This is a genomic window from Exiguobacterium sp. UBA7533 (assembly GCF_002479335.1).
Taxonomy (GTDB): domain Bacteria; phylum Bacillota; class Bacilli; order Exiguobacteriales; family Exiguobacteriaceae; genus Exiguobacterium_A.
This window is the reverse complement of the sequence record NZ_DLMP01000001.1, coordinates 662,877-778,219: the sequence shown is the minus strand read 5'-3', so window position 1 is coordinate 778,219 and position 115,343 is coordinate 662,877. Positions and strand designations below refer to the sequence as shown.

The following is a 115,343-nucleotide window of genomic DNA, read 5'->3' as shown; positions in this document are numbered from 1 at the left end:
CGAAATCATTTGAGACATTGATCGCAGCGATCGAAGCAAAAACAGGTGTCCGGTATGCGTATACGGACATCGCACCAGAAGATAAAAAGGACGGCGGGCAACCAGGCGGAAACATCCGTGTCGGGTTCCTCTACAATCCAGCGCGTGTATCACTCGCACCAGGAGAAAAAGGTGGAGCGACGGAAGCCGTGGCAGTTGAAAATGGCAAGCTGACGAAAAACCCGGGTCGCATTCAGCCGACGGATCCGAACTTCGCGAGTTCGCGGAAACCGCTCGTCGCGGAATTCCTCTTCAATGGTGATTCATATCATGTCATCGTCAACCACTTCAACTCAAAAGGTGGCGATGGAGCTGACTTCGGTAAAAACCAACCGGTCGTTCGTAAGAGTGAAGTCCAGCGTCATGCGATTGCGAACATCGTCCAAAACTTCGTTTCTGAATTGAAGGCGGAAGTCAAAGATTCGAATGTCGTCGTTCTTGGTGACCTCAACGACTTCCAGTTCTCAGAAACGTTAGACATCCTGAAAGGGAAAAATCTCTGGAACACAGTCGATGATCTTCCGAAATCTGAGCGTTACTCGTACGTCTATAACGGAAATGCGCAAGTACTCGACCATATCTTAATTTCGAATAACTTGAAGTCGTATACATCGTCGGATATCGTCAACATCAACTCGGATTACATGGAAGCAGACGGTAGCGCGAGTGACCACGATCCAGCAATCATCTCGATTCAAGGTGCACAAACGGCAGTACCGGTCAAAGGAACGGCAGAAGTCGGTATCTGGCGTGCTGTTCAAAAAGGAAAACACATCTTCATTGAACGTAAATTGGGTCGCAACTGGGATAAAGCCAGTGAAACACACGCCGATCAACAAGGTGAATTGCTCGCACTTCGCGTGTCACAAGGGCGTCCATACATTCAAGTGAAGACAATCAAAGGCAAAACGATCTGGCTTGAATTGTCGAACAAATACAAACTAGCTGAAACAACGAAATACCAATAAAATCAAAAAAAGCGGACTTAGCGGTCCGCTTTTTTGCGTGCTGGGATAAAGAGTAAAAGAAGTGAGAGTGTACTGATCGAGAGTGTGGAAATTAAGGCAACGGGTAACGGGATGGCACGGAACATATACGTGAAGTGAATGATGATCAATAATAGAATGATAGCGAGACCAGGAATGAATTGTTTTGAGAGCAACATACCGGAACCTGGAACGAGTATTTCAAATCCAAGTCGTTGATTGAGACGAACATCTTCGTGGGCATTGGCTAAGCTAAAGGATACAGTCAAGGCGACAAGGATCATCCAGCCGGAGAATAAGTATTGTTGAATGGGTAAAAAGGCAATGGATTCATAAATGAAATACAGTAAAACCATAGGTCAGCTCCTTCATATCATTATGTTATTTGGAAAAGCATTGAAAGTTTGGCTTACGAATTTTAATGATACCGAGTCAAGATTCGGAGAGCAACCAAAATTCGCTGAGAATGAAATAAAAGAATGTTCACACATTTTAAGAAAAGGGGAATATACTTTAGTCTCTGTACTAAATGTTTTCAAGAATCGTTTAAAAGAAAGCATTTCACTAAAGGAAGAGCGTTCTCATGAAATGTGTCAGGTTTGTGGACAGAAGATGTGATTTAGACAAATGAGAGTCAATGACTGTTCGGGGGAAACAATTTCTTTTAAAATAAAGGTAATGAGATTAAAGGAGGCGAAACGACGACATGAAAAAATGGTTGATCATCGGAGTAGCAGCGATAGCCTTTTTCAGCTACGAAAACATTCCAATGGAACAGGCAGAAGCCGATTACCCGAAAAGTGGCGGCAAGCTGATTGATCGATATAGCAGTGAGTATCCCGGATATGACTGGGAAGTCAGACGGACTTCAACGGAAGAATTCGTCGCCTTAACGAAGGATGGTAAGGACTACGGAAAATATCGTTTCAAAAACGGTGTGACGACACAAGGTGCAGTATTGAATAAGGATACGGAATCCTCCTTGAAGAAAAAGGGTTGGACCGCAGTGAAATCCTATCGTAAAGGCAACACAAACTACATGCTGAATCTGGACCATGCCGCCGTTTATGAGAAGAAAGGCAACTATGTGACGTACTTCTTCGATCAACATGACGGCAATAAAGTCAAAGCGACACTTGCGATTCCAAAAGACGTCGAAGCGAAGAAAAAAGGCTTCTACGGTACATCGTCAAATGCGCTACGGACGACGGATGAGAAACTGATGCTTCGTTTGATGAACTGGGAACGTGCTGATTATAAGTTGAATCCGTTAGCACCGTACACAGCATTGAAGCCGGTCACCCGTGGTCACAGCGAAAACATGGCGAAACATAATTTCTTCTCGCATACAGATCCACAAGGTCGTGATCCTTTCGACCGGATGAAACGCGGAGGAATCACGTTCAGCTATGCTGGCGAAAACCTCTCGATGGGTTATCCGAACGTCTTTGCCGCGCATTGGGGTCTAATGAATTCACAAGGACACCGAGAAAATATTTTGAAAAAAGAGTACAAGCAAGCCGATGTCGGTGTGGCATTCCGAGACAATGCACCGTACTTCACGATTAATTTCCGAACACCTTAAGTATGTAAAAAGAGGATGACATTTCACGATGTCGTTCTCTTTTTCATGAGATTGTTTGTTTTATACTAAAGGCAGGAGGTGGGGCGATTGGAAATCCGTCGATTGAATCCAGAAGATGCAGTACTCTATAAAGCATTGCGATTAGAAGCATTACAGAATCACCCGGAAGCGTTCGGCTCCGATTATGAAGCGGAAAAAGATCGGCCGGTCGACCAGTATGCTACGCGGTTTCAGAGCGAACAGACAGCGACGTTCGGTGCCTTTCATGAAGCGCAACTCGTTGGGGTCGTCACCGTTGTCTGCTCCGAGCTAGACAAGATGCGACATCGAGCCAATTTATTTGCGATGTACGTCACTCCAAGCATCAGAAAACAGCAGGTCGGACAGCAATTGGTACAAGAGGCATTACGGGCATTAGAGGAACGTCCTTGGATCGAGCAGGTTCATCTCTCGGTCGTTCGGACGAATGAAGCCGCTAAAGCCTTGTATCGGTCGCTTGGCTTCGAATCGTACGCGATTGAACCGCGGGCGTTGAAAATCGATGGTACCTATCATGATGAAGAACTCATGTGGTATCGGTTCTAACACAAAACAACCGAAATTCAATGAGAGATGATCTCTTTTGAATTCCGGTCGTTTTTAAAATCAGTTTGCCCAATTTGGTTTGCTGAAACCTTTGAATGATTTTTCGATGACTGTGTTGAATGCATCGGATTCGACAGCTGTCTTCAGGTCTTTCGCGACTTGTGAGTCTGCATCTTTCGTTTGGACAGCAATGAGGTTCCGGTATTGCTCGTCCATCGTCTCAAGTGCTAACGCATCGAGTAAATCGAATTTCGCAGCAAGCGCGAAGTTCCCTGGAACTGCTGAGACATCAACGCTTTCGATGGCACGTGGCAGTTGCGCTGCTTCAAGCGGCTTGATGACGAGTTTCTTCGGATTTTTGACGATATCTTTCTCTGAGACGGTCAGTGGATCGACATCTGGCTTCAGTTCGATCCAGCCTTGTTCTGCCAAGAGGTTCAGCGCGCGTGCCTGGTTCGTTGGATCGTTCGGTGTCGCGACTTCAGCGCCTGTCTTGACGTCGTCAAGTGTCTTCGCCGTTTTACTATACAGTCCCATCGGTGCCGTCGGGACTGTGATGAGTCCTTTAAGGTCGAGCTTCTTTTCTTTAGAGAACGTCTTCAGGTAAATCGAGTGTTGGAATAAGTTAGCATCGATATTGCCGCTACCGAGTGCGATGTTCGGTTGGATATAATCGCTGAATTCGACGATTTCGACTTTATAGCCTTTCTTTTCGAGTTGCGGTTGAATCGCTTGTTTGACCATGTCGCTATAAGGGCCGCTTGTCGCCCCAATCTTGATCGTCTTGTCTTTTTCATCAGCGCTGCTGTCTCCGCATCCTGCGAGGATTCCTGCACCAAGTAAGGCTGTCGCTAAAAAGGCATATCGTTTTTTCATGATTCAACTCTCCCTTTATATGTATAATTAGCGCTTGTCTGTTTTTCGCGCCAGTTGATTGCCAAGTGCTTGAATGCTCTGGACGATGACGATGAGGACGACGATCGTCACGATCATGATGAGATTATCATAGCGATAATAGCCGAAGCGGATCGCGAGGTCACCGACACCTCCGCCGCCGACGATCCCAGCCATCGCCGAGAAGCCGATCAAACTGATCGTCGTTAGCGTGATGCCTTGAATGATGCCGGGGAGTGCTTCTGGTAAAAGGATACTGACGATGATCCGTAATGGTTTCGCACCGCACGCTTCCGCTGCTTCGATCAAACCAGGTGGAATCTCACGCAGTGATGTTTCGACGAGTCGTGCGAGAAACGGAATCGCTGCGACACTGAGGCTGACGGATGCTGCTGTCGGACCAATCGTATTATCAAGCAAGAATTTCGTTAATGGAATGAGAGCAACAAGCAAGATGATGAACGGCAAGGACCGGACGATGTTGACGACGAAGTCAAGGACACGTCGGATGGCAATGTTTTGAAAGAATAAACCGCGGTCGGTGACGAACAGGAGAATCCCGAGTGGAATCCCGACGACCAATGCGAAGGCAAGCGAAATGCCAACCATCCACGCCGTCTCACCAAGTGCCTTCAACAACTCGGGTAACATCGTTTGTATACGATCAAGCCACATCCTGAATCACCTCGAGTGTATGAAGTTCCGCCGCAAGCCAGTCGAGGGCAGGTGCGATTTGATCGGAGGATCCCGTCAAGCTGACGATTAAGACACCAAAAGCGACGTCTTGGATGTAATCGACTTTTCCGTGCAGGATGCTGACCGAGATATCGTATCGACGGATGGCTTCCGATAACGTACTTTCACCGGTCTTCTCGCCCGTGAACTGCAGGCGGATGATCTTTCCCGGTGTCGCTTGCAAGATGCGTTCCGGTAGCTCGATCTGGAGTGCCGTGTCGACGTAATGTTGTGTCACCGGATGTTTGGCTTGACTGAACAAATCGTATGTAGAGGCGACTTCGACGACTTCCCCTTGCGACATGACCGCGACACGATGGCAAATCTGTTTGACGACATCGATCTCATGCGTGATGAGGACGATCGTCAATCCGAGTCGTTCATTCAAATCTTTCAACAAATCTAAAATCTGCAGCGTCGTGACCGGATCAAGGGCAGAGGTCGCTTCGTCACATAACAAGACGGTTGGATCATTCGCGAGTGCCCGGGCAATCCCAACGCGCTGTTTCTGTCCGCCGCTCAACTGACTCGGGAAGTTCGTTTCGAATCCTTCGAGTCCGACGAGTGAGACGAGTTCACGGATCCGTTCCGGAAAATCTGCTCGTTTGACGCCAGCAGCCTTCAGTGCGAAAGCAATGTTATCTGCGACATTACGAGACTGGATCAATTGGAAATGCTGAAAGATCATTCCTGTCCGCAAACGAAGTTGACGCAAATCTGCTTTTGACATCCCACCGAGCGAGACACCGTCGACCTTGACCGTTCCTTGTGTCGGATGCTCGAGACCGTTGATCAGACGAAGTAACGTACTCTTACCGGCACCGGATTCACCGATGATCCCAAAGATTTCTCCTTTTTGAATCGTCAAATCGACATCCCGTAATGCGAAAATCGGGGTCCGGTCTCGGACGAACCGTTTCGTAATCTGTTTGAATTCAATCATTTGCTCATCTCCTTGTACAAAAAAAGTCGCTTTTTCCTAGTAGCAGAGCAACCAGAAAAAAGCGACGAAAGTGTAAGATTTCGTAACTTATCTCTCAGAATGAATCCATTCTGTAGGATGTGGCACCGTTCCTGATAGGTGGTTGCCGGACGTCGTTGGGCCTAATCCCTCGGTCGCTCTCGATAAGTAGTTATGCTGTTGGGATTTACTTTAACGGAAATGATTCCCATCTGTCAAATGTTTTTTCAGAATTATTCCGCAACAGGTGTCCGGAACAGGTTGAGCGTTCCGATTCGGTCGACGGCCTCCTCTAGCCGTTCGACGTCAGCAATTAAGCTGATCCGCACGTATCCTTCGCCGTATTCACCAAAGAATGATCCAGGGGTCACGGCGACGTGTGCTTCGTCAAGCAGATGATCCGTGAAGCTTTGGGACGTGTATCCTTCCGGCACGGGGAGCCAGACGAAGAAGGAACCGCCCGGTCGTGGTCCACTCCAGCCGATTGCATCGAGTTTCGTAAACAATGCATCGCGTCGTGTTTCATATAAGCTACTTAACTCACGGACACATGTTTGGTCACTCGTCAGGGCAACGGTCGCTGCATGTTGGATCGGTGTGAAGGCACTGACGTAGAGATGTTCCTGATACGTCTCGATGCTTGAGATGACGGACGGATTTCCGATTGCGAAAGCGATTCGGAAGCCAGACATGTTGAAGCGTTTCGAGAGTGAGAACAACTCGATTCCGACATCTTTCGCCCCTTCCGTCTGCAAGAAGCTTCGTGTGGGACCATCAAAGCTGATGCCACCGTAGGCTAAATCATGGACGACACAAATATCATGGGCATCCGCGAAGGCAACTGTCTGTTCGAAGGCTTCTGCTGTCGCTGTCGCACCTGTCGGATTACTCGGGTAATTGAGGAACAACATCCGGGCGCGCTCGACATCTGTCGTATCAAGTAAATCGTAATCCGGCAGGAAGTTATTTTTCTCAAGCAATGGAAGCGTAATCGGGTAAGCACCAGCAAGTGCTGCTCCAGACAGGTAATCCGGGTACCCCGGATCCGGGACGATGACACCTTCTCCAGGATTGACGATCGTTTGTGGTAAGGCGACGATTCCGGCTTTACTACCGAGAAGAATTGCGACCTCGGTTGCCGGATCGATCGTGACGCCGAATTCGTTGGCATAAAAGCTCGCGACGGCTTGCTTTAGAAAATCATGTCCACGAAATGGTGGATATTGAAGGTTTGTTGGCTCATCGATCGCCTGTTTCAAGGCGTCGAGAATATGTACGGGCGTCGTTTGATCGGGTGTTCCTTGACCAAGGGTGATGACATCATGTCCGGCAGCTTTCACAGCACCGATCCGGTTCGCAAGTTCAGCGAAAACGGGAGCAGGAAGCCGATCGATGGCGATGGATGGAGCGAAATGTTTCATGGATGTGTGCCTCCTTCGTAGTATTGTCGTCAAGGATAACGAATATTCAGTCAAAAGAAAAGAACTTTTTTGAAATTCAAAAAAATCGTCCAATAAACAGGTACAGATATGTGGAGCGGGAATAGAGAGTAGGGAGAGGAGTGAGGAGATGAAGCGAGCTAGCTGGAAAGAAGCAGTCGTCTATCAAGTCTATTGGCGCAGTTTTAAGGATTCGAATGGGGACGGCATCGGTGATTTGCGAGGTGTCATCGACAAGCTAGATTACATCGCATCGCTTGGTGTCGATATCGTCTGGTTAAATCCATGTTACCGTTCTCCAGACATCGATAATGGCTATGATATTGCCGATTATTACACGATCATGGACAAGGCGGGGACGATGGGCGATCTACAAGAGTTGATCACAGCGGCTCACGCACGCGGCTTAAAGATAATTCTTGATTTGGTCGTCAATCATACGAGTGACCAGCATGACTGGTTCCGTCAGTCGCGGGACCGAATCCACGACAAGGATGATTGGTACATCTGGAAAGATGGAACGAAAGAGACTCCCCCGAACAATTGGCGGTCGTACTTTGCGCCGAGCCCGTGGACGTGGAGTGAAGAGCGCAAACAATATTATTTCCATTCTTTTGCAAAAGAGCAACCGGACTTAAACTGGGAACAACCGGCTGTCCGGCAAGCGATCTACGACATGATGAACTGGTGGATCGCTCAAGGGATTGACGGTTTCCGGATGGACGTCATCAACTTGATCAAAAAACGTTCGCTTGAGGATGTCGTCAATCCGTTTAATCTATCGTATCTCGGGAATCAACCAGGTGTGCACGACTTCCTTCAGGAAATGCATGCGAACGTCCTTGCCGGGAAAGACTTGTTCACGGTCGGTGAGATTCCGTTCGTTGGTCCGGAAGACGGTCTGTTATATGTCAGTGAAGAACGTGAAGAACTTCGAACGCTGTTTCACTTCGAAATCGCGGACGACATGGAGGCGATGGATCTTTTACGTTTCAAGGAAATTCAGAAACGATGGTATGACGTCTTGTATCCGTTAGGCGTAAATTCACAGTTTCTCAACAACCACGATCATACGCGACAAGTGACCCGCTTCGGCAGTGAACGATACCGAGTCGAGAGTGCGAAACTACTCGGTTTGATGTTGCATACATTACCTGGCATTCCATACGTGTATCAAGGAGAAGAGATTGGGATGACGGGGATTCGCTTCTCGGATCCGTCGCTCTATCAAGACGTCGCCTTTCGCAATCGATATGAAGAGCGCGTCGCTGGCGGCGAGGATCCGGAGGTCGTACTCTCGTCAATGCAGTTACTCGCACGCGATAACTCCCGCACGCCGATGCAGTGGGACGGTACGTACGCGGCAGGCTTTACGAATGGGAAACCGTGGTTAGCGGTCAATCCGAATTACACGGACATCAACGTCGCGCAAGCAGAAGCCGATCCATCATCCGTACTTGCCTTCTACCGAGCATTGATTCAGATGCGAAAGGATCATCCAATCATGGTCTATGGTACGTATCGCGACTTAGCTCTTCATGATCCGTATCTCTACATCTATGAGCGGGAACTAGAGGGAGAAGTGTGGCGGATCGTTCTCAACGTGCATGATGAACCGATGCAAACTGCCTTCGTTTTATCACAAGATAAGTTGCTTGTGTCGAACTATCCAGATATCTCGGATGAACTACGTCCTTATGAAGCACGTGTATATCGACATACTGTTACAGAACAGAATTGAACTGCTGGACGAAAAAACATCCGCGACGTGTCAGGAACGCGTCGCGGATGTTTTTTCGTGTGTTATTTGAAAGGTGACGATTTTTTCGTCTGTAAGACTTGCGTGAATCGATCGACGGCTTGGCGCATCTCGTAACTTGGTCCAAGGATGAGGGGACCATGTCCGACGGCAAGAATATCTGGAGACAGTTCCGTTAATTGATCGGCGGAGCGAAGAGCAACGTCCGGATCCCATGTCGCAAGTGCTGGGAACGGAAATTGCCAACGGACGTCACCGGAGACAGCGAGTCCCCCTTGTGTCTGAAAGGCATCTCCGGCGATCAGCATCCGACTACCTTCATGCCAAAGAGAAATCGAACCAGGTGTATGACCTGGCGAGGCGATGACGCTGAGGCTACCGACTTGTTGACCACTTTCGAGCAATCGATCTGGACGTGTTTTGATGTTTTTCGGAATACCGCCTTTTAAGGGGGTCGTTTCGCCTTCGCGTAGCGTCTCGTCCCCACTGAGCAATGCGGCATCACGGTAACTGATGCAGACTTGAGCGAGAGGAAAGGCATTCGCAAGGAAATCGAGCGAGCCGACATGATCGGCATGTGCGTGTGTCAGGATAATCGCGCCGAGCGGTTTTTCTTGCTTTCGAATATAGTGATAAAGCGCCTTTGCGTTGATTCCGAGTCCGGCGTCAATCAATGTCAAACTGTCTGCTTCTTCAAACAGGTAGCAATTGACCGGGAAAAAGGATGGGGTCGTCTGCAATTGGTGTAAACGTTCGATGATCGTGACACGCATCGGCTTCACTCCTTCAAAAAGTAAATAGACTTCTTCTTTAGTATCGTCTGTTTTTGAATAGGCGTCTAGACGGATTATGTGTAAAAAGAGGCACCATCTATTACTAGATGATCCCTCCCATGCTAATTATTCAAATGTCACAGCGAAGACAGCACCGGCATGTGGTGCATCATCTCCGTTGGCAGCTGTTGTGACGAGTAAGCGATCTTCGTAAAAAATCGGACATGTCGGATTCGAGACAGGGAAGTCGACATGATCCAGTTTTTCGCCCGTCGTAAGATTCCAACGTGTGATACATGATCCGGCGTAATGTGCGATCCAAGCATGACCTTCAGCATCCTTCGTCATACCATCCGGGAATCCTTCTTCCTCTTCGAGATCAACGGCGACGCGTTTATTCGAAAGTGGGGCATCGGGAGCGTAGTCGAAGGCATAGACTTTTTTCGTTGGTGTATCAATATGATAGAGCGTCTTGCCGTCTTCTGACCAGACGAGTCCATTGGAGTTCGTCAAGTCTTCGTGTAAAACATCGATGGAACCGTCATGACGCAGACGGAACAGCCCAGCTGTTTTACCGTCTTCTTCATTAATGCTACCAGCGACATATTGTCCGGTCGGATCGAGCTTGCCATCGTTCATCCGATCAGAATCCGGTAATGACAATTGATGTTCGAGAGACAGATGACCTTCCTTGAGATCGAACGTGCCAAAGCCATGTGCTGATGTGACACGCAATAAGTCCGGAGCATCCGTCAAGGCAATCGATGTAATAGCGCTTGGCAACGTATATGGTTTAAGTGCTTCTGTAACAAGATCATATGAAAAGAGCAGTTGATTCGGAATATCGACGAAATAAAAGCGTTTTGTTTTTGCGTCGTAAACAGGAGATTCACCTGTCTTACACGTGATATCAATGAATAGGGAAACGGTCATGAGTACTCTTCCTCCTAAGCGGACGGCTCTACATGCTGTCCAAGTAATAACAATTTAGTATACCTGTTTTGATACGCAATCAAACCTAAGTCAAGGTGTACACTCGCATCGACTTTGGGAAAAGAAACGTTTAAAAAAATAGCCTGCTTCCAAAGCAGACTATCGGTATGAACGTGACGTCAGCGGCTTTTCACCAGTAGGTTGACCGCTTCCTTCACGAGTTCTTCTGTTTGTCCATCGCCGTTTTGTTCTGCTTCCTTGACACACTCGATCAAATTCGAGCTAACGACGACGCCGATCGTCCGGTCAATCGCAGAACGGGCAGCGGAGAGCTGGGTGATGACATCGCGGCAATCTTGCCCTTCTTCCATCATCCGTAAAATACCTCGTAGCTGTCCTTCAATCCGACTAACACGGTTTTTCATCTTCCGATCATAATCCATCTTTATTCCTCCGATTCCCGTTGACCTGACGTCATGTAGTATCTTTATGCTATGCCCATTACGGTATCGCTGTCAATTCAGCAGAATTTTAAGCTATACTTTTAATAGAATGAGGGAATATGGATGTGGTGAAGTTTTTTACTTAGAAAATGGATGAAATCGAAAACGATTTGGTGTCAGCTTACGTATACTATATGATAGGGCTGACGTCAGAAGGAGGAGAAGGATGCACACTCAATCCGATGAATCGCTTTATCATCTGATGCGTAGCGGTGACGAGCAAGCTCTCGAGACATTATACGATAAGTACGAGAGGTTATTGTTTTCATTCGCCCATCGCTTTACGAATAATGACCGGTTGTCCGAAGAAGTCATACAGGAAGTATGGATGAAGATTTGGAATGGTCGTGTTGATTTTGATACACAAAAAGGAAAGTTTTCATCGTGGATTTTAACGATTACACGTAACGCGGCACTCGATTGTCTCCGTCGTGAAAAACGACAACCGACGATCGAAGTCGAAGATCGGGATGGTGGATACGACGAGCCGGTCGAGCGGACGGTCATGCAGCGGGAAACGGCTGCTGAAGTACGCGGCGCGGTTAGTGAATTGAAGCCAGAACAGCAAGAGCTGATTGAACTCGTTTACTTCCAGGGGATGACGCAACAACAGATTTCAGAGCAGCTCGATTTACCTCTTGGAACGGTCAAGACGCGAATCAGGAGCGCGATTCAAGCATTACGAAAACGAATGGATGGGAGGGAACGAGATGGAAGAACGTTGTCATGACTTAATCGATTATTTTAATGGAACATTATCCGCAGCTGATCGCGACGCGTTCGAAGCGCATCTTGCGACGTGCGAAGAATGTCGTGAAGCGCTTTTAGAAATGGAAGAACTCATGCTTCCCATCGCTGAATCGCTTCCGGAGCGACCCGTTCCTGCAGGTATGAAAGCACGAATTCTTGGAGAAGTCCTTGGTTCAGCAGAGGCAGCGTCTCCGAAGGAAGCACCGATGACTACTCCGGTAGACATTAAACAAGCACGTCAGCAACAAACGAAGAAGAAGAGTGTGCCACTCGGTTGGTTGATGAGTATCGCCGCCGCCTTGATTCTCTCGCTTGGTGCGAATGCCTACTTCCTGTCACAGGAAGAGAGCACAGATACACCAGAGACGTTAGCCATGGATGAGATCAAAGGGATGGGGAACTTTGAAAGTACCGAGTCCATTAAAGGATCGAGCATGATTTTCACGCAAAACGATAAATCGTATATGCTCGTTCAACTGAAAGATTTACCACCGCTTCAAAAAGGTCAGCTCTATCAATTGTGGACGCTCGAAGGAGAGACGCCTACTGCGAACGGTGTCATCGAAAAAGATGGAGAGGCAGCAGCTGTCTTCCCGCTTAAAGGAGACGGAAAAGTTGATGCCGTCGCCATCACGGTTGAACCCGAACCGGATTTAGAAAAACCGACGGGTGAAATCGTCGCATCGGTAGCACTCTAAAAATGATGTTTAACGGATCCGTCTCGAGCGGATCCGTTTTTGTGTAAAATGTCGAGTGGATTAGGTAAAAAAGTGATGGAATGATAAGAAATCAAACGAATTTCTAAATTTCACTGAAAAAAAGAGTCAGAGCAGACGATAGTTAGGAGAATGACATTTCATAAGGAGAGACCTCATACAATGAATGAATGGATCATCTTAACGAAACACTACGAAGTGACATTAGTCGTGGTATCGGTGCTCGTTGCCATCCTCGGCTCATATGGTTCACTGGAGTTAAATCGTCGTCTAGCGAAAGCGACTTCCTTAAAGAAGCGTGCCTTGTTCCTCTCGTCGTTGACGATGGGGTTATCGATCTGGGGAATGCATTTCGTCGGGATGGGGGCATTCGCTCTGTCCGTCACGGTTCGCTATGATTGGTTTTTAATGTTCTTATCCGTCATTCCCGCTATTTTGGCTGCTTTCATTGCCTTTCATTTGTTGTACTCGTCGACGATTACGCGAAAGAAGGTCATTTTAGCAGGATCCCTGATGGGGAGCGGAATCGCTACGATGCATTACCTTGGCATGATGGCGATGGAGTTCGGTGGAGCCGTTCGGTATGAGAAGAGTTTATTTTTTTTATCCGTCCTGATTGCAGTCACTGTCGCCTATATCGCCTTGCTACTTCTTCATCGCTTGAGACATGTCGCTAAGAAACGGATCTTGATTCCCATCGCAGTCGTGATGGGGTTTGCCATCTCTTCGATGCATTATGTCGGAATGCTCGGCACATCGTTCTGTATTCCAGCCTCAGATGCCGGACTTATCGGTGATGCTCCAATCACGTCGAACATCTTGAATGAAGTCGCGATACCGGTCTTCTTGATTCTCGTGTTGATTGCAGGTCTCTACATTCACCTCGAACGTCGTGCACTGCAGATGATGGCGTATACCGATCATCTGACGGGATTACACAACCGACGATGGCTCGATCATCACATGACGAAAGTCGATGCCCAGTATGGTCGTGCTAAGCAGGAGATGGCGATGGCGTTACTTGATCTTGATGGATACAAATGGGTCAATGACACATTCGGATTCGATAAGGGAGATGCGGTCATCCGCCAATTCGCAGAACGGATGTTACAGACGTTGAAGGAAGATGAAGCGTGTATTCGTTATAACGGGACGCAGTTCTTCCTCATCAAACGTGTCTCACAAGAAGACATGACAGATGTTTTCGAACAAATTTTAGACGATGTACGTCTTCCGATTGATCTCGAAGATCAACCGGTTCATTTGACAGCAACGATGGGCGTCATCCTCCCGAATGCGAAGGAATCACTTGAGATGCGAATCGGTCAGATGGAGAGTGCGCTTCGGGCTGGCAAAAATGAGGGGCGTGATCGCTTCATCGTGTATGATGACTCACTACACTCGGATCGTAGAGAGCAATTGATTGTCGGATCCTTACGCCGGGCGATGACGGATTTCAAGGAGTTCGCCCTCGTCTATCAACCGAAGATCGCCCTTGCGACGGGAAAAGTTGATCAAGCGGAAGTCTTGATCCGCTGGAATCATCCGAAGTTTGGTTTCATCTCACCGGCGGAGTTCATCCCGCTTGCAGAAAAATACAGTTTGATTCACCGTTTAACTGAGTGGGTACTCAAAGAGACCGTCGCCCAGATGGAGATTTGGAAGAAGGAAGATTATTTCATTCGCCAAGTCTCGGTGAACTTATCGGCGATGCATTTCCGGTCCGAGTCACACAACTTAATGATTAAGGAAATCGTCCACCATTCATTGAAGAATGGGAGCGAACTACAGCTACAGCTTGAAATCACGGAAACATCCGTCATGGAGAACCTCGATCGGGCAATGATGATGCTCGGTGAACTGAAACAACTCAGTCTGACGATCGCACTTGATGATTTCGGAACGGGTCTATCATCATTGACACACCTGAAGCATCTCCCGATTGATATCCTGAAGATCGATAAATCGTTCATCGATGAAGTCCCGCATGACGAACGCGGAACGGCAATCACGGAAATGATCATCCAGCTTGCGAAGAGTCTCGGGATCGAAGTCGTCGCGGAAGGCGTCGAGACACTCGAACAGCATCTTTTCCTAAAACGTCTCGGTTGTGATTATGGACAAGGTTATTATTACAGTAAGCCGATGCATGTGAAGGATCTGAATCAGCGGACGATTGAAGAGACCGTTCTAAATGTCGGATAAAGCAATCCAAACACGACTTTCGTTCGTATACTAGATAAGCATGCGAGGATGATGCATGCGACGTTTGGGGGGACGCAAAGCGCTGGATTTTCTCACCAGCTTGTGCACGACGCAGACAGACATCTAGTACATTCAATCATACTCAGACCATCCAAGCTTTTAACGTAGCACCTGTCTGTTCGAACACAAACAAAGGCAACTTCCATCGCGGAAGTTGCCTTTTTCGTCTGTGCTTATGAACGAACTGTCAGGACACAGCCTGTCTGATCCGTAACGAGCACGTTCGTATTGAAGTATTGTCCATCGCTTTTAAGGATCAACGCTTTTTTCTCCGCGTTGTAATCGAGCGTCATGTCTTGATCGAGGAAATGACTCGACCATCGTTTGACAAGAACGGGTCCGACATTCGAGTCGATCGTCATGTCTTCCGGTGTCGCTTCATCGACGAGACGAATACTGAAAATACCAGAGTTTCCGCAACCGCAACCTTCTGTATCGTAGTAGAGGTGTAGTTGACCGGATACTTCACCGCGTAATTGATTGATTCGTTCCTGAGCAGATGGTGTAAATGTGATGTTCATGGTCATTCACTCCTTTTCTCTAGTATACGCCGTTCGAATGAGAAAGGAACGTCACTTGCTCACGCTGACTCGACGGCGCATCCGTACAAGAAGGAAGATATACCCGGCTAACAATAAGACGACGCTACCGAGAACCGCCGTATCGACGAGACCGTTATCCGACTCGAAATTGATTGCGATGTACGCCCAGACGAAGACGAGCGGATAAATCGGATCGCGGTTTGCGAACATGAAGAGAAGGGCGACGATGACACCGACGACAAGCATAATCATCGTCCAACCGGCATCTCCGATTCCAAGCCACGACGTCACGCCCTCTGCGTTGATCGTTAGGAAGATGTCGGCGATCGTTGCGACCGATACCCAGCCGAGATAAAGCGAGAAAGGTAGCTTGAAGCGTAAGCCTTTCGTCTCGCGGTCGATTTTCGAGTAGATGACGATCAATGACAGCAAGAGACCAACGATGACGACGACAGATACGACGAACAATTCGAAGGTGAATGAGACAATCCAGCCAGCATTGAATAAACAGCTGATCAGGAACCATGGTCCGATTTTTTTCGCCAGTTCATGTTCCTTGAATTTTGGGATCGTTTGGAGAATCAACCAAATGAGTAAAATCGTATAGATCAATCCCCAAATCGAGAACGCATAACCAGCCGGTTTGAATAACGTAAAGATGGAGTCAGAAATCCGTCCTGTCTTTCCACCATCGAGGGCGTTCACAGCAATCGTAAAGATGAAGCCGACCCAGTTAAGCCAAATCCATTTATTTTTCAAACAAAAAACCTCCTTTATTCTCTAAAGAAGGTTTACCCAAAAATCATTTTCATTAGTCATCATGGTCGACGCGTCGGGTTCAAAAAGGACATGCCGATGGCGGGGTTTCCGGTATGTGAACCGAGAACCGGCGTTAAATCATCGATTCGGACCCGGACGTCGAACTGTGCTTCGAGTCGATTTTTCCAATCGAGCGCCAGTTCATACGCTGTCGCGTGGAACAACGAGATGTCCGTCACTTGACCGCGCTCGAGAATCAAAACAAGGTGATCAAAAATCTTTGAATGGGCTTTCTTGAACGTCCGAACGGTTTGGTATGGAACGATCTTTCCTTCTTCGAAGTGGAACAACGGACGCAGTTGCAACAAGTTACCGACGAATGCCTTCGTCGAGGAGATCCGTCCACCGGCTTGCAATTGATCGAGGTTCGCGACAGTGAATTCGATATGGTGGTCGAAACGACGCTCCAGAATGAACTGTTCGACGGATTCAATCGAATGTCCCGCTTCGATGAGCTCGATTGCCTCTGCTAAGAGCTGACCAGCCGGATAAATCCCACAACGAGAATCAATCGCGATCAAGCGGAAGCCGGCAATTTCTGCGCCTTGGACGGACGCGTTATACGTTCCGCTCAGTTCACTCGACAGGTGGACAGCAAAACCGATGTCGTAATCTTCTTTTAGTTGTTCGTAGTGTTCGGTAAAACTACCGATGGAAGGTTGGCTCGTCGTCACTTTATGTTTTGCATCAATCCAGCTATAGACGGTTTCCGCATTTACATCGACCCCATCGATGAAACTTTCACCATCCTTCATGACGAGTAAAGGGACAACCGAGAGATCGTCGCGCTTTGCGATCGTATCCGGTAAAATCGTCGTACTATCAGTGATCCAAGCAATCCGCATTACAAGTTCCTCCTCAAATTAGTACCTGATAATAATTGTAGGTGTAAGCGTTCTCGCTGTCAAATGAACATTAAAAAATATCAAACGTTTTAGTTGATTAAATAATGAAATACGCTATAATCGGTACGTGATTAGTAAACTTTTAGTCATCTTATACTAAACTAAGCCGATGAGAGGAGGACGTCGATTGTACTCAATCGGACAAAAAATCAAGAACCTCCGTCTTCAAAAGGGATTGACGCAAGAGGAACTCGGGGAAAGAACAGACCTGAGTAAAGGGTACATCTCGCAACTCGAACGGGAAATCAGTTCCCCATCGATCGAGACATTGTTTCATCTCCTTGAAGTCCTTGGCATCTCACCGAAGGATTTCTTTGATGAGGACGCACTCAATCAAAAAGTCGTCTATGGAGAAGAAGATGTCACAACATATGCGGACGAAGAACAAGGGTATCATGTCACATGGCTCATCCCGGAATCGAATGAAAAAGAGATGGAACCGGTCCTGCTGACACTTGCGCCAGGGGGAGCCTTCAAGACGTATGAACCTTCGGGGGCGGAGACATTCGTCTATGTGCTCGCGGGGAACGTCACGTTGACGCTCGGACGTCAGTCTTTTTTAGCGAAGCAAGGGGAGACACTTTACTATAAGGCTTCAGAAATTCATCAATTACGCAATGAGTCAATGCAAGAGACAAAGGTCCTCGTGACCGCAACCGACTCATACCTATAAAGGAGGAACTAGATTGGCAGATACTACGATCATTCAATTCAAGGACGTCACGAAACGTTATGACGATCAGACCGTTCTTGATCAAGTCAGCTTTGAAATCGAACGCGGCAAGTTCTATACGTTACTCGGACCATCGGGTTGCGGGAAAACGACGATCTTACGACTTATAGCCGGTTTTTCGGAAGCGACAGAGGGAGACATTATCTTCGACGGGAAACGGATCAATGATGTGCCGGCGAACAAACGTCAAGTTAATACCGTTTTCCAAGATTACGCACTGTTCCCACACTTAAATGTCTTCGAAAACATTGCTTTTGGTCTTCGGATCAAGAAGGTGAAGGAAGCGGAAATCGCACAACGTGTGACCGATGCATTGAAGTTCGTCAACTTGTCCGGTTATGAGAAACGGGAAATCACCGAGATGTCGGGTGGACAACGGCAGCGTGTCGCGATTGCCCGGGCAATCGTCAATGAACCGGAAGTCATCTTGCTCGATGAGCCGCTCTCGGCACTCGACTTGAAATTGCGGACAGAGATGCAATATGAGCTCCGTGACTTACAACGTCGTCTTGGGATCACGTTCATCTTCGTCACACATGACCAAGAAGAGGCACTCGCGATGTCAGATGAAATCTTCGTTCTCAATCACGGTGTCATTCAACAATCGGGAACGCCGACAGATATTTATGATGAACCGATCAACCGCTTCGTCGCGGACTTCATCGGCGAGTCGAATATCATTCCTGGACGTATGATCGAAGATTATCGAGTTTGGTTCGCAGAAAAAGAATTCGAATGTGTTGACCGCGGTCTTGAGCTGAACGAACCGGTCGAAATCGTCATTCGTCCCGAGGATCTTGAAATTACGAATGTGACACAAGGAAAACTAAAGGTTACGGTCGACTCACAGTTGTTCCGTGGGGTGCACTATGAAATCGCCTGTATGGATGAAGTCGGAAACGAATGGCTCGTCCACAGTACGAAAAAAGCGACGGTTGGTGAACAAATCGGTCTGACGTTTGATCCGGAAGCGATCCACGTCATGCGATTGAACGAGACGGAAGAAGAATTTGATAAGCGTCTGGAATCCTACGACGGGGTGTTATGATGCAGAAATCACGTAACTGGTATCTCATCCCGTATCTATTCTGGATCGCCTTATTCGTCATCGCACCAATTGTGCTCGTCGTCTATTATTCGTTTCTTGATCTTGATGGCAATTTCTCATTTGAGAACTACCGGAACTTCTTCACATCGACGTATCTAACGATGACGCTTAGTTCGTTCTGGTATGCTTTTTTGATCACCTTGTTTTCACTCTTGATCGGTTATCCGACGGCTTATTTGCTGACGAAGACGAAACATAAACAACTTTGGCTGTTGCTCGTCATCTTGCCGACGTGGATCAACTTATTGTTGAAAACCTACGCCTTCATCGGATTGTTCAGTACGTATGGTCTCGCAAATCAAACGCTTGAAGCGATCGGAATCGGACGGAAGCAAATCCTGTTTACCGATTTCAGTTTTGTCTTCGTCTCGGTTTACATTTTCATTCCGTTCATGATCCTACCGATCTTCAACGCGATAGAAAAACTGAACCCATCGCTCGTCTTCGCGGCACGTGATCTCGGAGCTTCAAATTTCACGACATTCCGTCGTGTCGTCTTTCCGTTGACACTTGACGGTGTGAAATCAGGCTGTCAGCTTGTCTTCATTCCGGCATTGTCACTGTTCATGATCACGCGTTTGATTGCCGGGAACCGCGTCATTACGCTCGGTACGGCGATTGAACAGCAATTCCTCGTGACACAGAACTGGGGCATGGGCGCTACGATTGCCGTCTTCCTCATCATCGCGATGGCAATCATCCTTGCCTTGACAAGTACGAAACGGAAGAAAGGAGCGACGACTTGATGAAACGTCTGAAACTAGCAAATCTTTATTTGATCGGTGTCTTCATCATTTTGTATGCTCCGATTTTTTATCTCGCATTCTATTCGTTCAACAGCGCTGATAACATGACGAACTTCGATTCGTTCACGTGGGATTGGTATAAGGAAGTCTTCCAAGATTCACGCTTGTTGATCATCGTCTTGAACACACTCGTCATCGCGTTGTTGTCAGCTGCAATCTCGACGATTCTCGGAGTATTCGGAGCGATCGGGATCCAGGCGGTCCGCAAGAAACGTGTCGAGACGTCGTTGTTGACGCTCAACAGTATCTTGATCGTCAGCCCCGATGTCATCATCGGAGCATCGTTTTTGATCTTCTTTACGATGCTTGGAATCCAGCTTGGCTTTACGTCAGTCTTACTCTCTCATATCGCGTTTTCGGTACCGATCGTCGTCATTCTCGTCTTGCCGAAATTACAGGAGATGAGTCCAACGCTCGTCGATGCGGCGCGTGACTTAGGCGCGAGTCGCTGGGATGTCTTAACGAAGGTCGTCCTGCCGTACATCACACCCGGTATCTTTGCTGGATTCTTTACAGCATTGACGTATTCACTTGACGATTTTGCGGTGACATTCTTCGTGACAGGAAACGGCTTTACGACATTATCTGTCGAAATCTACTCACTTGCCCGCCAAGGGATTTCGATGAAGATCAATGCGTTGTCGACCGTCATCTTCTTGTTTACATTCCTGCTCGTCATCGGCTACTACTTCTTGAACCAACGAGCTGCTACGAAGCTTTCGCGACCGGAGGTGAAATGACCGTTGAAAAAATTGATTCAATTATTCGTCGCGATTTTCTTGATCTCGGGTGTCATCCTATTCACCTTGAATCAGTTAAACGAGACACAAGGGTATTCAGGTAAGAATGTCTTGAACATTTATAACTGGGGCGATTATATCGATCCGGCACTGATCAAACAGTTTGAAAAAGAGAGTGGCATCAAGGTCGTCTATCAGACATTCGACTCGAACGAAGCGATGTTGACGAAAATCGAACAGGGAGGAACGACGTATGATATCGCCGTCCCATCCGACTATGCGATCGCAAAGATGATCGATGAGAAGCTTGTCCTGCCGATTGATCATCAAAAAATCCCGAATCTCAAAAATATCGATTCACGTTTCTTGGATCTATCCTTTGATCCGAAAAATAAATATTCGATTCCGTATTTCTGGGGAACGGTCGGTATCGTCTACAACAAAGACTTGATCGGAAAAAAACCAACGAGCTGGAAGGATCTATGGGATCCGAAGCTGAAGAACCAGATTCTACTTGCCGATGGTGCGCGTGAAGTAATAGGTATGAGTTTGAACAGTCTCGGTTATTCCTTGAATGAGACGGATGAGTCGAAGCTACAGGAAGCAAAAGCGAACCTGATGCGTTTGACGCCAAATGTCAAAGCGATCGTCGGGGACGAAATCAAGTTATTGCTTGCGAACGAAGAAGCAGGACTTGGTGTCGTCTGGTCTGGAGATGCGAACGAGATCATGAGTGAAAACGACAAACTTGACTATGTCATTCCAAAAGAAGGCTCGAACGTCTGGTTCGATAATATCGTCATTCCAAAGACAGCTAAAAACGTCAAGGGAGCACATCAGTTCATCAACTTCATGTTACGCCCAGATATTTCAGCGAAAAATGCGGACTACGTCGGTTATTCGACACCGAACAAAGAAGGCTTAAAGTTACTCGACAAGTCGGTTCGGACAGATAAACGATTCTATCCTGATAAACAAGTCACTGATACGCTTGAAGTCTATGAGAACCTCGGGAAGAAGATGCTCGCGCATTACAATGAGTTGTTCTTAGAGTTTAAGATGCATAAGAAATGAGGAAAAACCTAGTGCTAGGGGGCACTAGGTTCTTTTTTTATTTCTCTTCATAAAAATAAATATAAGTTCCCAAAAAAAAACTGTAAAAACTGAATAATTTTTTGAAATAGGGGAATCAGTTTATTATCAACGCCTTTTTACAGGCACCGGGGAGGACATCATCATGAAACAAGTTCTAGGAATCATCTTAACTGCCGCTCTCACTGTCAGCATCGTGTCAGGCACTTCATATAAACAGCAACCGGTCGAGGCATCAAAACAATCAGACGTCAAATGGCTTCAAGAAATTCAAACACAAGCGAAACAAGCGCGCTCACTCGATGGAAAAGTCGTACTTGAAAAAACGACACTTGCACAAGTACATAAAGCGTACAAAGGTGAAAAGAACTCCAATTGGTGTCAAAGTGGAAATGGTCTTGCTTCAGCAGATCGCTCCCTTCATTACTGTTCAACGTATGGCGTGAAGGACACAAAAGCTAAAGTTAGCGCCATCGTCTATGATCCAAAGCAAATCAAACGGACGGTGACGGTCAAAGAAGCTAAAAAAGCATATCCGACAGCGAAACTCGATAAAACATTCAACGTCATGACTGTTTCCTCGAAACAGGTCAACATTTATCTAAATTTAAATTCCGACCGTACACAAGTCATGTCAATTCTAGTAAAATATAACTAACGAAAAAGGATGACCGATTCGGCCATCCTTTTTATTTAATCGTTTTATAGAGTGGTACGAGATGCGAATAGGTATTTCGAATCATTTCGAGTAATTCTTCGCGTGACAGTTGATGAACTTGTTCTGCCGGAATATGGCGACCGACAAGGAACTCTGCTTTTTTGACGTCGTGGAAACGTTGTAAACCTTTTTGAAGATCCGTCGCGTGAACAGGAACCGCGTCTTTTTTCATATGGTCATAAGAAACGACGAAATCATCCGGAAGAGTCGTCAGCAGTTCCGTATGCTGTAACAGTTTTGATGCATATTGTTGTTTGTTCGGTAACTCATAAATATAAGCGAGCCAAATGAACAAGTGATCATCAAATAGACCGATTTGAAAGTGCGGATGTTTTTTATATCCACGTTTATCGGGTGAGAATGCCATCCATGTATCTTTCGGAGGATTGACCTTCCGCCGAGCATGTTGCGCGATGTGGACATGGACATCTTCTGCTGTTGCGACCGTCAAGTCAGGTGCGACTTCTTGACCGATGTCGCGGAAGATAGGCTGAATCCGTTCACGAATCGCCTCCATCCGGGGTTCTAATCCATCAATCTGAAATGTATCAAATGCATGTTGCGTGAATGTGTTTGTCATGAAAAATATCACCTCACATTAATTGTATCAAAGGATACTATCGAAGTTCGACATTTTGCTTGAAAAGTAGAATAATGGACATGTCGATTTCCAGTAATATACAACTACATACTTAAGAGGAAGGGGAATGTTTTGTGCGTCGTTTTCAACAATATCTCCTCCGAAGCTGGGTAGTTTTTTTCGTAATCGTCATTGGCATCGATCTTTTTGCGAAGTCAAAGGATTATAATCTCAGCATCGATTTGTTTACGTTCTTATTGATTGCCGTCTTGTCGACGATTTTCGTCATCGATCCTGTCCGCCGTCGTCATATGAGTTTTACCTTTCATTTTGGATTTGTTCTCTTTACGTTTTTATCATACGGTTTATTATCAGCGATTTTCGTCGGTCAACTGACGATGCTCATCTATCAGTTGCGGACGATCCATACGCCGATTGGACGTCGTCGGATGTTGCACAACTATCCGTTCAATGTCGCGCTCGAGTTGTTTCTGATCGTGCCAGCAGGTCTTGCTTATAATGCCCTTGGTGGAACACACGGAGACGCATTCCTGTTGACAGAAAACATCGTTCCGTTACTAGCGATGGTCGCGATCCTTTGGATCGTACTCTTGTTACAATACCAGTTATCTCGATTTCTTCTCGGAGAAAACATCCCGAGTGACGTCATGTTCCAGCTCTTACGCTTTGAAGCAGTCGTCATCACGGCAGAACTGTTATATGGGATCTTCAGTACACTCGTCGTCCAAGGGAATGGGAATAGTGGACTCGTCATGGCAGCATTTGCATTGTTCATCATCAAACGAGCACTCGGGAGTTCGGTCGAAGCGTCTGATCGTATCGAACATTGGGAGCAGATCGAGCGATTGAAAGAAGCAGCTTGGAAGGACGGCGATGCACAGTTCATCATCGAGCGATATCTGCGACAGCTCAATCAATTCGTCAAACCGGATATCGCTTGGATTAAGTTTGATTTTGAAGAAGGCAAGCAGACTGTCTACTATTCGTTGAAGGATGGACGAAAGTTAAAAGCAGATCATGTCGAAGGACGAATCATTGAAGATATCATCGAAAAAGAAGAAGTCCTTCTTTACGGCATGCAACAGGAATGGGATATTCGTCTGTACGATTGTCTGCCAGAAGAAACACAATCTGTCCTCTTCATCCAACCGGAGGCGACGGAGACGATTAACTGCTCCTTATTCCTTGCGTCCCATGCGAGTGGAGAGTTCACGAAGGATTTCGGATACGAGTTATACCGCGCTTTACGTGTTCTATCATGGGCCGTTGAACGAGCGTACGAGCGAGAGCGGTTATTGACGGATAGTCGAACAGATGCGATGACAAAATTGCCAAACTATCGTGCGCTACAAGAGTGGGGCGATCGTCGTATTAAACAACGCGATCTGTATCCGTTCTCTGCATTGATGATTGATTTGGATCACTTTAAACAAATCAATGATACGTATGGTCATGAAGTCGGAGATGTCGTTTTATTTGAAGTCGCGAAGTTATTGATGCAAGCAACACGAATCACGGATCTCGTTGCGCGTTACGGGGGAGAGGAATTCGTCATCTTGCTACCAAATACGGATCTTGATTCCGCACAAATCGTTGCAGAACGGATTCGTGAGACGTTACATGCGCATCCTATTTTAGTTGAAGGTCACACCCTTCAGATCACAGCAAGTATCGGGATCGATACGTTAAAGGAACTTGGGGATCTCGCGAGTCTGATTCGAAATGCGGACCGGGCGATGTACGTCGGTGCCAAGTTCCAAGGACGCGATCGTGTCGCATCGTATCAGGAGTGGAAAGAGAAGGTCATTTAAAGAAGCGAATAGAAGGTGACGGATGCGTCACCTTCTTTTTTGATGTAAAAAATCCTTCCAGTTCAAATGAACGAGAAGGATTGAAGAAGGTATAAGTTCATTGGGCTTGTTGTTTACTAAGGCGAATCTCGTTTTCGATCGCATGGATCGCGGCTGACCAAGACCCATAGCGATGAAGTAGGGCTTTCGTCGATGGTTTGTTGTTTCGCTTTGCCCATTCTCGATATGCTTCAAAGGAGAGGGAGAAGCCAACTTCTTCGATTGCTTGACGCAGGGAAGCAGCAAGTTCAGCTTTTGAATAGGTGACACTTGCTTCAAGTCCTGCTGCGGTACAGGCGTCATGCCATGAACCGAACATCTTGACGATATGATAGTGACTCGGGGCATGATGGACGGATTTACGCCACATTTGATACTTTTTGAGCGTGATCGTCGAGCCGACGTCTTGTGCATACCGTTCGAATGACTTTAAGATCTCGTCTTTCGTGTATTTAGGTGCACGCTCAAGTTCCTCCGGCTGTTGATCGACATTCCACTCGTATCCAGCAGCAGATAAGGCTTCTGGCCATGAACCGAATTGACGAATGATGTTTTCTGGCTGAGGCCAGTCATTCACGAGAGCATAACGGCGATAGACAGTGCGGCGCGGACGATCCTGGATGAGTTCACCGACCGCGCGGATGGCTTCAATCATCTCAAGTTGCTCTTCTGTATAACTCTGTTGACTCGTAAGTACACGTTGCTTCATGAGTGAGTCCTCCTTCCTAGTTCGATGTAATATTGAGGCAAAAGTCCTCTGTATTAGATATATCGGTACATTTCCATTAATTATGAATAATTCCCGCAAAATATTGTAAATAAAGTGAATCGGATTCTTTGCTTAGTATAAATGGAAGTCATGGAAATGAAAACAGAATGACACGAAATTTTAATTCTATTCAGAAAAATAGGACAAACGGCTCATATGGAAAAAAAGACCAGACACGCTCGTCAGCGAATCTGGTCTTCGGATATAACTTATTTTCCTTCAATGGAAGCCCATTTGTACGAAGTATCCGCACCAACTTTGTGGTTGACGACTCCTTTGACATACGGTTTACGTAGGAAGGATGCTCCACGTTGGTACATGACTGAGATGGCTTGATCATCCTCAAGGAGTGTTTTCTCAGCATCTTTCAGTGACTGCCAACGTTTTGCTGCATCGACTTCTTTTTGAGCCGATTTGATGAGTGAATCATACTTATCGCTTGTGTACTTACCACGGTTGTATGGTCCACCTGTTACCCACATATCGAGGAACGTCATCGGATCCTGATAGTCAGGTCCCCATCCTGCGAATGACAGTTCGAACTCACCTTTTGATTCAAGATCCAATTTGTTCTTGAACGGTTGTTGTTTGATCGTGACTTCAAGACCTGGAAGGTTTTTCTCCCACTCGCCTTTGAGGTACTCAGAGATTTTCTTCGAGTTGTCATCATCGTACGAAAGAAGCTCGAGTTTCACTGATTTCTTACCGACTTCTTTGAGACCTTTTTCGAACGATGCTTTGGCTGAAGAAGCGTCGTATGACCCGAAGCCTTCGTTGCCGTCACGGAAGTCTTTACCGTCTGGACCTTTTGCGAAGTCTTTTGGTACATAGTAGTACGCAGGGATCGAACCGTTGTTCAAGAGGACTTTCGCCATCTGCGCTTTATCGTATCCCGAATCGATCGCTTTACGGATATCCTTGTTTTTCAAGAGTTCATTCTTGAAGTTCATTTGGATGTAGTACATTGACGCATCAAGACGCGTATCGAACTCTTTGCTATCTTTGTACTGATCAACGAACTCACTCGTCAGACCGACTTGGTCGACATCACCTTTTTCGTAAAGGTTGACGCTCGTTGAGACTTCCTTAACGATCTTGAAGTTGATGTCATCGAGCTTGACGTTGTCTTTATCCCAGTACTGGTCATTCTTCTTAAAGCTCCAGCCGACTTCCGTCTTCCAATCCGAGAGGGTGAATGGTCCGTTGTAGAGGAATGTATCCGGCTTCGTCGCAAAGTTTTTCCCTTGTTTTTCGACGAATTCTTGCTTGAGCGGCATGAATGAACCAAAACCAGTCAATGATTTGAAGTATTCAGCCGGTTGCGTCAACTTGACTTCGAGTGTTTTGTCGTCGACCGCTTTAACTGCAACGTCATCTGCTTTCCCTTTACCCGTGTTGTACGCTTCCGCACCGTCGATGATATACATGATGTACGCATATTGCGAACCGCTCTTCGGATCGAGGACGCGTTTCCACGCATATTCGAAGTCTTTTGCTGTGACATCGCTGCCATCCGACCATTTTGAATCACGAAGTTTGAACGTGTATGTAAGTCCATCTTCCGAAACATCCACACTCTCAGCAACACCTGGTGTTGCTTCTTGTTTGTCGTCAAGACGGAACAGACCTTCTTGAACGTTGTTCAATACCGTGAAGGATACAGAGTCCGTTGCGACTGTCGGGCTAAGAGCCGGAATGTCTGAACCGCTCGTTAAGTTCAAGACTTGTTTGTCTGAAGTTTTGTCGCCTGACGTCGAGCCGCCTTCTTTTTTACCTTCATCTGTCGTCGAACATGCCGCAAGACTTGATCCAGCGATTGTCAGTGCTCCGACGAGTGCGAGTGCCTTTTTCTTCTTCATAAAGTAAATCCCTCCCAAAAGAAATAGATATATATGGTGAAACGAAAAGAACCGATAGGATAGCGATCCGGTGTCCGACTAAAAATAAGAGGGGTCATCGCCTTTTATTCTTAAGCTATGGAAAGCACCGGATCAACTTGTTATCAATAATAAATACAATATTCAGAAAAATCAATAGAATATTTTCAGATTATTTCAAAATCATTAAATTTGTGTGTGATACCAACGTTTTCTTACATGAAATTATTTTTATGTAAGGATAAAATTAGGAATATTAATAATCTGCACATACAAAAAGAACCAGTTGAATGATTCAACTGGTTCTTCGAATTATTTCTGTTCTTTTACGTATTGAAGTGCTTCTGCGACGTGATCTTTTACTTTCACACTACGCCATTCCTTGACGATTTCACCGGATTCATCGATTAAGAAAGTCGAGCGTATGATTCCATAATATTCCTTACCGTAGTTCTTCTTTAATTGCCAAACGCCATATTGTTCACAGACTTCGTGATCGACATCTGATAACAATTGAAACGGTAATTCGTATTTCGCAATAAAGTTCTGATGACGCTTCTGGCTATCAGCGGAGACGCCGAGAATGACGGTGTTGTTCTCTTCAAAAGCTTGCGTCGCATCTCGGAAATCACATGCCTCGGTCGTACAACCCGGCGTTGAATCCTTTGGATAGAAATAAAGTACGACTTTTTTTCCGCAATAATCCTCAAGGGAGATTGGTTCTCCTTGTGCATTTGGAAGGGTGAATGTTGGTGCTTGCATGAAAAACTCCTCCTTATCCTAATTCCATGTTTAATTGATCCGCATATTTTTCAAGCTTCTTTTGAAGGCTTTCTTTTAACGGATCGAGTGCGATCAAGTACTTCTCATAATCCGTACCGGCTTTCGCTGTCTTCATGAGGAGAGGCTGTTCTTCCTCATACCAATCCGCATAGTCTTGATAGTAATCAACAAGCGTCTCAGGGTTTCCTTCATTCTTCAGCGCCTCACCGTAAATCATCAGAATGTTACTGTTCATCTCAAGCGCCATATAATCCGTTTGCGCATTGACGCGAGAGAAGACGGCATCCTGTTCTTTTTCATCTGTTTTCCCGATTTCGTCTGCTGCTTTCGCATTGACACCATACTCATCGGCGTTAAACCCAGTGAACAGATCACCAAGCGTCGAGAAGACGGCCGGGTCGAACGTCGTCGGTGTCAGAACGATCTTCCACTCATCGTCTTTCTTCAATAACAGCTTCGATCCGCGGTTCGGGAGAATTGCTCCCTTCGCATCCTTGAATTCATGGATGATATAAGCGACGTCGCCCTTTTGGAACGACTTGACGATTTTACCAGGAATGACGTTCAAGTTCTTCGCACCAACGGCGAGGGGTTCAAGTTGTTTTGCGTCACCTGTATATTCAATCGATGCGAGGTCTTTCGCATCTGCTCGTCCCGATTGACCGAGCGTTTTTTCATAGGTTTGATAGATATCGAGAACGGCTTGTTCAGCCTTCTGTTGTTTCGTTTCCGTCGTCTTCGGGGATTTGGTATTTGTAGAAGACGGGGAATCGTTTCCGCAACCGACGAGTACGAGACTGGTCGCAAGCAGCACTACGAGCGATCGTTTCATTCGAATTCCTCCTAGATGGGTGTTCCTTGATGATTTCATAGCTAATCTTGTCTCTACCATACAGGAAATTCGCTTTTTTGAGTAGGATATCGGTACACTAAACGAAAGGGGAGTGATAGATATGAAAATTCATATTACAGACGAGGCATTGCAATACTTTAAAAATGAGATGGAAGCACAATCGGGCGATACGATTCGCTTTTTCGCAAAATATGGTGGATCAACGGATTTAACGCAAGGTTTCTCCGTCGGCGTTCATATGGAAGAAGTCGAACGGGCAGCGGTCGAGGAAGTCGTCGACGGTATTCATTTCGTCGTATCTGACCAAGATGACTGGTTATTCCAAGGACAAGACGTCAAAGTCTCGATCGAAAACGAAGAGATTGTTTTTTCACAAGCGAAGGAATGATAGAGGAACGAGGAGAGACCGAATCGGTCGCTCCTTTATTTTTTTGACTAGAATAATTGTAAGCGGACTCATGCTTCTGTACAATGGAGAATGTAAGCGATTTAAAGTAGAGATTAAAGGGGGAATAGAGATGATTCCGTACAAACACGAACCATTCACGGACTTCTCACAAGAAGCAAACAAGAAAGCGTTCGAAGAGGCACTTGCACTCGTCACGCAAGAACTCGGCAAAGATTATCCGCTCGTCATCGGTGGAAAACATGTGACGACGGAAGATAAAATCGTCTCCGTCAATCCGGCCAACAAAGAAGAGATCGTCGGACGTGTCTCAAAAGCGACACAGGAACATGCAGAAGAAGCGATGCAAGCAGCAGTCACAGCCTTCGAAACATGGAAATTCGTCAATCCGTCTGTACGTGCGGACGTCCTATTCAAAGCAGCGAACATCATCCGTAAGCGGAAGCATGAGTTCTCTGCCTACCTCGTCAAAGAAGCAGGGAAGCCTTGGAATGAAGCGGATGCGGATACAGCAGAAGCAATCGACTTCCTCGAATACTACGCACGTCAGATGCTCGTCTTAAAAGACGGTAAGAAAGTCGAGAGTCGTCCAGGCGAATACAACCGTTACGATTACATTCCACTCGGTGTCGGTGTCATCATCTCACCATGGAACTTCCCACTCGCGATCATGGCTGGAACAGCCGTCGCAGCAATCGTGGCAGGGAACCCGATCCTCTTGAAACCAGCATCGACGACACCGGTCGTCGCAGCGAAATTCGTTGAAGTGATGGAGCAAGCTGGTCTTCCGGCAGGCGTCTTGAACTTCGTACCCGGTTCAGGAGCAGAAGTCGGCGACTACCTCGTCGATCACCCAAAAACACGTTTCATCAGCTTCACGGGATCACGTGATGTCGGTCTTCGCATCAATGAGCGGGCATCAAAACTGAACGAAGGTCAAATCTGGCTCAAACGTGTCATCGCGGAAATGGGCGGAAAAGATACGATGGTCATCGATGAGTCGGCTGACCTCGATTACGCAGCGGACATGATCACGAAAGCGGCATTCGGATTCTCAGGTCAAAAATGTTCAGCTTGTTCACGTGTCGTCGCACTCGACTCTGTCTATGACGAGTTGCTCGAAAAAGTCGTCGCGAACACGAACAAACTCAGCATCGGTAACCCGACGGACGTCTCAAACAATGTCGGACCAGTCATCGATGCAGCAGCCTTTAAGAAAATCACGTCGTACTTCGACGTCGCAAAAGAAGAAGGACGTATCGTCGCAGGTGGTACGGCTGACGATTCAACAGGATTCTTCGTCTCACCGACAGTCGTCGCGGACGTTCAACCAACGGATCGTTTGATGCAAGAAGAAATCTTTGGACCAGTCGTCGCCTTCACGAAAGCGAAAGATTTCAAAGAAGCAATCGATATCGCAAACAACACGGAATACGGATTGACAGGTGCTGTCATCACGCAAGACCGGACGAATCAAGAGTACGCACGTGCGAACTTCCACGTCGGTAACCTCTACTTCAACCGGGGTTGCACAGGCGCAATCGTTGGCTACCAACCATTTGGTGGGTTCAACATGTCAGGTACGGATTCGAAAGCGGGCGGACCGGATTACTTGACTTTACATCTTCAAGCAAAAACTACTTCAGAAATGTTCTGAAATGGTGTTTAATAGATGAAACGGGTGTGCGACCTGCACACCCGTTTTTCTTATATCACGGAAAAAGGGGGAGCAAGGATGAACGGAATGTGGTTCGCGATTTTGCTATATCTCGGCCTGATGGTCGCACTTGGCGTCATTGCGTATTATCGGACGAAGAACATGAATGACTATATGCTTGGAGGACGTACGATCGGTCCCGTCGTCACGGCGCTCTCTGCAGGAGCAAGTGACATGAGTGGGTGGCTGTTGATGGGTTTACCGGGTGCGATGTATGCAACTGGTCTGTCCAGTGGATGGATTGTCGTCGGATTATTACTTGGCGCCTATGCCAACTGGTTACTCGTCGCGCCTCGTCTGCGTGCGTATACGGCACATGCAGGGGATGCAATCACGATTCCCGATTACTTTGAAAAACGATTCCACGATAAAAGTGGTGTTTTGCGTACCGTTTCAGCTGGAGTTATTTTAATATTCTTTATAATGTACGCATCAAGTGGTTTTGTCGCAGGTGGTCGTTTATTCGAAGCTGTCTTTGGTCTTGAATATACAACAGGTCTTTGGATTCTCGCAGGCGTCGTCATTGCGTATGTCTTCCTCGGTGGTTTCCTTGCCGTCAGTTGGACGGACGTCGTGCAAGGGATGATCATGGTCATCGCATTGCTGATCGTACCAGCTGTCGCGCTGACTTTAAGTGGTGGGATTAATGATACACTGGAGACGATCCGGTCGACAGGCGGCTCGAAACTGGAACTGTTCAAAGGGACGACGACGATCGGTATCATCTCGCTTCTCGCGTGGGGACTCGGCTATTTTGGACAGCCGCATATCATCGTTCGTTTCATGGCGATTCGTAACTTACATGAGATGAAGTCGGCGCGTCGTGTCGGGATGATTTGGATGACGTTCTCGATCGTTGGTGCAATGGTGACGGGCTTGATCGGATATGCCTATTACACGCAACAAAGTGCAGGATTAAAAAATCCAGAGAATGTCTTCATTCAATTATCACGTGACCTTTTCCCAGGGTTCATTACAGGGTTGTTGCTTGCAGCCTTACTTGCTGCGATCATGTCGACGATTTCGACGCAGCTGCTCGTTTCTTCAAGTGCGGCAACGAATGATTTCTATCACCGTTTCTTTAAACGCGATGCTTCAGATCGTGAATTGATGATCATGGGACGCTTGATGGTTCTTGTCGTAGCGCTTCTTGCGATTCTCTTATCATTCGGTGCGGAGAAGTCGATCTTAACACTCGTCGGATACGCGTGGGCTGGTTTTGGTTCAGCGTTCGGTCCGGTCGTGCTGTTCAGCTTACTGTGGCGCCGGATGAACAAGACGGGAGCACTTGCTTCAATGATTACGGGATCTGTCGTTGTCATCGCTTGGATCCTCATTAACCAAAATGTAGATGGATTACCATCGTATATTTCGGAAATGTACGAGATGATTCCAGCATTCATCGCTTCGACGATCGCGCTCGTTATCGGTAGTCTCGTGACGAAGGAACCAAGTCAAGCAATCTATGATGAATTCGATCAAGTACAAGCACAACTAAAAGGTGCAGAGCCTGAGCGAAAAATCGTCTAAATAACGGAAAGGGGTGTTTCCTGAGTAAAGGAGACACCCCTTTTTTGTTTACTTGATACGTTATTATTTACCATAAACATATTTGTTGCGCTTATGCAAAATGAGCGTATAATAAAAACAAAAAGTGAGGTGAATGAGATGGTGACACAGCCACTTACACAAGACGTACCCAAAAAACGGACATATATCGGACCGGCGTTCGTTGCTGCCGTCGCGTACCTCGATCCGGGAAACTTTGCAACGAACATGACAGCAGGTGCTCAATATGGCTATTTACTGCTCTGGGTCATCGTTGCCTCGAACTTGATGGCCGTCGTCATTCAGTTCCTATCAGCCAAACTTGGAATCGTCAGCAATCTTAGTTTAGCGGAGGTGATTCGAGAAGAGTTATCGCCGGTCTATCGCTTCTTTTACTGGGTACAAGCGGAACTCGTCGCAATGGCGACCGATCTCGCGGAGTTCGTCGGAGCCGCACTCGGATTTCATTTACTGTTTGCGATCGACTTACGTATGGCGGCGCTGTTGACGGCAGTCTTATCATTCGTCATCCTCGGATTCGAGCAAAAGGGACTTCGACATTTCGAAGCCGTCATCGCGGTGCTTGTTTTAATCATCGCTGCCGCTTTTGCAATTGAAGTGTTTGAAGTTCATCCGGTCTTTCGCGATCTATCGGCAGGATTGGTACCGGGATTTGAGGGTACGTCGAGCATCGTGCTTGCTGCCGGGATGCTCGGAGCAACCGTCATGCCACATGCGATCTATCTCCATTCCGATTTAACGAAGCGACGGATGGGACATGTTGCAAACAAAATACCGCTGTTACGAATCCAACGCTTCGATATTTGGGGAGCGATGCTGATCGCCGGAGCGGTCAACGGAGCAATGCTCGTCATCGCGGCCAGTGTATTTTACGGTACGAAATATCAAGCTGGTTCACTTGAAGCGATCTATGAGGGACTTCATGTCACGCTTGGTGGCATCGCGCCGTATCTGTTTGCAATTGCCTTACTCGTTTCAGGTCTTGCATCATCGAGTGTCGGTACGATGTCAGGTGACGCGATCATGCGCGGATTCCTCCATCTTCAATTGCCGTTGTTCGTTCGACGGACTGTGACGATGTTACCGGCGATTTTGTTGCTCTTCTCCGGTTTTGATCCGACACGAGCACTTGTCCTGAGTCAGGTTGCTTTATCGTTCGGGATTCCGTTCGCGCTAATCCCTTTGATTCGGGCGACAGCGAGTGAACGGTACATGGAAGAATATCGAAACAGTCATTTCATGAACGCGTTGGCATGGATCATCGTCTCGATCGTCATCGTCTTCAATATCTATTTACTCTTTGATGTCTTAGTATGAATATTCAGTATTTTTGTTTCGTCTGATTTAAACCGGGTATTTCATAACTAGAAGCTTTCCGCCCGGAAGCTTTGCTACCCCTATAAGGACGATGGTGCGGACCTCCCCCCGATGCACCATCGTCTTTTTTGTCTGGACAAAAAGTGCTATGATTAGAAATAGTGTAAAATATATCGCAAAAGTTCCGGAGGTGGAATGACATGGCAAAAATTAATGAGGAGCAAGTCCGCCACGTGGCGCATTTGGCACGCCTTGCCGTGACAGATGAAGAAGTAGCACAATTCACAGGACAACTCGAGAAGATTCTTGGGTTCGCTGAACAATTAAATGAACTCGATACGACAGGCGTCGAACCGACGACTCATGTCCTCGATTTAAAGAACGTCCTACGTAAGGACGAAGTACGTCCATCACTTCCGCGTACGGAAGTAGAACGACTCGCACCCGATTGGGAAGACGGACAAGTCCGCGTCCCAGCGGTGTTCGAATAAGGAGGAAATGACCCGATGTCACTTTTTGAACATGGTGTCAAAACATTACACACACTCATTCAGGATGGCGAAGTCAAAGCTTCTGAACTCGTCAAGGAATCCTTTGATCAAATCGACCGCGTCGACGGAAAAATCGGTGCGTTTCTCTCATTGAATGAAGAAGCGTTCGAGCAAGCGAAACGAATGGATGATGTCGCGAAACACGAAGCGAACCCACTGTTTGGTCTTCCAATCGGCGTCAAGGATAACATCGTCACGAAAGGAATGACGACGACATGTGGTTCGAAATTCCTTGAGAACTTCGTACCAGCACATGATGCGACGGTCGTCGAGCGTCTGCATGAAGCAGGGGCAATCACAATCGGGAAGTTGAACATGGATGAGTTCGCAATGGGTTCTTCAAACGAGAACTCAGCGTACAAACCGGTTCGCAATCCATGGAATACAAAACACGTTCCAGGCGGTTCTTCGGGTGGTTCAGCAGCTGCTGTCGCAGCAGGCGAAGTCTTGTTCAGCCTCGGTTCGGATACAGGTGGTTCGATTCGTCAACCGGCTGCCTATTGTGGTGTCGTTGGGTTGAAACCGACTTACGGTCTCGTCTCACGTTTTGGTCTCGTTGCGTTCGCGTCGTCCCTTGACCAAATTGGTCCGTTGACACGAACAGTCGAAGATAACGCGTATCTTTTGAGCGCGATCGCAGGACACTGTGAGATGGATTCGACGTCTGCAAACGTTGCAGCAACGGATTATACACAAGCGTTGACTGGTGATATCAAAGGTTTGAAGATCGCTGTTCCGAAAGAATACTTCGGCGAGGGTGTCAGTGAAGGCGTCAAAGCCAACATCCGTGAAGCGATCCAAAAACTCGAAGCACTCGGTGCAACGGTTGACGAAGTCTCACTTCCGAACTCGAAATATGCGCTTGCGACGTACTACTTACTCGCTTCATCAGAAGCATCTTCGAACCTCGCACGCTTTGACGGCATTCGTTACGGTGTCCGCGCGGAAGCGGACGCACTTGAAGATGTCTTCAAGTATTCCCGTTCACAAGGATTCGGAGACGAAGTCAAACGCCGGATCATGCTCGGAACGTATGCACTCAGCTCTGGTTACTACGATGCCTACTATAAAAAAGCACAACAAGCTCGGACGTTAATCAAAAAAGATTTCGAAGATGTCCTTGCGAACTATGACGTCATCATCGGACCAACAGCACCGACACCAGCATTCGAACTCGGTGCACAGCTCGATGACCCGGTCACGATGTATGCGAATGACATCTTGACGATTCCGATTAACTTAGCAGGTGTCCCAGCGATCTCGGTTCCAGCTGGATTCGTCGACGGTCTTCCGGTCGGCTTACAAATCATTGGAAAACATTTCGATGAGGCGACGATCTATCGCGCTGCGCATGCGTTTGAGCTTGCGACAGGTGGATTCGCGCTTCCGAAGTTATAAGGAGCGAATGTATCATGAACTTTGAAACGATCATCGGGATCGAGGTCCACGCCGAACTGAGCACGAACACGAAGATGTTCTGTGGTTGTGCGCGGGAATATGGCGCAGAGACGAACACGAAAACGTGTCCGATTTGTCTTGGACACCCGGGCGTCTTGCCGAAAATCAACGAAAAAGCCGTCGAACTCGCCGTTCGTGCAGCGATGGCACTCAACTGCCAAGTAGCCGATCAAACAAAATTCGACCGGAAGAACTATTTCTATCCGGATACGCCAAAAGCGTATCAAATCTCGCAGTTTGATCAACCAATCGGCTTTGATGGCTACATCGATGCGGAAGTCGATGGCGAAACGAAACGCTTCCGAATCGAACGTGTCCATCTGGAAGAAGATGCCGGTAAGATGAACCACACGGGTGCCAACCACTCGGTCGTCGACTTCAACCGGACAGGCGCACCGCTAATTGAGATCGTCAGTGAAGCGGATATGCGTTCACCGAAAGACGCGGTCGCCTACCTCGAACGTCTCAAAGAAGTCTTGCAATATGCAGGCGTCTCAGACGTCAAGATGGAAGAAGGATCACTCCGTTGCGACTGTAACATCTCGGTGCGTCCATACGGACAAGAGAAGTTCGGTACGAAAACAGAGCTCAAGAACTTAAACTCATTCGGAAACGTCTTAAAAGGGCTTGAGTTTGAAGAAGATCGTCACCGCAAGTTACTGCTTGCTGGTGGAGTGATGCGTCAAGAAACACTCCGTTTCGATGAGACGAAAAAACAAACCGTCCTCATGCGTGTCAAGGAAGGGGCGTCGGACTATCGTTACTTCCCAGAGCCTGACCTCGTCAAGCTTGTACTGGATCACGATTGGAAAGAAGCGATTCGTGCCGGTATCCCGGAACTTCCAGATGCACGCCGTGTTCGTTACCAAGAAGAACTCGGTCTTTCAGCGTATGACGCGAAACAATTGACGGTCACACGTGAAATGGCAGAGTACTTCGAAGCGACACTTGCAGCTGGTGCAGAGCCAAAAGCAGCAGCCAACTGGACAGTCGGTGAGATCCAAGGTCACTTGAATAAATCGACGGAAACGTTCGAAACAGTCAAGATGACACCAGCGCGTTTGGCAGAGATGATCGACTTGATCGCAAGCGGCACGATTTCTTCGAAAATCGCCAAACAAGTCTTCACGGCAGTCATCGAAGAAGGTGTCGAGCCGCGTGCATACGTTGAAGCAAACGGTCTTGCACAAATTTCGGATGAAGGATTGTTGCGTGGTCTCATCGTCGAGATGTTCGAAGCGAACCCAGCCGTCGTCGAGGAGTTACTCGGTGGACGTGACCGGAAGAAAGGCTTCGTCATCGGTCAGATCATGAAGAAAACAAAAGGAATGGCAAACCCTGCTCTTCTTGATCAACTCTTCTACGAAGAGCTCGAAAAACTGAAATAAGTTCCACTTAAGATGGCGTCCGTCTCTACCTCGCTGAGGTGAAGAAACGGACGCTGTCTTTTTTGGCTTTGTAATGTCTCGAGAGTTCATGTAGAATAAAACAGTTATGTATCAAATGAACGGTTGAGTCAAAAAGGAGAAAATCTTATGAGACCTAGAGCGCGCGTGATTTATAACCCGACTTCCGGGAAAGAGATGGTTAAACGAAACTTACCGTATATCCTCGACCGACTCGAAGCAGCGGGTTATGAGACATCTGTCTACTCGACGAAAGCGGTCGGCGATGCGACGTATGAAGCAGCACGAGCATGCGAAGCAGACTTTGATCTTGTCGTCGCTGCAGGCGGCGATGGTACGTTGAATGAAGTGATCAGCGGAATGGCAGCTTATAGCAAACGTCCAAAGCTTGGTGTACTACCTGTTGGAACGACGAATGACTTTGGTCGAGCGATGCGTATTCCGTTGACGATCGAAGGGGCGATGGATGTCATCTGCACAGGACATACGATGCCAGTCGATATCGGTAAGATCGAAGGGTCGACAGGCGTCCATTACTTCATCAACATCGCCGGTGGCGGCATCATGACAGAACTGTCGTACGAAGTGCCTTCAAAGCTGAAGACGGCACTCGGACAGCTCGCGTACTATGTCAAAGGGATGGAGAAACTTCCGCAAATCCGACCAACATATGTCGAACTGGAGCATGAAAAGGGTATATTCAAAGGAGAAGTCATGTTGTTCTTGACATCCAATACGAACTCTGTCGGCGGATTCGAGAAGTTGTCACCGAACGCGTCACTTAACGATGGGCGATTTGATCTCTTCATCCTGAAGAAATGTAACCTCGTCGAATTAATTCGTGTCATGCGTCTTGCCTTGAAAGGGGATCATTTCTCGGACCCTTGCATCGAGCATGTCACGACCTCATTCGTCCGTATGAAGAACACATCAGAGATGAGTTTGAACATTGATGGTGAGTTTGGCGGCATCTGCGAAGGCGAGATGACGAATCTTCGCTCTCATTTCGAAGTCATGACACCAAAGTTCCGGATCGAAGAAATGGAACAGATTAATACACAACTACAAGAAGCAGAAATGAACCTCGCGTGAAGCGAGGTTTTTAAGGAGGATATTCATGATTCCAGTACAAAAGAACGATGAACACGTCGTCGAGATCGTCGACCTGACACATGAAGGGTCAGGGGTCGCGCGCATCGATGGATATACGGTCTTCATCCCAGGCGCATTGCCAACGGAGCAGGTCAAGATCAAGATCACGAAAACGACGAAGTCTTACGGATTCGGTCGCATCATCCGTCAAAAGACGAAGAGTGCCGATCGTGTCGAGCCACCTTGCCCAGTTTACAACCAGTGTGGCGGTTGCCAATTGCAACATTTGTCATACGACGCAGAACTCAAGTTCAAGCACAACCGCGTTCGTGACGCTTTCGCGCGCCTAGCAGGCCTCGAGATTCCGGTCCACGAGACGATGGGTATGGAAGATCCATGGGGTTACCGCAACAAGGCACAAGTACCGGTCGCGTTCCAATCGAACAAATTGATGGCTGGCTTCTATCAAAAACGGAGCCACCGGATCATCGATATGGACTACTGCTTGATCCAAAACAAAGAAAACGATGAAGCTGTCCAAGCGGTTCGTAAAGTCCTCGCTGACTTAAAAGTCCCAGCATACGACGAGAAGAAAAAAGCAGGTGTCATTCGTCATATCATGGCACGTCATGGCTACCATACGAACGAGTTGATGGTCGTTCTCGTCACGAAGGTCAAACAACTTCGCGGTATCGATAAAATCGTCGAAGGAATCTTAAAGGCGTTACCGAACGTCACTTCGATCCAGCACAACATCAACCCGGATGATACGAACGTCATTCTTGGGAAAAAGAACGTCGTCTTGTACGGACCGTCCGTCATTCGCGATCAAATCGCTGGTTTGACATATGAGATCTCACCGCATTCGTTCTTCCAAGTCAACCCGTTGCAAACAGAGAAACTCTACGCGAAAGCGCTCGAGTATGCTCAGTTGACAGGAGATGAGACAGTCGTTGATGCATACTGTGGAATCGGTTCGATTTCATTGTCACTCGCAAAACAAGCGAAGCACGTCTACGGTATCGAAATCGTACCGCAAGCAATCGATGACGCACGCCGGAACGCACAAGCGAACGGGATCGAGAACGTGACGTTCGAGTACGGTGCAGCTGAGAAGGTCATGCCAGCACTCGTCAAAGCGGGTATTCAGCCGGACGTCATCGTCGTCGACCCACCACGTAAAGGCTGTGACGAAGAGTTCTTACGTGCTGCAGCAGATGTCGCACCGAAGCGGATCGTCTACGTCTCATGTAATGCGTCGACACAAGCACGTGACGCGAAGTTGTTGACGGAGCTCGGTTATACACTCGTTGAAGTGACACCGGTCGATATGTTCCCGCATACGACACACGTTGAGAGCGTTGCCTTGTTCGTCCGTAACTAAATCGTTTTGAATGCCTCTTTCCACTAAGGAAGGAGGCTTTTTTGTCTTTACGCTTAGCAATTAATGGGTGGGAACAAAAAATGAGAAACGGCTTTATTAAACCATTTCTCATTTTGATAATCGTCATTCTGTTTCTGTTGTTTCATCCTCAATCGTTGACTGTGCTGTGCTCGGGAACAACTCAGCAAGAACACGTTCACTTGCCGTGCCGTCATCCAAGCTACAGAACCGTTCGAGGAAGCGATCATACTTTTCTTGATACGCGACGGACTTCGTATCAATCTGTTCGATATAATCGATGACTTGGTCCGTTTCCTTCAAGAGTGGTCCCGGAACGACTGCTTCGAAATCGAAGTAAAATCCACGTAACGTCGATGCATATTTCTCTAAGTCATACGTAAAGAAGATCATCGGACGTTGTAAGTGCGCATAATCGAAGAAGACAGACGAATAGTCGGTGATTAGCACGTCACTGACTAAATACAACTCTGCGATATCACCGTATGACGACACGTCATAGGCAAATCCTTCATGTCCACTGATGTCCATGTTTTGTGCAATCAAGTAATGCATCCGGAGTAAGACGACGTAGTCGTCACCGAGTCGGGCTTGCATCTCGTTCAAGTCGAGTTGGAGATCAAAGCGGTATTTTCCACGCGCAATGAACTCGTCATCCCGCCATGTCGGTGCGTACAAAACGACTTTCTTGTCGGCTGGAATATCCAGACGCGCTTTGATTTCGCTGATTAAACCAGCTTGATCGTCCGCATACAAGAGATCGTTTCGTGGATAACCCGTCTCAAGCATCGTGTTTTGGAACCCGAACGCACTCTTGAAGATTTCGCTCGAATACGAATTCGGAGAAATCAAGTAGTTCCATTCCTGTGCTTGATTGTAGAAGTTCCGTTTGTAGCGTGTCGCATTCGTTCCCGCCATATGGACTTCTTCCATGTCGAGACCTAGTCGTTTTAATGGTGTACCGTGCCATGTCTGAAGGTAGATTGTCTCTTCACGTTTTTTCAAGCTCAGTGGCTGACGCGTGTTGAAGACCCAGTACTTGGCGCGTGCCATTGCTTGGTAGTACGCGAAGCTGTTTTTGAGCACCCAGTTCGGACAAGCTTCCTTGACGTCATCTGAAGGTTCTTTCGAGAAAATCCAGACGAGTTCAAGTTCTGGGCGTTGTTCTTTTAATTTCAGGTAAAGCGCCTTTGGATTATCAGAATAGCTCCGACCGAGGAAACTCTCAAATAAGACGAGGTTCTCTTTGACCGGCATCTTTTGGAACAGGCGATAGAGCATCAGACCGTTCTTGATCTTTTTACGTCGTGCTGTCCGTAGCGTTCGTTTTGTCTTCACGGCAGTGATGTATGAACGGAACATGAAGTAGGAACCCGTCGACCATGCTTGTAGATACTTACTTCGTGTCTTCGTCCGTCTTAAATCGTAAGCTACATGGCGGAATATATCTGCCTGCTGACTTTTTGACGTGCTTCGTTCAAGCAACGCACGACCACGTTTTGAGATGAATCGTTTGTACCATGTATTCAAGAACTTTTGAACAGTGTTATCCATCGTATGCGCAGATAACATACCATAGATCCGTGAGATATCAGTCAATGTCGTGATATCGCGTGCTTGATAGAGTGATTGTCCCTCGAGTGGTGTACTGCGTGAGTTTCGACCGTAGACGACATAACTGACCGATGTCAGGTTCGTCAGTTTCGCGATGATCGTATGCGCGATGATCGTATCAGCGAACCATCGTGTCTCAAGAACCGGCAAGTCGTTCAGCAAGTCCTTTTTGATCATCCAGCCGTGAATCGTCGTCAAATGACGCGAATTGAATTTCGTGCGAGTGTAGAAGAAATAACGATCATCATCGATCGGCATAAGCCATTTTTTCTTGTTGTAGACAGGTGAGACTTTACCGATGATGACTTCACCGCGTGATTTCTCATAGGCTTTGATATACGTATAGAGCGCACGTGGTGCGAGGATATCATCACTGTCGAGGAATGTGACGTAGTCACCTGTCGCGACTTCAAGACCGCGACGGCGTGCAGCATATGTTCCTTGATGTGCTTGTTCCAAGATCGTACAAGTCGGATAGAGGGAGCGAAGCTCATCGATGTATGTGCTTGGTCCATCAAAGACGACGATGATTTCTACCGGAATAGACACCTTCTGATCAAGAACGGATTGAATGGCTGCCTTCGTTTGTGATTCGGTTTGATAGACAGGAATGATGACACTAATTGAGTTCATGTTGATTCTCCTTTTTTGTTGAAAGAATCCGCTCAAGACGGATTCACGAAAATAGTTCCTGTTGAATAGGATATCACAAAACGAAAAAAAGGCACGATTCTCTTAAAATTCACTTCGTTGACGATAATGTGTCGGGGTCTCACCGGTCGTCTGCTTGAAGGCTTGACTGAAGTGACTTTGACTCGAGAAGTGTAACTTGTTCGAGATCGTCAGCAAGGAATCGTCCGAAGAACGCAAGAGGCGCTTCGCTTCCCGGATCCGTTCCCGGATAACGTAGCGGGCGAGCGGTAGACCGGTCTCATCTTTGAATAGGACGGACAGATAGTTAGACGAGACATGGATGGCTTGACTGATCGACGAGACGGACAAAGGTTCATAGAGGTGTTGCTGAATATAACGAATGGCTGCCAACACATGTGGCGAATGACGTAATGCTTGGAGTTCCTTGACGGCTTCGGCAAACGAAACGGTAATCCGTACATGCCGATTCCGGAGCTCAGCGATACTCGTCGCCGCTTCAATCGTCTCAATCATCCGGTCGCTGAGTGAGAATGCCTCATCCGGTTCCAGTCCGCCTCGAATCGCAGCACGCGCGCTTAAGAGGACAGTCCCGAGCAACAGATTCTTTTCTGCACGTAAGGGCTGATGACGAGCGAGTGTTCCGAACTCGCCATAGGCCGGCAGGGAATAGGTCGTAGCGAGGCGCTCGCTTTGACCGGTCGCGATCCAATCAATGATTTGTTGTTCCCGTTGCCATGCTTTTCGATACGCCGTGACGCCTGTATGGGAAGGGGCGTCTGCGACGAGAGGGATTTCGGCTTCCTGAATATCAGACTGTTGTTCGATCTCGCGCTTCGGTAGAGCTTCCCCGTGTAACAAGCGATACATCAAGTGAGCACAGTCAATCAGTCGATTCTCCGTCGTACGTGGTAAGGCTTTATAGAACTGATGGTAGGCTTCATCTTGGATGTGTGCCCGAAAAAGAGCCGATTGTAGTAAAACCGGACCGATTCGGTATATTCCTTGTTCCGGAACATCTAAAAAGAGGTAAGCTGTACCATCTTTCAGGGTATAGAGTAGAGGAGTCTTTTTTAGTACTGGCCATTCGTTCTCAATCAGTAAGGTTCCCGGGTGAGATGGAGCTTCTGGACGTAACGACAGCGGAGTACCGTGATGATCTCGGTACGTGACGAAAAAACCAGTCATCCCGTAGAGGTGCTCTGCGATTTGCGTCAAGTCAGACGTCGACAAGCGATTCATGACACGACTCCTTTCGAAATATAGTGGATTGCTTCTAGTGTATGTCCTCTTTCGCGGATAGTCGAGAACGAAACAATGAAAAACGAAGCCTTTCAAAAAAGACTTCGCTGAAAAATCATTCGGATGAAGACGAAGGAACCTTTAAATCCGAATCATGTCGTTCCTCGTCAAGTGATGCGACAGCTGCTTCCTCATACAAGACGGATTCTTCCGAATGTATGACCTCTTCAACGGAGTCGTGAACCAATGTTTTCGTATCGTCGAGTTGGAAATCAAGCGTCAGTTGATGGAGATTACCAGCAATCTTTGCAAGATGCGTAGCGGCAGACGTCACGGATTCGAGTGTTGCGTTCGTTTCTTGAATGCTCGCACTACTCGTCTCAAGACCTGCGGCATTCTCTTCCGTCAAAGCGAGAATCGTCCCCATGGCGTCTGAGACTTCTTCCGTCGCTTGCGTCAACGCATGGATGTCACCGGTCAGTTCTTCTGTCCGGCGTGAGACATGTTGGACGGAACCCGCGATTTGCTCGAAATCGTCACCGGTCGTCTTGACGGAATCAAGCGATCGTTTCAAATCATCCATGACATGGTGCATCGCACCCATCGCGGTCTGTGTCTCGTCTTGGATATGATCGAGGAGTTGTTTGATTTGCTTCGCAGAAGCGTCACTCTCTTCCGCAAGCTTTCGGACTTCACTCGCAACGACAGCGAATCCGCGTCCTTGTTCGCCAACGCGTGCTGCTTCAATGGCGGCATTCAAGGCGAGCAAGTTCGTCTGACTCGAGATTGCTTGTAGTGTGCCAAGGACTTTGGCAATCTCATCCGATCGTTTACCGAGGAAGTCGGACGTATTTTGGATTTCCTGTTCGAGTGAGACGGAATGATCAAGTAAATCGGCGATCGTCTGTTTCGTTACATCACTTCCGCGAACGGCTGCGGAAGCGACGGTCGAGACTTCCGATAATGTCGTTGACGCGACGTGTTGCATGGCCGTCGACCGTTCCTTGACGCCATGAACGGCATAGGACGAGCGCTCTGCTTGTTTCGTCTGTGTTTCACCAGCCGCCGCGATCTCTTCCATCGTTCGTCCGATTTGCAGAGAAGCTGTTTGGACGTGCGTTGCATTCGTGGAGAGTTCGGCAGATGCATCCCGGACGGTCGTCGCTGAAGTCGTCAAAGCGAGAATTGTTTGACGTAGTCGAGCCCGCATCGCGTCAAAGTTCTCGGTGAGATCCGTCAACTCGTCTTGGATGAAACGTGTCGGACGCTTTGGCGTCCGTAAATCACCAGAGGCGATGGCAAGTGCTTCTTGACGGAGTGTTGATAAAGGACGATTGATTGATCGACCAATCAACCAAGCAATCAACGTGGCTAAGGCGATCGCGACGACGAAGTTGATCAACGATTGACTGAGCATTTCTTCTTTCGGTGCATACAAGGAAGCATAGTCAAGAACGACAGCTAACTTAAAGCCTGTTTTTGACGAGGTCTGCCAGATGACGACGGATTTTGTACCGGCGACGTCCATGATGGTCGAACCCGACTCTTGTTCCATCATTGCTTTAGGAGCAGAGAAATAAGGTTTTCCGTCTTCTTTCATCTGCGTTACGTTTTTGAAGAAATAATTTTTATTCGGATGGGTGACAATCTTCCCATTTTGGGTATAGCTGAAGACGAATCCTTTTTGTCCGATTTCAATCCGCTTCATGTCTTCTGCTAGGCGATCGATACTTTTATAGATGGATAAGACACCTTTGATATTCGCCTGTGCATCTAGTGTTGCTTTTGAGAAGCCGATGATGGATAGTTTCGTTGCCGCATCATAATGCGGTTCACTCATGATGACAGTGCTAGAGTTATCGAGTGCTTGTTTGTACCAGTCTTCCTTGCGTGGATCGTACCCAGGTGCTGCCGCTTGTTTTGGCCAATTGAGATAACCACCAGCGGTATCCGCATACTGAATGAAGGAGTTTTCGATTTTCGACGAACCGTACTTTTCTAGGACGCTATAGATATCGCTCGCTTTTTGCGTCGGAGGAGTAGCCGGATCGGGTTGTTTCGTTTGATCCGTGTAGTTCGGTAAAGCGCCGTCCGCTCGGTTGAACGGAAGACCTGCGAGTAAGGTCGTATCCTTCTTCGTATCATCAATGATTCGTGTAAAGGATTGTTCGAGTTGCTTCAAAGCGGTTTGTGACGTCGAGTCTACAAGCTGATCGACGGTTTGGCTCGTCTGATCATAAGAAAACCAGGTCGAGGCACCGAGAGTGAGAGCGGGCAATAAAATAAGCCCGATGAACAGGCGACGCGTGATCGGGAGGCGCATATGTATTCTCCTAACTAAATAGTCTTTAAATTCTGTCTACTTGGAATATCGGAATAGTATGACCAAATATGAAGGAATTATGTAGAGATTTTCATCATTTGAGAAATGAATCGGAGCAGGGTTCATGATAAAATGAAAAGGGTGTCACAGAGTGGCTAGGGAGGAACAGAAATGAATATTGCTTTTTTCTTATTACCTAAAGATGAGGTGAAATATTTAGATCCTGAGTCAACGGTCAGACAAGCACTAGAAAAGATGAAACATCATCGTTTTACGTCAGTCCCACTCGTTGATAATAAAGGGAAATACGCAGGAACGCTGACAGAAGGCGATGTCTTGTGGGCGCTCGAAGCAAATCTCGAGCATGCCGATTATGACCATGTCTTGCAGACACGTTTAACCGATATCAAACAACGCGTCCGTTATAAACCGGTCTCGATCACAGCGCAAATGGAAGAGATGATTGAAGTCATCACGGATCAAAATTTCGTACCCGTCATCGATGACGGAAGACATTTCATCGGGATTATCCGACGACGTGACATCATCGATTATTTTGCTAAAAAAGTAGCGCGTGAGAACGTCAGTTATTAAAAAAGAATAAAACTAGTAAAAAAAGCACTTATTTTCGCAGAAATGTGGGAAGACGTGCTTTTTATTGACCCAAAACGACTTCAGGAAACGGTATGAGACGACGATATAGAAACATAATGACAATTTAGGGAGGACGATGTGTTGCGACGTTTATCACCAGTCTTCATCGTAGAAGCTTTTCGAAGACGCTCCTACTATAAAACGTTCTCATGGATGATTGCGATCATCGGGTTATTAGCATTGATCGTCGCATGTCAACATTTGATGAAAACACTCGAAGAAGGTTATCGCTTCAAAGCATCAGGAAAAACGATTGCTGAAGTGACACCATTTAATCATGCTGAACAAGAAGTGACACGCTATTATTTTTCATCATTGAATGAGGACACGGATGTTCTACAAGCGTCCAAACAATCCGATCGTGCATTGGAACAACTAACCGATCGTCTACCGAACATGAAAGCGACTGGGTCGGCACAGGAAGAAGTCTTGGCGGAAGTCAAGAAGCTTCAACGGCAAGGATATGAATCGAACCATCGCTTCTTCACGACGATGACGAATTTCAAGAGTGAAATCATCTTCAATCAACTCGTACTGAGCAAAGAGACAGGATCTTATTATAATGTCTTCTCCAATTTGATTCTGATGGAGGAACAACTTGGAAAATCAGCTGAAATCTTAAAAGATGCCCGTCAAAAGGAAGAACCGAGCTCGATTGATCGATTACGGATTCAGCAGATGCGGATTGATTTACCGATACGCCAGGCATCACTCATCAAATCATTGTATGATGTGATTCCTCTTCAGGACGATACGGGACGTCAAGATGTCGCAACAATGCGGGAACAGATGGCTGCCTATACACAAACGCTCGATGATCTATTACGTGCTCCGAAAGTCGAAACCTACGCTGCTTTGGCAGGACAAGCGGAAGAATATGAATCGAGTATGTATCGTCTGTACGATCAAGAACTCAACCAAGTCGCACAAGAAATGCAGGATCGAGGCCATCACATCATTCGCAATGCCTGGCTTCTCTTTGGTGCAACCAGTGTCTTAATTCTTGGACTGTTAATTTTGACCTTATCGTTATTACGCGCCTTTCGCCAAGATCTATCCTTACTGAAAGGAGAAGCGAATACCTTTGCAGAAGACCGCCGGCAATCCGGTTATGACGTACCGGAGCGAAATGATTTTCAACCTGTCGTCCAAGCGTTTCGGACGATGACGGCCATCATCGCCGGGTTGCTCGATCATAATGATGCCAAAACAAAAGAAATCAAGCAGAAAAAAGCGGAAATCGAGTCGCTCTTTTCACAAAATACAGATCCGATTCTTGCGATGTCATCTGACTATACGATTGTGAACGGAAACGAACGCTTTCGACAATTGACGAAAGCGACGGCGGGATGGACGATCGAAGAACTGATCCATCCGGCTGATTTGAATCGGATGCGGCGAGCGTTGAAGCAATCATTGGAAGGCCATAGTCAAACGATTCGTTGCAAGATGCTGTTCGATGAAAAAATCTTAAACATGTTCGTCAACATCGTCCATGTCGCAAACAAAGAAGACGATACAGGCGTTGCACTTTACTTATCCTGTCATGATGAAACGGATCAGTTCCGGCGCGAAGAACGGATCACACAACTCGCACTCTTTGACATGTTGACGGGACTGTTGAACCGAAATGGCTTTGAACAAAAGATGACAGATGCGTTGAAAGCACCTCAGCCGGGAGAACTCGTCACCATCAGCGTTCGACAATTCCGGCGGATCAACGATATTTACGGACATGGTGCAGGCGATCAGATTTTGAAAGATCTCGCCAATCGACTCAAACATCATTTCATCGGAACGGGACAAGCCGCACGAATCGGGGGAGACGAATTCGCCGTGTTGGTTGCACAACAGGATATCGTTGATTACGAGAAATTGAAGCAAGTCATCGAACATGTCTATGAGATCGATGGAGAGTATGTCAATGTCAGCATCAGTATGAGTATGGTGCGGTACCCCGATGATGCAGTAGCCGTCACGTCCTTGTTATCTTCGGTTGATATCGCGATGCAGCATGCGAAGCAACAGACAGAAGGCGGACCGGTCTGGTTCGAATCCTGGATGAGTGCCGAGTATCTCGAATCCGTCGTCCTCGAAGGAGAACTGCGGGACGCGATCGAAAAGAACGAGCTACAATTGTTCTATCAACCACAAATCAATCTCGCGACCGGTCAGGTCGATGGTTGTGAAGCGCTCCTGCGCTGGTTCCACCCTGAACGGGGGATGATCAGTCCGGCGATCTTCATTCCGATTGCCGAACGATCGATGTTGATTGAAGAGATCGGGATGTGGGTCGTTGCCGAAACGGTCCGACAAGTCGAAGAGTGGAAGGATACGGAACTCGGAGTACTACGCGTCTCAGCGAACTTATCCGTCAAAGAACTCGTCTCCGGTCGGATCGTCGATTATCTGACTGATGTCCGAGAAGTTCATCCGGGAATCGAACAACGGATGGAACTTGAAATTACGGAATCATTCGGTGTCTTTTCAGACACACGCGTGTTTGATGCGTTACAGAAGTTGCATCAGATGGGGTATCGTCTTGCGATTGATGACTTTGGTACGGGGTATTCTTCCTTGTCGTACTTGAGTCGCTTGCCAATTCAGCGACTGAAAATTGACCGTTCGTTCATCAGTGGTCCGGATGCATGCTCGAACGCACCGCTCATCGAGACGATCATCAAGCTCGCACATACGCTGAAGTATGACGTCGTCGCTGAAGGAGTCGAAGAACTTGAACAAGCTGATCATTTGCGAGTGCTTGACTGTGAGTATGCGCAAGGATTCTATTATTCAAGACCGATTCCAGCCGACGTGTTTCGAGTCTGGTACGTGAAGTACCATCAAAAGCTTCTATCTGAATGAATTAGTCTATTATGATTCATGATTTTAATATGTATGTGTCTTAAAATGAAAAAAGGTGAGTTTCCAGTCTGGAAAGTCACCTTTTTTCATTCGATAAATAGAGAACGTGAATGTTCACCCTCGACTCCTACAGGAAAAGAAAGCACGATTTTCGCTTTCGTCAGGGCTAGATAAGACCCGACAGACCGCATGAAATGCGAGGTGGCGCGGCTTATCACCCGCCTGTGGAAAGCGGGGATGACAGAAACGTTCGTTGTAAGCGTGAACTTTAGATTGATGAAAATAATTATTAAACGCGATCGAGTACGAGGTCGTCTGCTTGTTCGAGATACGCTTTGACCGGTGCGACCGCTGCTTCGACCGTACCTGGTGCAAACGGAGACTTTAATCCAGCGCGCTCGACGAGCGTGAGGAAGCTTTCCGATCCACCGGCACGACAGAGATCGAGATATGATGTCCAAGCCGCTTCCCGGTCCTGTTCCATCCAAGCATAGAACTGGAAGGCACAGACTTGAGCGAGCGTGTAATCGATGTAGTAGAAGGGACTTCCGAAGACGTGCCCTTGCTGATGCCACCAGGCACCTGAATCGAGATAATCATTCGCTTCATAATCACGATGCGGCAAATATTTCTTCTCAATCGTCCGCCATGCTTCGCGACGCTCAGCTGGTGTCAATTCCGGTTGATTGTAGATGACGTGCTGGAACTCATCAATCGCAACGCCGTATGGAAGGAACGTGACGCTTCCTGCGAGGTGATTGAATTTGTATTTCGCCGTCTCTTCACCGAAGAATTCTTCCATCCATGGATAAGCAAAGAACTCCATCGACATGGAGTGAATCTCGCACGCTTCATACGTCGGGAAGGCACTCTCTGGAGCAGTCAGGTGACGGCTCTCATAGACTTGGAACGCATGTCCGACTTCGTGTGTCAGGACATCGATGTCGCCTGCCGTTCCATTGAAGTTCGAGAAGATGAACGGGAGTTTTTCGTCTGCGATGTAGGTACAATACCCACCGCCCGCTTTTCCAGGCTTCGCCGTTAAATCGAGTGCTTCCCGGTCGAGCATGTAGTTGAAGAACTCGTTCGTCTCCGGTGACATCTCCGCATACATCTTTTTGCCGCCTTCGATGATGAATGACTCTTCGCCTTTAGGTGTCGCGTTCCCAGACTTGAAGGCGAATCCTTCATCGTAGTAGTACAAGTGATCGACACCGATGCGTCGTTGCTGGCGTTCTTTAAGTTGTGTCGCGAGCGGGACGATCGTTTCAAGGATCTGTTCGCGATATTGTTCAACCATCGATTGATTGTAATCGACGCGAAGCATCCGTGCGTATCCGAGTTCGACGAACGATGGGAAACCGAGTGTCTTTGCGATGTCTGTCCGGATACGAACGAGTTTATCGTAAATTGTATCGATCGTTTCCCCTTGCTCTTTTAAGTAGCCATAGCGGGCTTCTGAAGCTGCTTTACGAACAGCCCGGTCTGGTGATTGGAGGTAAGGACCGAACTGCGATAAGTTAAGCGTCTTCCCGTCAAACTCGATTTGAGCAGAAGACATCAGTTTCGTATATTCGCTTGAGAGACGGTTCTCTTCTTGGAGCTTTGGAATGATCTCTTCCGAAAACGTCTTTAAGCTCGCTTCCGCGATTAGGAATAACTGTTTGCCTTGCGTCCGTTCGAGTTCATTGCGAAGCGGATGCGTCGTCAACGCTTGATAATAGCTTGAGACATATCCCTGATAGATCGCGCTTGCTTCATCAAAGAACCCTTGTTCCGTCTCATAGAACGTATCGCGTGTATCAATCGTATGACGGATTTCGACGAGCTGGCTTGCCGTTTCAAATTGATTTCTGAGGGTATTAATCTCAGTGATGGCTGCGTTTGCTTCATCTACCTGTGTGGCTTCCGTTAGTCGAGCGATTGCTTGATTCATCGATGTTTCAAGCAAAGCAAGATCAGGACGGACATATGTAATTTCTGAAAATGGCAACATGTAAGCGCCTCCTTTTGATTTCTAACTATTATCACACAAAAATACTTGCAAAACCAGAGGGACAAACGTATGCTTTTTGTGAGAACGTGAGCGAGCTGTCTAACAGCTTACTCCTATAAAAAATCGAAACTTCCATTCGGAAGAAAAACGATCGAGAAAGTAGAGGGATAGTATCATGGGATTCTTAAAAAAATTGTTTGGTGGTAACGACGCAGGAAACACGAAAATCGCTTCTGCACTTACAGGTAAAATCGTCAACATCGAGAACGTACCCGATCAAGTTTTCTCTCAAAAAATGATGGGCGACGGTGTCGCGATCGAGCCAACAGAAGGTAAAGTCGTCTCGCCGATCAACGCAACGGTTGAAACGATTTTCCCGACAAAACACGCAATCGGTCTAAAAGGTGAAGATGGTCTTGAACTCTTGATCCACGTTGGTCTTGATACAGTTAACCTCAAAGGCGAAGGCTTCACGGCTCACGTCCAGTCAGGTGACAAAGTCAAAGCAGGAGACGTCCTCGTCGAGTTCGATCTCGAGTACATCCGTGCAAACGCACCATCGACGATCACACCGATCATCGTGACAAATCACGATCAATTCACGCTTTCAGCTGTACCAGCTGAAGGAACTTCTGTTGTCGCAGGCGACACAGAGCTCTTCAAAGCAACACATAAATAACATACGACACGCCTCCATCCCTTACGGATGGGGGCTTTTTTGATGTCTCCTCCCTTGTCTTACCGTTTTGTAAGAGAAGTGAAAGTAAAGTCCATTTTGAGAAAAGCATGGAAGGACTAGACTGAGTGTAACGAATCAAACACAGGAGGCATTAGAAATGAAAGCAATCTTACGAGCAGAACAGATCACAAAAACCTATCACACGAAAACGGCACGCCACGAAGCACTACGTCCGACGACGCTCAGTGTCCATGAAGGGGAATTCGTCAGTATCATGGGACCGTCCGGTGCCGGGAAATCGACGTTGCTTAATCTGCTGTCGACGATCGATCAGCCGACGGACGGATCGATTTTAATCAATGGAGCAGACGTGACGGCGATGAAGGAAAAACAATTGGCACGTTTCCGCCGGGAACAACTTGGCTTCATCTTCCAGGATTTCAATCTCCTCGATACAATGACGGTCCAGGAAAACATTGCCTTACCGCTCTCACTCGCGAACGTCGATAAAAAGATGATCTTAGAGCGTGTCGATCGTGTGGCGCATCAACTCGGTATCCAGGACCTACTCGATAAACGTCCGGTCGAACTATCGGGAGGACAAAAACAACGGACGGCTGCCGCCCGTGCGATCATTCATGATCCGTCACTCATCTTAGCGGATGAACCGACCGGTGCGCTTGATTCAAAGTCAGCGACAGGATTGCTTGAAGCGATGCAGTCACTAAACGACGAAGGCGCGACGATTTTAATGGTGACACACGACCCGATGACGGCGTCTTATGCAGAACGAATTCTGTTCGTCAAGGATGGAGAGCTGTTCAAGGAAGTCCATCGCTTCGGTTCACAGAAGGATTTTTTCGAGCAGATTATGGAAGTCCAACGCGAACTCGGAGGTGCCGTCCGTGAGTTTGTCTAAACTGGCGTTTCAAAATCTAAAAAACATCCGTCAAAACGTGATGTACCTCGGTGCGGTCACGTTCGCGATTCTCATTTACTACACGTTCCTCGCGATTCGATCAAACGAAGCGATGCTTCAGGCGAATGAATTGTACGGAAAATTAGGAACGGTCTTTACTGGAGCGAGTGTTATTCTAGCGCTTTTCTCTGCTATCTTCATCTGGTATTCAAGTGACTTTTTCTTACGCCGCCGTAAGCGGGAAATCGGTCTCTACGCGTTGCTCGGTTTAGAGCGGGGACAGATCGCCCGACTGATCTTCCTTGAGACGATGGGGTATGGAGTGATTGGTCTAATCCTCGGGATTGCGATCGGAACAGTCGCATCGAAATATTTCGTACAGTTGCTGGCTTCCGTCATGGCGATGCAAGTCGATGCGACCTTTACGATCAGCGGAGCTTCCGTCGTGCAGACGATCGGCGTCTTCCTTTTGATCTTCCTGATCATTGCCTTACGTTCAGCCCGGACGATCTATCGTTTTACATTGATTGAATTGTTCAAGGCAGAGCAACAAGCGGAATCCCTTCCGAAAGTCCATCCGATCCTAGCCATGCTTTCGGTCGTTTTGATTGGTATCGGTTACTATTTGACGGGACAACCGTTAATGGATCACTTTACGATTGTCGCACCTCTCTTGATGCTGTGTGTGATCCTCGGGACATTTGGAACGATGAGTTACTTCACGATCTTCTTAGTACGCCTCTTAAGTAATCAAGCGCGACATTTCAAAGGAACGAATTTGATTCTGCACGGACAATTGCTGTCACGAATCAAATCGAACGCTGTCATGCTGTCGACGATCACGGTCATTACTGCCGTGACATTGACGACAGTCGGTACAGCGACATCGATCTATTACTTCATCGATCAGACTGTCGAGGAGCAAGTCCCGTACAGTCTGTCGATTGCGAGTAAACAAGCGGAAGCGGAACAGCTAATTGCCAAGTCCGACCAGAAGATCGACAGCCGGACGATGGTCAACGTCAAGAACGTCGATCACAAGATGACTGAGCTTCCAAACCCGCTGACGTTCACACGCTACTACGCGACGTATGCATATGAAGACCAGCCGGGACAATTCAGCTACGTCAACTATTCGGACTACGTAAAGCTCGCGAAAGCGAACGGAAAAACGGTCATCAAAGAACCGAAACGAGGCGAAGCAATCGTCCTTGAAACATTTAAAGGAAACGATTTGTTGAAGATGAAAGTCAAATCGCCGGTCGGTGTCAAAATCAAGGATGTCCATGATTCCTTTCGCATCACCGCTGCGACGAATTTACCAATCGCTCAACTTTATGAGAAACAGCGGCTTGCCTTCGTCGTAAACGACGATGCGTTTGCAAAGATGCCGGAAAAAGGTTTTACGCTGACGAATTATCAGTTTTCGGATGAACGTCATGACGATGGACTGATAAAGCAATTAACGCAACTGTATGGAAAACAAGCGGATACAGAGATGGCAGCGTACTATCCGGTCTATACGATGACGACGGCAACGACCGGTTTGCTTGCGTTTGCTGCCGGCTTCCTCGGTCTCGTCTTCTTGCTTGCGACAGGTTCAATCATCTACTTTAAGATGCTCGCGGAAGCAGAAGAATCGAAACAACGGTTTGCGATCATTCAAAAGATTGGTGTCGATGAAAAGGAACAAACGGGTATCATCCGTCGCCTCGTCGGATTCGTCTTCTCTTTACCGTATGTCCTCGGACTCGTTCATAGTCTAGTTGCGATGCAAGTCCTGCAGAAACTGTTGAACTACAATATCGTCCGTCCGACATTACTTGCGATTGTTTGTTATACGATCGTCTATCTGATCTACTATATCGTCACGGTTCGTGCTTACCGCCGCATCGTGACGGGATGAACTAAATACGGATACACAGAACTGGAAACGGAATAATCGTTTCCAGTCCTTTTTGAGTTCGTTATGATAGAAACAGAAGGAGTTGACGTGAACGATGCATACGATTTTATTAGTCGAAGATGATGTGAAGATCGCGACATTATTAAAGGAACTACTCGAACGTTATGATTTTAAGGTCGTCGTCGAGGATGGACGAGGGGATGTCATCGCGACCTACGAGGAAACGAATCCTGATGTCATTTTATTAGACGTTAATTTACCGAAGTTCGACGGTTTCTATTGGTGTCGGCAATTACGGATGAAGACACGGGCACCGATTCTCTTTATCTCGGCACGTGTCGGCGAGATGGATCAAGTCATGGCGCTCGAATATGGTGCTGATGACTATATCGTCAAACCGTTCCAAGGAGCGGTCGTCATCGCGAAGATTAAAAGTCAGATTCGCCGGGCGTATGGCACGTTGTCGAACGAGGCGGATGAGCGGACGGTGACGAAAGAGGGTGTCACACTGTACTTAGACCGTTATATCGTCGAGTACGGGGAACAGTCGATCGAGCTGTCGAAAAAAGAAGGGCTGATCCTTGAGATGCTGCTGACGGCAAGTCCACGAATCGTTAGTCGGGGTGACTTACTCGAACGGATTTGGGATGACGAAGCATTTGTCGATGAGAATACACTGAACGTAAATATCACCCGTGTCCGTAAACGACTTGCAGAAATCGGAGTTGCTGGTCTAGAGACGGTTCGAGGTGTCGGCTATAAACTGGTTCTTGAGCCATGAAGCTTTTTTTACGGCACGTGATACCGGGTACCATCTTCTTTACCGGACAGATGCTTATTTTATACGCTATTTTATGGCTCTACGACCTCTATCGTCCGGCAGCATTTTTTTACATCGTCCTCTTGAACAGCATCGGTCTCTTGATTTATCTCAGCTATCGTTTCTTCAGCATGCTTCCGCTGTTACGACGGATGCAACAACCGGTCCAGTCAGTCGCAGAACCGATTCGTAGTGATAGCGAAGAACCGATTTCCGTTGCCGTCGAACAATTTTTAGAGCGGCAACAGACATTGTTTCGCAATAGCCTGTTTGCTGAGCGACGAAAAGAAAAGGAACGACATCGGTATGTCGATCAATGGATTCACCAGATGAAGACACCATTATCTGTCATCGAACTGATCCTCGAACATCCAGGGGAACACTATCAAGCGGATTTACGTCAAGAGGTTGATCGGTTACGCAGTGGACTCGATCAGATGCTCTATTCGTCACGCTTAGAAGCAATCGAGACAGACTTGAAGGCGGAACGACTGGTGTTGAAGCCGCTCGTGACGAGCATCATCAATCAAGAAAAACGATTGTTCGTCAAAAACCAGGTCTACCCGAAACTCGACATCGCCGAGGACGTGTATGTCTATACGGATGCGAAGTGGTTTCGTTTCCTCGTCTTACAGCTCGTGACGAACGCGATCAAGTATACAACGGGGCATGGTCGAGAAGTCGTTCTGACGGCAGAGGTGACAAAGGGGCAGGTCGTCTTGTCGATTCAAGACGATGGTGTCGGAATTCCGAAACGAGATGTTCCGCGTGTCTTTAATGCGTTCTTCACGGGTGAGAATGGGCGCCGCTACGGGGAATCGACCGGGATGGGCTTGTATTTCGTCCAACAAGTTTGCTTGAAGCTCGGGCACGAGATCGAACTCGAGAGTGAAGAAGGTGTCGGCACGACATGCCGGATTCGATTAGTAGGAGGTCGCGCACATGATTGAAGTCAAACAATTGGGGAAGGTCTATCCCGGAAAGGTGACAGAGCAACCGTTGACCGATTTGAACTTTCGGGTGGAGGAAGGTGAGATGGTTGCCGTCATGGGACCGTCCGGTAGTGGCAAATCGACACTGATCAATTTGCTTGCGACACTTGACGAACCGAGCTGGGGATCGATTCTGATCGATGGCGTCGATACAGCGACGTTCAAGCGAAAAGAGATGACACGTTTCCGGCGCGAGACGCTCGGGATTATCTTTCAGGAATTCAATCTACTCGACTCGTTGACACTCGGTGAAAACATGCTCGTTCCGTTGATGCTGTCGGGGAAAAAGGCGAAGCTCGCGCGGGAAGAGATGGAAGAGTTGGCACGTCGTCTACAGATTGACGATCTGCTCGATAAACAGGTCGATGAGGTAAGTGGCGGACAACGACAACGAACGGCAATCGGCCGTGCCTTGATCCATACCCCGCGTCTGATACTCGCGGATGAACCAACCGGAGCACTCGATTTCCAATCGACGAAACATGTCATGGACGTCCTAGCCGAGTTGAATGCGACCGGGATGACGATGGTCATCGTGACGCATGATCCGCAAGTCGCGTCGTACTGTAATCATGTCTTGTTTCTCAAAGACGGTAGCATTCAGACGGAATTATTCCGTGATGAGCCACGACGTATCTTTTTCCAACGGGTCATCGAATCATTATCGTTATTAGGAGGGGATGAGCATCAATTATCTGCAATACGCCCTACGTAACATCCGCCGCTATCAGCGGTTGTACTACGGTTACGCCTTGACAATTATTATCGCGATGACAATCGTGACGAGTTATTGGAACTTGTTGACGAATAGATCGTTCCAAAATGTCGCCAAGGTATTGAGTCAATTGAACCAGGTCATCGAGCTGACGATTTTCTTCGTTTTCACCGCGGAGCTGATCATCTTACTCTTTAGTGTCCTGTTCATTTATTCGACGACGTACACGATGCTTGAGCACCGTAAGAATGATTTGCGGACGATGCGAACACTCGGCAGTGGACTGTCCCATTTCTTAAAATATTTTTTGATTGAGGTCTTGATCGTCGGTGGATTTGCGATTACGGCAGGACTAGTGCTTGGAAACGTCTTGACGAAGATGTTATTACTCTCTGTCGTTAAGGTCATGTTCTTGCCACCAATTGAATTCGAGCTATCATTTTATGCAATCCTCGCCTTGATTGGTGGTGCCCTCATCGTCTTACTGACGGCAACCGTTCTCGCGATCTATCGCTTTCGTCCCGACCGACCGGTTCGATTACGGTCTCCGTTTCGACGACGGATCTGGATTCTGATACAAGTCATTGCTTTGTTGACTCTGATCTACGGGTATACGCTCGCATTCATTCGGATGTACGAATTTTACATCGTATTTCCCCTCGTCATCTTCATCGGATCGTTCTTCATTTGCCGGTATGTCTTACCGTGGTTGACCCAATTATACCGTCCTCGTCGTCTGTCGCTTCGGAAGCTGATCGTCTCGGAAATCGCCAATCAACTCCGGACGAATAGTACGTTGATTGCTCTTGGAACGATTTTGACGTCGTGTGCGCTGACAGCAGTCGGTCTCGTTTTCTTATTTCAATTGGTCGGACTCGATTTATCGTCACAAAACCAATTCGGTCTCGTCTATTATGAAGAGTCCGCTCAGCCGACGAAACGATTGAAGGATATCAAGCAGACGATGACCAAGGCGTTCCCGGATCGCTACCAGCAGGATATTCAAGTGAAGGCAGATGGAACACGGGTGCTTTTGCCGATTTCAGCGTACAACAAGATGATGCGTCAACTGCATTTTCAGGAGCGGACAGCGACCGGTCGACAGAGTTTCTTCGTACCGGCACGTCCAGTACAACTGGAAGAGAACACGCCGACGATGAAAAAAGCGAAACAGGCGATGGAAAAAGCCGACTTTGAATTGCTTCCCGCTGCTTCCCATGATTTAGTCTTCGGTTACAATTACCGGATCGAGACGATGTTCGTCGTCAGTGATGCCGTCTTTCAAACACTGAAGCAACCTGTCCGTCAAATCGTCGTCTTTGATACGCCCGCCTATCATGATTACGGAACAAAGGACTGGGAACAGTGGATGAAGATTGTCCGCAACATCCAGTCTGCAGCAAAGCTAGATGAAAAACAGTCGGTTCCTTATCAGTTGATCAATGAGACGGAGGATGAGATCGACGGCATCCGGATCGTGCGCCTCGTCACGTTCGTCGTCATCCTCCTGACGATCTGGTTGTTCGTCATCAATGCAAGTTTCCTGCATGTGTGGATGCAGATGACAGCGGAACAAGAACAAAAACGAATGAAGACATTGTTTGCGTTAGGGTTCGGTTCCGGGAATATCCGCCGTTACTTGCTCATGAAGTATGGTGCGGTCTTACTCATTCCGTACCTGATCTCGGTTTTTCATGCTTTCTTATTGTTCCAAGTCGTCGTGACCCGAGCCGGACTACAGGTCGGATCATTCCTCGACTTAGCCGCATTTTGGATCAGTATCGTCACGATCGGATACTTCTTAAGTGTCTTACCGATTTGGTTACGCTACCCACGCCATCTGTTCCGGAATTCATCCAAAAGTTCGATGTATCCGACACCGGATTCAAGGGTATGATGATACCATAGGAACAAGGGAGGGAATCGTATGCTAGACCATTCACCATATCGGGGTTACGGTGACCGGATCCGTATCTTACGAGAGCGTGCCGGGATTACGATCGAACAATTGGCTGAACGCCTTGGTGTCGCACCGTATTTCATCCGTCGGACGGAACTCAGCGAAGTCTATCCAACTAAACCCTACATCGAAGCATTAGCGGACGTCTTGAACATCGATGCCAGTTATTTGGCACGGCATATCTGGACGGGAGAGTCGTTAAAGTTCATCATGCAACAGAACACACCGCTCGAAGAGATGAAGCTTGCTTATGAACAGACGCTCGGACAAGACGGAACGTGGGTCGAGGAACAGCTCGAGGAGCGAATGCGTCTATTTGATTTAATGTATGATGAGGATGTCAAACGGATCGAGCAGACGATGAGTGCTACCGAGCAACGGATCTTTCATGAGCTCGTCGAAGCCGTCATGGAAGCAGGAGAGTTGCAACGCGATCAAGCTGAAGAGACGTATGAGTTATTTGAGGATAAATTACCATCGATGATGCAACTGGATGAATACCTCGATCGTATGACGGACGGGATTTCTTTGTCCAGTTCGACTTATTATGCGGATTATAGCGACCGGAAAAGCCGCTCTCGTTATCACCGAAAATGAAAAAAAGTCGCTATCTTCTGATTGACGTTCAGAAGACAGCGACTTTTTTATTGACGTTGTGGCATCGGACGTGGACGACGCGTCTTTTGACGTGTCCGACCGATGATGAAACCGATGATCGCATTCGCAATGACGAGTACCCAACCGACATAGCCGAAATTGAGAGTTAAGCTACCGAGCATCGCTTGCCACTTGAAAATCATCATCACATCACCACGCAAGACGAATCGCGCGAGACAGACAAGTAAGACAGTCAATCCGGCGATGAAGACACCAACCCAGCTACCGTATAAACGGGAAGACTGGCGGCGCACCGCGACGAAGGACCAGCAAAAGAGGCTAGAGACGAACGCCATGCCTCCGTAGGCAATGACGAGTTCCCATGTCGCACTCGCTTGCGGGAATTTCGTGAACATGACAAGTGACGAGACCATGGCAGCAGCTGTGAAAAGGATCGCTGCCCAAAAACGAGACCGCATAACGTAGTTCCTCCTAAAGGCTTTTTCTCACCTAACGATAGCGGAAACGATTCGTCTTGTAAACTGTTACCGGCGTCCGCTTAAGATCCGACGTAATTGTTTAAGCGGATTCGATCCGTAGAACAGAACACCACCACGGTAGAATTTCGTTCCGACAAATAAGGCGAGCGAAATGCTGATCAGCATTAAAATGAGGGAAATCGAAACTTGCCATAGCGGTACATCGGTCAACATGACACGCAAGAACATGACCATCGGTGTAAAGAACGGAACGAATGACAAGACGACGACGGCTTGATTCGTCGGTGCGTTCAGACTGAACATCGAAATCATGAAGGCAGCAACGATTAACAAGATGACCGGTAACGTCACTTGCTGCGCATCCTCGACCCGACTGACGAGCGAACCGAGTGCTGCAAGTAACGTGGCATATAGGAAGTATCCAAGCAAGAAGAAGACGAACAGATAAATGATTGTTCGGGCACTTAAGGAATCGAGTGATAACTGATTGAATAAACTGCTACTTTGAGCACTGTAGTAGCCGACACCGACGAGAATCGACAATTGTACGAGACTGACGGTAGCGATTGAAAGAATCTTCGCGAGCATGTGCTGGATCGGACTCGCTGCAGAGATCAGCAACTCCATGACCCGTGATGATTTTTCATTCGCGATTTCCGTGACGATCATTCCACCGTAGATCGCGATCGTGAAGTACATCAAAAACAACAATACATAAACGAGCGCGGAGGCAGCAAAGAGTTCGTCTTCACTTTTTCCACCTGTCGACGTCAACTCTTGTTTGACGGGAACGGGTTTAGCGAGTGACGCAAGAACGTTCGGGTCAATCTTCGCATCCGTGATGACCGCTTGATCACGGACTTGTTTGACGACCGTCGCGACTTGTGTCTGTAACTCGGATTCAGGACTAGCACTAACGAGCGTCACGTCATAAGAATCTTGGACAATCGCTACGACGTCAAACGTGCCTCGATCGACCGCTTTACGTGCTTCTGCGACCGTATACTCCTTCGGTGTGATGTCTGAGGTGACACCAGCCTTTTTCAAGGCAGGGCGAAGGTCTGTCGATAATTCACTGACGAGGGCGACTTTCGGATCGTCACCCGAGAACCAGTCGAGAATCCGTTCGATATTGCCGAAGCCGACGAGAAACAGGACCATCAGAACAGTTGAGATCAAAAAGCTTTTGGCACGTAGTTTCTGTAATAGATTGAAGCGATATAAAGTCAGGAATTTACGGTTCATAACGTTTTCCGACCTCCTCGATGAAGATATCCTGCAAGGATAATTGATCCCAGACGAAACGATCAACATGGTGTCCTTCACTGACGATATGTTGGAGAAGTTGGTCAGCGGTTTCTTTTGAAGAAACTTGGACGACATGTCCATTATTGTCCGACTCAACTTGAAGGACACCCGGTAAGCTATCCCATAGGAGTGGTGGGGCATCCGTCGTCAAGAGGACACGGGTCTTCCCATAGCTCGCCTTGATATCAGGAAGATAACCAGCGACGACGGGCTTACCATGATCGAGAATCGCAACATGCTCGCAGAGTTCTTCGACATGATCCATTCGGTGACTCGAGAAGACGATCGTCGTTCCATCGACGGTCAATTTTTTAACGGCACGTTTTAATTGTTCCGCATTGACTGGATCGAGTCCGCTAAATGGTTCATCTAAAATCAGCAGTTCAGGTTTATGTAGGACGGCGGAGATCAACTGGATTTTTTGTTGGTTTCCTTTTGAGAGTTGTTCGACACGCATTTTTTCATATTGAGGAATTTGGAAATACTCGAGCCATTCGGTCAGTGCTCGTTTTGCATCCTTCCGTTTCATATCGCGGAGTTCAGCAAGAAATAAGAGTTGTTCGTCGACTCGGACTTTCGGATACAATCCGCGTTCTTCCGGAAGATATCCAATCTTTGAAGTCGGAATGCGTTCTCCATTCCATGTGATCGAACCTTCGGTCGGTTGGAGTAGACCGAGTAGCATCCGGAACGTCGTTGTCTTGCCGGCACCGTTCGCACCAAGCAAACCAAAGATTTGTCCGCGTGGCACTTCGATCGTCAACGCATCAACGGCAGTGAAATCGCCGAAACGCTTCGTGATGTGTTTGATTTCTAACATAAGAACCTCCTTATAAAGATGTCTGTTGCACGACAAGTGTACCATTGTTACATAGTGTCCTACGGTCAAAATTGGGTAAAGGTTCCAGGGAAAATGGAAACAAGTCTAATTAGTTTACTTTTTGTTCATTAGTTACTATTATTGTGTTAACAGTAACGATTGAAGGAGGGACCTATTCTATGAAAACGCAAGGTATCCATCACATCTCAGCAATGGTCGGCGATCCTCAAGAAAATCTTGATTTTTACGGAACGATTCTCGGACTACGGTTCGTCAAAAAAACGGTCAACTTCGATGATCCAGGGACGTATCATTTTTACTTTGGAAACGAGTCTGGTGCACCCGGAACGATCATCACGTTCTTCCCATTTAAAGGCATGGCGAGAGGGCAGGTCGGTGCCGGACAGGTCGGAACGACAGCTTATGCGATTCCGGTCGGTGCATCGGATTTCTGGAAAGCACGGCTGACGCAAAAGAACGTCTCGTTTGAAGAAACAGTTCGTTTCGGAGAGCAACAGATCGCGTTCGAAGATCCACATGGTCTTCAAATCGAGCTCGTCGAACGCAAGGCGGGACGAGACAGTCGCTATGAAATCGACGGTGTCACGCGTGACGTCGCCATCAAAGGATTTGCGGGAGCGACATTACTGTCGCGAGATCCATCAGACACAGCCAAATTACTGACCGATACATTGGGGCTCACCCTCAGTAAACGGACGGAGACCGTTGACCGGTACATTGCGGAAGGGGAGTTTGGAAATGTCATTGATGTCGTTCATGGTCAGTTGCCGGTTAGTCGTCCGGGTACGGGAACCGTTCACCACATCGCCTGGCGCGCAACCGATCAAGAGGAACAACTCGACTGGATGAAGGCGATCAACGCGTTCGGTTTGCAGACGACTGAAGTAAAAGATCGCAATTACTTTACGTCGATCTATTTCCATGACCGTGGACGCATCCTCCATGAAATCGCAACTGACAATCCAGGGTTCGCGATCGATGAGGACTTCGAGATGCTTGGAGAAGACTTGAAGTTACCGGAACAATTTGAAGCGCATCGCACCGCGATCACGAATCACGTAACACCTATTACAGTACCGAAGGGGAGACTCGTATGATTCATTTATATCAAGCACCAAAAACAACGGACGCACCGATCTTTTTACTCTTACATGGCACAGGCGGAACGGAACAAGACCTCGTCGGACTCGTCTCGCTGCTTGATCCGGAAGCCGGTTACTTGTCTGTCCGTGGAGAAGTCTCGGAAAACGGGATGCCACGTTTCTTCAAACGGCTCGCAGAAGGCGTCTTCGATGAAGAAGATCTCGCTTTACGGACAGCACGATTGATTCAATTTTTACAGGAACAAGCAGCGGAACGTGACTTCGCACTCGATCGCCTGATTCCGGTCGGTTATTCGAACGGGGCCAACATCGCAGCGAACATGTTGTTTGAAGAAGCGCTATTTAAACAAGCCATCTTACTGCATCCGATGGTACCACGTCGCGGTGTGACGTTATCGGACTTATCAAACGTTCGTGTGTTCATCGGCGCCGGTAGTAATGATCCAATCTGTCCCGCTCAGGAAACAGAAGAGTTGTCAGCACTCTTGAAGGAGGCTGGTGCATCAGTCGATGTCACATGGTCGAACTACGGACACCAACTTGTCATGCCGACGATCGAAGCAGCAACCGATTGGTTAAAACACTAAAAAAGGACTGTCCCATCTGCTTCTCTTCTAGAAGGTAATGGGGCAGTCCTCTTTTCGCTTCAAGCGGGATGATCACTTTTTGGACGGGAGTAGACGATGAGCACGCCACGTTCGACAAGCTGAAGGGCAAGGATCTGTTTCACTTCTTCCGATGCCTTCGTCTGAGCGAGCTGCCGGTAAAGTAGGCGAAGTTCACGACGCATCGTCTTACGAATCAGCCACATGCTATCGATCGTCGTGCACCAACTGGTGACGGTCTCATGTCCGATATAATACTGGGTCTGACGTTCAAGATAATGAATCCACCACTCGTCACGCGCCATTTTTAGTACGATACCTGTGAGCCCAAGTACAAGGATCGCGAGGGGAATGCTTTCATATAAAGGAAGACGACCAAGAACGGTACCAACATTCGTGACGAGGGCAAGCATCACCCATCCTATGCATCCGATGACAAGCCAATATCCAAAGTTGAGAGTACTTCGATGTCGTAACGTCACTTTCGGCGTAAGCAATGAAGTGGCCATCAGAAACACCTCCTTGTTAAATAATCGAATTTTCTGACAATTTATAGTTGTCCTTCTACTATAGTTACTTTTTCCCGAATCGTCTAGTCATTAGACATGGAAAATGTGTTTCTTTCTTGACGAAATTCGTGTACGCTAAATGTAGAAGTGAGCGGTTACATAAAGGAGGATATGAAGAAATGATGGATCAGGTTATCTGGATCGCTGTCGGAATCGTTGCTGTTGCTGTTTTCTCAGCATCAAGCGTTGCAGCTTATATGGGCGTTAAAAACCAAGAAGACTAAGAATCGAAAAACGGCGCATCCCGATTGCCGGGATGAGCCGTTTTTTAATGCGCCATCGCTTATTTGTTTGCTGTTATGTTTGTTTGCAACGCATAAGGTTTTAAGGCATCACTCCAGCGCAGGTAACCCCCACCGACGAGGTGTAATCCATCATACGTCAAGCGATTCTGAAGATACCCTTGTTTGTTCGTCAAAACAGGTCTCAAGTCGACGAATGGGATTTTAAGCGATTGAGCGAGATTTTGTAAATTTCGGTTCAACGCTTCGACATCACGATTGATTCGGACAGAGTCCGAATATTTTGGAGCCACAGGAACGGTTGACTGGAGGACGACGTCGATGTTATTTTTTCGAAGTGTCGTCACGATCGTCGTCATGTTCTCGGTAATTTGTGGAATCGGCGTATAGTGACGGATGTCATTGATGCCACCCATCAAGAAGACGCGTTTTGGTTTCATCTCGAGAATCAGGTCGAGGCGAGTCAAAAAGCCTTCTGTCGTATCGCCAGGAATCCCGAAATTAATGATTGTCGGATCCTCCATCAAGATGCGCCAATCGGCAAAATTCGTCATCGAGTCACCTAACATGACAGCGTTCGCTGATTTTGGGTATTGATAAGTATGGAATAGACTATTCAAACGGACATAGTTCGGGTTCTTATCGTATTGGAATGTCGTGACTGGAGTCGTACTCTTTGCAGGTAAGACGCTTCCGAAGGTTTCGAGCGGTTTACGTCCCAGTAACAATGCAAGGAGAACGACGTTCAAGACGATGGATAGAATCAGGAGTGTCTTTTTCATAAACATTCGTTCCTTTCGAGGGAGTATAAGGGGTAGTGTAACATGAATCGGAATCCTTGGTTTGATAATATCAAAGGTTTTCTTGTCATTTTCGTCGTCATCGGTCACATGCTGACGGATTTACGGTTTGATTATGACGGAAAGTTGCTCGAGACGGTCTATCTATTAATTTACTCGTTTCATATGCCATTATTCATTATCTTAAGCGGTTATTTCTTCCGCGAAAATAAATACTTACGCGTCATCCAATTATTTGCCGTCTATTGTGTCTGGCAAATTTTAATTGGTTCTTGGGCGACACTTGGAGAAGGACTACCACTGTTGTCCGGGGAAAATATCGGAACACATCTACTACGTCCGTATTGGGCACTTTGGTATCTGTTCGTTATGGTCGTCTGGTATATCGTGACGCCGTATGTCGTCCGCTTGCGAGGATATGTCTGGTTTGGTCTCGCGTTCGCTTTGTTATATGGGTTCGAGCTTGAGAACACGGGCTTCTTAGCACTTCGCAAGTTGATCATGTTCTATCCGTATTTCTTACTCGGGAACTATCTATCGGAGCACGAGTTCATCCGGATTTTCGAGATGCCGAAGAATTTCAAGCGGCGGATGAACGTCCGTTTGATTGGTGGTATCACGTTCGCAGCCGTCATGGGCTTCCTGTTATTCGAAGCATGGCGTGATACGCCGAAAGAGATTGTCGACTTTGCAAATGCGTTCAAGCATCGTTTCCCATATGTCGAACAATATGATAGTGACGCGTGGGTTGGTGTACTCAAGCATAGCGTCATCTACCTCTTATCGATTGCGGCTTCGCTCGGTTTCATGATGTTAATTCCAATGCGTCGTTTGCCGCTCATCACGCGAGCAGGGGAACTCAGTCTCTATGTCTACTTGCTTCACGTCTTCTTCGTCATGGCGTGGCGCCAATACGTAACGGATGCGTTCGTTCCGCAAGCATGGCTTGCCTTACTGATCATGATTGGCGTCGCCTTACTAATCGTTGGCATCATCATACACCCGCTCGTCGTCCGTGTCCTCCGTCCTTTGATTGAGATCGACATTCGTCCGATCGTCGAGAAGCGGGAAGACCTTTCAAAATAAAGCGGAATGCATTACACTTTAGATAGATGGATTACTAGACGAAGGGCGTGGAAGGTATGTCATATAATTTAAATAATGCGGATGGTGTCGTGAACGTCTCGCAACAAGTCATCGAGGTCATCGCAGGTGTAGCCGTTCAAGAAACAGAAGGCATTGCCTTTACAGCAGACGATTCGAAATTACAGGAAAAACAGATGGTCAAACTTGTAAAAGTCGAAGATGTCGGCGGCGACATCACGGTCAGTTTATCTGTGCATATCAAATACGGCATGTCGATCATCAAGACAGCTGGAAAAGTCCAAGAACGAATCGCGCAAGACATGGAAAATATGCTCGCGTTCCAACCCAAAGCAATCAACGTCCGTGTCATCGGACTCTTAAAAGGATAAGAAAAACGTCTCGGCATCTTGTGTGCCGAGACGTTTTTTTATGAAGAAGGTGGGAGATAGCGAAGTCCGAGAGCATCGACGTGCGGGGCAGTGCAGGAAAAACGGAGACGGATCGCTTGTTGACTATAAGCGGGTAAGGAGAGTCCGGGATGGGTGACATCTGCGATTGGCGTTTCGTCATCCATTAGTTCAAGTGTTAGCGCCTCGAGTGTCAGCGTCTGATCGCTCGCATTACGGACGAGAACGATTGCTGTCACAGTGTCTAGCTCGCGCGTGATTGAAACTGGTAAGAGGGACCAACCGTCTGCGGGTGGTGTCGGATGCGAATAAGCGACTTGGCGGATCATCCGTTGCTCGAGTTCCGTGGAGTCGTCTTCGATGAAGAGCTCCGTCAGAGTCTCGCTTGAGAAGACGAGTTGTAGCGGCTCCGTCAACTGTTCGAGGTCGACGAAACATTCGTCTTCTTCAAACGTCAACCAGAGCGGTAACGTCGCCATCGGAAGGATGACCGGGACCTCCTCGATACTGAGAACTTTACGAGCAACAAGTTCATCACCGGATAAAGCAAGGACGACGAGGTCATTCAGGTGGAACGACCGAGACAACGTGTTTTGGAACAAGGCGATGACATGAAGCGGACGGTATGATAAGACTTGAAACAGATGGATTGCCATCTGATTGGCTTCTAGATCAGGCAGTTGTTTCACGACGTGACGAAAGACGTATTCATCTTCCTTGACGATCGGCATGTCCTCCGTGAAGTAGAGCTGGGGACGGAACACTTCATTCGACGTGTGCATGGTGCAGTTCTCCTTCGCTATCGTGTGTCTGTTCGGCGCGGCAGATGCCTGAAAGGACCTGTTTCTCGAAACTTGCAATGGCATATTCAAAATAATCCATGCCTTCCCGTTCGAAGATGCGGACCGGTTGTTCTTGTCCGTAACTGCGGAGATGAATCCCTTCTTTTAAAGTGTTCATCGCCGTCAGGTGGCGCGTCCATTGCTCGTCCAGTGCAAGGAGGATGAAACGTTTGACGGTCTCTTTTTCAGCTGTGACATGGGCAACGAGTAGGGCTTCGGTTTCAGCAATCAGCGCCTCGAGTTGTCGTTTCATCTCGTCGATCGTCTCCAGTCGTTCTAACGTGACTGGTTGATGTAACAGTTGCTCGAGTTCTGTCATGACGAGAGCCAGTGGCCATTCTTCTGGAACGAGATCGTCAGAGAGTGTTTGGTCGAGGATCGACGGCAAGACACGTCCTGCAAATGGCTGAACGATATCCTCGAGTGACGTCGCATCAACGATTCTGTTCCGGAGATGATAGATCGCTTGCCGTTGTTCACTGATGACTTCTTCGAGCTGAACGAGTTCATCCCGAACACTTCGGTTGACAGATTCACATGTCGACTGAGCGAACTGCAATAGATCCCGGACGTCACGCGAAGTGAGCGGACCGGAAGTATTTCGTACTTTTTGTTGCACACGCTCAAGGCGATCGCGCGCGAAACGGCGTGGCAGTTCATCTTCGAGCGAAAGATAAAACTGCGTCAATCCAGGATCACCCTGGCGACCTGCCCGACCACGCAACTGGTTGTCGATCCGGATCGATTCATGGCGTTCGGTACCGATGACGAACAAGCCGCCTTGTTGTCGTGCCGCTTCATCGAGTAAAATATCCGTTCCGCGACCTGCCATATTGGTCGCGATCGTGATTCGACCAGCTTGTCCGGCAGCCGCAATAATCCGAACTTCCTGATCGACGGTTTTAGCGTTCAGGATCTCGTAGGTGAGTCCGTGCGCATCAAGTGTCTTCGCGACGCGCAAAGACTGTTCAATCGATGAAGTCCCGATCAAAACCGGTCGTTCCGTGACGTGTGCCGATTTTGTTGCCAGCGCGATGGCTTCTAGCTTTTCGTCGCGTGTTGCAAAGACGACGTCCTCTGCATCGATCCGAATTTTCGGGCGGTTCGATGGAATCGTCACGACGTCCATACCGTACGTCTTTTGAAATTCTTCCCGTGACGTCGCCGCCGTACCGGTCATTCCAGCTACCTGATGATAGAGACGGAAGTAATGTTGGATCGTGATTTGGGCGGTCGTCCGGTTCTCTTCCGTGACCGGAACCCCTTCTTTTGCTTCAAGGGCTTGGTGTAAACCATCGGATAGACTGCGTCCTTCCATCAGACGACCTGTGAAGAGGTCGACGAGCGCGATTTTTTGATCCTTGATGATATAATCGACATCTCGTTTGAGAACGACATGGGCACGTAAGGCTTGAATGACGTAATGGAAGAGGACGGAATGCTCGGCGGCAAACAGATGATCAATCGCAAACGCCTCTTCGATTGTTTCGATGCCATGATCGGTCAAGGCGACGGCTTTGATTTCTTCATCAAACGTATAATCCCGCTCGTCTTCAAACGTCTGGACGACATGACGGACGAGTTGTTGTAATCCTTCGTGGACACTGTCTCGTTCCGCCATGATGAGTGGCGTTTTCGCTTCATCGATTAAAATGCTATCGACTTCGTCGATTAAGGCGAAGTGCAGGGGACGTTGCAGACGTTCCGTCGGCTCCATGATCAGATGATCCCGCAGGTAATCGAATCCGAATTCAGTCCCGACACCGTATGTAATATCTGCTGCGTAGGCAATCCGTTTTTCCTCAAACGTTGCTTCAGCGGAATTGATTCCGACCTGCAATCCTAAAAAACGGTGGATCTGACCGATTTGTTCAGCATCGCGTCGTGCTAGATACTCATTGACGGTAATGACGTGAACGCCTTTTCCATATAACGCTTGGGTGAAGCTCGCGAGTGAAGCGACGAGCGTCTTTCCTTCACCTGTCGCCATTTCGGCGATTTGTCCTTCCAGTAGTGCGAGTCCGCCCATGAGCTGCACATCGTAGTGTCGTAAGCCGAGCGTCCGTTTACTCGCTTCTCGAACAAGCGCAAATGCCATTGGTGAGATTGCATCAATCCGTTCTCCGTTTCGTAGCCGTTCCCGCAACGAAATCGTCAACTCCCGTAACGCTTCATCAGATGTTTGCTCCATTTCTCGTTCTAAGCTATTGATCGTCGTTACGATTTTTTCATAACGATGAACTCTTCGACTTTGATCATTCAACAACTGTTTAACACGTTGAAACATCTTCGTCACTCCCTCATATGCTATGAAGTCATTATAGCAGTTAAAAATTGTAAAACGAATAGTAAAAAACGAAATAAGTAAAACATTCCCTTAAAATTGAAAGCGTTATCAAAAAGAAGGTATCTCAGCTTTAAAAACAAAGAATCAGAAATATTTGATAACGCTTGCAAAGAGTCGAGAGAACCAGTAAAATTATTCATGAGGCAAGTGCAATCGTTTGCGCAAAGTCATTCGATTTCTTGCCTTGCATGGACGATGGAAGAAAGGATGGATGTCGGATGGCACCAACGATCGAAGCGGTCATTTTTGATTTAGACGGCGTAATTACCGATACAGCAGAGTATCACTACTTAGCGTGGAAACAATTAGGAGAGGATTTGGATATCCCGTTCGACCGGGAATTTAATGAGACATTAAAGGGTGTCAGCCGGATGGATTCACTCGAGCGTATCCTTGCGCTCGGCGGAAAACAAAACGCTTTTTCAGAGGACGAGAAGCTAGCACTCGCCGCTAAGAAAAATGAACACTACGTCACATTGATCCAGCACATCTCTGAACAGGATCTTCTTCCTGGAATCACTGCATTCCTCGATGAAATCCGAAACGCTGGGCTGAAAATCGGAATGGCGTCCGCCTCTAAAAATGCGCTGATGGTCGTTGAGGCATTAAAGGTTCGACACTATTTCGATGACATCGTAGACGCTGCGACTGTTGCACAATCGAAACCACACCCTGAAGTGTTTCTCCGTGCTGCAGAAGCACTCGACGTCGAACCGAGTCGTTGCATCGGTGTAGAAGATGCGACGGCTGGCATTACTGCCATCCACGCTGCCGGCATGTATGCCGTCGGAGTCGGACCGGAGTCGGCACTCCATGAGGCAGACTATCGTGTCGATTCGACAGATTTGCTTTCCCTTGAGCAAATCCTCGCTAGTCGCTCCCTTGTCTGAACCATTCCCTGATGGTGAAGGACATTCCTTGAAAGTTATGTATTTAAAAAGGATCGCTTCCCTGAGCGATCCTTTTTAATATGCGGTTGATTTAAAGCGAAGCGAGAATCCCGTCCGCGATTGCTTGCGCGTAGCGGGATTGATATGTTGGATTCGTAAGTTTCGCACGATCCGAACTGTTCGAGAGGAAACCGAGTTCCGCTAGAATCGATGGCGCTTGTGTGCCGCGAATGACAGCATAGTTCGCATAATGAACGCTTCGGTTACGCATGCCAGCATACGAGACGAGACGTTGCTGAACGTTCTGAGCGAGGTTGATCGAAGAAGCACCTTTATAGTAGAAGGTCTCTGCTCCATATGCCTGTTCACTCGTTGAAGCATTGATATGAACACTGACGAAAGCAGTCGTCGCATGACTATTCGCAAGGGCGCTCCGTTCTCCAAGTGACGGGTAGTAATCGTTTGTATAACGTGACATCGTCACATCGACTTTTCCGGCAAGACGTTCAGCGACTTGTTTCGTGACTGCAAGAACGATGTCACGTTCCGTAACGCCGTAACGAACCGCGCCTGCGTCATGTCCACCATGACCTGGGTCAAGGACAAGCAATGGACGGTTTGATGGTGCCGGTTGGAACAGTGTCAGATACGTCGCATCGACATAACCGCTTTGACCACTTGCTGTCCGGACGGAGACGAAGCCTTTCGTTTGATGCCGCGGATTCGTGACGACGACAGGGGTCCCCCGACCGAGACGGGCGATTTGACCACTGAGCGTTGAAGTATTCGCACGAAGAGCGACACTGTTACCGGACGAGATCAAGACATACATCTTCGAACCACTGTAGTCAACGTTTCCAGTCGTCGAGGCAGGGACGAAAGCCCCTTTCTTCAAGTATGTCCCCATGACATAACCTGTCTTCCCTTGGTACTGCACCGTATGCCAGTTCGATTTAACGGCGAGGGAGCTGACTGCTGTTCCACTCGGAATCGTTGTAAGTACTTTCCCGGACGTCGAAGGGGACGAACGGAAGTTCAAGCGATCGGTCGTCGTATAGACCGTGGTCTTAGCTGGTGCAGCTACTTTCTTCAAATAAGAACCCGAAACATAACCAATCTTGTTCGCATAGGTCACTTTATACCAATTTCCGCTTTTAAAACTCGATTGTACTCCTGTCCCTTTAGGAATCGTCAACAAGCGATTAGAAGACGTCGTTGCCGCACTACGTAAGGACAACGCATCGGTCGTCTTATAGGACGTCTTCGTAAAGGACGTACCACTCTCAATCTTTTTCAGGTAAGATCCCGTCACATAACCCGTCTTTCCTTTATATGACAACTTATACCAAGAGCCTTTACGGTAGTTTGACGTGACGTTCGTCGTCTTCGGGATCGTCAGTAGTTTCTTCGAAGAGGTCGAATTCGAACTACGTAAATTCAAAGCATCCGTCGTCTGATACGAAGTTTTCGTAAAGGTTGTGCCGGTCGCAGCCGATACAGTAGAAGTAGAAGCGAAGCAACCGGATACCAACGAAAGTACTAAAGCGGTCTGAAATGTTTTAGGTAATTTGCCCATTAAATTTCCAGTCTCCTTTTCGTTAAAATAAGAAAGATATATCTTGTATTAATAGAACTTAAGTATTATTAAAATAGTTAAATCTCGAAATTATATGTTCCGTTTTCATTCCTTTCTGTTAATATGAAGTGTAGCCAATTTATCGGTAAGGATATGAAAATATTACAGGATAATTAAATAATTAAAGAAATTATATATTATCGAGGCAAATTATAGTTTAATATATTTCAAAATACATACAATTGAAACACAACTGAAACATTAATGTATAAAATAGGAAAGAGGGGCAAGGAATGGGGAACAGTGAACACATCTACCGCGAACTAATGGAAATCGAAGAGGAATACCGTCGTCTGCAACGACGCGCCGAGTATTTGATCTCGGAATTAAGCCGTGGAACGGGAGAACATTCGCAAGAAATCGCCGTCACGCATGAGCGTCCGTTAAAGCAACGTCGCGTCAATCAACGGTATCCACTAGAAGTCTACGTGCACCAAATCAGTGATTTAATGCGCGAGCGTGAATCGATGACAGCACGTGATATCCAAATGGAACTCGAGTTACGTTATCGCCACCAAATCAGCAATATCTATCAATTGATGGCGAAAGTCGAACAGGCAAACCCTGCCATTAAGAAAGTCGGACGCGGTATCTATACATATGATCCAGCTGCTGAAGTACCGATCTTCATGTAAGAGCCGCTCGTCGGCTCTTTTTTTTTATGATATAATTCGCGCAGGAGCGTGATGTTACTATGTTATGGACTGCGTCCATCGTCTGTTTTATCGCCGCCTTACTGATCACACCCGTCGTGAAACGCTTTGCGATTGCAGTCGGTGCCGTTGACAGTCCAGACGCGCGAAAAGTACATGTCCGAATCATGCCGCGACTTGGCGGACTTGCGATCTATATCGCGTTCATGATCGGTTATTTTATCTTACAACCTTCGAGTCCGTATGCGACGCATATTCTAGTCGGCGGATTCGTTATTATTTTGACAGGTGCCTTTGATGATCGATTCCAGCTCAATGCCCGTTTAAAGCTGATGGGGCAAATCGTTGCCGCCGTCATTGTCCTCAACGGTGGGATTCGGATCGAGTTCATCAATCTACCGTTCGACCAACAATTATATCTCGGGTGGTGGAGTGTTCCGTTGACGTTCCTTTGGGTCATCGGGATCACGAACGCCGTCAACTTGATTGATGGATTAGATGGTTTAGCAGCCGGTGTCTCAAGTATCGTCTTGTTGACATTGATCAGTCTTGCCGTCATCCAAGGAAACGTCTACGTGACGATCGTCGCGATTCTCTTATTGATGAGTACGTTCGGCTTCTTGTTCCATAACTTTTACCCAGCGAAGATTTTCATGGGCGATACGGGTGCTTTGTTCCTCGGGTATATGCTCGGTGTGTTGTCGTTACTTGGATTCAAGAACGTGACGCTGTTCTCACTTGCCGTCCCGGTCATTTTGCTTGGTATCCCGATTTCCGATACGTTATTTGCGATCGTCCGCCGGGTGTTGCAAGGAAAACCGCCATTCGCACCGGACAAAGCTCATTTGCATCACCGGTTACTTGATCTTGGCTTTACAATGCGACAAGCGGTCCTTGTCATCTATGGACTCTGTGCAATTTTTGGGATGACGGCAGTTCTCTTTTCTCAGACGAACTCACTTGGGGCACTTGTCTCCCTCGTCATGTTACTGCTTGTCCTCGATATTTTAGTCGAGTCGCTTGGTTTGCTCGGTGAACGCTATCGTCCATTATTGAATTTGTTGGAACGTTTTACATCGAGATAGCGTATGATAAAGACCGCTCAGAAAATGAGCGGTCTTTTTTTAGGAAGGAAGTGTTAGGTTGGAACAACAGTTGAATCAACGCATTATTTATTTAGATGTGTTACGGGGTTTTGCATTATGCGGAATCCTATTCGTCAATATGCCAAGTTTTCTTGGGGATCGATCACATGCGATGATGGGAGAAGCGGACCAATGGATTCGTCTGTTTTTTGACCTCTTCATCCAGACGAAATTCTATACGCTGTTTAGTGCCTTGTTCGGAGCAGGATTCTATTTGTTCATCCAGCGTTTGCGACAAAAAGGATTATCGAAGATGATTTTTGCGCGTCGTCTAGGGATTCTTTTTCTCATTGGACTAGTACATTTATGCTTGTGGCAGGGCGATATTTTACATACGTATGCGTTGACTGGTTTCATCTTGTTATTATTTACGAAAGCAAAGCCGATTACGAAAGTGTTAGTTGCAGTCGTCGGTCAAGTGTATACTTTCCTGATTTACATATCGATTTACCAATATGCTAACGAATTCGGAGATGAATCGAGTATCGAAGAGAATGATTTCTTGCAATCGTTGGTCGCTTCCCGGGATATTGTCGGCTTCATTCACGATGAGATAACCGTTCAACTACCGCAATCCTTTCTGAACACCGGTATCATATGGCCGCAAATTCTGTCGCTGTTCTTAATCGGGGCATTGTTGATGGAACGTTTCAGCACACGACCGCCGACGAATCGTTTTCTCTGGTGGACGCTCGGAATCAGCCTGTTGCTGACGGTGCCATCATTCGTAGGAATCATTCATTCACATATGGACGTACCAGACGGTTCATCTAATCTCTTTTATGTCTGGTTATCAGGTCGGACGCTTGCTATCACCTATGCTTGTGCTGTCGCATTACTCGTCCGTGCTGGACGAATGCGGTGGTTTGCTGGACTGGGACGGATGGCATTGACGAACTATTTAATGCACACACTCGTCTTTACATGTTTCATCTTCCTGAGCGGTCAGTTTGAAACGACGCCTTTATGGCAAGGTCTGTTGCTTGTATTCCTGCTTTTGATTACGCAAGGTATCGCATCAAACAGATATCTAAAGCATCATGCACAAGGTCCCATGGAGAAATTGTGGCGAAAGGGAACATACGGGAAGAAAAATCATTGAAGTTCACGAGAACTTAACAATTTTTATGTAAAATGAAAGATGGAGGTGAAACATGCATCGTTTAATCGAAATCTTTCTAGTGTCGTTTAAGCTCGGATGGACATCGTTCGGTGGTCCGGTCGCCCATCTCGGGTATTTTTATGAAGAATATGTCAAACGGAAAAAATGGATCGACGAGAAAGCCTATGCTGACTTAGTCGCGCTCTGTCAATTCTTACCCGGTCCAGCCTCGAGTCAGGTTGGAATGGGCATCGGACTGATCCGTGGTGGGGTAGCAGGAGCAATTATTTCCTTCATCGGCTTCACGTTGCCGTCGAGTATCGCCTTGATTCTGTTCGCGCTTCTTGCGACACGGTTCGACGTTGCAGAAGCTGGATTCATTCATGGTTTGAAGCTCGTGGCAGTCGCGATTGTCGCTGACGCCGTTCTGAGTATGGGAATGAAGCTTGCGACAGGTGCCAAACGCCTGACTTTGATGTTACTGGCGCTCGCAGGCGTGCTCTTGATTGCCCATCCACTGGCGCAAGTCGGAGTTTTGTTGCTCGCAGGTCTTCTTGCCTTCTTCTGGTTCAAAGAAGAACCGGAGACGGGTGGTTCGTTGGCGATTCGCGTACCACGAATATTTAGCGTCACCGCACTCGTCTTGTTTTTCGTCTTACTCACCGTCACGCTGTTTCTCGCTCAAGCGACAACTGGAACCATCCAGCTGACGAGTATCATGTACAGTGCCGGAGCTCTCGTCTTTGGTGGCGGGCACGTCGTTTTGCCGTTTCTTGAGCAATCGCTCGTACCTGGACTCATGAATACGGATACGTTCCTTGCCGGATATGCAGCGGCACAAGCGGTACCAGGACCTCTCTTCACATTCGCGACGTATCTCGGTACGATCATCTCTGGTATTTCTGGAGGCATCCTTGCGACGCTTGCGATTTTCTTACCCGGTTTCTTACTCGTCATCGGTGTTTTGCCGTACTGGGATCGCATCCGAAAAAATCAGTCGGTTGGTCGGATGTTGATCGGGGTCAACGCTGCCGTCGTCGGTATCTTACTCGCGGCATTGTACGATCCGATTTTTACATCGAGTATTAAAAGTGGACTCGACTTCTTGATGGCTTTCGGATTATTTTGTCTGTTACGTTTTTACAAGCAGTCACCGCTTCGTATTGTTCTGATCGGTACAGTGCTCGGGTTTCTTTTCTTCTAATAACAAAGCAGCAGCGGACATTTGTCCACTGCTGCTTTGTAATTAGACGTCACATGCGCGTCAAGAAGACGAGTTCAATCTCATCGCGGAATACGCGTCGAACTTCCGTGAAGCCGAAGCGAGCATAAAGAGCGAGCGCGGGAAGATTACGCGCGCCAGTCATGACATGTTTTACGTGACTGTGTTCGAATAGATGTTGCAACAAAGATTGTGCAATCCCTTGCCTGAAGTATGCCGGATCAACGACGAGACGGGTGATTGTCAGAGCGTCAACCGTGACAGCACCAGTGATGTTATCGTCGATAACATAAACAAAACCAGTCGGTGCCTCTATGTTGATGTCATCAATCGTTTCGCGTAATGGCGGGAAATCAGCAGTTTCGAGTAATCGTGCTTCAATCTGATAAGCGCGGCGCTGAACGTCTAATAGTGACGTATGATCAGTTGGTTGAAGTGACCGAATCATCTGCAGCCTCCGTCGTCGTGCCGTCCGTTGTCTCATCAGTCGGTAGATTGAGCTGTTCCTTCAACGTCGTTTTTGCATCCGCAAGTGAAGTCGGATCAAGTTGGTAGTAGTAGACGCCGTTGATTTTCGTATCCGTTCCTTTTAGATCAATCCGGTTGATCGAACCGATTTTTTTGATGAATGGTTGCAATTGGAATGCTTCCGTCAACGACATGTTCGTTTTGAAGTTATCACCGGTCGCATCCATCAGACTGTTCAATTTCGTGATGGAACCGAATGAGGTGGATTGATCGACGATTGCTTCGACGATTTGTTGTTGGCGTTTTGTTCGACCGATATCACCTTCAGGATCTTGATAACGCATTCGGGCATAAGCGAGTGCTTCCTCCCCGTTCAACGTTTGTTTCCCCGGCTCCAATTTGACGCCATTGCGCTTATCGGATGAGTCGAGCGTATCGATTGGTAATTTGACGTCGACATCGATGCCACCTAAGGCGTCAACGATCGCGACGACACCGTTGAAGTTGATCGAGGCATAATAGTCGATGGGGATATCAAGTAATGTCTCGACGGTTTCAATCGTTGAATCGATGCCACCGAAGGCATAGGAATGGTTGATCTTATCTTCATAACCAACCGAAGGAATCTGGACAAGTGAATCACGAGGAATACTGACCATATCGACCGTCTGATCATTCTTGTTGAATGTCGCGACGATCATCGTGTCAGCACGTGAGGAGGTATCGCCAGGTCGTTCATCCGTTCCGACAAGCAAGACAGAAAAGTGGTCTTTCGTCAAATCAATCGCAGCTTTTCGTTTCTCAGACTTGTCCCCACGAGCTAAATCGACTTTTGAGTCGTTTGCGGTCTGAAATGTCTTGTACGCGACATACGCGAAGGTCGCCCCTCCGCCAATAAGCACGATAAGAAAACTGATCACGAACACTTTGAACCAAGAACGTTTTTTCTTTATCTTTTTTTTATTGCTTCGGGTTCGCTCTTCCACGTTCATTAACTCCTAACTTTATCTGAATTTTTGAAAAACTTTAAAATTCTTTACAATCAGTATAGCAGTTCAGGAAATAATGTCACGTTCGAGGTAGCGTGTAGAGCCGCTTGACAACTCAGCTTGACCATTCGTCATATTCGTCATCCAGTCGAGAAAATCCGGAACATCGGCTGTCTTGACGAGGACGTCGATCTGGACTTGATCGAGGTAATGGATCTGATCAATTGGATGGACGCTTGCCCGCAGTTCGTTCTCGAGTTTTCCAAGCCATGTATAATCGACGGTGACGGAGACGACAGTATGTTCGATCCGTTCGACGACGCCGACTGCGTTCAGTGCTTCAGAAACGCTCGAACCATAAGCGCGGATCAATCCACCGCCACCCAGCTTGATACCGCCGAAATATCGTGTCACGACAACGACCGTATCGCGTAAGTCTCGCTTTTTCAATACTTCAAGCATTGGAACACCGGCCGTTCCGCTCGGTTCACCGTCATCATTCGCTTTTTGGATCTCATTGCGTTCACCGATGACGTAGGCGGAACAATTATGGTTCGCATCGTGGTGTTTTTTTTTCAGCTCGGAAATGAACGCCTGGGCTTGTTCTTCCGTCGTTGCACGCGCTAAATAGGTAATGAATCGTGACTTTTGGATAATGATTTCGTGGAAACCGTTTTCTTTTACTGTATAATAATTAGATAATGTCATAATCAAAAATGTCCTCCTCGTTAACTAGTTCTTTCTAGCATAACGACGTTCCAAGAGAGAGACAACCGTAGACGACTGGCAAGGAATGGAGGGAGTACCATGACGAATGAGATGAGGGAGCGGCTATCCTTGAATGATATCGTACAGAACATCATCGGCGTCGTAGAGGAGAGTCGGGAAGAAATCGTCCGGATTACGGAAAGTTCTCGCGAACAGTATGCCGAAATTCAGCAAGAACTACGCGACCTGAAGATTCGGGTGCACGACTATATAAAAGAAGCAGAACGACTTGAACGGCACATCAAGGATGCGAAGGCGCGACTCGTCGTCGTCAGTAAGAACTTCGACAGCTACTCGGAACAGGATGTCCGGTCGGCCTATGAGACTGCAAACGCGTTGCAGCTCGAATCTTTCATCAATCAACGAGACGAGATGAATTGCCGAAAACGACGTGATGAGCTCGAACGCCGACTGATTCAGCTCGATGAGACGATAGAACGAGCAGATCAATTGATTGGACGTGTCTCGGTCGTCTTGAACTTCTTGACGGACGATATGCAGATGATGAATGAAAAATATGAAAAGGCGATGCAAAAGCAGGAGATGGGTCTAAAAGTCTTCCAGTCCGCCGAAAATGAACGCCGCCGGCTGTCGCGCGATATGCATGATGGTCCGGCACAGACGCTTGCCCATGTCTTGATCCGGGCAGATTTGATTGAAAAGATTCACCAGCACAATGGGGCAGAGGCAGCTTTTGAAGAGATTCACCGTTTACGGACGTTGATTCGGGATGGGCTTGCTGATATCCGTCGTATCATATACGATTTACGTCCGATGACGCTTGACGATCTCGGATTCGTTCCGACGCTCGAGCGTTATCTTCGTCATATTCAAGAAATTTCGAATATTCCGGTTCACTTCAACTATCTTGGAGGCGGTGAACGGATCGATTCGACGTATGAAGTCGCTGTCTTCCGAATCGTCCAAGAAGCTGTCCAAAATGCAGTAAAGCATTCCAAAGCGAGTGACATTCGTATTATCATAGAACAATATCAACATTCCGTACGAATCCACGTGAAGGATAATGGCGTTGGATTTGATTTCGATTCCATCGTCGCATCATGCGACGAGTCATTCGGACTCGTTGGTATGCGTGAACGGATCGAATTGATCGATGGTGAATTCGATATCGAGACGCAGCCCGGAAAAGGTACGGTCATCAAGGTCAAGATTCCAATCGAGGAATCCGAAGCGAGAGGGGAAACACTGTGAACAACGAGCAAGTGAAAGTAGTCATCGTCGACGATCATCAGTTATTCCGCGAAGGCGTTAAACGAATTCTTGATTTTGAAGAAGAATTCGTCGTCGTAGCGGAAGGGGAAAGCGGAGCAGAAGTCATCTCGCTCGTCGAAACCCATCAACCGGATATCGTCTTAATGGATATCAACATGCCGCAAGTCAACGGTGTTGAAGCAACAAAACGTCTGATGGAAGTCTATCCGGACGTCCGTGTCATCATCTTATCGATTCATGATGATGAGACGTATGTCATGCATGCTCTTGGTGCCGGCGCAGTCGGTTATCTCTTAAAGGAAATGGCAACCGATGAGCTCGTCAATGCGATTCGTTCCGTATACCGCGAAGGTGGCTACGTCCATCCGAAGGTCACACCGAACTTGTTACAGGAATATCGTCGTTTGATGAAGATGAAACAAACGATGGCATCACATCCTGTTGAAAAACGAGTCGCGGAAGCACCGCTCCACGTTCTAACACGTCGCGAATGCGAAGTCTTACAGTTACTGGCGGACGGCTTCTCAAACCGCGCGATCAGCGATACGTTATACATCAGTGAAAAGACGGTTAAGAACCACGTCTCATCGATCCTTCGGAAGATGAATGTACCGGACCGTACTGGTGCCGTCGTCGAATCAATCCGCCGTGGATGGGTCGTCGTCTAATATCTCGAAAGACAGGAGCTCCCGCTTCCGTCTTTCTTTTTTTATCCAAGGAAAAATGCTACACTTAAAAACGATTGTGGCGTGTCACATTCGGCAGCGTCACGACGGAACTATAAAAGCGAGGAAATTCACGGATGAGCCAGATTGTGATCTTAACGGATAGCACAGCCTATCTGCCAACTACCTATTGTGAAGAACATCAAGTGCACGTCGCACCACTTAGTGTCATCTTCGACGGTGACGCCTATCGAGAAGGGTTTGACATCTCAGTAGCTGAATTTTATGAACGCATCCAGACGGGCAGCCTCCCGACGACATCACAACCGAACATCGGTGATCTCGTTGCGTCGTTCGAGCAATTGCCGGAAGGAACGGATATCATCGGTATCACACTATCGAGTGGAATCAGTGGAACGTATCAAGCGTTACATACGATCAACATGATGGTGGAGCATGTCAACGTTCATCCAATCGATTCACGTATTTCCTGTATGCCGCAAGCGTTTCTCGTCCAAGAAGCCGTTCGTTTGCGAGATGCAGGAGCGACGGCAGAGACGATCGTTGATCGTCTGGAGACATTAAAAAAACAGATTCGAGCCTACTTCGTCGTCGACGATCTAGCCCACCTTCAGCGTGGTGGACGTTTGAGTGTCGCACAGGCATTCGTCGGCTCATTTCTGAAGATAAAACCGGTCCTTCACTTCATCGACGGGAAAATCGTTCCGTTCGAAAAAATCCGGACGTTCAAGCGAGCGGTCAATCGAATCGAGGAAATGATGAAGGAAGACATCAAAGGGGACGGAGCAGGATATGTCATCGGTGTCATCCATGCTGAGGATTCTATGAAAGCAGAAGCAGAAATTGCCGAACTAACGGCACTTTTCCCGCAGGCGCGCATCGAGATGAGCTTCTTCGGACCCGTCATCGGGACCCACCTCGGACCTGGTGCAATTGGTATCACATGGTATCATGCAGCGGAATGAACAACATAACCGATAAAACAGATGAGCAACAGGAATTCTCTTACATTGAGAATACTTGTTGCTTTTGTTTTGTCAAAATCCTCGATTTTCATGAATGATTCTACTTACGAGGACTTTTAGAGGCATAATGTACGCTATTCTCTTAAATTGACTGAGGAAAAAAGCGATGGAGCAGGAACGTATGCGGACAAGGAGATACCAGGCATATGCGAGAAAGGAACGTCACAGAAAGGAGAGGTCATGATGATGGATCTTCGAGGACGACTCGTACCTGCTGAATGGATAGATACACCAAACGAAACATATCGATACATGCCAGCCGTGACATGGCGTTGTCAACGGTGTGGCGCACTACCAGTACGAGGTGCCTGTACATGTGGAAAAGCCTGTTATTATTGTCGAAAATGTCTCGCTTATGGCAAATTGCGAAGCTGCGGGAGGCTCGTGACGGATTTGGAGGCGCTTGATCCAGTGATCCCGTCGCAACACGGACCATTGTTGTTGACGCCGGCGCAATTGCGCATCGCACAAGCAATCCAGCAGACCGTCTTGCGTCCGAAACGACTTCTTGTCCATGCCGTGTGTGGTGCCGGAAAAACACCGATGCTCTTTCCAGGAATCGCCGACGCCCTTACAAACGGACGACGTGTTCTTGTCGCAGCGCCTCGGGCAGATGTCGTCCGGGAATTGACAGGGCATTTGAAGCGAGCATTCGCAAATACGTCCATTGTCTCTTTATACGGTGGTTCGTCGGAGCGTCTCGAGTTAGGTGACATCACGGTCAGTACGACACACCAATTGATTCATTACCGGCATTGTTTCGATGTCGTCTTCTTGGATGAGGTCGATGCCTTCCCTTACCGAATGGACCGGACGTTGCACCGGTACGTCAAACGAGCGATGACGAAAGACGCTGCCTTGATTTTATTAAGCGCCACCCCTTCGTTTTGGCATCGACGCTTTCCGATAGTCCGACTGATGCGGCGCTATCACGGGTATCCGTTACCGGTACCAAAGCTCGTCGTACCTTATACCGAACAGATCGTATTCGATTGGTTGGCGCGTCATGCTGCTGTACCACGGCTCGTGTTCGTCTCGCGTATTGCGGAGCTTGAGCGATGGCAGAACCGATTCGCAGATGCAGGCTATACCGTCGAGACGGTCCATGCCGCGGATTCAGAACGAGTCGAGAAGGTCCGACGCTTTCGACAATCGACAGGAATCTTACTGACAACGACGATTCTAGAGCGGGGTGTGACGATCGAAAACGTCCAGGTTGCGATTCTTGATGCCGATCAAGGATTCAGTACGGCAGCCTTGATTCAAATCAGCGGACGTGTCGGACGATCGTCGGCGTATCCGGATGGTGACATTTTATTTTGCGCCAATGACCGAAGTGATGCGATGTATGAAGCGATCCATCACATTAAAAAAGCGAATGCCGTGCAACCATGAATCGATGTTTATTCTGTCAAGAGGTCTATCTACCTAGTTGGGAACTCGGAAATCTCTGGACTAGGCAAGTGACCTGTCCGACCTGTAAAATAAAGTTTGTAAAAAGAGGGGAATGCGTCGATTGTGGAAAGCCGGGTTCGCCATGCTGTTCAGATTGTACGGTGTGGCGGCAACAAGGGCTGCCCCTCCAGACGACACCTCTTTATCTGTACAATGATGCAGCCAAGGAATTCATGCGTCGGTTCAAGTTTCTCGGAGATACTGCGTTGCTTGAGATGTTTACCGATGACTTGAAGAAGGTAAAAATCAAACAAGCTGTTCTTGTTCCGATACCGTTAAGCACCGAGCGTCTCGCAGACCGTCGTTTCAATCAAGCGGAGTTGATCGCACGCCAGATGCGTGGGAAAATCGCGCCGTATTTGAATCGTTTGGAGGGTCCTGCCCAAAGTAAGGCAGGACGACAGGCTCGGCTTGCGCGAAGTAATCCGTTTTGCGTGACAAATGACGTCAAAGGGAAGAACATTGTGCTCGTCGATGACGTCTACACGACAGGTGTGACTCTTCGGCAGGCAATGTTTCGACTGAAGGAGGCAGGCGCAAAAGAAATTTCTGCTGTAACTTTATTTCGAAGTGTTTAAGAAAGCGACAATCCTGCCGATACTCTGTATGAGGTGAAAGAAATGGATGTCATCAATTGTAAATCTTGCGGAAAGTTAGTCGTGCGTCAATCTTCAGAACTGTGTATTGATTGCATACGAAAGGATCATACGGATTTTGAGAAGGTGCGCGAATTTCTGCGAGAACGACGAAAAATCCGGACTTCACCTAAAGATGTCGAGATCGGAACGGGTGTCAGTCGAGATACCGTCTTCCGTTACATCAAGGAAGGGCGCTTATTGATCTCCGAGATTTCCCAAATGGAAATCATGTGTGAGAATTGCGGGAAGCCCTCCCGTGAAGGCACGATTTGTGCCGCATGTCGTGATCGTTTACGACGTGACCTCGCCCAGGCGATGCTTGACTCTTCTGACTCTTCGAAACCAAGGACGTATCGGACTTGAACTAAGAATCTAGTAGTCTAGAAAGCAGGTGTTCACATGCGAATTGATTCTACGAAATGGGTGAACATGCCCAAAACGTACGAAAGAACTCAATCAGTAGAAGGAACAAAAAACCAACGCACGAACCGTCCGGACGAAGTCAGTATCTCAACAGAAGCGCGCGCGCGTTTTAATGAGACACAGACGTCACGGACTGAAAAGATTGAATCCCTCAAGCAGGCGATCCAGGATGGAACCTATAAACCGGACGCGAAAAAAATCGCGGAACGTTTCTTGAACCTGTAAGCGGAACATCGTAGAAAATGGAGGCGACTCGGGGCACGGATGCGCGGGTCGTTTTTTATATGAATGGAACCTTTTTAATTCGGAAGGAGAAACCGAATGCAACTCATCAATCAACTCAACGAGGCGCACGCTCAATTGCTCGCGCTCGCAGAAGAAAAGAAGCACGTCTTGATTGCAAACGACATGCGTCGCTTGTCTGAAATCGTCAAGGAAGAACCGGTACATATCAAGCGGATTGAAGCATTAGAGCAAGAACGACTTACACTCATGGGGAGCGTGACGATGACCGAATGGATCGAGACGCATCCGGAAGATGTCGACTCACTCCGGACATTGTTGCAGACGATCGGTCAGTTGCGGCAGCTGAATGCACTGAACGCAGAGTTGCTCGAGCAATCGTTGCACTATTTGGATTGGCATCTGCAACTCTTGATTCCAGAAGCAGACGACTTCACATATGGTCAGTCCGCACTGAACCAGACACACTTTAACCGAAACGCGTAAGGAGGAATACGGATGGGATCGACTTTCATGGGGCTTGAGACAGGACGTCGGGCATTAACGACGAACCAGTGGGCCCTGCAATCGACTGGAAATAACATTGCGAACGCCGGTACGGAAGGATTCTCTCGTCAGCGTCTCGTCATGGGAACAACAGAACAGCTTTCGATATCGCTTGGATCTGGGCGAAATGGTCAAGTCGGAACGGGTGTCCGCGGAGAAATGATCGAGCGGATTCGTGACATCATGCTCGATAAGCAATACCGGGATGAAGTGACGAAGGTTTCCTATTACGGCACGAAGGAAGCAGCTTTCGGACGGATGGAAGATATCATCAATGAACCGTCGGATACGGGTCTTGCGAAGGCATTCGACGGATTCTGGGAATCACTTCAGACTTTGTCGACGAATCCGCAGGACTCGGGTGCGCGCAGTGTCGTCCGGCAAAAAGCAGAGACGCTCGCACAGACCTTCAATTACATGTCGAAGGCAATCAATCAGGTCAAATCAGACTTAAAAAGTGAAATGGATGTCTCGACGAAAAAAGTCAATGATCTCTTGCAAAAAATCCATAACATTAATACGGAAATCCATGTCGTCGAACCGCTCGGTACCTTGCCGAACGCGCTCTATGATGAACGTGATCGCTACTTTGATGAACTTGCTCAATATGTCGATTTCGAAAAAGTGACGGTAGACGCTCAGGCGATCGAAACAGGGAAGATGGGGAATGCGTTACGCAATGCAGAAGGACGTATTGACGTCAACATCAAGTTTCCGAATGGGGACAAGCTGCTTGCGGTCGACTCCGACTTACCGAAAGCAGGGACACTAACCTTCACGACGAACGATCAAGGACTATACACAGGCTTCAAATCGGATACACAAACCTACACGTTCGATCAGCTAGGCGGTTTCTCAACAGGTCGTTTGACAGGATTGATCGAGATGTACGGGCAAGAACGAAACGGTCAAGCCGTCGGGGAATACGTCAAGATGGAGAGTCAACTTGATGAGATGGCGAAAACATTCGCCGATGCGTTCAACGCCGCGCACGCGACGAACTTGAAAAAAGACGGGACAGCGGGATCGAATGCGTTCTTTGCTTCGACAAGTGGCGACATCACGGCAGCAACGATTTCTGTCGGTACGGACATCAAAGCGAGTCTCGATAACATCGCGACGTCGACGGACGGAAACATCGGTGACAGCCAAGGTGCGCTGAAACTAGCGAAGATGAAGACGGCAAGCATTACGTTTACGAAGTCGGACACGACGACGACAATCGGCTCGTTCTATCAAAACGTCATCGGCAACATGGCAGTCTCGACCGAACAAGTCGCGCGCCTTGGGAAGAGTGCCGCTGTCTTGATGGAAAGTGCGGATCAACGCCGTATGTCGATGTCTGCCGTCTCGATCGATGAAGAGATGACGATGATGATTCAGTATCAACACGCTTATAATGCGGCAGCACGAAATATTACGACCGTCGATGAGATGCTTGATAAAATCATCAACGGTATGGGACTCGTAGGACGGTGATGAATAGATGAGAGTAACACAAACGATGTTGACGAAAACGAATATCGGGCACTTATCCTCAAGCTATCAGCGCTTGAGCACGCTTCAGGAACAATTGATCAGTGGGAAGAAGATTCAACGTCCGTCTGAGGATCCAGTCGTTGCGATGCAGGGCGTGCGTTACCGGACGGAAGTACGAGAAGTCGAACAGTTCAAGAAAAATGCCAGCGAAGCAACGGGCTGGATGGACTTGACGGATTCTGCCCTTAACGAAGTCACATCAGCGATGAGTCGGATTCGTGAGTTGACGACACAAGCGGCGACGGATACGTATGATGCGACACAACGTAAAGCGATCCAGAGCGAAGTCGGTCAATTGATTGAACACATTGGGACGCTCGCGAATACGAAATACAATGAAAAAGGCATCTTCAACGGGACGAAGACGGATACGGAATTCGTCTCGATGGACGGATTGCGTGATTACTTAGCAAGTGCTTCAGGTCCTGTTGACGGTGTCTTCACGGATGGGGATCCGACGGGCAAGGAGACGGAATCAATTCAATATGAAGTCTCTTCCGGTATCGAAGTCCAAGTCAACATCTCGCCACTTAGCGTCTTTGGACCGGGAACGTTCCAGACATTGAAAAAAGTCTACGATGCCCTAGGGACGAATGCTGACAATAATGGAGCTGCTTTATCCGGTATGTTGAAGGATATCGATGAGATGGTCAACGGCACGGTCGAGACGCGTGCGGATCTCGGGGCACGGGTCAACCGGATGGATTTGAACACGTCACGGCTCGAGGATCAGGAAATCATCGCAAAGACGGTCATGTCGGATAACGAAGACATCGAGGCGGAAAAAGTCATCATGGAACTGAAGTCGTACGAAACGTTACACCGAGCGGCTCTCAGCGCCGGAGCACGAATCATTCAACCGACGTTACTCGATTTCCTACGATAAGGGGTGAAGGCAGATGAATCTTCCACATCTTGAAATGCGTCAGACGGCAGCACGAATCGGGATGAATATCACACGTCCGCAAATCGAGCAGAAGCAGACACCTGCCTCCCTTTCGATCGAACAGCCCCGCGGGGAACTGTCGATTGAAACCGTCGCGGCACGTCTTGAGATCGATTCGACACAAGCCTGGATCGAGATGGGGCGTGTTCCTGCGCTCGAGTCCGTTCGGCAGTACGCTGCTTACGGTCGACAAAAGGGACAGGAAGCGGTCGCGCAGAGAGCTTCGGAAGGGGATCAACTGATGCGGATCGAGCAGGGCGGGGGAACGGTCGCGCGGATTGCAAGAGTTAACGACACACCGCCTGCCGAAGTGACGACACTCGGATTCATCCCGCGGAGTCTCGATCGGGTCAAGACGACCTTTACACCGGCGGAAGTCCGATTGAGCTACACCGCGAATCGTCCGAAGATCGATGTCGAAACGCATCAACCGGAGCTGACCGTAAAAGACGGACAGGTCGAGATTTTCTTACAAGAACAAAATCAATTGAATATGTGGCCGGTTGGTGGCATATTCGACGGGGAAGGATAACGACATGCAAATCGAAACCGATTTTTTTGGAACTATCACGATTGACGAGACGGAAATCATTACTTTCGCGTCCGAATTACCGGGTTTTCCGGACGCGAAGCGCTTCATCCTGCTCCCGTTCGGAGAGGGCGTACCGTTCTGGTCGTTTCAATCGATTGATCAGCCGGAGTGTGCGTTCGTCGTGACGAACCCGTTCTGGATTGATCCGGAATACGTCTTCGAGTTACCGGACGCAGCAAAAGAGCAGCTCGGGATTGAGGATACGGCGCAAGTCGCTGTCTATACGACGGTCACGTTGCGAGATCCGTTCACGACGTCGACGACGAACTTACGGGCACCCTTCGTCATGGAGACGAAACAACGACTCGCGAAACAAATCATCTTAGACGATACATATACGAATCGTCATCTGATCGGTAGCTTGACGGAAGTAGGTGGTCGCTGATGCTCGTACTCAAACGAAAGACGGGAGAAGCGATTCAAATCGGTGACGACATTGAACTGACGATTCTTGCGATTGAAGGCGATCAAATCAAGCTCGGTATCAAGGCACCGCGACAGGTCGACATCCATCGGAAGGAAGTCTACTTGTCGATCCAAGAAGAGAACACGGAAGCCTCCCGTAGCACAGGGTTGATCGGACAACTCTTGAAACAACAGGAAAAATGATTCCATTTGAATGTCATTGGAACGTATTTTTCTTGTGAACGATACGCTTCAAACGAGGATGAAAAGACTCCCTTTGCCTGAATCTAGCGCAAAGGGAGTCTTTCTTATCATGAAACGAATGCTGAAACGCGTTGAATCGTGTATAGTAATGGAGAGAAAAGAAACCTTTTGAGCCAAAGAGGGAGTTGTCAGGAATGAATGAGACGAAGCAGCTGAAAAAAGACGCGAACCGAGTATTGAAAGCGACGAGTCGCACCTTCTATATCCCGATTAGTCGACTATCGCAAGACTTACAGGAAGCGGTCGGTGCTGCTTATCTATGCATGCGCGCCATCGATGAGATTGAAGATCATGAAGACTTGGCGACGGACGTCAAGACGATGTTGCTCCGAGAGACGGCATTGTTGATGCGGGGCACATTTTCCGCTACCGCCTATCTTGAATTGATTGCGCCGTATACGGCACATCTACCAGAAGTGACGCTCCGTCTACCGGAGTGGATCGCCTATTGTCCGGCTGCGATTCGTCCGAAAGTGCTCGATTCGACGGCTGAGATGGCAGAAGGCATGGCGGTCTGGGCTGAGCGTGACTGGACGGTCGAGACGGAAGCGGATCTTGATGAGTACACATACTATGTCGCGGGACTTGTCGGTGTCATGTTATCCGACATCTGGTACTGGAAGGCTGGTATCGTCACCGATAAACAGCAAGCGATCGGATTCGGTCGTGGTCTGCAAGCCGTCAACATCCTTCGTAACCAACAGGAAGATGCGGAGCGTGGTGTCGGCTACTTCCCACCTGGTTGGACGACGGATACGATGTTCGCCTATGCGCGTGAGAACCTTGCAGAAGCCGATGCGTACCTTGCGTCCATTCCGAAGGAGACGACGATTTATGAATTCTGTCACATTCCACTTGCACTCGCACATGGAACGCTGGATGCCCTTGCAAAAGGGAAAGAAAAACTGAGTCGTCCGGAAGTCTTGAAGATCGTCGGCGCCGCCGTACTAAAACGATAAGTACAAACGAACAGCCGCCCGTTTCCGTCAAGGAAGTGGGCGGCTGTTTTTAACGTAATAGATAAAAAGCGAGTCCAATCAAGGCAGAACCCGTCCAAATCAAAGCGATCGTCCGTCCATGGGGCAAACGATAGCCGGCGCGACGGGAGACGAGTAGTCCGATCGTCATCACCGTCAAAGCGACAAACCAGGTCAAGAACACAGATAGCTGTTGCATGTGTCTCTCCTTCCATCAATGCAAGTCAGACAGATAGGTCAACACTTTATCTTCATACGCCTTCCGGTCATGCGCGTATGACTGGACGTGTCCGCCGTTTTCCGTCACGTAGAGTTCCGAGCGCGGTGCAGCTTTTTGGATCTTCATGCTTTCCGTGACGGGAATCGCATCATCATCCTTCCCGTGAATCAACAGAATCGGGTACTCGATGCGCCGGACCGCTTCGACCGGTTTGACTCGTTCTGGATTAAGACCTGTCAACGGTGGCGTGATTTCAAGGATGATCGGTGTGAACGGGAAGTTCGGTAACCCGCTCCAGACGGGCAGGTTCGTTGCGAGATAATTCTCTAAGTCGCTGAACGGGCTGTCGGCGATGACACCGACGACATCCGCTTTCGGTGCCGTTACGAGTGATGTTGCTGCGCCCATCGAGATACCATAGAGGACGACCGGTTTTGAAGAACGTGACTTCGCGTAACGAACAGCTGTCAGTAGATCATCTTGTTCCTTGGCACCAACCGTAACGCGTTTCCCGTCCGATTCACCCGATCCTCGGAAATCGAACGTCAAGACGTTGTATCCGGCATCGTGAAACTTCTTAAATAGCGGGAAGACAGGAACATCATCTTGTTCCCGGTTCTTGCCATAGCCGTGAGCGAAAACGATCGTCAACTTCGCATCTTCGCTTGGCATCCACCAGCCAGACAAACGTGTCCGGTCTTTATAAGAACGGAAGGTGACATCTTCATAGTCAAGTCCTTCTGCTTTTTTGGGTGTCGTCGTCAAGGCTTCGCGTTCCGGTTGCGTCAACGATGATCCGACATAACCGGAAATCCCGATGACAACGATGACAGCGAGCGTCACGATGACGATCACGCCGCCGATGATTTTCTTACGATGTTTTTTCCACACCCGCGTTCCTTCCCTTCGTTCGGTTAATGGATATCTTTTTTCTTGAAGCGACCGCCGTGGACATCATGGATGTTGCCGATCGCAATGAAGGCTTGCTCATCGAAGTCACGGACGATATCTTTGAGTTTTGATTCCTCGAGGCGACTGATGACGCAAAAGATGACTTTTTTGCCGTCGCCGGTGAAGGCACCTTCTCCGTTTAAATACGTCATGCTGCGTCCAAGTCGATCCATGATTGCAAGACCGATCTCTTCATAATTCTCCGAAATGATCCAGACACTCTTCGACTGATCGAGTCCATCGATGACGACATCAATCGTCTTGAAGGCGACGAAATAGGTGATCAACGAGTACATCGCTCGATCCCAACCGAAAACAAATCCAGCAGCACCGAGAATGAAGACGTTGAAGAACATGACGATCTCACCGACTGAAAACGGTGTCGAGCGGCTGAAAGAGACAGCAAGAATCTCAGTTCCGTCGAGTGATCCACTCGAACGGATGACGATCCCGACGCCGATTCCGAGAATTAAGCCACCGAAAACGGTCGCGAGCAGATCAACGCTCGTCAAGGGACCGATGTGCTCGAGAAGTTTCGTTGCGATTGCCATGACGAAGATCGCATATAACGTTGACAGGGCAAACGTCTTTCCGATCTGCTTATAGCCGAAAAAGATGAACGGGATGTTCAAGAAGAACAGCCACAAAGCGAGCGTCGTATCCGTCACCTTTGAGCCGATGATCGAGATTCCGACGATCCCGCCATCGATGATGTTATTTGGAACAAGGAATCCTTTCAGTCCAAGTGCGAAGATGATGGCACCGATCGTCAGCATCAGTAATCGTCGAAAAAGCTGACCTTTCGTAGAGCGACGATGATGTTTCGTAGGTAGTGGTGACTGCATGCCATTCCTCCCTTCTATAGTAAAACGCTTTAGGATTACTATAACAAAAAAGCACGAAGACGTGTGTGAACGTCTTCGTGGAGAGGTCAAGGGCGATAACGTAACGACTGGAAGAAACGCATGATCTGTTCTGCTTCGATCGGATTTGTATATTCACCGATGTATTGATGATCTTGTTGTCCGGTGATCGTCACCGTACAGGAGACGAGTTGAACTCCTTCACTCAAGCGAATCTCAAACGTTGCGTCCGACAACGGTAACAACGTCTTCGACGAAAAATAGAGTGCCCGCGTACTCGTTTGATGCGCTTCAATGTCTGAGAAGGGCAGTTCGAACGACTGGGTATGATGTGTCAGCATGCGAACTTTCCCAGAGACGGAAAAACGGGGGATGGTATCGCTCGACAAGGAACAGGCTTCGATCGGATACAAAATCTCCCGCAGGAGGAACGATTCCATGACGTCCGCTGGAACCGGGCGACTGAATAGATAGCCTTGGATACTCGGACAATTGAGTGTACGGAACGTATCGAGCTGACGGAGCGTCTCGATACCTTCTGCGACGACCGTTAGATTGAACTCACCTGCCATGTAGAGAATACTTTTGACGATCGCTTGGGCTTTGGCGTCATCCGTGATGTGGGTCGCGAACTGTCGATCAATCTTGATGACGTTGATCGGATACCGTTGCAGATAGACCATCGAGGAGTAGCCTTTCCCGAAGTCGTCAAGTGCGATTCGAACACCAATCCGACTGACGTATTCAAGTGTCCGACTCGTCATCGGGTCATCCATGATCAAGGCCGCTTCCGTGATTTCGAGTTCGAGTAATTCAGGTGCGAGCTGATACGTTGAGAGCATCCGCTCGATATGGTGTTCGAAGCCGGGGATCAAGAATCGTTTCGGCGAGACGTTGACGGAAATTGGAACAAGCTCTGCTCCGGTCGCCTTCCAGTCTTGCATCGAACGACACGCCGTCTCGACGACCCAGTCTCCGATTGCGACATGTAAGGCACTCTCTTCGGCAAGCGGAATGAAATCGTTCGGTGGAATTCGTCCCCATTCCGGGTGTTGCCAGCGAATCAACGCTTCTAAACCGACAATCTTTCCTGTCCAGCTGTCGACTTTCGGTTGATATTCGAGAAACAGTTGATTACGTTCGATCGCGTAATGTAAGTCCTGCTCGAGCCGGTAGCGCCGGTAATAATCGATATCGAGATTCGATGCGTAGTGGTGTATCGTACTGTGATTTTCACGACGCGATCGTCGTAAGGCGGTATAGGAATGCTTCAATAATTCGACGGCGTCCGTACTGTCTTCCGGATAACGACTGACCCCGACGGAAATACGTGCGAACAAGGCGTATGGTTCGATCGAGATCGGTGTTTCCGATAGATCGAGTAGTGCCTCAGCGCATGCCGTCACATCCTGTTTAAAGCTTGTCGGTACGAGCAAGGCATACTCATCACCACCAAGATGTCCGAGAAACATTCCATCTGACTTTGTTTGTTGTAATAAGGCAGCCGTTCCTTTTAGCCACTGATCACCGGAGCCATGTCCGAAGGCATTATTGATCTCAGCAATCCGGTTGAAGGAGACAGTGAGGACGAAGAACGATTGATTCTTCTCTTGCCACGCGTCAATCGTTTCGATGAGTGCTTGCCGGTTCGGCAGATGTGTCACGGCGTCACGTAAAGCGAGCTGCCGCAATCGTTCCTCGTACGCTTTTTGAAGCGTGATATCATGCATGATGCTATTCGTATAGGCAATCGTACCGTCCAGTTGGAAGACAGGGATCTGTTGATCCTCAATCCATTTGACGCGACCATCCGGGAAGTGAAGGCGGTACTGGATCGTATCAGCTTGACCGTCGACCAACCGTCTAATGAACTGTTTCATCGCCGCGTGATCGCGGACGTCCAACCGCTCGAACAACCACTCACGACTGAGAATTAAATCCTGCGGTAATTCTTCAAAGATGTGCAGGAATCCTTGTGAGTGAAAGAGGATTCGTCCCGAGAACAAGTCGATTTGTGAGATTGCGGCATTAACGGCTTCGTAGATTTCACGTGCCTGTGCCCGTTCCGTGACGAGTTGACGTCGCGCCTCATCGACTTCCGATAAATCGTAGAGGACGACCGACAGATGGTCTGGATGATGGGGACGGTGAAAAGCTTTCAAGCGCAACAGCTGATAGGTATCGTCAGCGGTCAGCAGGGAGACTTCCATTTCAAAACGTTCCTTTTCACCCGCAATCAAACGTTCCATCTCGAACCGGAGCGGATCGAAGTCACGTGGATGAATCCGACTAAATAATTGTGCTTGATCTAGCGTCGTTGCATCGGTTTCCGACAGCCCTAAAAAATGGAGTAACGCAGGGGAGAACTCGATCATTTGTGTGTTGACATCAAAGTGGAAGACGACGAGTTCCGGGATCTGTTCTGTCAGTTCAAGTTGGGAGCGAATGGACGAGACGTCCGCTTCGAGTTGTTTTTCACGTGTGATATCACGCGCGACCCCATAGACACCGATGACTTGTCCGTCTTGTTCAACCGGCATGTTCGTGATTTTCAACGTGACCCGGTGTTGATCGGCATGAAGTCCTTGTGCCGTATAATGAACGGTCTCACCATGTAGCGCACGATTGAAAAAGGATGTCACCGCTTCGACTTGATCAGGTGGATTGAAGACAGCAAAGTGCTCATAGAGCGTCTCAGCGGAATAGCCGAGCATGTCCCGTAACTGTTCGTTGAAATAGATGATTGTGCCAGAGGCATCAAATAAAAAAATTGCATCTGTCTGTTGTTGAAAGAAGGCTTCCGCCGTTTCCGGACGGGATACTTCAAGTCCACCGATATAGAGTGGGGCTGTGTCGGATTGACGAATCCGATTCATCGCTTCATGAAAAGCCATCCACGTCACCTCCTTACGATACTAACGTTCTCTCTCTAGTATCGGGTGTAGGAAATGGAAATTGCAACCTTCGTTCAAGGAATAGACTTATTTTTCAAAAAAGTGAACCAGTATATGAAAATCATGATTAAAAGACATCTGTCCTAAACCGAACACAAAAAAACCGAAACTCTCATGAAAGAGCTTCGGTCTAAATCTTAAATCGCTAAATCGACGGATGTAGCACTCGCATTCGGATCCGCATCCGGTCCTTGATCCGGTGCGCCCGGCATGTCACCACCCGGACCAGTTCCGTGTCCTCGACCATGACCATCGCGCTCTGGTCCTTTTTTCAAATCAGTGTAGCTTGAAACCGCATCCGCTCGTGACTGGGTGTGTTCCTTGATCTGCTTCGCTTGTTTTTTTGTCAGCTTGCCATCTTTGACTTGTTGATCAATCGCAGCAGTTTGTGCTGTCAGGACGGCTTTCTCGAAATCGGCGTAAGCAATCTTGTTCGCTTCCGCGAATTCAGGCAAGGATTGATCCGCTGCTTTGAATTTCGCTTCATCGAGTCCGAGTGCTTTTAAAATTGCTGACGTCGAGTCACCGAAGACACCACCCGGTCCATGGTCACCACGCTTACCGTGTTCGCCGCGATCCGGAAGATCGTCGTAGCTCTTCGCGTCCTTATATTCTTCGGTCAGACGAGACTTGATTTCCGTTGCTTGTTTTTTCGTCATCTTCCCGTCTTTGACGAGTTGATTGAGTTCACTCGTCTGCGCTGCAAGCAACGCTTTTTTGTAGTCAGCGAACTTGATCGATTGTGCCTTCGCATAAGCAGCGAGCGATTGATTCGCTGCATCGAATTTCGACTGACTCAGTCCGAGTGCTTTCAGGACGTCAGCAATCAACGATTCGTTGAAGAAACCAGGTCCACCGTGACGACCGATCGGCATCTTCTCTTTTAACTCATCATAGCTTTTAACGCCACTGAAGCGTTCCGTTTGGCGCTTCAACATGTCGTCTGCTTGCGTTTGTGTTAAGTCACCGGATTTAACGAGACTAGTGAGCTGTTCCTTCGCTGCTGCGAGTTCTGCCTTTTTATAATCAGCGAACGAGATCCCTTTTGCTTTTGCGAGATCGGCGATTGATTGCCCTTTCTCCCGGGCAGCATCTGCCTCAGTTTGTGTCAGATTCAATTTTTTCAAGAGTAACGTCATGTCGTGTTTTTTCATACCTTCGAAGTGGTGCCCGTGTTTCGCTTGTTTTGTCGTGCTCGAGTCGTCGTTCGTCGCAGCATATGCGGATGCGCCTCCGACGGTTAATGCGCTAATTGTCAATGCAGTGATCCATTGTTTTTTGAATGTCATGGGATGATCACTCCTTTCACCTTTTATGGTAGAGGGTCACGAAAGAGAAGTTGTGAGGAAGTTGCAAAGAAACTGCGAAGAAAGGAAAATCTGGACAAAAAGGCGCTACACTAGGAGTGGAGGGATGACCATGAATGTACTATTGATTGAAGATGAACAAAAATTAGCGCAGGTGACGGCACGCTTCCTGCGTCACCATGCGTATGAGGTGACGATTGCCGGTTCGTTAGCAGAGGCGAAACAGTGCTTAACGACAACGTTTGACGCTGTCTTAATCGACGTCCGCTTGCCGGACGGTGACGGTTGGTCGCTCGTGCCAAGTATCAAATCACAAGTTCAGCCGCCGGTCGTCTTCATGATGACCTCGCGTGGGGAGGCAGATGATCGTGTCTTCGGACTCGAACTCGGTGCCGATGATTATCTCGTCAAACCGGTCGTCCTGAAGGAATTGACGATCCGGCTCGAACGGGCATTAAAAGTCCGTCCGGTCGCCCGCCATGTGCTCGGTGACTTGACGATCGATGAGAAGGGACGCCAAGTCAAAGCGGGAGAACAGGCAGTCAGTCTCGCAAAGATGGAATTTGAACTGTTGCTTTACTTCATCGAACATCTCGGGGAGGCACTGAGCCGGGATCAGATTCTTGATGACGTCTGGGGTTACGCATTCGGAGGCGATACCCGGACCGTCGACACGCACGTCAAACAATTGCGAGATAAGTTGCCTGTCATTAAACAACAATTGAAGACGGTGCACCGGGTTGGCTATCGATTGGAGGCGATCGAATGAAACGACGTCCTTTGATGCGGAAATTCTTATACGCTGTCGTCGGTCCGTTGCTCGTGATGGGGGTTCTTAGTTTCGTCTTGACGGCGTTCCTCGTCAATCGATTTGCAGAAGGTGAACGGTACGATCAACTCGCGCGGGAAGCGAACATCATTAAACAAGCGCTTGAAGCCGACACGCCGATTCCGCGTGACATTCAAGGGTTTTTAACGACCGATGGATTGACGCAACGGATTGGAGCGCGCGGACCGGCGGGGCGGTTGCCACTTCTTGATAATCTCAAGAAGGAAGATGTTATTGAAGTGCAAGACGAACGATTGCTGACGTATCAGTTGACGGTTGACGGCACACGCATCACGACGGTCCGACAGGCACCACTAGCGAGTAGTGCGCTGAGTGGTGTTTATCTCGCGATCGGACTCGCGTTACTTGTGACCCTGTTGCTGGCATCCTTACTCGCGTACTATATGGGACGGCACCTGACACGACCAATCGTGACGCTTCGATCCGTCGCTCAAAAGATTGGTGCTGGTGAAACGGACGTCGTCCTGCCAGCACGACCGAAGGATGAAGTCGGGGAGTTGATTGACGCCGTCGATGAGATGCAGACACAGCTCAAACAAAAGGATCATCTGCAAAAGACGTTCATCGCCGGAATCACCCATGACTTGCGGACGCCACTCGCAATCATTCGAAACGAGACCGAGGCGCTCGCAGCAGGTGTCATTCCCGTTGCCGAACTACCCGACGTGACGACGAGTATCATCGAGGAGACGGATCGACTCGGTCATTTGATTGATGAAACGTTGCTTTATTCGAAGCTTGCCGGTGGACGGATGCCGCTTGAAAAAACGGATGTGTCACTTGATGAACTCGTGCTTGCGACAGTCGAACGCCTGCGCGGAACGTTCACACAGGCAGGACTGACACTGGCGACGGAGCTGCAACCGGTGAGGCAGTCCCTTGATCCACGCATGTTCGAGCGCGTCCTGATCAACTTCTTGATGAACGCCCGCTTTGCTTCACCCGTCGACGGGACGGTCACGGTTCGTTTAACGCATGACGAATTGACGGTCGAGGATGAAGGAGCGGGAGTTCAGGCAGAAGACCGGGCGACGATCTGGGACGTCTACGTCAAACAAGAAGGCAGTGCCGGACATGGACTTGGTCTTGCAATCAGTCGGATGATTCTCGATAGTCATCAATTCGACTATGGTGTTCGCGACCGAAGTGGTGGGGGAGCGGTGTTCTACGTTCGATTTTGAGGGGATAGAATGGTAGGGGATTCTGACGAACGATTCCGTCATCCTTGCTTTCCACAGGCGGGAGTAAGCCGCGGCATCTTGCACTCCGTACCATCTGCCGGGTCTTACTAGTCCCTGACGAAAGTGCTATTGGCACTTTCTTTTCCTGTAGGAGTCGCGGATGAGCTACTTCGTTCTGAAATAGGGACACGAAAAAGGAGAACAGTTTCCGTATCACACAGAAACTGTTCTCCTATTAATGTTGGTAGAAGTTAAAGATCATTCGCCTTCGTTCGCATGAACAAGACTTGGTTTGACGAGCGTATAGAACTCATCGCTCATCCCGACACGGCTACCCATCTGGCACGCGAGTTCGAGTGTTTCCTTATAGAAGTTCGCGACGAGATCATGGTTCTTGATGTGCTCATCTTGCATCGCCTTTTTGACCCCAAGGACGACTTTATCGATTTGCTCATCGGCATCATTACGGACTGGGACGACGTTTTCCGGAAGATCGACTTCCTTATCGTGTCCGTTGAAGCGGAACGATGCCCCGAATCCGAGGTGCTCGAGGAAGAAGTGTGGTAACAGTTTACTAGCGAAGAACTGATGCCATTCCGTCTCTTTCATTGCTTCCATGTCACGCTTGAACGACGTCGTTGCGAGTGCATAACGATCGTGTGTATCCTTCATGAACTTCTCGAGGATCGGAACCTGCATTGCAAACGCATTCTTGAGCAAGTTATCGAGCTGTTCTTGCGTTAATTGTTCTTGTTCAGTCATCGCTTTAACCCCATTTCGTTTCGTTATCCTTATCGTAAGAAATTTAGACAATTCCGTCAAATCTTTTTCGAGAATAGAGTTTACCTATTTCACAAAAGGGAATTCATTACTATCAATCATTTTAGGGGGAGTCAGTATGAAACGAATCGCAATGACAGGAGTCTTACTCGGAGCATGTCTGACTCCGGTGACGGGTTTTGCTGCAAGTAACGTGACATATAGCAAAGGAGTCGTCGCGAACAAGACGTTCGGCTATACGGTCAAGACGACGGACGCGTTGAAAAAGGCGATTCAACAAGATAAAGTCGAGCTCGTCAAGAACAAGACGGTTAAATCGAAATACGGTGTCGTCACGCGGAGTGGTACGTTCGCGTTATACTATAAAGTTAAGGGCGCGGATCAGTTACTCGTTAACTTAAACTACGAGCCGAAGAAGCTCTCGAAAAAACAGTTCGACCGTGAAATCGGATATGGTACATATCTCGGGACGAAAGGTAGCAAAACGTACTACTACGTCTTACCGACGGAGGCCGTCAAAGGCGCTGTCGGCAAAAAAACGATCGAGAACTTGATCGTCAAGGACGTCCAGCAGATGATGAAGACATTCAAACTGCAATGAGCACTAGCTTTTGCTAGTGCTTCTTTTATTCGTTCGGTATAGTTGAAAATGAGGTGAGTGAATTATGGAATGGAACGTCACAGACGTCAAACAAACAACAGATGTATTACAACTCGAAAAATGTGTCAACGATCACGATGGCATTGAATTAAAGGTCGCAGCCGATTGGGTCGGCGAGAATGATTTTGCAATCTATGATGGCGAGCAACTCGTCGGGTACTTACAAGCGTTCGCGTACTTACCGACGGAATGGGAATTGAATGTCTTTGTCGATCCGGATTACCGGAAACAGGGCATCTTCACGGCACTCGTTGAAGCGGCACGCGCGCGTGCTAAGGAAGCAGGCGTTGAAGCATTCACGTTCGTCATTGATGACGCAAGTGAGTCAGGTCAAGCCGTCCTCGAAGGGTTGGGCGCCGAGTACCGGATGACGGAGTACAACATGATCTTGAAGAAGGCGCAGCTGTTCTTAAAAGCAGATCCGGATTTCGAATTACGTGAAGCGACAGCGGATGACCGTCCGTTCATCGTCGAGACGCTCGGTAAATCGTTCGGGAATACGGACGAAGAAGCAGAGTCGATCTATCAAGCAATCGAATCTGATGATCGGATTACGTTCATCGGTGTCGCGAGCGGCAAACCGGTCGGCGTCATCCGTGCTTACCTTGCTTCTGATACGCAAGCGAGCATTCATGCGTTCGCGGTTCGTCCGGAAGCACAAGGCAATGGTTACGGTAAGAAGATGCTGAAGCTGATGGTTCAAGCGTTGTTCCGGACAGGTCGGACACAACTTGAGCTCGACGTCGAGACGGATAACGACCGGGCGCTTGATCTTTATAAAGAGGCAGGATTCGTCGTCCATCGTGGCTATCAGTTTCATGTGTTGGCAGTTTAAAATAATGAGCGATTGACGGATATTCCAGTGCATGCTGGATGCTCAAGTTGCTCCACTCCTACAGGAAAAAGCGCAGTTGCGCTGTCGGAGACAAACAAGACCCGGCTCTTCGCTTGAAGCGAAAGAGTCGCGGCTTGTGTCTCGCCTGAGGAAAGGGAGCAAGACTTGAGTATAGTCGTCGATCGTTTTTTTTGTTATTTTACAAACTAAACAAAAACGTTGGAACCTTTTCTGCAATCCGTCGTATACTAAACATATGGAAAAAAAGAGGAGGCGACGTCATGGAGAGTCGACAGGATTCATTGCGGACGTTGAAGTGGGTATCAGGTGGAATGGAAGCGGTGCTCGGGATTCCGCTTTTAGGTGGTTCAATCGTCATTTTCTCAGGTTATAATGCCCTGTGGTTGATGCTTGCGTTCCACATCGTAGTCGTCGTATTGACGGCACGTGCTGGAAATGTCTCAAAAGGGAACATCGTCGGGATCGTCGCATCAACGGTCGGTGTCATTCCCGTCGTCGGGATGTTCTTACACATGGCAGCAGCGATCACGATTTTGGTCGATGCAACACTCAATAACCGCATCGTTACACGAACACATGTCAAACACGTCGAACCGATTCAACCACGACCGGTCCGTCGGGAACAAGAAAAACAAGAAGACCACCCGTTCTGAGTTTTTTTCGTTGACAGCGAAAAACAAGCCGTGTAAAGTAAACAACAAGTTAAGCCATATCAATTACATCGACGACGCGGAGTAAGTATCGTCAACACTGCCGACCAAGCGAGTCAGGAATGGTGAGAGCCTGACACGGTAAGCTGAACGAGAATGGACCGCTGAGAGCCTGTTGAACCTTCGAGTAGACAGGACGGTTGCCCCCGTTACCGGGCTAGCTGGTTGTTGGACCAGCGACAAGTGGAGACGATTTTTCGTCTCAATCAGAGGTGGCACCGCGCGGATACAGGCGTCCTCTATGCATTAGCTGTTAGCTATGCGTAGAGGGCGCCTTTTGTTGTACGTCAAGGTATGCCGAATCATCCAACGCTCATCATATTTCTCAGGAGGCACTACACATGAAAAAGACATTGATCGCAGCGGCGAGTACGGCAGTCCTATTAGCAGGATGTGCAACGACAGAACCAGCAGAAGACAAACAAACGGACAAAAAGGTCCTGCATACGATGGAGAGTTACGACCTCCTGTCGGTTGACCCGGCAGACGCCATCACATCAAACATCTTCAACCAAATCTACGAAGGACTCTATCGCTTCGACGCGAACAACGAACTTGTTCCGGCGGCAGCGAAATCACATAGCGTCTCAGAAGACGGAAAAGTCTATACGTTCAAGCTTGACCCGAATGCCAAATGGTCGGACGGGAAGCCCGTCACAGCAGAGAACTTCCGTTATGCATTTGAGCGTGTCATCAAAACGAACTCACCGTTCGCTTACTTGCTCGAGCCAGTCGAAAAAACGACAGCGATCGACGATGAGACACTTCGAATCGAGTTGAAACGTCCGACACCATACTTCCTCAGCATGACGACGTTCGGCACCTATATGCCGGTCCGGGAAGATATCGTCAAAGCTGAAGGCGACCAGTTCGGAACGGATCCAAAGACGAACGTCTACAACGGACCGTTCACATTCAAGAAATATCAAGCGGAGCAAGGTTATACGCTCGCGAAGAACGCTGAGTATGCAGACCGGAAGAACGTCAAAATCGACGAAGTCGACGTCAAGATCATCAAGGATCCGATGCTTGCGATCAACCTGTTCGAGTCAGGGGAACTCGATGTCGCACCACTCAACTCGGAGAACGTCGTCACGTACAAGGATCAAAAAGAGTACAACACGTTCAGCGATTCGCGGATGTTCTTCATCCGGATGAACGAAAAAACGGATGCTTTGAAGGATAAGAAAACACGCCAAGCAATCGACGCAGCGTACGATAAAAAAGCGATGACGGAAACGTTGCTCGGAAACGGATCACTGCCTGCGGATTACATCGTACCGAAAGAACTTGATCCGAAATACGATAGCGCGCGTCAAATCGAATCATCATATAATGCAGCAGTAGCGAACAAAGTGCTGGCGAAGCAAAACCTTGAGCTGACGATGTTGATCGAAGATGACGATGTCTCGAAAAAAATCGGTGAGTATATCCAAGGCGCGTTGAAGAAACAAAACGTCAACGTCAAACTGTTGTCGCTACCGAAGAAAGAGCGTCTCGTCCGTGAAGGACGCGGAGACTACGATTTGTCACTCGCGAGCTGGGCGCCGGACTATCAGGATGCGACGACATACCTGAACTTGTTCACGACCGGTAACCCGTTCAACATGATGGATTATTCGAACAAACAGTATGACCGTCTCTTAAAACAGGCTGAAAGTGAACTCGATCAAGATAAGCGTCTTGCCTTACTCAGTAAAGCGGAAAGCTTGTTGCTCGACGATCAAGCGATCTCGCCTGTCTACCAACGGAAGAATGCTTTCCTGCAAAACACGGAAGTCACACATCTTGCCCGCCACAATGTCGGAACGGATATTTCGTATAAGTATGTCGAGATTGAGCGGAAATAATAGTATGGCAACGAGTGATGGATGAAGCGGTCCATCACTCTTTTTGATGCATTTTTGTCATATCACTGGAAATAACTTTTGAAAATCAGGTCAACTGACTTAAAACGGTTACAAAAGAAACCGATAGAGAGGACGGTGAAAGAAGATACAGGAAAGGAAGTTTCGGTTATGCGTAAATTACGAAGCAACTTGAAGGTACGGTTATTCTTTTGGGTCTTAGCTATCTCGGTCATCACGAGCGGTATCTCAGCCCAGCTCGTGCTCTATCTCCACCGCGGACTTGATGTCGCGGATACGAACGCAATTTGGTTCGGAGCAGGGATTGGCTTATTGTTATCGTTGATTGGAACGTCGTTGACGCAATTAATCCTACGTCAACCGATCAAAGCGATCGAAAAGGCAACAGAGACGGCACGCGAAGTCGCGAACGGCAACTTCAACGTCGATTTCGAGGAAGCGAAGCGCGGCGATGAAGTCGACCAATTGATGCATGAACTCGAAGTCATGGTTCTACATATCCGCAAACAAGCGACACAGATGGGCAGTTCAAGCGATAAGCTGACAGCGTCCGCGCAAGAAATCGCAGCAGCAGTCCAAGAAGGCAATGCGTCGGGTGAAAGCATCCGTTCAGCAATGGCAGAACTGTCAGCGAAGATGAACGAAAACGTCGATCAAGCGTACTTATCGATGGATGCGCTCGGTGCCGTTAAACGGACGATGGATGAAGTCGCAAAAGAGATGAACGAAGCATTGAAATCAGCGACGGTCATGCAGACGGAAGCCCAGAACGGGAAGACACTTGCGACCGATTCTGTCGAGGCGATGCATATGATTTCGAAAAAAATGGAACAGTCAGCAACACTGAACGGCCGTCTGACGGATATGACAGGTGAGATTTCACGAATTACGGATGTCATCAGTGACATTTCGGCACAAACGAACTTACTCAGTTTGAATGCATCGATTGAAGCGGCACGAGCAGGAGAAGCAGGACGTGGATTTGCGGTCGTTGCAGCAGAAGTTAAAAAACTCGCTGAACAGACGGCGACATCAGCGAAAGAAATCACCGATTTGATTTCTGGTGTTAAACGTCTCGTTAACGATACGGCGAACGCGATGACCGATGTTCAGAGTGAAGTCGCGACGGGTGTCGGACTCGTTGAGCAAGCAGGCTCGTCATTTGAAGAGATTCACCATTCGACAGAGAACGTCTACTCACGTGTGAAATCGGTTGACCAGCTCGTTGTCAAATCGGATCAAGAGATTGACCAAGTCGGCTTAACAACAGCGAATATCCTCGCGATGGTTGAGGAAGCATCGAAGCATGCGGAACAAGTCTTGCAGGCGTCGAGTCATCAAGCAGCATCACTCGGTGAAGTCAACGGGGCGATGGAAGAACTTGTGGCGGTAGCGGAGCAATTACAAGAAGAGACAGGCGCGACGCGTCTTTAAATCATGAGAAAATCGTACATCCAAAATCGGATGTGCGATTTTTTTGCATTTTTTTGAAGAAAGTTGTTAAACATTTCGAGCGGACGACGATATATAAGGTGGAAGCAGTCATCGACTAATTCTATCGTGTCACCCTTGGGCCGGCCAGGGGGCACATCTCGGAGAAGACGGATCTTCAAAGAGACAAAAAACTTATCCTATGGAGGGAAATTACAATGATTATCAATCACAACGTAACTGCGCTTAACACGCACAACAAATTGTCTGCAGCTTCTGCAGCACAAAGTAAATCAATGGAGAAACTCGCTTCAGGTCTTCGCATTAACAAAGCAGGAGACGATGCAGCTGGTCTCGCAATCTCTGAAAAAATGCGTGGGCAAGTCCGTGGACTTGATCAAGCTTCACGTAACGCACAAGATGGTATTTCATTGATTCAAACAGCTGAAGGCGCATTGAACGAAACGCATGATATTCTTCAACGGATGCGTGAACTTTCTGTTCAATCAGCGAACGATACATCTACAGATGCAGATCGCACTGAGATTCAAAAAGAGTTTTCTCAATTGAAGTCAGAAATCAATCGTATTTCTGATACTACAGAATTTAACACAAAAAAATTGTTGGATGGTAGTGCTGCTAAAAATGCTAACTCTGTATCTAGTTTTGCGAATTCTAATCTTACAGGTGTAACTGTAACTAATGATTCTCTTAAACAAGATACGTACAGTGTTACTGTTACTTCATCGAGTCAAGTATTTACTGAAGTAGCAGATACTACAGACGTAAGTGGTATTGCAATTACATCTGGAAGTACTGTAAACATGGGTTCTTACACTTTAGAGTCTGTTGAAAATTCTGGTGATAATACTAAATTAGATTACACGTTAAAAGATGCAGATGGAAAACAATTAGCTACACTTACTGCCGCTAAATCAGCTACTACAGCATCATTAGGTGGTTTTGATTTCACAGTTTCAGATTCGTCTGCTGGAGTTACAGGTGTAGGTACTTTGAAATTTGATGTTGGTCAAACGGCGACTTTCTCTGTCTCAGATAGCTCAAGTAACGTTGTAGGATCAACTACAATTACAGATGATAAATCTGGAAAAGTTAATGTAGGTGGATTTGAACTTTCTTTCAACTCATCTTTAGCTAATGGAACTGACGCTGATATTAAAATCAATGATAAGTCTCTTGAATTCCAAATTGGTGCTAATGAGAATCAGACAGTTAAATTAGCGATTGGTGATATGGATACTAAAGGTTTAAAAATTGATACTGCTGATGTATCAACAAAAGATGGAGCTCAAACAGCAATTACAAAATTAGATTCTGCAATTCAAAGTGTATCTGCGGAACGTTCTAAATTAGGTGCAACACAAAACCGTCTCGAGCACACAATCAACAACCTTAAAACATCTTCTGAAAACCTAACAGCGGCTGAATCACGTGTTCGTGACGTTGACATGGCGAAAGAAATGATGAACCAGACAAAGAACTCGATTCTTGCACAAGCTGCACAAGCAATGTTGGCTCAATCGAATCAAACACCGCAGGGCGTTCTTCAACTTCTTCGATGATTGATTCTACCGGGCGTCTAATCTGGTAACGGGTTAGATCATGACTGGGTGAATTGCTGGAACTCCTGAGAGCCTTGATGTACGACAACGTGGCTGGAAACGGCGAGCGTGACCGTTCTGAAAAACATCAAGGATTGGACAATCAGCAGCCAAGCACCTGTAGGGAAACCTTGGTGAAGGTTCAACGACTAGGATAGACGACCTAATGGACTTGTCCGATGGTTATGAAATCCGTACTCCGTAAACGGCGGGGGAAGTGCCCAGCTCCTAGGAAATCTAGGATGAAGATATAGTCTTATCATTAGCGAAAGCTAATGCGCGTAGCAAGCGAACCAACAGCCGCAAGGCGTTCTCCAATTACTCCGTTAATCGTAATTGGCACATATCGATTGTTCAGGTCACGGACTCGTTCCGTGACCTTTTTTGTTTTGTTTTATTCGAACTCTAACAAATTAGATGAATTGACCGATATACTACATAGAGAACAAAAAGGAGTGACCGACTATGAATTCCATCAATACGGAAATTCGCCTTCACCTGCCTTCGAACGTCCTACCGTACGAAGCGACACGGAATGTGTTTGTGGAAGCGAATCAGGAAGCGCTAGCAGAAGAAGGAGTCGTTGTCCTACCAACACCACAGCATATTACGAAACTTGAAACAGCGATGGAGCAAGCTAATATCAAACTCGAGCTTCAACGTACGGGCTTGAAGTTCGTCAAACATGAACAATTGAACGAATATTACATTCAAGTCGTTGATACGAATAATAACGTCGTCCAAGAAATTCCGAGTAAAAAAGAACTCGATTTCTTTGCGGCATTCATGGAATTTAATCAATTGATCGATAAACGGATTTAACAGAAAGGACTGATTGGATGGCAGGCATTCGACTGAGTGGTCTTGCGAGTGGGATTGATACCGAAACGATGATTAAACAATTGATGCAGGCAGAGCGAGCGCCAGTCGATCGGTTATCGCAAAAGAAACAGACGTTGACATGGCAACGCGATGCTTACCGGGAGATGAACCGGGCGTTACTTGACTTCCGGACAGCGGCAAGCGATATGTTGTTATCGAAGAACTATCAATCAAAAACGGTTACGAGTTCTAATCCGACGGCATTGACGGTAACGGCGAGTCCAGCAGCGTCAGCTGGCAGTGTGACGATTGACAGCATTGATCAGCTCGCGAGTGCCGCTTCGGTAACGATGGTCGCAGCAAGCGGAAAGAAAAGTGATGCAACCCTTGAAGAGAGTGGATTGTTCACGAAAGACGCGGACGGGAAAATCAATGTGCAAATCAATACCTTCGATGCAACAGGAAAAGCCGTAACAGAAACATTAAAGTTGGATGCAACACAAAAGATATCGGATTTGACAGCGGCAATCAATGGTAAAACCAGTCTTGGTATGAACGCAGTCTTCAACGATTTAACAGGAAAACTCGTCTTAACGAAAACGAGTACCGGTAACCTAAATCCTGCAGGTGCCGACATCTCGATTGTTGATGCATCAGATAATACTGCAAAGGTTAACTCACAAGACGGCACATTCGGTCGTGAAGGGCAGAACGCGAAGTACACGATTGGTGGACAACAGCTCGAACAGACGACGAATACGTTCACACAAAACGGTCTGACGATCACGTTGAATAACGTCTCGAAAACAGCGACGACGATCAATACGACACTCGACACGCAGAAAAACTTTGACTCAATCAAGAACTTCGTTGATAAATACAACGACGTCATCGATAAGATGAACAAAAAGGTCCGTGAAGAGAAGTATCGTGACTTCCAACCGTTGACAGATGCCCAGCGTAAGGAACTCAGCGAGGATGAAGTCAAGAAGTGGGAAGAAAAAGCGATGAGTGGTGTTTTGAAGAACGATAGCTACTTACAGGACGGCATGAATCAGTTTCGGAGTGCGATTTCGTCGAAAATCGATACGGGTTACTCGTATACGTCAGGTACGGATACGATCCAACTCCAGTACTTGTCACAAATCGGAATTACTTCAACGAGTGATTTCCGTGACGGTGGGAAGCTAAAAATCGATGAGACGAAACTGAAGAAGATGCTTGAAGAACAGCCGGAAGGTGTTTTTAAACTGTTTACTGCTGACGCCCCGGAACCGACGAAGGATGGGCAAGGTAATCCAGTTCCAAGTCAAAACGGAATTGACGGTTTCGTTCGTCAGATTCAAGGCTTCGCAACGACACTCCGCGATAAGATTTCTGGAGTTGCCGGTCGTGACGGAGCCGTTGCAACGACGTATCGACTCGGGAAATCACTTGCTGATCTTGATAAAAGCATGTTGTCGTGGGAAGACAAGCTAAAACGAAAAGAAGATAGTTACTATCGCCGATTCGCCGCAATGGAACAAGCGATGAACCAAGCGAACAGTCAGTCGGCGACGCTTGCGAATTATCTCGGACAAGGATAAAAAGGAGGAAACGCGATGAACCCTTATGCTACGTATCAAACGAACTCGGTAACGACAGCGTTACCTCAAGACTTAACATTGATGTTATACGAAGGATTAATCAAATTCTCGATGCTTGCAAAACGTGCAATCGAACAGAAGATGATTGAACAAAAAAATACGAATATCCAAAAATCACAAGCGATCATCAGCGAGTTGCAATTAACGCTCAATCAATCAATTGCGCTATCGAAGGACTTAAACAGTCTGTATGACTACATGCAAACACGCTTAATCGATGCCAACGTCAAAAACGATCTCGTTGCAATTGATGAAGTGATCGGTTTTGCGGAAGAATTCCGCGAGACGTGGAAAGAAGCGATGAAACTCGCACGGCAACGATGAGTCCGCTCGATCCGCTTCGCCTGAAGACGAAACGACTGATTGAACTGCTTGATCAAACACCGAATGAGGAGACGTATGACGAATGGATTGAGAAGATTCAAGGTCTGCTGAACGAACGAGAAGCGTTCATCGCGGCGCACTCGAATCTGCTTGCTGGTGCCAATCAAGCCGTCATCCAGGAGCTCGTCGCTGATAGTCGGAAAATCGACTTGAAATTATCAGCAGAAACGGCTAAATTAGGGGTACAAATCAGTCAGTTGCGTCAGACGCAAACGAGTCGTAAATCGTACGTTGATCCGTACGAGGAAGTCGATCATAGTTTTTCACCGTATTTTGATTCTCGTCAGTAACTTTCTTGTGTGAGGGAGGGATCTTTCGTGACCAAGCGGGAAGACAAGAAGCGTCCCGTACCGCAGCCGTATTTCCAATCGGACGGCTCGTACGATCAGTTCATTGAACCGGACGTTGAATCGGAATCATGGGAAGAATTCGAACGCCCTATCTCCGATACACCAGATGCCTATGAAGAAGAAAAATATCGTCGTGAGTCGTAAGCTTATGAAAAATGCCCTGTCCACTTACTTGGACGGGGCATTTTGCCATTCATTTAAAGCGATATGCATTCTTCTCTTCCTGCTTGACGGTATATATTGCTTCGTCGGCGCGAATCAATAATAGACACCACGTTCGGCCATCATCAGGGTGATGAGCGGTACCAATCGACGGCATGACCTGCATAGCGGTCGCGTCAAAGAAAAACGGATCGTTTAAGCGAAGGAGGACGTTCTCGGCGTAGGTGATCGTCTCCGCGCGAGTGCGAGCAGTGAAAAAAATCCTTGTTCCGTCTGATGACGAACAAAGATCAGTCCTGCTCTTGCACCCATTCCCAGTGGGTTCGTGCGTCTTTTTTGATTTTATCGCTCGCTGTCTTACTTTGGAACAAACGACTGTACCAGAGGCGAGCCGTATCTTTCTCTTTCGTCACAGCATATAGGTCAGCGATCCGCAATAACAGGACGTCTTCCGGAAGCCCGCTCTCTTTAACGGACGTGTAGTTGTCGTAAAGCGAGACATACTTCTCGATCGCTCGGCTCGCCCAAAGTTGTTCTTCCGCTTGTTGACCGGTCAAGCGATGCAACCAGGACAGGCGAACGCCGAGCATTGCTTGGATCGCCGCTTTTTGCTCCGTCACTTGAGCCGTGTACAGACAAAGCTTATAGAGCTGAATTGCCTGCTCGATCGTCCGCTCTGTGCCAGCGAACGGCAAAACAGGGAGCGTCGGCAGGATGTGATCTTGTAAGGTCGCTCGAACGTCCGGCGACAACTTTCCAAACGACTCATGGAAGAAGAACCGACAATGGCTACACTGAACCGGTTCATAAAGATAGACGTTGACGCCTTGATGACGGATGAAGCCATCAAAGTCGGTCGAGGCGACACGGATATGTCGCGACAGGACACGTTTCGTCTCCGTCGTTTTCAAGCAGTAGGGGCAGGTGCATTTTTTAAGATATAAGTCTGGCATGTAGGGGAACTCCTCTAATTCTAGATTACACGAAGACGTTGACGAGCATTCCCTTGATCTCGCCAACTTGGTCGAGGATATCGAGCCGGCGCGATTCGCCAGAGATGACCGTATTCGTCAACTGAAGGAGCTTCGCATCGACTTGCTCGACGACTTTATAGATCTTCGTCCGACCGCGGCGATTGAAGCCGCGCTTCTCTTCGAGTTGTTGTGATTGGTCGAGGGCGTCTTTTAAGAAGTCCTTGATCTTTTCTTTGTAGCTTTCGAGGTGCTCGATTGTCTGACTTTCAGCGAGCAGTTGCCCGTGTTCTTCGACGAGCGCGAGCTTTTGTTGCAGGCGCTCATAGCCTTTATGGTCGCGTTTCTCTTGCATCAAGGCAGAGAAGGTCGTCGACGCCTCGACTTCACGCGGACTGCCCTTTAAGGACTGGAGTCGTTGCGTTTCTTGGATGCGGCGGATATCCATCGGGTCTGCCTCCTTAGTTGAGTAATTGTAAGACGCCTTGCGGCAAGGCGTTCGCTTGAGCGATCATCGCCATCCCCGATTGGTTGAGGATGTTGTATTTCGCATATTCCATCATCTCACGTGCCATATCGGTGTCACGAATCCGTGATTCCGACGCCGTCAAGTTCTCGACGCTGACGCTGAGGACGGATGACGTCGCTTCGAACCGATTCTGGATCGCGCCGAGCTGTGCCCGTTGCTGGGAAATCGTATCGATTGCTTTCGTGTAATGGCTGATCGCATCATTCGCGTCCGTTGCCGTCATGACGCTAAGAGCATATTCGGGTGCGTCACCGCTCGGAAAATCAAGCGGACGAATCGAGGAATCGGTTTGTGTCGTTGAACTGACACCAATCGCAAGAGCTTGCATGTCGTTAATCGTGATCGAAATCCCTTCATTTGCCCCAGCATTCGTTTGGATGAACAGCGCACTGTCGGCATCGTTGAACTTGCCGCTCAACAATTCTTTGCCGTTGAACTGGGTCGTCTTCGCGATCCGTGAGACCTCGTTCGTCAGCTGGTTGATTTCTTCTTGAATCGCTGTCCGGTCTTCCGTCGCGAGTGTACCGTTACCAGCTTGGACGGCGAGTTCGCGCATCCGTTGTAATAAGTTATGTGTCTCACTCAAACCGCCTTCAGCTGTTTGAATCATCGAGATACCATCGAGGACGTTCTGTTCCGCTTTATCGAGTGCCTTCAAGCGATTACGCATCTTCTCCGAGATCGCGAGACCAGCTGCATCATCCGCACCCCGGTTGATTTTTTGACCGCTCGATAGTTTATCCATCGTCGTCTTGACGTTCGTCTGGTTGATGCTGAGGTTGCGGTAAGCCTTCAAGGCTTGGACGTTATTCGTGATTCTCATTCGTATTCCATCCCTTCGTATCGTTGATGATGTGCGGCGCGCACGAGTGGTCGATCGACGGTCTGTGCCGCTTGCCAGGTGACGCGTAAGTCTTCTGCCAGTTCGAGCAGTTCGTTTAAGAGACTTGGTGTCTTATAGACTTGTAACGTCTGCTCGGCGAGATAATGGTAGAGGGCATCGAGTTGTGCCGTGATGATGCCGCCATCGTCGTGTAATCCAGCCTGCAACTTGTCGAGTAACAGATAAGCTTTTTGTAAGCGTTCGTTGACCTCGTCAAAGCGGTTCGCGTCACGCGCGAGAATGGCGCGATCGTATTGAAGGACGAGTCCCGTCAACATCACTTCCGTCAACTGTTGCGGGGTCATCGCGTAGAGTTCTTGTTCTGTCATGTCTGCCGTCCTTTCGCGTTGTCGAGTTCTTCGATCAGTAAGAGCAGTTCTGCCATCACGTCGTACAGTTGCGGTGGGATCGCCGTCCCGAGGTCGAGATCAAGCAAGTGACCGAGCAGGGACGTATCGTGTTCGATCGCGACCCCTTTCGCCCGTGCTTCTTGCAGGATTCGATCGGCGGCTTGACCACTAGCTCGAGCGACAACGACCGGTGCTTGACCGGATGCTTCATCGTAGCGGAGGACAGCAGCAGTCTTGCGTCCGGTTAAATCGATTTTCTGATACATATCGGTCTCTCCTTTTAGATACGGTAGTCGTAGCCACTTGGTGTCTCGTCTTGTTTGACGGTTTCTGTGATTTGCTCACGCGTGAATGGACGGAACTGGATTCGGACGTCTTGGTAACCGGTTGCTTGCAAGGCATCCGTCGTCCGATCGAGGAACGGTGTTGCCAGTTGCTCAAGGACCGGATGATCGTTTTCGATTGTGATCTGCATCTTGCGATTGACGGTCTCGACCCGGACACCAATCTCCCCGAGGCGTGGCGTATTGAGCTGGACGTACAACGTGTTGTTTTCCCAGTCGATCACTTCGTCCGGCCGTTTGTTTTGCAAATGGACGTGGAGTCCTGCCGTCGCTTCAATAAGTTGGACCGGTAAGGCGAGTAAAATCTGGTTCAACTGTTGCTGACTGTCCGGTTTATTGACTTGCTGTTGTGCTGCAAGGAATGTTTGCAATTTGGCAGCTTCCGGATTTGCTGCCGGCGTACTCAGTTTCAGTTCCGCCGTCTGGAGCTGAAGCGTCTTTTGGACGGTCTCCTGCAAAAGACGTGGACTGTTCTGTTGCGGCTCATATGGAACGGTTTTTGTTGCGGGCTGCGCTTGTAAAGACGGTGCTTGTGGCAGTAGTCCCTGCATCTCTGGTAAGTAGGTCGGACGGACATTTGCTGGCGCATAGCGGAAGGCTTCAAAGGCGACTCGGACTTCCTGTAAAACGGCTTTTGCTTCTGTTCCGCGTCCGAGTAACGCCAGTTCCGCACCCCGTTCAAGTTTCGATAAGAAATGGATCAGCTGTTTTTCATCCTTCATCGAGGTATGTAATAAGGCGTCCGTTTGCTGGAAGACTTGTTTTAAGCGTTGCGCCGTACTCTCGATGACGGCGACCATCTGGACCGGACGTGTCTCGACGAGCGGTTCGATTTGCCGGAGTTGGGAGACGATCGTTCGCTGTTGGCTCTTGAAATCATTCGTGATCTCAGCAAGCCGTGGCGTCACTTCACGGACGAGCGTTAAGGCAGAGCGGACCGGTGCCGGTTGCCCTGTTACTGGTTCCGATTGACTTGCCCGTGCCGTCAGACCGATCAATTGCTCACGGACACTCGTCTTCGGCTCGAGTGGCGCTTGCGGGAAATAGGGCGCCAGTTGTTTACGGACAGTCTCGATCTCGCCTTGTTCGAGCGTTGCGACGAGTGCCGGGCGTTTCTCTGCTGGTATGTGTTCAATGTATTGTCGGATATGCAAGGACGACGCTGTCTCGATCTCGCGTTGCGTCGGTAGTGTGACGCGAGCGACGTCAAGCGCGACGGCTTTTTCGAACGTCGGCTGCTCCTTTAAGGCGTCTCGTTCCGGTAGGACGTCCGGATAGTCTTCCGTCGTCGCAAGGAGACTTGCGATCAAGACGTCGGCGTCAACGGGCAGTGCTGTATCCGGTCGCGATACGAGTTCGAGTGCTAAGTCCTTGTACATTCCTTGCAGTGCCGTCACGAGCTGGGCGACGATTTCCGGTGTCTGTGGCAGTTGACCGCTCGCGAGTAACTTCGCAACGGCTTGCTTCAGTTCTGCAGGCACACCTTCAAGCAAAGCGGGATTGACATTTGATGGAACAGACAGGACAGGTGGCGTTTCCGCATCCGGTGTCGCTGGTGTTAGTTGTTCAATCAGGTAACCTTCTGCTGTCTGTCCTTTGACCTTGAACTGGAAATCACCTGTCGGAACGTCGCCTGTGAAGGTCATCTCGATCTTATCCCGACCGACCTGGACGAGAGCCGTATGCGGACCAGTCTGCTCAAGGATCGTTCCTTTATAGGTCTTTGTGTCCAAAAGCGGCGTCTGACCAGGAGATTGCGCCGGACGTGCCGGATTCAATTGGATGTTCATCGAGAAGCCTCCTTGTTTTTTAAAACTATCATCTCATTATATATCGGCAGAAACCAAAAAGGATTGAGCGAATTCATCGCCCAACCCTGATTTTTTTACGGTTACTCTTTAAGATTTGATTGCATTAAAGCGTTCCTCTAATGTCATCGCGTTCAATTGTTGATAACGAGCCATCAGCTCGCCAGTTGCTTTCATTTGGTTGCGGACGATGTAAGGAGAGGCGTTTACGGGAAGGATCATGCCATTACGAGTCTTGAGCTTCGTCTGTCCGTCTTCCTCGATGACTTCAGACATGTGGCTCCAAGCATACCACTCGCAATCATCACGTTTCGGTGATTTCGTTGGGAAAAACACGAGGCCAAGTGTCGGTTCAATGACGACTGGGACTTTTCC

114 protein-coding genes, 1 riboswitch and 1 other annotated feature (2 of these 116 cut by a window edge) are annotated in these 115,343 nt (G+C 48.0%); of the genes, 69 read left to right on the top strand and 45 right to left on the bottom strand.

The features are described 5' to 3' along the window. Positions 1 to 1,007, top strand: partial view of an FN3 associated domain-containing protein gene (locus tag B2U10_RS03880; protein ID WP_290785727.1) — the end only. 1,744 nt of this gene lie to the left of the window's left edge; the window shows 1,007 of its 2,751 coding nt (coding positions 1,745-2,751); its start codon lies beyond the left edge, outside the window; it ends in the stop codon at positions 1,005 to 1,007. Between the two features lie 17 nt (positions 1,008 to 1,024). Here the strand turns inward: B2U10_RS03880 and B2U10_RS03875 are convergent, their stop codons facing one another. Continuing rightward, positions 1,025 to 1,381 (bottom strand): hypothetical protein, encoded by a 357-nt coding sequence (locus B2U10_RS03875; RefSeq protein ID WP_035410328.1) that lies wholly within the window; start codon positions 1,379 to 1,381, stop codon positions 1,025 to 1,027. A gap of 350 nt (positions 1,382 to 1,731) precedes the next feature. Between B2U10_RS03875 and B2U10_RS03870 the strand changes: the two genes are divergently transcribed. Beyond that, positions 1,732 to 2,610 (top strand): CAP domain-containing protein, encoded by an 879-nt coding sequence (locus B2U10_RS03870; protein WP_290785723.1) that lies wholly within the window; start codon positions 1,732 to 1,734, stop codon positions 2,608 to 2,610. A gap of 87 nt (positions 2,611 to 2,697) precedes the next feature. Further along, entirely contained in the window at positions 2,698 to 3,195 is a 498-nt protein-coding gene (locus B2U10_RS03865) for a GNAT family N-acetyltransferase (protein WP_290785720.1), read from the top strand. 60 nt (positions 3,196 to 3,255) lie between these two features. Here the strand turns inward: B2U10_RS03865 and B2U10_RS03860 are convergent, their stop codons facing one another. The 4 genes from B2U10_RS03860 to B2U10_RS03845 all read right to left on the bottom strand — a co-directional run bounded on the left by B2U10_RS03860 (position 3,256) and on the right by B2U10_RS03845 (position 7,206). Beyond that, entirely contained in the window at positions 3,256 to 4,071 is an 816-nt protein-coding gene (locus tag B2U10_RS03860; RefSeq protein WP_056063203.1) for a MetQ/NlpA family ABC transporter substrate-binding protein, read from the bottom strand. A gap of 27 nt (positions 4,072 to 4,098) precedes the next feature. Continuing rightward, the gene (locus tag B2U10_RS03855) at positions 4,099 to 4,764 is read right to left on the bottom strand and encodes a methionine ABC transporter permease (RefSeq protein WP_035410311.1); all 666 of its coding nucleotides are present in this window, start codon (positions 4,762 to 4,764) and stop codon (positions 4,099 to 4,101) included. Then, the gene (locus B2U10_RS03850; protein WP_035410309.1) at positions 4,754 to 5,767 is read right to left on the bottom strand and encodes a methionine ABC transporter ATP-binding protein; all 1,014 of its coding nucleotides are present in this window, start codon (positions 5,765 to 5,767) and stop codon (positions 4,754 to 4,756) included. Before B2U10_RS03850 ends, B2U10_RS03855 begins: the two co-directional genes overlap by 11 nt. Before the next feature lie 84 nt (positions 5,768 to 5,851). After that, positions 5,852 to 5,956: riboswitch (SAM riboswitch) on the bottom strand. A 62-nt stretch (positions 5,957 to 6,018) separates the two neighbouring features. Further along, a complete protein-coding gene (locus B2U10_RS03845) occupies positions 6,019 to 7,206 on the bottom strand; it encodes an aminotransferase class I/II-fold pyridoxal phosphate-dependent enzyme (protein ID WP_290785714.1) in 1,188 nt (395 codons plus the stop codon). Positions 7,207 to 7,354: 148 nt separating this feature from the next. Here B2U10_RS03845 and B2U10_RS03840 point away from each other — a divergent pair, with 148 nt between their 5' ends. Then, on the top strand, positions 7,355 to 8,965 hold the full coding sequence (locus B2U10_RS03840; RefSeq protein WP_290785711.1) for an alpha-glucosidase: 1,611 nt from the start codon (positions 7,355 to 7,357) through the stop codon (positions 8,963 to 8,965). Positions 8,966 to 9,027: 62 nt separating this feature from the next. On the opposite strand, the gene B2U10_RS03835 is transcribed toward B2U10_RS03840, so the two are convergent. The 3 genes from B2U10_RS03835 to B2U10_RS03825 all read right to left on the bottom strand — a co-directional run bounded on the left by B2U10_RS03835 (position 9,028) and on the right by B2U10_RS03825 (position 11,132). Continuing rightward, complete coding sequence (locus tag B2U10_RS03835; protein ID WP_035410300.1) at positions 9,028 to 9,756, bottom strand: MBL fold metallo-hydrolase; 729 nt, start codon at positions 9,754 to 9,756, stop codon at positions 9,028 to 9,030. 126 nt (positions 9,757 to 9,882) lie between these two features. Then, positions 9,883 to 10,689, bottom strand: a complete 807-nt coding sequence (locus B2U10_RS03830; RefSeq protein WP_056063188.1) for an SMP-30/gluconolactonase/LRE family protein — start codon at positions 10,687 to 10,689, stop codon at positions 9,883 to 9,885. A gap of 179 nt (positions 10,690 to 10,868) precedes the next feature. Further along, positions 10,869 to 11,132, bottom strand: a complete 264-nt coding sequence (locus B2U10_RS03825) for a metal-sensitive transcriptional regulator (protein ID WP_035410294.1) — start codon at positions 11,130 to 11,132, stop codon at positions 10,869 to 10,871. Positions 11,133 to 11,358: 226 nt separating this feature from the next. Here B2U10_RS03825 and B2U10_RS03820 point away from each other — a divergent pair, with 226 nt between their 5' ends. From B2U10_RS03820 to B2U10_RS03810, 3 genes are all read left to right on the top strand, one after another. After that, the gene (locus tag B2U10_RS03820) at positions 11,359 to 11,922 is read left to right on the top strand and encodes an RNA polymerase sigma factor (RefSeq protein WP_290785708.1); all 564 of its coding nucleotides are present in this window, start codon (positions 11,359 to 11,361) and stop codon (positions 11,920 to 11,922) included. Continuing rightward, entirely contained in the window at positions 11,903 to 12,640 is a 738-nt protein-coding gene (locus B2U10_RS03815) for an anti-sigma factor (RefSeq protein WP_035410288.1), read from the top strand. The genes B2U10_RS03820 and B2U10_RS03815 overlap by 20 nt, the downstream gene beginning before the upstream one ends. Before the next feature lie 180 nt (positions 12,641 to 12,820). After that, on the top strand, positions 12,821 to 14,863 hold the full coding sequence (locus B2U10_RS03810) for a bifunctional diguanylate cyclase/phosphodiesterase (RefSeq protein ID WP_035410285.1): 2,043 nt from the start codon (positions 12,821 to 12,823) through the stop codon (positions 14,861 to 14,863). A 233-nt stretch (positions 14,864 to 15,096) separates the two neighbouring features. Here B2U10_RS03810 and B2U10_RS03805 read toward each other — a convergent pair whose 3' ends face one another. The 3 genes from B2U10_RS03805 to B2U10_RS03795 are packed head-to-tail and all read right to left on the bottom strand — an operon-like array spanning position 15,097 to position 17,129. Then, positions 15,097 to 15,444: an iron-sulfur cluster biosynthesis family protein gene (locus B2U10_RS03805; protein ID WP_035410282.1), complete on the bottom strand. Its 348-nt coding sequence runs from the start codon at positions 15,442 to 15,444 to the stop codon at positions 15,097 to 15,099. Between the two features lie 51 nt (positions 15,445 to 15,495). Beyond that, a complete protein-coding gene (locus B2U10_RS03800; RefSeq protein ID WP_214852355.1) occupies positions 15,496 to 16,224 on the bottom strand; it encodes a tryptophan-rich sensory protein in 729 nt (242 codons plus the stop codon). A 59-nt stretch (positions 16,225 to 16,283) separates the two neighbouring features. Next, complete coding sequence (locus B2U10_RS03795) at positions 16,284 to 17,129, bottom strand: DegV family protein (RefSeq protein ID WP_290785703.1); 846 nt, start codon at positions 17,127 to 17,129, stop codon at positions 16,284 to 16,286. Between the two features lie 187 nt (positions 17,130 to 17,316). Here B2U10_RS03795 and B2U10_RS03790 point away from each other — a divergent pair, with 187 nt between their 5' ends. The 6 genes from B2U10_RS03790 (at position 17,317) to B2U10_RS03765 (ending at position 22,326) form a co-directional block, all read left to right on the top strand. Then, on the top strand, positions 17,317 to 17,862 hold the full coding sequence (locus B2U10_RS03790; protein WP_081780412.1) for a helix-turn-helix domain-containing protein: 546 nt from the start codon (positions 17,317 to 17,319) through the stop codon (positions 17,860 to 17,862). 13 nt (positions 17,863 to 17,875) lie between these two features. After that, positions 17,876 to 18,970 carry an ABC transporter ATP-binding protein gene (locus B2U10_RS03785; RefSeq protein ID WP_035410273.1) on the top strand — a complete coding sequence of 365 codons (1,095 nt, stop codon included), beginning with the start codon at positions 17,876 to 17,878 and terminating at the stop codon, positions 18,968 to 18,970. After that, positions 18,970 to 19,776, top strand: coding sequence for an ABC transporter permease (locus tag B2U10_RS03780; RefSeq protein ID WP_414651173.1), 807 nt, complete (start codon positions 18,970 to 18,972; stop codon positions 19,774 to 19,776). The genes B2U10_RS03785 and B2U10_RS03780 overlap by 1 nt, the downstream gene beginning before the upstream one ends. After that, positions 19,776 to 20,576, top strand: a complete 801-nt coding sequence (locus tag B2U10_RS03775; protein ID WP_035410268.1) for an ABC transporter permease — start codon at positions 19,776 to 19,778, stop codon at positions 20,574 to 20,576. The genes B2U10_RS03780 and B2U10_RS03775 overlap by 1 nt, the downstream gene beginning before the upstream one ends. Positions 20,577 to 20,579: 3 nt before the next feature. Next, complete coding sequence (locus B2U10_RS03770; protein WP_056063175.1) at positions 20,580 to 21,650, top strand: ABC transporter substrate-binding protein; 1,071 nt, start codon at positions 20,580 to 20,582, stop codon at positions 21,648 to 21,650. A gap of 163 nt (positions 21,651 to 21,813) precedes the next feature. Then, entirely contained in the window at positions 21,814 to 22,326 is a 513-nt protein-coding gene (locus B2U10_RS03765; RefSeq protein ID WP_035410262.1) for a hypothetical protein, read from the top strand. Between the two features lie 31 nt (positions 22,327 to 22,357). Here B2U10_RS03765 and B2U10_RS03760 read toward each other — a convergent pair whose 3' ends face one another. Further along, positions 22,358 to 22,966: a YktB family protein gene (locus B2U10_RS03760; RefSeq protein WP_290785700.1), complete on the bottom strand. Its 609-nt coding sequence runs from the start codon at positions 22,964 to 22,966 to the stop codon at positions 22,358 to 22,360. A 134-nt stretch (positions 22,967 to 23,100) separates the two neighbouring features. Here B2U10_RS03760 and B2U10_RS03755 point away from each other — a divergent pair, with 134 nt between their 5' ends. Beyond that, on the top strand, positions 23,101 to 24,798 hold the full coding sequence (locus tag B2U10_RS03755) for a GGDEF domain-containing protein (protein ID WP_290785697.1): 1,698 nt from the start codon (positions 23,101 to 23,103) through the stop codon (positions 24,796 to 24,798). 97 nt (positions 24,799 to 24,895) lie between these two features. Here the strand turns inward: B2U10_RS03755 and B2U10_RS03750 are convergent, their stop codons facing one another. The 4 genes from B2U10_RS03750 to B2U10_RS03735 form a co-directional block, all read right to left on the bottom strand. Then, on the bottom strand, positions 24,896 to 25,546 hold the full coding sequence (locus B2U10_RS03750) for a homing endonuclease associated repeat-containing protein (RefSeq protein ID WP_035410251.1): 651 nt from the start codon (positions 25,544 to 25,546) through the stop codon (positions 24,896 to 24,898). A gap of 269 nt (positions 25,547 to 25,815) precedes the next feature. Then, on the bottom strand, positions 25,816 to 27,465 hold the full coding sequence (locus B2U10_RS03745; RefSeq protein WP_056063166.1) for a peptide ABC transporter substrate-binding protein: 1,650 nt from the start codon (positions 27,463 to 27,465) through the stop codon (positions 25,816 to 25,818). 330 nt (positions 27,466 to 27,795) lie between these two features. Then, entirely contained in the window at positions 27,796 to 28,245 is a 450-nt protein-coding gene (gene bcp / locus B2U10_RS03740; RefSeq protein ID WP_290785694.1) for a thioredoxin-dependent thiol peroxidase, read from the bottom strand. Positions 28,246 to 28,258: 13 nt separating this feature from the next. Next, on the bottom strand, positions 28,259 to 29,098 hold the full coding sequence (locus tag B2U10_RS03735) for a hypothetical protein (RefSeq protein ID WP_056063160.1): 840 nt from the start codon (positions 29,096 to 29,098) through the stop codon (positions 28,259 to 28,261). A gap of 121 nt (positions 29,099 to 29,219) precedes the next feature. On the opposite strand from B2U10_RS03735, the gene B2U10_RS03730 reads away from it, so the two are divergent. The 9 genes from B2U10_RS03730 (at position 29,220) to rlmD (ending at position 40,019) form a co-directional block, all read left to right on the top strand. Next, positions 29,220 to 29,507, top strand: a complete 288-nt coding sequence (locus tag B2U10_RS03730) for a HesB/YadR/YfhF family protein (RefSeq protein WP_035410238.1) — start codon at positions 29,220 to 29,222, stop codon at positions 29,505 to 29,507. 130 nt (positions 29,508 to 29,637) lie between these two features. Beyond that, positions 29,638 to 31,182 carry an L-glutamate gamma-semialdehyde dehydrogenase gene (gene pruA / locus B2U10_RS03725; RefSeq protein WP_029342578.1) on the top strand — a complete coding sequence of 515 codons (1,545 nt, stop codon included), beginning with the start codon at positions 29,638 to 29,640 and terminating at the stop codon, positions 31,180 to 31,182. 78 nt (positions 31,183 to 31,260) lie between these two features. Further along, positions 31,261 to 32,772, top strand: a complete 1,512-nt coding sequence (gene putP, locus B2U10_RS03720) for a sodium/proline symporter PutP (protein ID WP_290785691.1) — start codon at positions 31,261 to 31,263, stop codon at positions 32,770 to 32,772. Between the two features lie 93 nt (positions 32,773 to 32,865). Continuing rightward, on the top strand, positions 32,866 to 34,128 hold the full coding sequence (locus tag B2U10_RS03715) for an Nramp family divalent metal transporter (protein WP_290785688.1): 1,263 nt from the start codon (positions 32,866 to 32,868) through the stop codon (positions 34,126 to 34,128). Between the two features lie 200 nt (positions 34,129 to 34,328). Continuing rightward, entirely contained in the window at positions 34,329 to 34,619 is a 291-nt protein-coding gene (gene gatC / locus B2U10_RS03710; protein WP_023469336.1) for an Asp-tRNA(Asn)/Glu-tRNA(Gln) amidotransferase subunit GatC, read from the top strand. Positions 34,620 to 34,634: 15 nt separating this feature from the next. Further along, the gene (gene gatA / locus B2U10_RS03705) at positions 34,635 to 36,077 is read left to right on the top strand and encodes an Asp-tRNA(Asn)/Glu-tRNA(Gln) amidotransferase subunit GatA (protein ID WP_035410229.1); all 1,443 of its coding nucleotides are present in this window, start codon (positions 34,635 to 34,637) and stop codon (positions 36,075 to 36,077) included. 14 nt (positions 36,078 to 36,091) lie between these two features. Beyond that, a complete protein-coding gene (gatB, locus tag B2U10_RS03700; RefSeq protein WP_035410227.1) occupies positions 36,092 to 37,525 on the top strand; it encodes an Asp-tRNA(Asn)/Glu-tRNA(Gln) amidotransferase subunit GatB in 1,434 nt (477 codons plus the stop codon). A 147-nt stretch (positions 37,526 to 37,672) separates the two neighbouring features. Beyond that, entirely contained in the window at positions 37,673 to 38,635 is a 963-nt protein-coding gene (locus tag B2U10_RS03695; protein ID WP_035410224.1) for a diacylglycerol kinase, read from the top strand. Positions 38,636 to 38,660: 25 nt separating this feature from the next. Beyond that, complete coding sequence (gene rlmD, locus B2U10_RS03690; protein ID WP_290752581.1) at positions 38,661 to 40,019, top strand: 23S rRNA (uracil(1939)-C(5))-methyltransferase RlmD; 1,359 nt, start codon at positions 38,661 to 38,663, stop codon at positions 40,017 to 40,019. Positions 40,020 to 40,142: 123 nt separating this feature from the next. Here rlmD and B2U10_RS03685 read toward each other — a convergent pair whose 3' ends face one another. The 3 genes from B2U10_RS03685 to B2U10_RS03675 all read right to left on the bottom strand — a co-directional run bounded on the left by B2U10_RS03685 (position 40,143) and on the right by B2U10_RS03675 (position 45,867). Beyond that, the gene (locus B2U10_RS03685; protein ID WP_290785684.1) at positions 40,143 to 42,284 is read right to left on the bottom strand and encodes a bifunctional glycosyltransferase/CDP-glycerol:glycerophosphate glycerophosphotransferase; all 2,142 of its coding nucleotides are present in this window, start codon (positions 42,282 to 42,284) and stop codon (positions 40,143 to 40,145) included. 102 nt (positions 42,285 to 42,386) lie between these two features. Further along, positions 42,387 to 43,544, bottom strand: coding sequence for a helix-turn-helix domain-containing protein (locus tag B2U10_RS03680; protein WP_290785681.1), 1,158 nt, complete (start codon positions 43,542 to 43,544; stop codon positions 42,387 to 42,389). Positions 43,545 to 43,659: 115 nt separating this feature from the next. Then, positions 43,660 to 45,867, bottom strand: coding sequence for a methyl-accepting chemotaxis protein (locus tag B2U10_RS03675; RefSeq protein ID WP_290785678.1), 2,208 nt, complete (start codon positions 45,865 to 45,867; stop codon positions 43,660 to 43,662). A 171-nt stretch (positions 45,868 to 46,038) separates the two neighbouring features. Here B2U10_RS03675 and B2U10_RS03670 point away from each other — a divergent pair, with 171 nt between their 5' ends. Continuing rightward, the gene (locus B2U10_RS03670) at positions 46,039 to 46,461 is read left to right on the top strand and encodes a CBS domain-containing protein (protein WP_035410212.1); all 423 of its coding nucleotides are present in this window, start codon (positions 46,039 to 46,041) and stop codon (positions 46,459 to 46,461) included. A gap of 138 nt (positions 46,462 to 46,599) precedes the next feature. After that, positions 46,600 to 49,386, top strand: coding sequence for a putative bifunctional diguanylate cyclase/phosphodiesterase (locus tag B2U10_RS03665; RefSeq protein ID WP_290785673.1), 2,787 nt, complete (start codon positions 46,600 to 46,602; stop codon positions 49,384 to 49,386). Positions 49,387 to 49,675: 289 nt separating this feature from the next. Here the strand turns inward: B2U10_RS03665 and B2U10_RS03660 are convergent, their stop codons facing one another. Continuing rightward, positions 49,676 to 51,379, bottom strand: a complete 1,704-nt coding sequence (locus tag B2U10_RS03660) for a M3 family oligoendopeptidase (RefSeq protein ID WP_035410863.1) — start codon at positions 51,377 to 51,379, stop codon at positions 49,676 to 49,678. Positions 51,380 to 51,557: 178 nt separating this feature from the next. Here B2U10_RS03660 and B2U10_RS03655 point away from each other — a divergent pair, with 178 nt between their 5' ends. The 8 genes from B2U10_RS03655 to B2U10_RS03620 all read left to right on the top strand — a co-directional run bounded on the left by B2U10_RS03655 (position 51,558) and on the right by B2U10_RS03620 (position 59,970). Next, the gene (locus B2U10_RS03655) at positions 51,558 to 52,061 is read left to right on the top strand and encodes a PTS sugar transporter subunit IIA (protein ID WP_035410206.1); all 504 of its coding nucleotides are present in this window, start codon (positions 51,558 to 51,560) and stop codon (positions 52,059 to 52,061) included. Between the two features lie 157 nt (positions 52,062 to 52,218). Continuing rightward, a complete protein-coding gene (locus B2U10_RS03650; RefSeq protein ID WP_290785670.1) occupies positions 52,219 to 52,980 on the top strand; it encodes an ABC transporter ATP-binding protein in 762 nt (253 codons plus the stop codon). Further along, a complete protein-coding gene (locus tag B2U10_RS03645) occupies positions 52,967 to 54,886 on the top strand; it encodes an ABC transporter permease (protein ID WP_290785667.1) in 1,920 nt (639 codons plus the stop codon). The genes B2U10_RS03650 and B2U10_RS03645 overlap by 14 nt, the downstream gene beginning before the upstream one ends. Positions 54,887 to 54,980: 94 nt before the next feature. Continuing rightward, on the top strand, positions 54,981 to 55,667 hold the full coding sequence (locus B2U10_RS03640) for a response regulator transcription factor (protein WP_035410198.1): 687 nt from the start codon (positions 54,981 to 54,983) through the stop codon (positions 55,665 to 55,667). Then, complete coding sequence (locus B2U10_RS03635) at positions 55,664 to 56,656, top strand: sensor histidine kinase (RefSeq protein WP_035410195.1); 993 nt, start codon at positions 55,664 to 55,666, stop codon at positions 56,654 to 56,656. The genes B2U10_RS03640 and B2U10_RS03635 overlap by 4 nt, the downstream gene beginning before the upstream one ends. Continuing rightward, positions 56,649 to 57,413 carry an ABC transporter ATP-binding protein gene (locus B2U10_RS03630; protein ID WP_035410192.1) on the top strand — a complete coding sequence of 255 codons (765 nt, stop codon included), beginning with the start codon at positions 56,649 to 56,651 and terminating at the stop codon, positions 57,411 to 57,413. Before B2U10_RS03635 ends, B2U10_RS03630 begins: the two co-directional genes overlap by 8 nt. Next, positions 57,379 to 59,310, top strand: coding sequence for an FtsX-like permease family protein (locus B2U10_RS03625; protein ID WP_290785663.1), 1,932 nt, complete (start codon positions 57,379 to 57,381; stop codon positions 59,308 to 59,310). The genes B2U10_RS03630 and B2U10_RS03625 overlap by 35 nt, the downstream gene beginning before the upstream one ends. Positions 59,311 to 59,340: 30 nt before the next feature. Next, on the top strand, positions 59,341 to 59,970 hold the full coding sequence (locus tag B2U10_RS03620) for a helix-turn-helix domain-containing protein (protein ID WP_035410187.1): 630 nt from the start codon (positions 59,341 to 59,343) through the stop codon (positions 59,968 to 59,970). A 47-nt stretch (positions 59,971 to 60,017) separates the two neighbouring features. Here B2U10_RS03620 and B2U10_RS03615 read toward each other — a convergent pair whose 3' ends face one another. The 3 genes from B2U10_RS03615 to B2U10_RS03605 all read right to left on the bottom strand — a co-directional run bounded on the left by B2U10_RS03615 (position 60,018) and on the right by B2U10_RS03605 (position 62,598). After that, the gene (locus B2U10_RS03615) at positions 60,018 to 60,449 is read right to left on the bottom strand and encodes a hypothetical protein (protein WP_035410184.1); all 432 of its coding nucleotides are present in this window, start codon (positions 60,447 to 60,449) and stop codon (positions 60,018 to 60,020) included. Between the two features lie 66 nt (positions 60,450 to 60,515). Next, positions 60,516 to 61,715: an ABC transporter permease gene (locus B2U10_RS03610; protein WP_035410182.1), complete on the bottom strand. Its 1,200-nt coding sequence runs from the start codon at positions 61,713 to 61,715 to the stop codon at positions 60,516 to 60,518. Continuing rightward, positions 61,705 to 62,598, bottom strand: a complete 894-nt coding sequence (locus B2U10_RS03605; protein WP_035410178.1) for an ABC transporter ATP-binding protein — start codon at positions 62,596 to 62,598, stop codon at positions 61,705 to 61,707. The genes B2U10_RS03610 and B2U10_RS03605 overlap by 11 nt, the downstream gene beginning before the upstream one ends. Positions 62,599 to 62,777: 179 nt before the next feature. Between B2U10_RS03605 and B2U10_RS03600 the strand changes: the two genes are divergently transcribed. Beyond that, positions 62,778 to 63,716, top strand: coding sequence for a VOC family protein (locus B2U10_RS03600; protein ID WP_290785660.1), 939 nt, complete (start codon positions 62,778 to 62,780; stop codon positions 63,714 to 63,716). After that, positions 63,713 to 64,309 (top strand): alpha/beta hydrolase, encoded by a 597-nt coding sequence (locus B2U10_RS03595; protein WP_290785658.1) that lies wholly within the window; start codon positions 63,713 to 63,715, stop codon positions 64,307 to 64,309. The genes B2U10_RS03600 and B2U10_RS03595 overlap by 4 nt, the downstream gene beginning before the upstream one ends. A 59-nt stretch (positions 64,310 to 64,368) precedes the next feature. On the opposite strand, the gene B2U10_RS03590 is transcribed toward B2U10_RS03595, so the two are convergent. Beyond that, complete coding sequence (locus B2U10_RS03590; protein WP_035410169.1) at positions 64,369 to 64,836, bottom strand: hypothetical protein; 468 nt, start codon at positions 64,834 to 64,836, stop codon at positions 64,369 to 64,371. A 343-nt stretch (positions 64,837 to 65,179) separates the two neighbouring features. Then, positions 65,180 to 65,920 (bottom strand): SGNH/GDSL hydrolase family protein, encoded by a 741-nt coding sequence (locus B2U10_RS03585; RefSeq protein WP_214852417.1) that lies wholly within the window; start codon positions 65,918 to 65,920, stop codon positions 65,180 to 65,182. Between the two features lie 42 nt (positions 65,921 to 65,962). On the opposite strand from B2U10_RS03585, the gene B2U10_RS03580 reads away from it, so the two are divergent. Beyond that, on the top strand, positions 65,963 to 67,024 hold the full coding sequence (locus B2U10_RS03580) for an acyltransferase family protein (RefSeq protein WP_035410164.1): 1,062 nt from the start codon (positions 65,963 to 65,965) through the stop codon (positions 67,022 to 67,024). A 56-nt stretch (positions 67,025 to 67,080) separates the two neighbouring features. Continuing rightward, entirely contained in the window at positions 67,081 to 67,413 is a 333-nt protein-coding gene (locus B2U10_RS03575; protein WP_029342549.1) for an Asp23/Gls24 family envelope stress response protein, read from the top strand. Between the two features lie 38 nt (positions 67,414 to 67,451). Here the strand turns inward: B2U10_RS03575 and B2U10_RS03570 are convergent, their stop codons facing one another. Both B2U10_RS03570 and secA2 read right to left on the bottom strand, forming a co-directional pair. Further along, positions 67,452 to 68,213 (bottom strand): SLAP domain-containing protein, encoded by a 762-nt coding sequence (locus B2U10_RS03570; protein WP_290785655.1) that lies wholly within the window; start codon positions 68,211 to 68,213, stop codon positions 67,452 to 67,454. Then, positions 68,197 to 70,560 carry an accessory Sec system translocase SecA2 gene (gene secA2 / locus B2U10_RS03565; protein ID WP_290785652.1) on the bottom strand — a complete coding sequence of 788 codons (2,364 nt, stop codon included), beginning with the start codon at positions 70,558 to 70,560 and terminating at the stop codon, positions 68,197 to 68,199. Before secA2 ends, B2U10_RS03570 begins: the two co-directional genes overlap by 17 nt. Before the next feature lie 278 nt (positions 70,561 to 70,838). Between secA2 and pgmB the strand changes: the two genes are divergently transcribed. Further along, positions 70,839 to 71,510 (top strand): beta-phosphoglucomutase, encoded by a 672-nt coding sequence (gene pgmB, locus B2U10_RS03560; RefSeq protein ID WP_035410155.1) that lies wholly within the window; start codon positions 70,839 to 70,841, stop codon positions 71,508 to 71,510. A gap of 91 nt (positions 71,511 to 71,601) precedes the next feature. Here the strand turns inward: pgmB and B2U10_RS03555 are convergent, their stop codons facing one another. After that, complete coding sequence (locus B2U10_RS03555) at positions 71,602 to 73,086, bottom strand: N-acetylmuramoyl-L-alanine amidase (RefSeq protein ID WP_290785649.1); 1,485 nt, start codon at positions 73,084 to 73,086, stop codon at positions 71,602 to 71,604. Positions 73,087 to 73,379: 293 nt separating this feature from the next. Here B2U10_RS03555 and B2U10_RS03550 point away from each other — a divergent pair, with 293 nt between their 5' ends. From B2U10_RS03550 to chrA, 4 genes are read left to right on the top strand one after another with little or no spacing between them, the layout of a single operon-like run. Next, positions 73,380 to 73,781 carry a hypothetical protein gene (locus B2U10_RS03550; protein WP_035410150.1) on the top strand — a complete coding sequence of 134 codons (402 nt, stop codon included), beginning with the start codon at positions 73,380 to 73,382 and terminating at the stop codon, positions 73,779 to 73,781. Between the two features lie 59 nt (positions 73,782 to 73,840). After that, on the top strand, positions 73,841 to 74,884 hold the full coding sequence (locus B2U10_RS03545; protein ID WP_035410148.1) for a glycosyltransferase family 4 protein: 1,044 nt from the start codon (positions 73,841 to 73,843) through the stop codon (positions 74,882 to 74,884). 58 nt (positions 74,885 to 74,942) lie between these two features. Beyond that, complete coding sequence (locus B2U10_RS03540) at positions 74,943 to 76,046, top strand: DUF418 domain-containing protein (RefSeq protein WP_290785647.1); 1,104 nt, start codon at positions 74,943 to 74,945, stop codon at positions 76,044 to 76,046. A 52-nt stretch (positions 76,047 to 76,098) separates the two neighbouring features. Then, the gene (gene chrA, locus B2U10_RS03535; protein ID WP_290785644.1) at positions 76,099 to 77,250 is read left to right on the top strand and encodes a chromate efflux transporter; all 1,152 of its coding nucleotides are present in this window, start codon (positions 76,099 to 76,101) and stop codon (positions 77,248 to 77,250) included. Between the two features lie 49 nt (positions 77,251 to 77,299). Here chrA and B2U10_RS03530 read toward each other — a convergent pair whose 3' ends face one another. The 3 genes from B2U10_RS03530 to B2U10_RS03520 all read right to left on the bottom strand — a co-directional run bounded on the left by B2U10_RS03530 (position 77,300) and on the right by B2U10_RS03520 (position 79,433). Then, the gene (locus tag B2U10_RS03530; protein WP_290785641.1) at positions 77,300 to 77,716 is read right to left on the bottom strand and encodes a GNAT family N-acetyltransferase; all 417 of its coding nucleotides are present in this window, start codon (positions 77,714 to 77,716) and stop codon (positions 77,300 to 77,302) included. After that, on the bottom strand, positions 77,691 to 78,722 hold the full coding sequence (locus B2U10_RS03525) for an LCP family protein (RefSeq protein ID WP_290773061.1): 1,032 nt from the start codon (positions 78,720 to 78,722) through the stop codon (positions 77,691 to 77,693). The genes B2U10_RS03530 and B2U10_RS03525 overlap by 26 nt, the downstream gene beginning before the upstream one ends. A 69-nt stretch (positions 78,723 to 78,791) precedes the next feature. After that, on the bottom strand, positions 78,792 to 79,433 hold the full coding sequence (locus B2U10_RS03520) for a YigZ family protein (RefSeq protein ID WP_035410134.1): 642 nt from the start codon (positions 79,431 to 79,433) through the stop codon (positions 78,792 to 78,794). A gap of 99 nt (positions 79,434 to 79,532) precedes the next feature. On the opposite strand from B2U10_RS03520, the gene B2U10_RS03515 reads away from it, so the two are divergent. The 14 genes from B2U10_RS03515 to B2U10_RS03450 all read left to right on the top strand — a co-directional run bounded on the left by B2U10_RS03515 (position 79,533) and on the right by B2U10_RS03450 (position 90,447). Continuing rightward, positions 79,533 to 80,705: a sensor histidine kinase gene (locus tag B2U10_RS03515; protein ID WP_029342538.1), complete on the top strand. Its 1,173-nt coding sequence runs from the start codon at positions 79,533 to 79,535 to the stop codon at positions 80,703 to 80,705. After that, positions 80,702 to 81,394 carry a response regulator gene (locus B2U10_RS03510; RefSeq protein ID WP_290785638.1) on the top strand — a complete coding sequence of 231 codons (693 nt, stop codon included), beginning with the start codon at positions 80,702 to 80,704 and terminating at the stop codon, positions 81,392 to 81,394. The genes B2U10_RS03515 and B2U10_RS03510 overlap by 4 nt, the downstream gene beginning before the upstream one ends. A 134-nt stretch (positions 81,395 to 81,528) precedes the next feature. Next, on the top strand, positions 81,529 to 82,377 hold the full coding sequence (locus tag B2U10_RS03505; protein ID WP_290785635.1) for a DegV family protein: 849 nt from the start codon (positions 81,529 to 81,531) through the stop codon (positions 82,375 to 82,377). Between the two features lie 243 nt (positions 82,378 to 82,620). After that, on the top strand, positions 82,621 to 83,832 hold the full coding sequence (locus B2U10_RS03500) for a helicase-related protein (protein ID WP_290785632.1): 1,212 nt from the start codon (positions 82,621 to 82,623) through the stop codon (positions 83,830 to 83,832). A gap of 161 nt (positions 83,833 to 83,993) precedes the next feature. After that, positions 83,994 to 84,470 carry a ComF family protein gene (locus B2U10_RS03495; RefSeq protein WP_290783399.1) on the top strand — a complete coding sequence of 159 codons (477 nt, stop codon included), beginning with the start codon at positions 83,994 to 83,996 and terminating at the stop codon, positions 84,468 to 84,470. Between the two features lie 144 nt (positions 84,471 to 84,614). Next, positions 84,615 to 84,893, top strand: coding sequence for a hypothetical protein (locus B2U10_RS03490; RefSeq protein ID WP_155960182.1), 279 nt, complete (start codon positions 84,615 to 84,617; stop codon positions 84,891 to 84,893). 36 nt (positions 84,894 to 84,929) lie between these two features. Next, positions 84,930 to 85,178, top strand: a complete 249-nt coding sequence (flgM, locus tag B2U10_RS03485; protein ID WP_035410118.1) for a flagellar biosynthesis anti-sigma factor FlgM — start codon at positions 84,930 to 84,932, stop codon at positions 85,176 to 85,178. Between the two features lie 96 nt (positions 85,179 to 85,274). After that, a complete protein-coding gene (locus B2U10_RS03480) occupies positions 85,275 to 85,682 on the top strand; it encodes a flagellar protein FlgN (RefSeq protein ID WP_290785629.1) in 408 nt (135 codons plus the stop codon). A gap of 12 nt (positions 85,683 to 85,694) precedes the next feature. Then, a complete protein-coding gene (gene flgK / locus B2U10_RS03475; protein WP_290785626.1) occupies positions 85,695 to 87,221 on the top strand; it encodes a flagellar hook-associated protein FlgK in 1,527 nt (508 codons plus the stop codon). Between the two features lie 7 nt (positions 87,222 to 87,228). Next, complete coding sequence (gene flgL / locus B2U10_RS03470; RefSeq protein ID WP_290785623.1) at positions 87,229 to 88,167, top strand: flagellar hook-associated protein FlgL; 939 nt, start codon at positions 87,229 to 87,231, stop codon at positions 88,165 to 88,167. A gap of 13 nt (positions 88,168 to 88,180) precedes the next feature. Beyond that, positions 88,181 to 88,759 carry a DUF6470 family protein gene (locus tag B2U10_RS03465; RefSeq protein WP_290785620.1) on the top strand — a complete coding sequence of 193 codons (579 nt, stop codon included), beginning with the start codon at positions 88,181 to 88,183 and terminating at the stop codon, positions 88,757 to 88,759. Positions 88,760 to 88,763: 4 nt separating this feature from the next. Continuing rightward, positions 88,764 to 89,204 (top strand): flagellar assembly protein FliW, encoded by a 441-nt coding sequence (gene fliW / locus B2U10_RS03460; RefSeq protein WP_056063060.1) that lies wholly within the window; start codon positions 88,764 to 88,766, stop codon positions 89,202 to 89,204. Then, complete coding sequence (gene csrA / locus B2U10_RS03455) at positions 89,204 to 89,428, top strand: carbon storage regulator CsrA (RefSeq protein ID WP_035410102.1); 225 nt, start codon at positions 89,204 to 89,206, stop codon at positions 89,426 to 89,428. Before fliW ends, csrA begins: the two co-directional genes overlap by 1 nt. Positions 89,429 to 89,622: 194 nt before the next feature. Then, positions 89,623 to 90,447 (top strand): squalene/phytoene synthase family protein, encoded by an 825-nt coding sequence (locus B2U10_RS03450; protein ID WP_035410098.1) that lies wholly within the window; start codon positions 89,623 to 89,625, stop codon positions 90,445 to 90,447. 49 nt (positions 90,448 to 90,496) lie between these two features. Here B2U10_RS03450 and B2U10_RS03445 read toward each other — a convergent pair whose 3' ends face one another. From B2U10_RS03445 to B2U10_RS03425, 5 genes are all read right to left on the bottom strand, one after another. Further along, positions 90,497 to 90,664, bottom strand: coding sequence for a hypothetical protein (locus B2U10_RS03445; RefSeq protein ID WP_290785617.1), 168 nt, complete (start codon positions 90,662 to 90,664; stop codon positions 90,497 to 90,499). A gap of 15 nt (positions 90,665 to 90,679) precedes the next feature. Next, positions 90,680 to 91,576, bottom strand: coding sequence for an alpha/beta hydrolase (locus B2U10_RS03440; protein WP_290752469.1), 897 nt, complete (start codon positions 91,574 to 91,576; stop codon positions 90,680 to 90,682). 23 nt (positions 91,577 to 91,599) lie between these two features. Further along, entirely contained in the window at positions 91,600 to 92,481 is an 882-nt protein-coding gene (locus tag B2U10_RS03435; RefSeq protein ID WP_035410093.1) for a YitT family protein, read from the bottom strand. Between the two features lie 86 nt (positions 92,482 to 92,567). Continuing rightward, positions 92,568 to 95,393, bottom strand: coding sequence for a sensor domain-containing protein (locus tag B2U10_RS03430; protein ID WP_290785614.1), 2,826 nt, complete (start codon positions 95,391 to 95,393; stop codon positions 92,568 to 92,570). 197 nt (positions 95,394 to 95,590) lie between these two features. After that, positions 95,591 to 96,742, bottom strand: coding sequence for a hypothetical protein (locus tag B2U10_RS03425; RefSeq protein ID WP_290785611.1), 1,152 nt, complete (start codon positions 96,740 to 96,742; stop codon positions 95,591 to 95,593). 130 nt (positions 96,743 to 96,872) lie between these two features. Between B2U10_RS03425 and B2U10_RS03420 the strand changes: the two genes are divergently transcribed. Together B2U10_RS03420 and B2U10_RS03415 are read left to right on the top strand one after the other, a co-directional pair. Next, positions 96,873 to 97,529 (top strand): response regulator transcription factor, encoded by a 657-nt coding sequence (locus tag B2U10_RS03420; RefSeq protein WP_290785608.1) that lies wholly within the window; start codon positions 96,873 to 96,875, stop codon positions 97,527 to 97,529. Further along, positions 97,526 to 98,791, top strand: coding sequence for a HAMP domain-containing sensor histidine kinase (locus B2U10_RS03415; RefSeq protein ID WP_290785605.1), 1,266 nt, complete (start codon positions 97,526 to 97,528; stop codon positions 98,789 to 98,791). The genes B2U10_RS03420 and B2U10_RS03415 overlap by 4 nt, the downstream gene beginning before the upstream one ends. Positions 98,792 to 99,049: 258 nt before the next feature. On the opposite strand, the gene B2U10_RS03410 is transcribed toward B2U10_RS03415, so the two are convergent. Beyond that, a complete protein-coding gene (locus B2U10_RS03410; RefSeq protein WP_023469278.1) occupies positions 99,050 to 99,553 on the bottom strand; it encodes a hypothetical protein in 504 nt (167 codons plus the stop codon). Positions 99,554 to 99,689: 136 nt separating this feature from the next. On the opposite strand from B2U10_RS03410, the gene B2U10_RS03405 reads away from it, so the two are divergent. From B2U10_RS03405 to B2U10_RS03355, 11 genes are all read left to right on the top strand, one after another. Beyond that, entirely contained in the window at positions 99,690 to 100,172 is a 483-nt protein-coding gene (locus B2U10_RS03405; protein WP_290785603.1) for a hypothetical protein, read from the top strand. 64 nt (positions 100,173 to 100,236) lie between these two features. Next, positions 100,237 to 101,067 (top strand): GNAT family N-acetyltransferase, encoded by an 831-nt coding sequence (locus tag B2U10_RS03400; protein WP_290785601.1) that lies wholly within the window; start codon positions 100,237 to 100,239, stop codon positions 101,065 to 101,067. A gap of 281 nt (positions 101,068 to 101,348) precedes the next feature. Beyond that, a complete protein-coding gene (locus B2U10_RS03395; RefSeq protein ID WP_290785599.1) occupies positions 101,349 to 101,741 on the top strand; it encodes a hypothetical protein in 393 nt (130 codons plus the stop codon). A gap of 62 nt (positions 101,742 to 101,803) precedes the next feature. Beyond that, positions 101,804 to 102,041, top strand: a binding site (T-box leader). A gap of 98 nt (positions 102,042 to 102,139) precedes the next feature. Beyond that, positions 102,140 to 103,648, top strand: coding sequence for a peptide ABC transporter substrate-binding protein (locus B2U10_RS03390; RefSeq protein WP_290785596.1), 1,509 nt, complete (start codon positions 102,140 to 102,142; stop codon positions 103,646 to 103,648). A 168-nt stretch (positions 103,649 to 103,816) separates the two neighbouring features. Further along, positions 103,817 to 105,100: a methyl-accepting chemotaxis protein gene (locus B2U10_RS03385; protein WP_290785593.1), complete on the top strand. Its 1,284-nt coding sequence runs from the start codon at positions 103,817 to 103,819 to the stop codon at positions 105,098 to 105,100. Between the two features lie 215 nt (positions 105,101 to 105,315). Beyond that, positions 105,316 to 106,680 carry a flagellin gene (locus B2U10_RS03380; RefSeq protein ID WP_290785590.1) on the top strand — a complete coding sequence of 455 codons (1,365 nt, stop codon included), beginning with the start codon at positions 105,316 to 105,318 and terminating at the stop codon, positions 106,678 to 106,680. Positions 106,681 to 107,184: 504 nt separating this feature from the next. Beyond that, positions 107,185 to 107,541: a flagellar protein FlaG gene (locus B2U10_RS03375; protein WP_029342512.1), complete on the top strand. Its 357-nt coding sequence runs from the start codon at positions 107,185 to 107,187 to the stop codon at positions 107,539 to 107,541. 17 nt (positions 107,542 to 107,558) lie between these two features. Further along, on the top strand, positions 107,559 to 109,127 hold the full coding sequence (gene fliD / locus B2U10_RS03370) for a flagellar filament capping protein FliD (protein WP_290785587.1): 1,569 nt from the start codon (positions 107,559 to 107,561) through the stop codon (positions 109,125 to 109,127). A gap of 15 nt (positions 109,128 to 109,142) precedes the next feature. Further along, the gene (gene fliS / locus B2U10_RS03365) at positions 109,143 to 109,511 is read left to right on the top strand and encodes a flagellar export chaperone FliS (RefSeq protein ID WP_290785584.1); all 369 of its coding nucleotides are present in this window, start codon (positions 109,143 to 109,145) and stop codon (positions 109,509 to 109,511) included. Continuing rightward, positions 109,475 to 109,861, top strand: coding sequence for a hypothetical protein (locus tag B2U10_RS03360; RefSeq protein WP_231496899.1), 387 nt, complete (start codon positions 109,475 to 109,477; stop codon positions 109,859 to 109,861). The genes fliS (B2U10_RS03365) and B2U10_RS03360 overlap by 37 nt, the downstream gene beginning before the upstream one ends. 27 nt (positions 109,862 to 109,888) lie before the next feature. Continuing rightward, positions 109,889 to 110,065: a hypothetical protein gene (locus tag B2U10_RS03355; protein ID WP_290785581.1), complete on the top strand. Its 177-nt coding sequence runs from the start codon at positions 109,889 to 109,891 to the stop codon at positions 110,063 to 110,065. Between the two features lie 49 nt (positions 110,066 to 110,114). Here B2U10_RS03355 and B2U10_RS03350 read toward each other — a convergent pair whose 3' ends face one another. The 8 genes from B2U10_RS03350 to B2U10_RS03315 all read right to left on the bottom strand — a co-directional run. Further along, a complete protein-coding gene (locus tag B2U10_RS03350; RefSeq protein ID WP_290785814.1) occupies positions 110,115 to 110,312 on the bottom strand; it encodes a diguanylate cyclase domain-containing protein in 198 nt (65 codons plus the stop codon). Between the two features lie 61 nt (positions 110,313 to 110,373). Beyond that, positions 110,374 to 111,036, bottom strand: a complete 663-nt coding sequence (locus B2U10_RS03345) for a DUF2225 domain-containing protein (protein ID WP_290785578.1) — start codon at positions 111,034 to 111,036, stop codon at positions 110,374 to 110,376. Between the two features lie 25 nt (positions 111,037 to 111,061). After that, complete coding sequence (locus tag B2U10_RS03340; protein ID WP_035410049.1) at positions 111,062 to 111,502, bottom strand: YaaR family protein; 441 nt, start codon at positions 111,500 to 111,502, stop codon at positions 111,062 to 111,064. Between the two features lie 13 nt (positions 111,503 to 111,515). Then, a complete protein-coding gene (locus tag B2U10_RS03335; protein ID WP_290785573.1) occupies positions 111,516 to 112,406 on the bottom strand; it encodes a flagellin in 891 nt (296 codons plus the stop codon). After that, a complete protein-coding gene (fliS, locus tag B2U10_RS03330) occupies positions 112,403 to 112,795 on the bottom strand; it encodes a flagellar export chaperone FliS (protein WP_290785570.1) in 393 nt (130 codons plus the stop codon). Before fliS (B2U10_RS03330) ends, B2U10_RS03335 begins: the two co-directional genes overlap by 4 nt. Further along, entirely contained in the window at positions 112,792 to 113,082 is a 291-nt protein-coding gene (locus tag B2U10_RS03325; protein ID WP_290785567.1) for an EscU/YscU/HrcU family type III secretion system export apparatus switch protein, read from the bottom strand. Before B2U10_RS03325 ends, fliS (B2U10_RS03330) begins: the two co-directional genes overlap by 4 nt. A gap of 14 nt (positions 113,083 to 113,096) precedes the next feature. Beyond that, entirely contained in the window at positions 113,097 to 114,950 is a 1,854-nt protein-coding gene (locus B2U10_RS03320; RefSeq protein ID WP_290785564.1) for a hypothetical protein, read from the bottom strand. A gap of 108 nt (positions 114,951 to 115,058) precedes the next feature. Next, positions 115,059 to 115,343 carry the 3' portion of a competence protein ComK gene (locus B2U10_RS03315; protein WP_029342501.1) on the bottom strand. Its footprint extends 222 nt past the window's final position, so only the last 285 of its 507 coding nucleotides appear in the window; the start codon falls outside the window, past its right edge — the gene reads right to left on this strand; it ends in the stop codon at positions 115,059 to 115,061.

Excerpts from the sequence above, each read along its gene's own strand:
- B2U10_RS03875 (WP_035410328.1), bottom strand. The coding sequence starts at position 1,381 with ATGGTTTTACTGTATTTCATTTATGAATCCATTGCCTTTTTACCCATT.
- B2U10_RS03870 (WP_290785723.1), top strand. The coding sequence starts at position 1,732 with ATGAAAAAATGGTTGATCATCGGAGTAGCAGCGATAGCCTTTTTCAGC.
- B2U10_RS03860 (WP_056063203.1), bottom strand. The coding sequence starts at position 4,071 with ATGAAAAAACGATATGCCTTTTTAGCGACAGCCTTACTTGGTGCAGGA.
- B2U10_RS03855 (WP_035410311.1), bottom strand. The coding sequence starts at position 4,764 with ATGTGGCTTGATCGTATACAAACGATGTTACCCGAGTTGTTGAAGGCA.
- B2U10_RS03850 (WP_035410309.1), bottom strand. The coding sequence starts at position 5,767 with ATGATTGAATTCAAACAGATTACGAAACGGTTCGTCCGAGACCGGACC.
- B2U10_RS03845 (WP_290785714.1), bottom strand. The coding sequence starts at position 7,206 with ATGAAACATTTCGCTCCATCCATCGCCATCGATCGGCTTCCTGCTCCC.
- B2U10_RS03840 (WP_290785711.1), top strand. The coding sequence starts at position 7,355 with ATGAAGCGAGCTAGCTGGAAAGAAGCAGTCGTCTATCAAGTCTATTGG.
- B2U10_RS03835 (WP_035410300.1), bottom strand. The coding sequence starts at position 9,756 with ATGCGTGTCACGATCATCGAACGTTTACACCAATTGCAGACGACCCCA.
- B2U10_RS03830 (WP_056063188.1), bottom strand. The coding sequence starts at position 10,689 with ATGACCGTTTCCCTATTCATTGATATCACGTGTAAGACAGGTGAATCT.
- B2U10_RS03825 (WP_035410294.1), bottom strand. The coding sequence starts at position 11,132 with ATGGATTATGATCGGAAGATGAAAAACCGTGTTAGTCGGATTGAAGGA.
- B2U10_RS03820 (WP_290785708.1), top strand. The coding sequence starts at position 11,359 with ATGCACACTCAATCCGATGAATCGCTTTATCATCTGATGCGTAGCGGT.
- B2U10_RS03815 (WP_035410288.1), top strand. The coding sequence starts at position 11,903 with ATGGAAGAACGTTGTCATGACTTAATCGATTATTTTAATGGAACATTA.
- B2U10_RS03810 (WP_035410285.1), top strand. The coding sequence starts at position 12,821 with ATGAATGAATGGATCATCTTAACGAAACACTACGAAGTGACATTAGTC.
- B2U10_RS03805 (WP_035410282.1), bottom strand. The coding sequence starts at position 15,444 with ATGAACATCACATTTACACCATCTGCTCAGGAACGAATCAATCAATTA.
- B2U10_RS03795 (WP_290785703.1), bottom strand. The coding sequence starts at position 17,129 with ATGCGGATTGCTTGGATCACTGATAGTACGACGATTTTACCGGATACG.
- B2U10_RS03780 (WP_414651173.1), top strand. The coding sequence starts at position 18,970 with ATGCAGAAATCACGTAACTGGTATCTCATCCCGTATCTATTCTGGATC.
- B2U10_RS03775 (WP_035410268.1), top strand. The coding sequence starts at position 19,776 with ATGAAACGTCTGAAACTAGCAAATCTTTATTTGATCGGTGTCTTCATC.
- B2U10_RS03765 (WP_035410262.1), top strand. The coding sequence starts at position 21,814 with ATGAAACAAGTTCTAGGAATCATCTTAACTGCCGCTCTCACTGTCAGC.
- B2U10_RS03760 (WP_290785700.1), bottom strand. The coding sequence starts at position 22,966 with ATGACAAACACATTCACGCAACATGCATTTGATACATTTCAGATTGAT.
- B2U10_RS03750 (WP_035410251.1), bottom strand. The coding sequence starts at position 25,546 with ATGAAGCAACGTGTACTTACGAGTCAACAGAGTTATACAGAAGAGCAA.
- B2U10_RS03745 (WP_056063166.1), bottom strand. The coding sequence starts at position 27,465 with ATGAAGAAGAAAAAGGCACTCGCACTCGTCGGAGCACTGACAATCGCT.
- bcp (WP_290785694.1), bottom strand. The coding sequence starts at position 28,245 with ATGCAAGCACCAACATTCACCCTTCCAAATGCACAAGGAGAACCAATC.
- B2U10_RS03735 (WP_056063160.1), bottom strand. The coding sequence starts at position 29,098 with ATGAAACGATCGCTCGTAGTGCTGCTTGCGACCAGTCTCGTACTCGTC.
- B2U10_RS03730 (WP_035410238.1), top strand. The coding sequence starts at position 29,220 with ATGAAAATTCATATTACAGACGAGGCATTGCAATACTTTAAAAATGAG.
- pruA (WP_029342578.1), top strand. The coding sequence starts at position 29,638 with ATGATTCCGTACAAACACGAACCATTCACGGACTTCTCACAAGAAGCA.
- putP (WP_290785691.1), top strand. The coding sequence starts at position 31,261 with ATGAACGGAATGTGGTTCGCGATTTTGCTATATCTCGGCCTGATGGTC.
- B2U10_RS03715 (WP_290785688.1), top strand. The coding sequence starts at position 32,866 with ATGCAAAATGAGCGTATAATAAAAACAAAAAGTGAGGTGAATGAGATG.
- gatC (WP_023469336.1), top strand. The coding sequence starts at position 34,329 with ATGGCAAAAATTAATGAGGAGCAAGTCCGCCACGTGGCGCATTTGGCA.
- gatA (WP_035410229.1), top strand. The coding sequence starts at position 34,635 with ATGTCACTTTTTGAACATGGTGTCAAAACATTACACACACTCATTCAG.
- gatB (WP_035410227.1), top strand. The coding sequence starts at position 36,092 with ATGAACTTTGAAACGATCATCGGGATCGAGGTCCACGCCGAACTGAGC.
- B2U10_RS03695 (WP_035410224.1), top strand. The coding sequence starts at position 37,673 with ATGAGACCTAGAGCGCGCGTGATTTATAACCCGACTTCCGGGAAAGAG.
- rlmD (WP_290752581.1), top strand. The coding sequence starts at position 38,661 with ATGATTCCAGTACAAAAGAACGATGAACACGTCGTCGAGATCGTCGAC.
- B2U10_RS03685 (WP_290785684.1), bottom strand. The coding sequence starts at position 42,284 with ATGAACTCAATTAGTGTCATCATTCCTGTCTATCAAACCGAATCACAA.
- B2U10_RS03680 (WP_290785681.1), bottom strand. The coding sequence starts at position 43,544 with ATGAATCGCTTGTCGACGTCTGACTTGACGCAAATCGCAGAGCACCTC.
- B2U10_RS03675 (WP_290785678.1), bottom strand. The coding sequence starts at position 45,867 with ATGCGCCTCCCGATCACGCGTCGCCTGTTCATCGGGCTTATTTTATTG.
- B2U10_RS03670 (WP_035410212.1), top strand. The coding sequence starts at position 46,039 with ATGAATATTGCTTTTTTCTTATTACCTAAAGATGAGGTGAAATATTTA.
- B2U10_RS03655 (WP_035410206.1), top strand. The coding sequence starts at position 51,558 with ATGGGATTCTTAAAAAAATTGTTTGGTGGTAACGACGCAGGAAACACG.
- B2U10_RS03650 (WP_290785670.1), top strand. The coding sequence starts at position 52,219 with ATGAAAGCAATCTTACGAGCAGAACAGATCACAAAAACCTATCACACG.
- B2U10_RS03640 (WP_035410198.1), top strand. The coding sequence starts at position 54,981 with ATGCATACGATTTTATTAGTCGAAGATGATGTGAAGATCGCGACATTA.
- B2U10_RS03635 (WP_035410195.1), top strand. The coding sequence starts at position 55,664 with ATGAAGCTTTTTTTACGGCACGTGATACCGGGTACCATCTTCTTTACC.
- B2U10_RS03630 (WP_035410192.1), top strand. The coding sequence starts at position 56,649 with ATGATTGAAGTCAAACAATTGGGGAAGGTCTATCCCGGAAAGGTGACA.
- B2U10_RS03625 (WP_290785663.1), top strand. The coding sequence starts at position 57,379 with ATGAGCATCAATTATCTGCAATACGCCCTACGTAACATCCGCCGCTAT.
- B2U10_RS03620 (WP_035410187.1), top strand. The coding sequence starts at position 59,341 with ATGCTAGACCATTCACCATATCGGGGTTACGGTGACCGGATCCGTATC.
- B2U10_RS03615 (WP_035410184.1), bottom strand. The coding sequence starts at position 60,449 with ATGCGGTCTCGTTTTTGGGCAGCGATCCTTTTCACAGCTGCTGCCATG.
- B2U10_RS03610 (WP_035410182.1), bottom strand. The coding sequence starts at position 61,715 with ATGAACCGTAAATTCCTGACTTTATATCGCTTCAATCTATTACAGAAA.
- B2U10_RS03605 (WP_035410178.1), bottom strand. The coding sequence starts at position 62,598 with ATGTTAGAAATCAAACACATCACGAAGCGTTTCGGCGATTTCACTGCC.
- B2U10_RS03600 (WP_290785660.1), top strand. The coding sequence starts at position 62,778 with ATGAAAACGCAAGGTATCCATCACATCTCAGCAATGGTCGGCGATCCT.
- B2U10_RS03595 (WP_290785658.1), top strand. The coding sequence starts at position 63,713 with ATGATTCATTTATATCAAGCACCAAAAACAACGGACGCACCGATCTTT.
- B2U10_RS03590 (WP_035410169.1), bottom strand. The coding sequence starts at position 64,836 with ATGGCCACTTCATTGCTTACGCCGAAAGTGACGTTACGACATCGAAGT.
- B2U10_RS03585 (WP_214852417.1), bottom strand. The coding sequence starts at position 65,920 with ATGAAAAAGACACTCCTGATTCTATCCATCGTCTTGAACGTCGTTCTC.
- B2U10_RS03580 (WP_035410164.1), top strand. The coding sequence starts at position 65,963 with ATGAATCGGAATCCTTGGTTTGATAATATCAAAGGTTTTCTTGTCATT.
- B2U10_RS03575 (WP_029342549.1), top strand. The coding sequence starts at position 67,081 with ATGTCATATAATTTAAATAATGCGGATGGTGTCGTGAACGTCTCGCAA.
- B2U10_RS03570 (WP_290785655.1), bottom strand. The coding sequence starts at position 68,213 with ATGCACACGTCGAATGAAGTGTTCCGTCCCCAGCTCTACTTCACGGAG.
- secA2 (WP_290785652.1), bottom strand. The coding sequence starts at position 70,560 with ATGTTTCAACGTGTTAAACAGTTGTTGAATGATCAAAGTCGAAGAGTT.
- pgmB (WP_035410155.1), top strand. The coding sequence starts at position 70,839 with ATGGCACCAACGATCGAAGCGGTCATTTTTGATTTAGACGGCGTAATT.
- B2U10_RS03555 (WP_290785649.1), bottom strand. The coding sequence starts at position 73,086 with ATGGGCAAATTACCTAAAACATTTCAGACCGCTTTAGTACTTTCGTTG.
- B2U10_RS03550 (WP_035410150.1), top strand. The coding sequence starts at position 73,380 with ATGGGGAACAGTGAACACATCTACCGCGAACTAATGGAAATCGAAGAG.
- B2U10_RS03545 (WP_035410148.1), top strand. The coding sequence starts at position 73,841 with ATGTTATGGACTGCGTCCATCGTCTGTTTTATCGCCGCCTTACTGATC.
- chrA (WP_290785644.1), top strand. The coding sequence starts at position 76,099 with ATGCATCGTTTAATCGAAATCTTTCTAGTGTCGTTTAAGCTCGGATGG.
- B2U10_RS03530 (WP_290785641.1), bottom strand. The coding sequence starts at position 77,716 with ATGATTCGGTCACTTCAACCAACTGATCATACGTCACTATTAGACGTT.
- B2U10_RS03520 (WP_035410134.1), bottom strand. The coding sequence starts at position 79,433 with ATGACATTATCTAATTATTATACAGTAAAAGAAAACGGTTTCCACGAA.
- B2U10_RS03515 (WP_029342538.1), top strand. The coding sequence starts at position 79,533 with ATGACGAATGAGATGAGGGAGCGGCTATCCTTGAATGATATCGTACAG.
- B2U10_RS03505 (WP_290785635.1), top strand. The coding sequence starts at position 81,529 with ATGAGCCAGATTGTGATCTTAACGGATAGCACAGCCTATCTGCCAACT.
- B2U10_RS03500 (WP_290785632.1), top strand. The coding sequence starts at position 82,621 with ATGATGGATCTTCGAGGACGACTCGTACCTGCTGAATGGATAGATACA.
- flgM (WP_035410118.1), top strand. The coding sequence starts at position 84,930 with ATGCGAATTGATTCTACGAAATGGGTGAACATGCCCAAAACGTACGAA.
- B2U10_RS03480 (WP_290785629.1), top strand. The coding sequence starts at position 85,275 with ATGCAACTCATCAATCAACTCAACGAGGCGCACGCTCAATTGCTCGCG.
- flgK (WP_290785626.1), top strand. The coding sequence starts at position 85,695 with ATGGGATCGACTTTCATGGGGCTTGAGACAGGACGTCGGGCATTAACG.
- flgL (WP_290785623.1), top strand. The coding sequence starts at position 87,229 with ATGAGAGTAACACAAACGATGTTGACGAAAACGAATATCGGGCACTTA.
- B2U10_RS03465 (WP_290785620.1), top strand. The coding sequence starts at position 88,181 with ATGAATCTTCCACATCTTGAAATGCGTCAGACGGCAGCACGAATCGGG.
- fliW (WP_056063060.1), top strand. The coding sequence starts at position 88,764 with ATGCAAATCGAAACCGATTTTTTTGGAACTATCACGATTGACGAGACG.
- csrA (WP_035410102.1), top strand. The coding sequence starts at position 89,204 with ATGCTCGTACTCAAACGAAAGACGGGAGAAGCGATTCAAATCGGTGAC.
- B2U10_RS03450 (WP_035410098.1), top strand. The coding sequence starts at position 89,623 with ATGAATGAGACGAAGCAGCTGAAAAAAGACGCGAACCGAGTATTGAAA.
- B2U10_RS03445 (WP_290785617.1), bottom strand. The coding sequence starts at position 90,664 with ATGCAACAGCTATCTGTGTTCTTGACCTGGTTTGTCGCTTTGACGGTG.
- B2U10_RS03435 (WP_035410093.1), bottom strand. The coding sequence starts at position 92,481 with ATGCAGTCACCACTACCTACGAAACATCATCGTCGCTCTACGAAAGGT.
- B2U10_RS03430 (WP_290785614.1), bottom strand. The coding sequence starts at position 95,393 with ATGGCTTTTCATGAAGCGATGAATCGGATTCGTCAATCCGACACAGCC.
- B2U10_RS03425 (WP_290785611.1), bottom strand. The coding sequence starts at position 96,742 with ATGACATTCAAAAAACAATGGATCACTGCATTGACAATTAGCGCATTA.
- B2U10_RS03420 (WP_290785608.1), top strand. The coding sequence starts at position 96,873 with ATGAATGTACTATTGATTGAAGATGAACAAAAATTAGCGCAGGTGACG.
- B2U10_RS03415 (WP_290785605.1), top strand. The coding sequence starts at position 97,526 with ATGAAACGACGTCCTTTGATGCGGAAATTCTTATACGCTGTCGTCGGT.
- B2U10_RS03410 (WP_023469278.1), bottom strand. The coding sequence starts at position 99,553 with ATGACTGAACAAGAACAATTAACGCAAGAACAGCTCGATAACTTGCTC.
- B2U10_RS03405 (WP_290785603.1), top strand. The coding sequence starts at position 99,690 with ATGAAACGAATCGCAATGACAGGAGTCTTACTCGGAGCATGTCTGACT.
- B2U10_RS03400 (WP_290785601.1), top strand. The coding sequence starts at position 100,237 with ATGGAATGGAACGTCACAGACGTCAAACAAACAACAGATGTATTACAA.
- B2U10_RS03395 (WP_290785599.1), top strand. The coding sequence starts at position 101,349 with ATGGAGAGTCGACAGGATTCATTGCGGACGTTGAAGTGGGTATCAGGT.
- B2U10_RS03390 (WP_290785596.1), top strand. The coding sequence starts at position 102,140 with ATGAAAAAGACATTGATCGCAGCGGCGAGTACGGCAGTCCTATTAGCA.
- B2U10_RS03385 (WP_290785593.1), top strand. The coding sequence starts at position 103,817 with ATGCGTAAATTACGAAGCAACTTGAAGGTACGGTTATTCTTTTGGGTC.
- B2U10_RS03380 (WP_290785590.1), top strand. The coding sequence starts at position 105,316 with ATGATTATCAATCACAACGTAACTGCGCTTAACACGCACAACAAATTG.
- B2U10_RS03375 (WP_029342512.1), top strand. The coding sequence starts at position 107,185 with ATGAATTCCATCAATACGGAAATTCGCCTTCACCTGCCTTCGAACGTC.
- fliD (WP_290785587.1), top strand. The coding sequence starts at position 107,559 with ATGGCAGGCATTCGACTGAGTGGTCTTGCGAGTGGGATTGATACCGAA.
- fliS (WP_290785584.1), top strand. The coding sequence starts at position 109,143 with ATGAACCCTTATGCTACGTATCAAACGAACTCGGTAACGACAGCGTTA.
- B2U10_RS03345 (WP_290785578.1), bottom strand. The coding sequence starts at position 111,036 with ATGCCAGACTTATATCTTAAAAAATGCACCTGCCCCTACTGCTTGAAA.
- B2U10_RS03340 (WP_035410049.1), bottom strand. The coding sequence starts at position 111,502 with ATGGATATCCGCCGCATCCAAGAAACGCAACGACTCCAGTCCTTAAAG.
- B2U10_RS03335 (WP_290785573.1), bottom strand. The coding sequence starts at position 112,406 with ATGAGAATCACGAATAACGTCCAAGCCTTGAAGGCTTACCGCAACCTC.
- fliS (WP_290785570.1), bottom strand. The coding sequence starts at position 112,795 with ATGACAGAACAAGAACTCTACGCGATGACCCCGCAACAGTTGACGGAA.
- B2U10_RS03325 (WP_290785567.1), bottom strand. The coding sequence starts at position 113,082 with ATGTATCAGAAAATCGATTTAACCGGACGCAAGACTGCTGCTGTCCTC.
- B2U10_RS03320 (WP_290785564.1), bottom strand. The coding sequence starts at position 114,950 with ATGAACATCCAATTGAATCCGGCACGTCCGGCGCAATCTCCTGGTCAG.